Genomic DNA, 115,343 nt, shown 5'->3' with positions numbered 1-115,343 from the left:
CCAGCGTGGTGCCGGCGAATGCTTGCGACGAGGCAGCCAGCAGAGTCAGGCCCAGGGCCATCAATGGTTTAAGTTTCATGTAAGGCCCTGGCTGAAAATACAGGTTGTGGTTAACCGAAGAGTGCGTATTAAATAGTTATAAGAACAACTCCGGTAGTGAGTTATTTTCATAAGCTTATGAGTGAATCGCATATGGGCTCAGCAACGACAGTCATTCTCGACGGCGGCATGGGCCGCGAACTGCAACGCCGTGGCGCGCCGTTCAGGCAGCCCGAATGGTCGGCGTTGGCCCTGAGCGAAGCCCCCCAGGCAGTAGAGGCCGTGCACGCAGCCTATATTGCCAGCGGGGCCAATGTCATCACCAGCAACAGCTATGCCGTCGTGCCGTTTCATATTGGCGAGGCGCGTTTCGCCGCCGAAGGCCAGGCTCTGGCAGCGCTGGCCGGCGAGCTGGCCCGGCGGGCGGTGCAGGCTTCCGAAAAGGCAGTGCGTGTCGCCGGCTCGCTGCCGCCGCTGTTCGGCTCCTATCGGCCTGATCTGTTCGATGCTTCCCGTGCCAGCGAGCTGCTGGCGCCCCTGGTGACCGGCCTGGCGCCCCATGTCGACCTGTGGCTGGCCGAAACCCAGAGCTCGACGGTAGAAGCGAAGGCGATTCACGCCGGATTGCCCCAGGATGGCAAGCCGTTCTGGCTGTCGTTCACCCTCAAGGACGAAGACACCGATGAAGTGCCGCGCCTGCGTTCCGGCGAGCCGGTGGCAGACGCCGCGGCCGTCGCGGCCGAACTGGGCGTCGAGGCGCTGCTGTTCAACTGCAGCCAGCCGGAAGTGATCGGCGCTGCGATCGATGCCGCCCGGCAAACCTTCGAGCGCCTGGGGGTGAAGATCCACATCGGCGCCTACGCCAACGCCTTCCCGCCGCAACCCAAGGAAGCGACCGCCAACGACGGGCTGGACCCACTGCGTGAAGACCTCGATCCACCGGGCTACCTTCAATGGGCGGCGGATTGGCAGAAACGTGGGGCCAGTCACCTGGGCGGTTGCTGCGGGATCGGCCCGGAGCATATTGCGGTGCTGGCGCAAAAGTTGGCGTGAGCCGGTAGCGCATCATCGGTTGATCGATTGTCATCGCGAGCAGGCTCGCTCCCACAGGTTGGAATGCATTCCCCTGTGGGAGCGAGCCTGCTCGCGATAGCGGACTTCAGCGGTCCAAAAATATCAGCTTACGTTTCCCTCCCAGTTCCACTGCCCTCTATACATATGTACGTCATCTCAAGGCGAACGGCGCGATAGGGTCCGGGCTCTTCAATCAGAACCGGACCATTGAGATGTCGATTTCCCCCAAGGATGAACCGGGTGTTGCGTCACCTATACCTCAATCAGAAACGATCGATGCCCAAGCGAAGGAACAGCTCAGGCAACTGGACTTGCTGGACACCCACCAGATACAGCTGACCCATCTGTTCGCAGCCGTTCCTACCTTCGACCGGGTGATGGGCGCGCTGCTGGTCGGCCTGCTCAAGGCCAGGATTCCCGCCAGGAAATTTCGTGCATCGCTGCTTCCTGACATCGAACCGGATCAATGCTATGTGAGCCGCTTCACCACGAACCCGGCCGGTGGGCGCGTCCTGACCGCCTCGGACAGCTTTACCCACGTCATGCGCAACGGTTTGCTCAGCGACACGGCGCCTGACTTCCAGAACGGTGGCGTCGGGTTCTTCACCCGCCCGGACTCCCTGGACGAGGCCGACAGCCTTTTTGCCGGCCCGCCGGACAAGGACACGTTGAGGTCCATGGAATCCGCGTTCTATCTGGCCCAGCCGACCACGAATGAACGGATGAAGCGGCAGTTCCGCGACGAACTGACGCTCTTTCGCCAGCGCAAGGGCTGGGAGGTATTGCCAGGCGTGGCGTCGTCGTCCACCACCGAAGCTGCCCTGGCGCAGTTGTTGGCCCGGCGCTTTCTGCATCTTTTCGACCTGTACAAAGCCGATCGGGATCCTGCCGCTCAGCTCAGCCAGGGCGAGCGAATCCAGCAAAGCGATGAAGACCGCCTGCTGGACATCATCACCACCCATCCTTCCCAGGCGGATAGAAGTCGCCTGTTGCGAGCACCGGTTCCCCATGTCTATGCGGTCATGCTCGATAGCGGCGCGGCGCAGCCGCAAAAATGGCCGGCCGCGATGGTGATCAAGTTTACCGGCCGGCCATCGCTGTTCCTGTATTCCCTGGAGCATGGGCTTCAGCGCTTCAACGCTTTCCAGGACCTGGTCAGGCAGGTATTTCCCACCCTTGAGAGCCAGGCGTGCAGGATCCAGGACATTTCCGTCGAACTGTCCGGGCATGTGTTCGAAGTGGCGGCGGCCGACCTGCTGCAGATGCAACGTGCGGCGCTGGAGAAAGTCCTGGATGCGCCAGGGAACGAAACGGTGACGGTGAGTGACTTTGCCCGGCAAACCGAAGATGCCCTTGGCTTGCCCCTGTTGTCACTGGTCGGGCCACTGGCGGCCCGTCAGGAAACCTTGGTGGAAAACCGTCGTCCCGGCTTTTACAAGTCCGCGACGTTTGCCGAGCGAGCCCACTATCGCCGTCTCGAAACAAAGGTATTCGATGCCATCTATACGCTGGGCAGCGATATTCCGACGCTGGTGCAGTTCGCTCGCCGGAAGATCAAGCAGTACCTCCAGCAAACCATCCATCCGCAGATCGACGTGGATCCGGACCAGACCCTGGTCAGGCTGTTCTACGGTGATCGGGCCAGCCCCAGGCAGTCCCGTACCAGCAGCTTGACCCAATTGATGCTCGACAATCTGCGGCCGCGGCAATACCCGAACGCCATGCGCGAAGTGTTGGCGGTCTACCTTCTCGATCAACACGGTCAACGTATCCGGCATCCGGAAAACGGTTTCCTGATCACGGTGACTGGGAGTGAGCTGGCCAGGATGGCGGCCAGCCTTGATGTCGGTGGCAATTATGAAATCCTGCTGCGCCAACAAATGAATGAACCCCGGTACAAGGCGGCCTGGCAGGCGTCGTACCTGGCCCACCTGGAATTCAAGAGCTATGAGGCTGCACTCAGGGGCGATGCGGTGTTCCAGGCCAGAGTGACCGATCCGGTTGCCAAGCCAGCCCATCCGCGCAAATTGCTGGCTAGCTGGCTGGAGGCGGTCCTGCAATCACCCACGGCGGCGAATCGGGCCTGGGTGGGCGGACGCAGGGTTCACGTCCACGGTCTTCTCCTGGGCGGCAGCATCAGCGCGCAAGGTGGTACGCCGCGCAACGCGCTCGGCATCGATGGTGTGCTGATCTTTTCAGACCAGCCTGGGCCGGACATCAAGGGCACCGTAGGCGTGTATTTGCCGGACAGCCCCCAGGGCAATGACCTGCAAGAGTTTTCCGACCTGAGCGATGGCATTACCGGGCTGCTGCAACAGGAAGAATGGCAAGCGTATTTCCGTTCGCGCATTTCCGCCCTCGATCCAGAGGAGATAAAGCGCGCCTTGGGGCAGCACCGCGGTCGCCCTCTGATCAGTGGCGTCTTGATCGCCGATGATTGGCTTGAGCGTTTTCACCGGGCCCACGTCAACTTCCACAGCGCCTATGCGGATCACCGCTCCAACAGCAACCGGGACATTGGCCTGCAGACCGTCGCGCGGCTGGTGATGATGACGGTTGAAATTGTCATGGACCTGGCCGGCCTATTGTTGATTCCCGGTTTCCAGATGCTGGCCCGTGCCGTCAGGACCGGCCTGTTGGTGCTCAGGACCGGTGCCGTGCCAACGAATACGACGACACTGGCGTTCGTCCACGCGGTGGCAAACACCCGGAAGGCTATCGGCTTCGGTGGCGTGAGCGTCAACGTGCGAGGGCGCTCCTCTTTCCTGGCGATAACGGCTCGACAAAATCAATCTGGAGCACGGTTTGGCTTGCCCTTGGAGGAAACGCTTTATCGCCGCTATGCCGTGGCGGATAGGTCGGTGCTCCGGGGAGTGTCAGCGGATGCCCGGGGCTTTTATCGCCCCACGATCACGGACAGCGCCACGGGGCGCACCGCCCGCCAAGTGTATGTGCAGCAACCCGATGGCACGGTATTCCGGGTCCATGACCACACGCCGCTCAAGGCCATCGAGGCCACCATTGTCGACCCGGCGACGGGCTTGAACATCCGCTCCAGTGGCGTGATGAGGAGCACGGTGGCCCGTGCGCCCGATGGCCAGTGGCACGCCGTGGGCTTTGGCCTGGGCGGAGGGGGCAAGCGCCCGAGCGGGGGGCCGCCCCAACCGGGCCCGTCAGCCCCCAAGCAACCCTCGACATCGCTTCGCGCGGTGGCCGAGCTGATCCGCACACCCAACGAGTGGGACGTCGAGATCATGGATCTGGTCCCGTCACTCATCACTCGTGTTCCAAGCTGGCCGCAAAATCGCAGCTTGTTGATCATCGATCAACGGCGTGGACGCCGGGACTGGTCGATACGCTTTACCCCCGGGCAAGAGGAAAGCGGCTATCCGACGGGCGTGCATCCGCTCAGGTCCAACACTGACGTCGTGCTGATACGCACCGGTGAAAATCATTACACCTTAAGGTTGGCTGATAACACTGACGTCACGTTCGCTGCCGACGGCAATTGCTTCTTCAATGCCGTCGCTCGGGGACTGAACGAGGGGCAGCCCCAGCCAACGTTTTCGATGCAGGGGCTGCGCAATGAAACAGCCGCTTATATCGATCTGCACCCGGAGATGAGTCAGTACCTGGTGTCACCGCCCACCGGTTTGCAGCAGGCGCTGGCGGATAACGCACGCTCCCTGGAGCAATTGTTGGGCAAGGCTGCGGTGTATGACGTGAGTCAGATTGTCTATGGCACGCGCAACCCGCATAACCTGTTTCGACCGTTGGTGCATTTCTTGAACCTGTATGCCGACGACATGGTGCGCAGGACCTTGAGCCAAGCCCGGCAAGCCGACTTGCCACCCGAGATCCTGCAACACATCGGTAGCTACTTGTCCCCCAGGGCTCCGGGTCGTCCGATACTGAGCAGCATTCCTTACTACACGCAAACCGATCGATCCGTGCGGACCTTCTTCGAGGACACGCTACTGCGCCCCGTCGAAAGCTCGGAGATTGAAGAACTGCTCAACAATGAACACCTCATGTTCTCCCAGGATGTGATTCATATCATGCTCGAGTACGGGGTCAGGGCCCGGGAACTGACCGATCATCATCCCAAGAACAGTCTGGCGTATGTTCTCTACGACGATGCCCTGCACGGTCATCTCGACGAAACGCAGCTAGAGGAGCTGCTCAATGGTGCCTATCTGGTGGATCGCGATGATCTGAAAAAGGCCAAGAGACGGTACGAGCAAGAGACCGGCAATGCCATGGATGACGACTCGGCGTTGTTGGAGCAGCACATCTATTACGACCGCGCCGAGGACCTGGCCGACCTGCTCACCGTGGCGCTCGGGCGATTTCCTATATTGCAGGCGCGGGCAAATATTCTTCTCAAATCCCAGGTGATCGCTTCCAACCTGGGTGGCCTGTTTCCCGTGAGTCTGCTTTCACAGTGGATACGCAACCCGAGCATATCCGACACGCGACTTCAGCTCATCGGTGATTATGTCAGTGGCCGTTATGACGAATTGACGAAGTACGCCGGCGTCGATATCAACTGGATGCGGCCGTTCGATGACTGGAACCTGAGCAGTCTGTTCACGCATCGGCAGGCTTTACTGGACTTCTTCAACTTTCTTCAGGAGGCCCGGTATATCAAGGACAGTGACTTATCTGCAGTCGCCAGGCTGTTTGGCACACCAGGGCGGCCGCTTTCGAATAGCCGGGTCGCTCTCCTGTTCAGCAGGCCGAACCTGTGGACGTCCATTCGAGCGATGCGTGGGATCTCGCGGGAAAGCGCCAGGGCCATCTGGCAGGATTTGACCGGCCCGGCGTTCAGCGACAGCAATATTCGATTCACCCTGGGGCGGCCCGGCTCGCTCAACAGCGAGTCGGCTTTCGCGGGTGCATTGATAGACAGCCTGGTCAATGAAGAGGCCCGGGCGCATCAACTGATCATGGGGTCGTACACCATGAGCGAAAGACAGGCCCAGTACTTTCTCTACAATTTCGATTTCTCGCAGAGCCCGGCGGGGTACAGTCGGCTGGATTTCGCCAGTTATGTGAGTGCTCATGGCGCGATACCGCAATGGGCCTGGCCCTATGCCCGAAGTGCGGTGACACCCGAGGTGCTCAAGCCCTTCCTGGCCACCTGGAAACCGCCTGAGTCCTGACAGCCGGCCTCGATCGATCGTCATCGCGAAGGGATTCGCGGTGGCGATCATCCATCACTCACAGCGATGAGCGACATTCCGCCAGGCTACGCACCTGTCCGTTCTCGCTTTGATTCTCTTCACTGAGCCATTGCTCGAACGCCGCGCCGATGGCCGGCCATTCCGAATCCAGCATCGAGTACCACGCGGTGTCGCGGTTCTGGCCCTTGACCACCATGTGCTGGCGGAAAACGCCTTCAAACGTGAACCCCAATCGTTCGGCAGCGTATTTCGAGCGGGCGTTGGCGTTGTTGCATTTCCACTCCAGGCGTCGATAACCCAGGGCGAAGGACTCTTTCGCCAGCAGGTAAACCGCCTCGGTGCTTTTCGGCGAACGCTGCATGGAGGCGCCGAACGTCACATGGCCGATTTCGATGCGGCCCTGGGTCGGCACGATGGACATCAGGCTGAGAATGCCCTGCACCTCGCCATTGGCGCGGTCGATCACCGTGAAGAAATACGGGTCGATGTTCGCGGCATGATTACCCAGCCAGGCATCGAACGCCTTGCGCTCGGAAAATGGACCGTAGGGCAGGTAGTCCCAGAGTTTCGGATCGGCCCCTGGGCCTTCGAGTGCCTGCCACAGGCCCTCGGCATGGCGAGCCGGATCGAGTTTTTCCAGGCGGATGAAGCGCCCTTCGATCAACTGTGTGAACGGTGCCGGAACCCCTTTCCAATCGGCAAGTGAAGTCAACATGCGGCGCTCCTTACAAGGCTTTGCGAAATTGGATGAAGCCGGGACGCTCGGCGATGCGCTCGTAGAGCTGGATCGCCGTGGCGTTGGTTTCATGGGTCAGCCAGTGCACTTTGCAGCAACCATCGGCCTTGGCGGTGGCGTAGACGAACTCAATGAGCTGGCGACCGACGCCGGTGCCACGGCTCTGCTCGGTGACCAACAGGTCCTGCAGGTAACAGGAATTCTCGATGCTCCAATTGGACCGGTGATAAATGAAGTGCACCAGGCCGATGGCCGTGTCGCCGCTCCAGGCCAGGGCCCCGTGGGTCGGTTCGCGCTCATCGAGCAAGCGTTGCCAGGTGCTCTGGCTCACCGCGTCTGGCAGTTCGGTGTTGTAGAACCTCAGGTAGGCCTGCCACAGCGGCAGCCACGCGGCGTGATCGTCGGCGGTAACAGGGCGGATCTGGATCTGGCTCATGTTCATTCCTTGGTCGAAAAGTCGGACATCAGGCGGGCGACGGCGTGGTCCAGCGCATCGTGGCTGGCCGCCAATCCCTGGCGCACTCCTGCGGCGTCGGCGGGAGCGCGGTTCTGGCTGAGTTTGCGTTTGCCTTCAAGGCGCTGGATGGGCAGGGTGAAGCCGACGATGGCCTTGAGCATGCTGTCGATGTACTCAGCCGGCGCATCGTCGATGCTCCACGGCTGGGCCCGGCCGCTTTCGTGGCGGTCGGTGAGGGCGCCGACCAGGTTGCGCACACGATGGGCATCGCTGAACACCTCGGCGTTGCCATAGGCATGTACGGCCTGGTAGTTCCAGGTCGGCACGACTTTGCCGTGTTCGGCCTTGCCGGGGTAAAACGCCGGGCTGACGTAGGCATCGGCCCCGGCAAAAATCACCAGCGCCTCGGCGCCGGATTCCAGGTCGCGCCATTGTGGATTGGCCCGGGCCATATGCCCGTAGAGGCTGCCGTTGGGGCCTTGTCGGGTGTCCAGCAACAGCGGCAGGTGGCTGGCCTGCAAGCCATGCTCGCCATGGGTGACCAGCAGGGCCAGGCGACACGCTTCCATCATCCGGTGCAATTGAGACAGGTCTTCGACGGCGAAGGCTTTGGGGTTGTACATGACGATTTTCCTTGGCGAATGCGAGCATCCTAGGCAGGCTATTGGTCTGTTGTAAGAGCCACTTAAGACCAATTCGATAGGTCCATTTTCGAGGGTTGTCATGAGCAACACCGTGCCGCCACTGTCGTTCAACCCCGCGGGAATCGAGCTGGACCGTCGCCAAGGGCTCAGCCGCCAGCTTTACCAGGCGCTGCGGGCGCGGGTGCTGGATGGACGACTGGGTAGCGGCACGCGGCTACCGGCCAGTCGTGACCTGGCGGCAGCGCTGTCGATTTCCCGTAATAGCGTGGTTCGGGCCTACGACCAGCTTTATGCCGAGGGTTTCATCGAGGGGCGGGTGGGGGACGGCACTTACGTGGCGGAGCTGTCTTCCTTGGTGCTGGACCGGCCCCTTCGCGAGCAGGCTCGCTCCCACGTTGGAAAGGGTGGCCCTGTGGGAGCGAGCCTGCTCGCGATGGGGTCTACGCCGGAAAACATATCCACAAAAGTGTCCACAGGGTTTTCAACAGGCTTATCCACGGGGTTATCCACAGATTGGCTGGATTTGCCTGTGATTCCATCCAGTAAAGTTATCCACAGCGGTGCGTTGGAGCGAGTCGAAAAGCACCATTTGCCAGCGCCTCCCAGCGGTCCGCCACGGGCGTTTCGGGTGGGCGTTCCGGCTTTCGATCTGTTTCCTTTCGACGTCTGGGCCAAGCTGAACGCCGCTTTTTGGCGAAAACCGGACTTGCAGCAGCTGTGCTACGGCGACTCCCAGGGCGATGCCCGTTTGCGTGGACTGATCGCGGCTTATTTGCGCAGTTCCCGTGGCTTGCACTGCACGGCTGAGCAAATTGTGATCACCAGTGGCGCGCAGCAGGGGATCAGCCTTTGTGCACAGCTGCTGGTGGACCCTGGAGACGTCGTGGCGGTGGAAAACCCGGGCTATCGCGCAGCCGGGCATGCCTTTGCCGTGGCCGGTGCCGACGTGAGGGGCGTACCGGTGGACGGTGAGGGCCTGGATTGCACCGCGCTCGCCTATTTGAACCGTTGTCGGCTGGCCTACGTGACACCGTCCCACCAGTACCCCACCGGTGTGGTGATGAGCCTCGCGCGGCGGCTGGAGCTGCTGGCCTGGGCCGAGCGCAACGACGGCTGGATCGTCGAGGACGATTATGACGGCGAGTACCGCTACAGCGGCGCGCCACTGGCGCCGTTGGCTGCATTGGACCGCCAGGGGCGCGTGCTCTACGTCGGGACGTTCGGCAAGGTGGCGTTCCCGGCCTTGCGCTTGGGCTACCTGGTGCTGCCTCCTGGCCTGGTGGACGCCTTTGCCCGTCGCCGTGCCGTGGATGTACGCCACTCCGAAGTCAGCACCCAGGCGGTGATGGCCGAGTTCATGGCGGCGGGGCATTTCCAGCGTCACATCAGGCGCATGCGGCGGGCCGCATTGGCGCGGCGTGATGCGCTGCTGGCGGGCTGGCCAAAAAACATTGAGGGTGTCGGCGTTATGCCGACGGTCGTGGCCGGGCTGCATGTCACGGTGCCGGTGGACAGTATTGAACGAGAGCGCGCACTGATCGCCCAGGCGACTGCGGCGGGGGTTGAAGTCAACGGTTTGAGCAACTATTGGCTGCCCACCACCACCTCGCCGATCCGTGGCGGGTTGGTGTTGGGCTTTGCAGCGGTGCCACCTGCGGCGATCGCTGCCGCGCTGGCGCGCCTGGTAAAAGCCTGGAAGAGCTGAGGTATGGGGCCGGGCATCAGCAGATGCCCGGCTTTGCACTCATGAGCGCGATTTTTGAAAGAAGACGGTCTTGGCCTGATCCACGGCGATTTCAGCGCGGTAATGGTCGATCAGTTGACGTTGGTTGAGGAATTCGGTGCCGGCGATGACGGTGATCCTGTGATTGGCTTGGGCAACGGTTTTCAAGCGTGCGGAGAGGAATGTGTAGGCGGGTACCCAGTTTGTCGAGTAACGGAAGTCCGCGAACCAGAGTGCTTTACCGGTTTTCAGGTCCTTGATCTCATACCGGTCGAGAAAGCCGTAGGGTGGATACTTGATACGTTGGCGGCTCTTCTGTTTGGTGATGGAAATCAGGTTCCGACTTTTAAGCCATATGATGCTGCTCATGGTCGGCGGGCGTTGTTTGATGACGTTCAGGACGGTTTCGAAACCCAGGACATACAGGGCGCTCGCTTCCTTCTCGAGCTGGGTGCGCAAGGTTTCGGCCGCGCGTCGCTGCTCTTGCGGCAGTTCGAACGTTTCGTTTGAAGCCACGCCTTGCGCCTGGTCGAGGGCCTTTTTGATGGCCGCGCTGACTTTCTCCATCCTGCCCGCGTGGGCATTGAGGATCATCCCGATGCCGGCAGGTGTTTTGCTGGGTTGGTTCACGGTTTCCTCTATCTGCGCCTTGAACGCCGCCAGTCCGTTGATCAGGTCGTTACCCTTCGTGATGCTGATATTCAAGGGCGGGACGGCGGGGGGTGTGGCATCGGGTTTTACATGAGGAATCCATTCGCCGGTTTCCTTGCGGTGGAACGTGACGATGATGTCTCCCGAGAACGGATTCTTCACATCGAGCCAATCGGTTTCCTCCATCGATCGGGATAAACGCGGCTCGCCGCTGACCAGGCCCCAGAAACGCGCCCGGATGAACTTTTTCCTCGGCCTGGGGCGTTGCTCATACGGGGAACCCGCGCTGCGCCTATCCCTCCTCTCGTCGAGGGCGGCCGCCAGATGACGCAACGTCCATTGTTCAAGCGTAGCGATCCCCGTGCGCAGTCGAGCGAGTTGGGGCTGACGCACGCTGCTCTTGTATTCGTTACTCAGGTAGTGGAGGTGTTCGTCGATGGCGGCGAACTGTTCGGCCAGGCTACCGAATGCGTCGATCCGCTCATCCAGCCGGATCACGCTGCGTTCATCGATGGCGTCGCGCAGGCTTTGGTACGCGACCGTGGCGTTATCGACAACCTGGTTGAGTGCTTCCCAGCCTTCGGGCATCGCCTCGACACTTTCCAGTGTCAGGCACAGGTGACGAAACATATCGATCTTGATCAGGCGAAGGTCGGCGGCCGTATAGATCGGCATCTTCTTCCGGTGCCGCCGGATGAATTCGAAACCTTCATAGCCGATGTTCTTCAGCTCGGTGAAGCGCGTCTCCATGTAGTCCAGGCGCTCGATCATGTCGTCACCGACGCTGACCATGCTCTCGGCGGCGTCAATGTGTTGTTGTTCCAACACCTTGACCCCGGAGGTGATCATGCCCTTGGCTTTGTTCAAGGCCGGGATGAAGCGTTCCTGGAGAGCTTCCAACTCGGCGAACGTGAAGTTGACCTGGGCATTCAGGTAGCCGAGTCGGGTGCGAGGGTAGTCGGGCCTTGACTGGAAAAGTGGCCATTCCATCAGCGTTTTCAACGCTTGCTCGTAGTTTTCCCGCTGGGTTTTCAGTGTGGCGACATACACATCGCGCTTGATCTCCCTGGCCGCGCCCGAGGCATCGTCCATTGCCTCGGCTTGCATCGTCAGAGCTTTCTGGTTTTGCGGTTTCTTTGCTTCGAATTGATTCAGTGCCGCTAGCAGATCGATCCGACGCCGCTGTGCGTCGGCGATGACTTTCTGCCTGACACCCTTGGAGCCGCCGCCGCGTATCCGCAGGCGTGTGTCGATGTGCCATTTGCCGTGGGCATCCCCCATCAGCGGAGGGCCCTCGCGTGCGGGATTTTTTCCATCGACGATAGAGACCAACTCGCCTTCGACCCGTACTTTGAACCACTTGCCCGCCATTTTTGCGTGCCAGTCCCCTGTCTGTTCGTAAAGCCCCTTGAACACACCCTCGGTTTGGAGCTCTCCCGGATCTGCGGGTTCGTCGACGCTGAAGCTCTCGATAAACTTTGCGCTTTCTGGCGATCTGCCCATCAAGGCGCCAACGGAACGGATGGTCTCGTAGTGCTCGGTCGGCAGCGACGTACTCGCAAGCGCTCCGAGTTGCTCTATCACCAGTTTGTGGGGCGTTTTGGGCAGGTTTTCCAGCTCTGGCGAGGCTTGTGTCCTGTGAGGGCTCCTGGCAGCCCGGGCGCGTTCGATGGCGTGGGTAATGATCGCCAGCGCGATGTTCAGCAGCAGGTCAGTGAACGCCTCCCACTTGGTCGGTCGTTCGTTCTCTGGTTTGTTTTGCGTCAACGTGTCGACGTCGTCCAGGATCTGCCAGAGCCAGGCTGCGGTGCCAACGGCGGTTCCCAGATAAGGCAAGGTCAGGTTGAACATTAGCCAGCCTGCCCGTTTGAAGGTTTCCCAGCGATTTTCCTGGTTGGACACCGATTGCCGATCAGCCATTTCGACCAGAGCTTCGGCATTGGACTTGAACAATTGCGGCAGGAAATCCGCCCCCAGGGTTTTGTCGGTCAAACTGACGGGGCCGCTATAGGCCAGGGAGGTCAACGGGTCGGTCACGAACGACACGATGCCCCAAGGGGAGGGCAGCAGGTCCGGGAAAACCAATCGGCCGTAATCGTTACGCACCCCGTCAGGCAGCCAGGCCAGCACCGATTGGCGTAACGAAGGGATTTGCCTGATCGCATACAACAGATTGCTGAACGATGGGTACTGGCTCAGCTGCGGCTCCAGCATGGGGCGATACAGCAGGCAAGGCCCGGCGCTCGCGTCCTCGGGGCCGATGACGAACATATTGGTCACGACGTCTTCCGAGTCACCCAGCTGCAGTTCGGGTACGAAAGCCAGTTGGCGCACGACAATGGTTTTTCCGTCCACCTTGCGATCGGCTTCATCAGGCTCCATCAGCGCGGCGACGTAGCGGTAACCCCTATCGTCCAGGCGTCCTTCCCCGCGGATTTTGCATTCCAGCGCCAGCATCGGCAGCTGGATGCGCAACTGCGAGGTGTACAACTTTTCGCGTCGGCTCGACTCTGCCGGATCGTCGAGCAGTTTGCCCTTCACCAGCTCGAGGTAAGTGCGACCGATATCGACTTGGGTGATGAGGTTCTCGATGTACGCCACGGTCATCCATTCGGGCAACTCGTTCTCGCCCAGGGATTGGACGGCTTTGTCGCCCAGGGGAAGGGCGATCAGATTCTGCAAGGCGAGCTCGACCAGGGTGAAGCGCGTGGTATCGATCTTGCCGGGCACGACGAAGCTTCCCCAGATAACGGGGCTGCGCACCTCGAACTCGATTTCATTGAGATCGAGCGTCGAGGCATCGGGGTGGTCCAGGACCATCTGTTTCTTCAGCTCGCTTGACGCGTAGTCCTTGATGGAAGGAATCTCATCCAGGTAGGTTTTGCCGACATGGGATTGATTCAATATCGACAGGTTTTTCATGTACTGGGCGAACAGCGTCTGATCGGACGGCGAGGCCTCCAGTAACCAATGGGGCATCTGTCTCTGGAACCAGGCCACGAGCGCGTCCTCATCGGCTTCTTCGCCGTCGACAGGGGGCTCGTAGGTCACCCATGTCTGCGGGGAGGTCCCGATGACCTTGACCTGCTCGGCAATCATCCCGCAGGCCTTGTGATCGAAAATGTTGCCGTCGGGCTCGAACAGCCGCCACTGGATCTTGCGATAGGTGGCCGTACCAAAATGATTCGGGAGGGATTGGCCCAGGGCCTGCTGTGAAGCGAACTTCTCGTAACCGTTGACGATCGAGTACTTGAGAATGACTTCCTTGCCTTCGATGGTGCCGATCAGGACCACGATCGAGTTGTCGCCCAGCCGTTTCACCTCTGGGCCATCTACCTTGTCGACGTCGATCAGATAGGCGTGGGTGTCATAAGGGTCGCTCTCCTTGCGGTCCTTGCGGTCGGGGTAATGGAACAGTTGCCTGGCCATGTCGCACTCAGTCGCCGTCCAGCCCTCGACGCGCCCGACGTTCCACGCCTTGCGCAGGGTACTGGAGAGCTCATGCCAGCGTGGGCCGGACTCGCCAACGGATGCATTCCAGTACGCCAGTTGTTGCTCCTGACAGGCCGTCAACATGGCCGGCACCAGCTCATTGATCAGGCGCCCGACCTGGTCGATGCGCACGGGCAAATGCACACTCGGGGAGGTCAGGGGTAGCTCGGTCAGGTAATGCAACCCTTCGATCAACAGCATCGGATCGCTTTTTTCGTTCACCAGGCCGGCCAGCGTCTCGGCAAGGGTTTCATAGCGGGTCGGAAGTCGCACGATTTCGTCGTCGACAATGTCCCAGCTCGGCTCGCCGACCACGGTGTTGTACGGGTCAAGGTTCAGCGTGGGGTAGAGCTTCTTGAGGCCGTCGCGCAGAAGTATGGATGCGACCTCCGGATACGTGGGCCCGGCGAGCAACTGATTCAGTATCGCGTCCCTGGGGTTGGCGTCGGCCTTGGGGGGCGTGGTGGTAGAGGTGGTTGTCATCTGAGTCTCCCTGTCTCGCGATGAATGGAATCCCGAAGCCGAACGCTTCGGGGTATCCATGCTAGAGGGGCGAGAAACAGGGGAGGTGGTAACTATGTATTGCGCGTGACGTTAAGGGCCAGGCGATGCCAATCCCTGTGGGAGCGAGCCTGCTCGCGAAGGCGTCGGCACATCCAACATCGCCGCTGACTGCCCCACCGCCGTCGCGAGCAATTCTCTTGGTCATTGCCCCGACTTGATCCGGGTCCAGACCCGCGTGCGCACCCGTTCGGCATCCCTTGGCAAAGGCTGCAAGGTATACAGCGTCGCCATGGCCGCCTCTGTCGGGTACAGGTTGGGGTTGCCACGAATCGCCGGATCCACCATCTCGGTAGCATCCTTGTTCGGATTCGGATAACCCACGAAATCACTTACCGGCGCAATCACCTCTGGTTGCAGCAAGTAGTTGATGAAGGTGTACGCGTCATCCGGGTTCTTCGCTCCTTTTGGAATGGCGAGCATGTCGAACCAGATCGGCGCGCCTTCCTTGGGCAGCCGCATGTCCACCGTCACGCCATTCTTGGCTTCCTTGGCCCGATTGGCCGCCTGGGAAAAACTCCCGGAATACCCAACCGCCACGCAAATATCGCCATTGGCGATGTCGGCCATGTACTTGGAAGAATGGAAGTACGTAATGTGCGGCCGGAGTTTCATCATCAACGTTTCGGCCTTGGCATAATCCGCCGGCTTCTTGCTGTTGGGGTCCAAGCCCAGGTGCTGCAAGGCCAGGGGCAGGATTTCAGAAGGCGAATCCAGCAGCGCCACACCGCACTGCTTGAGCTTGCTGATGTTCTCTTCCTTGAAGATCAGGTCCCAACTGTCCACTGGCGCGTTATCACCCAGGACAGCCTTGACCTTGTCCGGGTTGAAGCCGATCAGAATGGTCCCGTACATGTACGGCACGGCGAACTTGTTGCCCGGATCGTTGGCCTCGATCAACTTCATCAACTTGGGATCGAGGTGATTCCAGTTCGGCAACTTGCTGCGGTCCAGCGGCTGGAACACACCGGCCTCGATCTGCTTGGCAAGGAACACATTGGAAGGCACCACCACGTCATAGCCGGAATTGCCGGTCAGCAACTTGGCCTCCAAGGCTTCGTTGGTGTCGAAGATGTCGTAGACCAACTTGACCTGACTGTTCTGCGCCTTGAAATCTTCCAGGGCCTTGGGCGTGATGTAGTCGAACCAGTTGTAGACGCGCAAGGTCCGCTCTTCGGCCTGAGCGGCGCTACACAGCAGCGCAGTGCAGAGGGCGGGAACCATCAAACGCTTGAGTCTTTGCATACTCTTCTTCCTCATTGGGCACTTTGAAAACCTTCGAGAACGTTCACGGCATTGATGCCGATTTCTGCCACCGCATAGCCGCCTTCCATCACGAACAGCGTCGGCTTGCCGAGTGCCGCGATGCGCTTGCCCATCGCCAGGTAATCCGGGCTGTCGAGCTTGAACTGTGAAATCGGATCATCCTTGAAGGTGTCCACGCCCAGCGAGACGACGATGACATCGGCGTCGTAGCGTTGGGTTTCAGTACAAGCCTGCTCCAGCGCAGCACTCCAGGTATTCCAGCCTGAGCCGGCCGGCAATGGATAGTTGAAGTTGAAGCCTTCCCCAGCGCCTTCGCCGCGCTCATCCGCATAACCGAGGAAGAACGGAAACTCCGCCTCCGGATGGCCATGGATCGAGGCGAACAGCACATCGCTGCGCTCATAGAAGATCGACTGCGTGCCATTGCCGTGGTGGTAATCCACATCGAGGATCGCGACCTTCCCATGGCCCTGGTCGAGAAACGCCTGGGCGGCGATGGCCGCGTTGTTGAGGTAGCAATAACCCCCCATCAGATCACTGGCCGCGTGATGCCCCGGCGGCCGACACAGTGCAAAGGCACTGCGCGCACCCCGTTGGATTTCGGCCTGGGCGGTGAGGGCGACCTGGGCTGCGCTGTAGGCGGCTTGCCAGGTGCCGGCGGTGATCGGCGCGCCGCCGTCGAAGCTGTAATAACCGAGTTGGCCGTGCAGGCTCTTCGGGATGACCGTGCGCAGGGTGCGGGCCGGCCAGGTGAAGGGCAGCAAGTCACCGTCGCGGTTATATTCGGCCCAGCGATCCCAGGCGCCTTTGAAGAACTCCAGGTAGGCGGGAGTGTGGATGCGTTGAATGGGCGCCAGGCCGAAATCCCGTGGCGCTTCCACCGGCCCCAGCGCACGAGCCTTGACCCGCTCCAGCACGTGATCGGCGCGGGAAGGCATTTCGAAACAGGGCATGAGCTGCCCGTCCATCAGCTCGCAGCGGCCATGGTGCAGGTGGTGATCGTCTGAGTAGATCGTCAGCATTTGTTGTTCTCCGCAAGGGGACTGATCGGTTGAGGATAGTCTTGCGGCGGGTGGCGCTCAGGAGAACGGTGGGAGAGGCCAAAAGGGGATTGAAATGGCCAAAAGGTTTGACCGGAAATGGCTCTTTGCTGGGATCAGGACCTTGGGATCAGGACATGTCGCGGTCGTACGCGGGATTATTGCAGCTGAGACAGCTTGTGGCGCTCGTTGAACGCAGGACTCTTCGCAAATATTTCGGCGATGAAATCCATGAATACGAGGGCTCGTTTGGGCAGGAGCCTATCCGCCAGGTAGACGACTTGAAGGGGGACAGGCGGGGCCACGTAGTCCCTTAGCACCCGCTGCAGATTGCCATTTTTCAGCCCTTCCTCATACAGCCATTCAGGCCCCTGTGCGATCCCCAGCCCGGCATTGACACACGCTCGTATGGCCTCGGGAGAGTTGACCCGAAGCCTGCCGGAAACCGGAACCTCGATATTCCGAAAACGCCATGTGGTGCCTGTCGACAGCAAGGTGTAGATCAGGCAATCGTGCGTTCTCAGGTCGTTGGGCGTAGCGGGGATTCCGCGTTTGGCCAGGTATCCCTCGCTGGCAACGCACACACGTTCGAACCAGGCCAGCGGTCGGGCACGCATTGCGCTGTCTTCCAGATGCCCGATGCGAATCGCCAGTTCAGCCCCTTCGTCGACCAGATTTACGTAGCGGTCATTGAGCTGCAGATCGAGCGTCAACGCTGGATAGCGCTCCAGGAAGGCAGATACATGAGGCAAGATGAAGGTATGCGCCAGCGCCGTCGGACAGGCGACGCGCAACAATCCGGACGGAGCGACGTTTTCCCTGAATGACGACTCCGATTGTGCTACCGCGTCGAGAATGCGCAGGGCGTCTGCGTAATAGCGTTCTCCCTCGGGGGTGAGAGCAAGCTTTCGCGTAGATCGGTGCAGCAGTCTGGTTTGTAGATGATCTTCCAGCGCCGCCACGTAGCGGCTGACGTTGGGCTGTCCCAGCCCCAAGTCGCGCCCCGCAGCCGAGAAACTTCCTGTCTCGACAGCGCGGACAAAGCAGGTCATCAGCAGCAGTCGATCCATTCGGGCCTCTTATTCATGCAATTTCGGCATGAAATGTATTCAAATAAACAATCTTATCAATGTGCGGACATGAATACATAGTTTCTCTCAGCTGGTCAGTGCATCGACTGACCGTGAAAACGGAAAGGAACTTTACATGTCCCGATTACAAGGCAAACGCACTCTCATTACCGGCGGCACCAGCGGCATTGGCCTGGAAACGGCCAAGCAATTCCTTGCTGAAGGCGCACGGGTGATCGTCACTGGAGTCAATCCGGCATCCATCGCAAATGCCCAGACGGAACTGGGCCGCGAGGTTCTGGTACTCCGTGCCGACTCGGCCAGCATCGCTGCGCAGAAGGAACTGGCGCATGCCGTTCAGACTCACTATGGCCAACTCGATGTTGCCTTCCTCAATGCGGGCGTATCCGTTTGGCTGCCAATCGAAGAGTGGACGGAGGACATGTTCGATCGCTCCTTCGACATCAACGTCAAGGGGCCGTACTTTCTGATTCAGGCGCTGCTACCCGTCTTTGCGAACCCCGCGTCGGTCGTGCTCAATACATCGGTCAATGCACACATCGGCGCTGCGCATTCATCGGTGTATGGAGCGACAAAGGCCGCGTTCCTCAACATGTCGAAGACGCTTTCGAGCGAACTGCTCCAGCGCGGCATTCGTTTCAATGCCGTCAGCCCTGGCCCGGTCGATACGCCGCTTTACGACAAACTCGGGATTCCCGATGCCTATCGCGAGCAGGTCAACAAAGACATCGTTGCGACCATCCCGTTCGGCCGCTTCGGCACGCCCGAGGAAGTAGCCAAAGCTGTGCTGTACCTGGCTTCGGACGAGTCACGATGGACGGTTGGTTCGGAAATCATTGTCGACGGCGGCCGCTCGCTCTAAGCGTTTCGCACGGACGACGCGTCTATGCAGCCCGCCGCCCATGCGTGGATTGGCATTAATCGCCTACGAAGGCACCCGTTGCCTTGTCACAGAAACACGAAAGCCCGCTGAGATTTCTCTCAAGCGGGCCTCGGAAGGTAGGCACGAGAGTCGCCTCTCATGCGTTGGGATAATCATTGTTGCGGAACGATCATGGTGTCAACAGGTTGGATGGATCTGAGATCCATCTGGGCTTTCCGTAACGTCTGGCGGTCAGGACATGCGACGCGGGCCGGAGATGACTGCAATCCGTGGCGAGGGAGCTTGCTCCCGTTCGGCGGCGTAGCCGTCGTGGGTTGGCTGGTGTGGTTTGTCAGGTAGAAATGCGTTGGTTGGATTGGGGCTGCTGCGCAGCCCAGCGGGAGCAAGCTCCCTCGCCACGGGGGTTGTGGTTGGGCTTCTGGGATGTGGTGTCTGGTGGATTGCTTCGCGAGCAGGCTCGCTCCCACAGGGGGGGCTGTGGGCTCAGGGCCTGAACTGGCTCGGCGCCACGCCGCTCCAGCGAACGAAGGCGTGGCGGAAGCTGGCGGTTTCGCTGAAGCCCAGCAGTTCGGCGATGCGGTGGATGGGGAGTTGGTCCTCGCAGAGCATTTGCTTGGCCCGCTCGAAGCGCAGTTCGTCCAGTAGCTCCTGGTAGCTGCAACCCGAATCCTTGAGGTGCCGGCGTAACGTGCGGGCGGAGCAGTTCATTTGTTCGGCCAGGCCTTCCAGGCCGGGGGCGGCGTCGAGTTGGGCGGCGAGCAGTTGGCGGATGCGGCCCAGCCAGGCCTGGCGGCCGGTGAACTCGATGTTTTGCTTGCGGCAGCGTTCGACCATGGCGTGGTGGGTGATCGGGTCGGCCAGTGGCAGCGGGTGGTCGAGCCAGTGGCGGTCGAAGGCAAAGGCGTTGTCGATGGCCCCGAAATGCACCGGGCAATCGAAATGGGCCCCATAGCGGGCTTGGTAATCCGGTGCCGGGTGTTCGAAGCGCGCCGCGCGCAAGGGCAGCGGGTGACCGAGCAGGTCGTTGCAGATGACTTTCAGCGAGACCATGCAGAATTCGGCGTTGAACGCGGCCAGGGCCGGATTCTCCCGGTAATCGCTGGCGCTGAGCCAGACCGCCTCATCGTCTCCCTCCAGGTTCAGCTCGAAGAGTGTTCCCAATAGCGCCGGATAGCGCAGCGCCAGCTGCAAGGCGTCACCTAAGGTGGCACTGGTGAGCAGGGCGTAGCCGAGGATGCCGTAGGACGAAACGTGCATGCTGCACCCCAATTCCAGGCCGATGTCGCGCTTGAGGGCCACAGCGTTGGCGCAGACCTGCATTTCCTGGTTGGTGGTGATACGCGTGTCGGCCCGGCTCAGGTCCGCTGCGCTGATGCCACTGCCGGCCAGCAATGCGTCACTGGCCAGGCCTTCGTGCTTGAAGGCATTGAGCACCAGGGAGACGGCGTTGAGGGTGGTGAGGTGGGAATGAAGCATGTCCGTTTCCAGCCTGGGGAAGCTGTAAATGGAGCAAGTTGTGTGCCGGGAGTAAAGCCCAAAGCTGCCATGCTTCGTGGCAGCAAACTGTAGGAGCAAAGCCTGCTCGCGATATATCGCCGCGATTTCTGAGGATCGCGTCAACTTTGTCGCGGGCAAGCCTTGCTCCCACAGGCCACTCGTCAGGTGTGCCTGGCGGTCAGATCAGCTCGCCACACAGGTCCAGCTCAACCAACCGCCGGATCTCATCCACCGGCAGTCCTGCGCCGATCAGCGCCTGCAACTTGCCGAATGCAGCCTCGCGGGTCATGCCGCCGCCAGAGAGCACGCCGACGCCGCGCAAACGGCTGCCGGCCTCGTACACGTCCAGCTCCACGCCGCCTTCATGGCATTGCGTCACGGCCACCACCACCACGCCGCTGTCCCGCGCTCGGGCGAGGCTGGCGAGGAAGGCCGGGTTGTCGCTCGGGCCAGTGCCGCTGCCGTAGCATTCCAGCACCAGGCCCTGGATGCCGCTGCCCAGCAGGCCGTCGAGGATGTCGGCGCTGATGCCCGGGAACAGCGGCAGTGCCGCGACGTTCGCCAGTTGCTTGGGCTGGTTGTAATTCAGCTGTGCCGGCAGCGAAGTGGCTTTGGCGCCGCCGCCCTGACGCTCCAGGCGTTTGAACGGATGGCGACCGAAGCTGCGCACTTTCGCACAACGGGTCGGCGCCAGCAGCTCGCCGTGGAAGTACAGGTGCACGCCCGGTGCAAGGCCCTGGCCGAGAGCGACCAGCGCGCCGCTGAGGTTTTCCCAGGCGTCGCTGTCGGTCACGCCGGCGGGCAGCATGGAGCCGGTGAAGCAGACACGGGCATGCAAGCCCAACAACTGGAAGCTCATCGCCGCCGCGCTGTAGGCCAGGGTATCGGTGCCGTGCAGGATCAACACGCTGTCGCAACCTTGCACGTCCACGGCGTCGACCACCGCTTCGCGCAGTTGCTGCCAGTAGGCCGGGGTCATGTTGGCGCTGTCGATCAGCGGCGACATTTCCCGGAAGCGCCATTGCGGGATGACGAGTTCAGGTTGGCTGTGCAGGTAGTCGCGCATGCGTGCTTCGAAGCCGGAGGCCGGGGCGAGGCCGTGGGCGCTGGCTTGCATGCCGATGGTACCGCCGGTGTAGAGCACCATGACGTGCTGGGCGGCAGGGTAGGTCGAGGCATTCATGGTCGTTCTCCGAGGACGAAAACGGCAGCTTCGTCGAGCTGCCCAACATAAGGTCGAGCATGACGCCGACCTTACGTTGTGTCACGCCGGGCGCAGGGGGTGCGCCCGGTTTTTTGCAGCAGGCTTGCCGATCAGCGTTGCGCTGCGGCCACACCGGTCACCGCGTCAGGCTGGGCAGCCGAGGCGGATGGGGTGGCTGGCCAGGCTTTGCGGTCCAGGTCCAGGTCCGGGAATTTGCTGGAATCGAAGACCGGAGTCTTGATGCCGGCCGAACGCTGGGCGTCGTAGTCGCGCAGGATGCGCATGCCGACCTTGAACAGCAGGAACAGCGCGATCAGGTTCACGAACGCCAGCAGGGTCATGGTGATGTCGGCGAAGGCGAACACGGTGCTGAGGTTTTCGATGGCGCCCCAGAAAATCAGCACCAGTACCAGTGCGCGATAACCGATCAGCGCCTTGCGGTTTTCACCGAGCATGAAGCGCAGGTTGTTCTCGCCCAGGTAGTAGTTGTAGAGAATCGAGGTGAACACGAACAACGCCAGGGCCACGGAGATGAACATGCGGCCCCAGTCACCGACCACGGCGGCCAGGGAGTTCTGGGTCAGGGCAATGCCGTCGCCTTCGAAGCCAGGGGTGTAGAAGCCCGACAGCAGGATCAGCAACGCGGTGCAGGTGCAGATCACGAAGGTGTCGAGGAACACGCTGAACGCCTGGACCACGCCTTGGGCGACCGGGTGTTCGACCGATGCAACGGCGGCCACGTTAGGCGCACTGCCCAGGCCCGCTTCGTTGGCGAAGACGCCGCGTTTGACGCCCATGACGATGGCGCTGCCGATCAGGCCGCCGAACGCCTGGTCAAGGCCGAAGGCGCTCTTGACGATGGTTGCCAGCATGGCCGGCACGTGGTCGAACTGCAGCACGATCACGTAGATGGTCACGGCGATGTAGGCCAGTGTCTTGACCGGTACCAGCAGGTCGGCAACCTTGGCGATACGCTTGATCCCGCCGATGAACACCAGGCCCAGCAGCACCGCCAGGCCCAGGCCGGTGTAGGTGGTGTCGAGACCGAAGGCGTTGTTCAGCGAGTGGGTCACGGCGTGGGCTTGCAGACCGTTGAAGGCGAAGCCGAAAGTGACCAGCAGCAGGAAGGCCATGATCATGCCCAACCAGCGCTTCTGCAGGCCGTGCTGGATGTAATAGGACGGACCGCCACGGTACTGGCCTTCAGAGTCGCAGCGCTTGTAGAGCTGGCCGAGGGAGCACTCGAAGAAGCTGCTGGACATGCCGACCAGTGCGGTTACCCACATCCAGAACACTGCACCGGGGCCGCCGAGGGTCACGGCAATACCCACACCGGCAATGTTGCCCGCGCCGACACGACCGGCGAGGCTGAGCATCAGGGCCTGGAAGGAGCTGAGCTGGTCGGTGCTGCTTTTGAGGCTGTCACGGAACACCGCGAACATGTGGAAGAAATGACGGAACTGGACGAAACGCGAGCGGATCGTAAAGTAGCTGCCGAGCCCGACAATGAGCAGGATCAGCACTTTCCCTGAGAGGAAGTCGTTGATGACTTCGAGCATGAGTATTCCTCGCTGTTTTTTGTTTAAGCAAATGCTGGCCATTTGGAAACATCCCGAAACATCCGTCGGCGCACGGCTTGACAGGTGAGGCGAGGTTTCGTCCCGGTCCAATTCGCGGGTTGTTATTAGTTCGGGTTTCGCATGTTTAAGTCTCGCTACCGACGACCACACATGCGAAGAGGGGCGGCACTATACCTATCAGTGCGATGCCCGTCTGCACAGTTGTGGTGCAAGCGACGAAACGACTTGCTGGGATTAACGAAAATCGCAGCCTTCGACAGCCCTTTGTAGGAGCTGCCCAAGGCTGCGATCTTCATTCGATGTTGTCGTTTTCGGCATAAGGTCTCCGTGGCATTGGCAAAAAAAGGGCTTGGGGAATAATCCCCAAGCCCTCAAAAGGTGAGAGGTGTCTAGTCCCTCGACCTGGTGAGCGGTGGTTGCATCGATCACGCTTTCAGCGGGACCAGACGCGGAGCAATCATGTTTTCCGGGCGCAGGATGTCGTCGAGCATGGCGTCGTCGAGCAAGCCTTCTTCGCGCACCAGTTCCAGCACGCCGCGGCCGCTTTCCAGGGCAACACGGGCGATGCGGGTGGCGTTTTCATAGCCGATGTACGGGTTCAGGGCGGTGACCAGGCCGATCGAGTGCTCGACCAGTTCGCGGCAGCGCGCTTCGTTGGCGGTGATGCCGACGATGCAGTGCTCGCGCAGCATGTCCATGGCCCGTTGCAGCAGGCGGATCGAGTCGAAGATCTTGAAGGCGATCAGCGGTTCCATCACGTTCAGTTGCAGTTGGCCGCCTTCGGCCGCCATGGTCAGGGCCAGGTCGTTGCCGATGATCTGGAACGCCACCTGGTTGACCGCTTCCGGGATCACCGGGTTGACCTTGCCGGGCATGATCGAGCTGCCTGGCTGGCGGGCCGGCAGGTTGATTTCGTTGATGCCGGTACGTGGGCCGCTGGACAGCAGGCGCAGGTCGTTGCAGATTTTCGACAGCTTGACCGCGGTGCGCTTGAGCATGCCGGAGAACAGCACGAAGGCACCCATGTCGGACGTGGCTTCGATCAGGTCGGCAGCCGGTACCAGCGGTTGGCCGCTGATGGTGGCCAGGCGCTGCACGGCCAGGGCCTGGTAGCGCGGGTCGGCGTTGATGCCGGTGCCGATGGCGGTGCCGCCCAGGTTCACTTCGGTGAGCAGTTCGGGCGCCAGGGTTTTCAGGCGCGCCAGGTCTTCGCTCAGGGTAGTGGCGAAGGCGCGGAATTCCTGGCCGAGGGTCATCGGCACGGCGTCCTGCAGCTGGGTGCGGCCCATTTTCAGGACGTGGCTGAATTCTTCACCCTTGGCGGCGAACGACTGGATCAGGCTGTCGAGGCTGGCCAGCAACGCATCGTGACCCAGCAGCAGACCCAGGCGGATCGCGGTCGGGTAGGCGTCGTTGGTAGACTGCGCCATGTTCACGTCGTTGTTCGGGTGCAGGTACTGGTATTCGCCTTTCTGGTGGCCCATGGCCTCCAGGGCGATGTTGGCGATGACTTCGTTGGCATTCATGTTGGTCGACGTACCGGCGCCGCCCTGAATCATGTCCACCACGAATTCTTCGTGGAAGTCGCCGCGGATCAGACGGGCACAGGCTTCGCTGATGGCTGCATGCTTGGCTTCGCTGAGTTGGCCCAACTCGCGGTTGGCGTCAGCGGCAGCCTGTTTGACCATTGCCAGACCGACCACCAGCTTGGGGTAATGCGAGATCGGAACGCCCGAGAGACGGAAGTTGTTCACCGCTCGCAGGGTCTGGATGCCGTAATACGCTTGCGCCGGTACTTCGAGTACGCCAAGCAGGTCTTTTTCTGTGCGGAATGATGCAGCGGAGGACATGATAGAAATCATCTCGATAAGGACCCGGTCTGAGCCGGAACGCTGTGGATCGTAGGCTCTCGTAAACGTAAGGGCCAATGCTGTTAAACACTGCCCTATGCATATTCGGCATAATGTGGATGTGACGCCGGCGGTACGGCGGACGTGTGACCTGTTTTGGTGCATGTTTTGGGAGGGCGTGATGAATCTTGAAAGCAAATGGCTCGAGGACTTCAGTGCCTTGGCGGCTACTCGCAGTTTCTCCCAGGCGGCCGAACGGCGTTTCGTCACGCAACCGGCGTTCAGCCGGCGGATTCGTAGCCTGGAAGCGGCGCTGGGGCTGACCTTGGTCAACCGCTCCCGCACGCCGGTCGAGCTGACGGCGGCCGGGCAGTTGTTCCTGGTGACGGCGCGCACGGTAGTGGAGCAGCTGGGCGAGGTGCTGCGGCATTTGCATCATCTGGAAGGCGGGCAAGGCGAAGTGATCCAGGTGGCGGCCGCGCACTCCCTGGCCCTGGGTTTCTTTCCGCGCTGGATCGCGCAATTGCGCAACGAAGGCATGAACATCGCCACGCGCCTGGTGGCGACCAACGTCGGCGACGCCGTCCATGCATTGCGTGAAGGCGGTTGCGACCTGATGCTGGCGTTCTACGACCCGGATTCGGCGATGCAGATGGACCCGGAAATTTTCCCGTCGCTGCACCTGGGCCAGACTGAAATGCTGCCGGTGTGTGCCGCCGATGCCAACGGCAAACCGCTGTTCGACCTCGAAGGCGAGGCCAGCGTGCCGCTGCTGGCCTACAGCGCAGGGGCGTTTCTCGGTCGTTCGGTGAACCAGTTGCTGCGCCAGCGGGCGCTGCGTTTCACCACGGTCTACGAAACGGCCATGGCCGACAGCCTTAAAAGCATGGCCCTGGAAGGCCTGGGCATCGCCTGGGTGCCGCACCTGAGCGTCCGTGCCGAACTGGCCCGAGGCGAGCTGGTGATCTGTGGCGGCGGGCAATGGCACGTCCCACTGGAGATCCGCCTGTACCGTTGCGCCCTGGTGCGCAAGGCCAATGTGCGGTTGCTGTGGCGCAAGCTCGAAGGCGGCGCCGGCTCCTGAAAGCACGCACAACCCTGTGGGAGCGAGCCTGCTCGCGATAGCGGTGGGTCAGGCAACATTGATGCTGAATGTCAGCTCGTCATCGCGAGCAGGCTCGCTCCCACAGAGGGGGATTTGGGGTGTTCTTGCGTTGACCTCCAAGTCAATAAAACCGCCGTCCGGGCACAAATGACAGATGGTCGCGACGGGGGCTGTTTATCTGCTTCATTGCGGTATACTGCGCGGCCTTCGGCCGGTCCAGATCGGCCATTATTCGTACAACAAGCCACGCCGGTTTCCCGCGTGGCTTGTTGTTTTTTGACGCGCCTGCGGGCGCCCAGAGAGAAGAGGCACGACGATGAGTGCACTGGTTGGCGTGATCATGGGCTCCAAGTCCGATTGGTCCACCCTTAGCCACACCGCCGATATGCTGGAAAAGCTCGGCATCCCTTATGAGGTGAAAGTGGTCTCCGCCCACCGCACCCCGGACCTGCTGTTCCAGTACGCCGAAGAAGCCGAGGCCCGTGGCATCGAGGTGATCATCGCCGGTGCCGGTGGCGCGGCTCACCTGCCAGGCATGTGTGCGGCCAAGACCCACCTGCCGGTGCTGGGCGTGCCGGTGCAGTCGTCGATGCTTTCGGGCGTCGACTCGCTGCTGTCCATCGTGCAGATGCCGGCCGGCATTCCGGTCGCGACCCTGGCCATCGGCAAGGCCGGCGCGATCAACGCGGCCCTGCTGTCGGCGAGCATCCTGGGTGCCAAGCATCCACAATTCCATACCGTGCTGAAAAAATTCCGCGCTGAGCAGACAGACAGCGTCCTGGACAATCCAGACCCACGCATTGCCTGAGGTTGTTGACGAATGAAGATCGGTGTAATCGGTGGCGGCCAGTTGGGTCGCATGTTGGCCCTGGCGGGTACGCCGCTGGGGATGAACTTCGCTTTCCTGGACCCGGCGCCGGACGCCTGTGCCGCCGCGTTGGGTGAACACCTGCGGGCCGACTACGGCGACCAGGATCACCTGCGCCAACTGGCCGATGAAGTGGATCTGGTGACCTTCGAATTCGAAAGCGTCCCGGCCGAGACCGTTGCCTTCCTGTCCCAGTTCGTCCCGGTCTACCCGAGCGCCGAAGCTTTGCGCATCGCCCGCGATCGCTGGTTCGAGAAGAACATGTTCAAGGACCTGGGCATCCCCACCCCGGCCTTCGCCGACATTCAATCCCAGGCAGACCTGGAAGCCGCCGTCGCTGCCATCGGTCTGCCGGCCGTGCTCAAGACCCGCACCCTGGGTTATGACGGCAAGGGCCAGAAAGTCCTGCGCAACCCTGAAGACGTAGCCGGTACGTTCGCCGAGCTGGGCAGCGTGGCCTGCCTGCTGGAAGGTTTCGTGCCGTTCACCGGTGAAGTCTCGTTGATCGCCGTGCGTGCCCGCGACGGTGAAATCCGTTTCTACCCGCTGGTGCACAACACCCACAAGGACGGCATTCTCAAGCTGTCCGTCGCCAGTACCGACCATCCGCTGCAGGCCCTGGCCGAGGATTACTCCAGCCGGGTGCTCAAGCAGCTCGACTACGTCGGCGTGATGGCGTTCGAGTTCTTTGAAGTGGACGGCGGTCTCAAGGCCAACGAAATCGCGCCTCGGGTGCACAACTCCGGGCACTGGACCACCGAAGGCGCCGAGTGCAGCCAGTTCGAAAACCACCTGCGGGCGGTAGCGGGGCTGCCGCTGGGTTCCACCGCCAAGGTCGGTGAAAGTGCGATGCTGAACTTCATCGGCAAGGTACCGGACACCGAGAAGGTCCTGGCGATCGCCGACTGCCATCTGCATCACTATGGCAAGGCGTTCAAGGTCGGGCGCAAGGTTGGTCACGCCAACCTGCGTTGTGCTGACCGGGCTACGCTGGCCCAGCAGATCATCAAGGTCGAGACGCTGATCGCCGAGCAATAATCTGCAACACGGTTGGAACCATTCGTCGGCCGGATTCTCTCATGGCAAGGTGCCAAAGTCTGACTAGGCTTTGGCTATCTCAATCAAAAGGGGAATTGCCATGGGAATCATCGGAACCATCTTCATCGGCTTGATCGTTGGCCTGCTGGCACGCTTCCTGAAACCGGGCGATGACAGCATGGGCTGGATCATGACCATCCTGCTCGGTATCGGCGGTTCGCTGGCAGCCACCTATGGTGGCCAGGCCCTGGGTATCTACCAGGCCGGGCAAGGCGCCGGTTTCATCGGTGCCCTGGTTGGCGCGATCGTGCTGCTGGTGATCTACGGCCTGATCAAAAGAAACTGAGTCAATGCGACAAAGCCCTCTGCGCATGGCGCGCGCAGGGGGCTAGAATGCCCGGCGATCCATCTATCACTCATTGCCGAGCCCTTTCATGCGCCGTCTAGTGTTGACCCTTCTTCTGCTGGGCAGTGGCCTGGCCCACGCTGCCGAATTGCCGGAAACCGACTGGCTCGAACTGATGCCCAAGTCGGACCAGAAAGCCCTCGAGGCCATGCCCGAGATCGACCACAACTCCCCCGAAGCCAACGGTACTTTCACCAACAAGGGTGGCCTGAAGCAAAGCAAAGGCTTGCCGGCGGTGATGTATTCGACCAAGACCGTGGCCTCGATGAACGACAAGCACATCCGCATCGGCGGCTACCCGGTGCCGCTGGAAACCGACGCCAAGGGCCGCAGCACGTTGTTCTTCCTGGTGCCATACCCCGGCGCCTGCATCCATGTCCCGCCACCGCCGCCTAACCAACTGGTGCTGGTGCGCTACCCCAAGGGTCTGAAGCTGGACGACATCTACACGCCGCTGTGGGTGACCGGCACGCTGAAGATCGAAAAGGTCGACAACGACCTGGCGAGTGCGGCGTATGCGCTGGATGCGGAGAAGGTGAGGGTGGTGCAGGAATCGGATCTGTAGCTTAAATCGACGTGACACAGATCCCTTGTGGGAGCGAGCCTGCTCGCGATAGCGGTGGATCAGTCAAGGTAATGGTGGCTGACAGATCGCTATCGCGAGCAGGCTCGCTCCCACAGAGGGATGTGATGGGGCTTAGAGCGGTTTGCTACTGATACTCACGCCCAGGGTATGACTGGCCTCGGGCAACAGCGTCACCACATCGTCCATCACGTTCGCCGTCTCGATGCACAGCATGCGCTGCCAGCCATCGTCGGCCATGTCGCTGAAGGCCTTGGCGCGTTCGGTCCAGGGGTTCCATATCACTGCCGAGCGTGAGCCGCTGCTGGTCAGTTCGATCCGTCGTTCCCAATGCGGGTCGACGATGCTCAGTGTCGCCGGGGTATCGAGATAGACACGGTCGGTCTCGCCGGCAAAGTGCAGGTCGCCGGCCTGGGTGGCGGTTTTCCAGTCATCAAGGGTTTCGATGTAGTTCAAGCCGGCCACGCCTTCGACATGCACATTGCGCACGTCGCTCACGGCGAAATAGCTGTGCAGCGCCTGGCTGAGGCTGACCGTTTCGCTGCCGCGGTTATGGCTGGTGAGACTGATGTGCAGTTGCGCGTCCATCACGATGGTCAGCGTCAGGTCGACCTGATGAGGCCAGCCCGCCAGGCCATTTTCGGGGTAGGGCAGCACGAATTCGATTTTCAGGCCTTCGCCTTCGGCTTCGATGCCTTTCAATTCCCAATCCATCGCCCGCACCAGGCCGTGGGCGGTGGCCGGCTCGTTGCTCACGCGCATGGCCTGGACGCTGTCGGGGTTGCGGGTCAGGTTGCCGAACCATGGCCAGCACACCGGCACACCGGCGCGAATGCTTTTGCCCGCCTTGAAGGTCGCCTGGTCGTTGAGCCAGATCAGCGGCGGTTGGCCATCCACTTGATAGCTGAGGATATGCGCGCCTTGCTGGGCCACCAGCAACTCGGCCTGACCGTGGCGGATACGCCAGCCATTGAGTTCATCCAGTTTGACGGCTTCGACATTGGGCGTGGGCATACTGCAAACCTCGTTCAGGAACAGGAACCGCAATGGACCACAAAACGGTCGTCGCGTTTAACGAGCGCGCGGCGGAACCGAACGGGTGCGGCCACTGCCATCGATGGCGACGAACACGAACACCGCCTCGGTCACCTTGCGCCATTCACTGGACAGCGGGTCGTCGCTCCAGACCTCGACCATCATCTGGATCGAGCTGCGGCCGATCTCCAGGGTCTGGGTATAGAACGACAGCTGTGCACCCACGGCCACCGGCACCAGGAACGCCATGCGATCGATCGCCACGGTCGCCACGCGCCCGCCGGCTACCCGGCTGGCCATTGCCGTGCCGGCCAAGTCCATCTGGGACACCAACCAGCCGCCGAAAATATCGCCGAAGCCATTCGTGTCGCGGGGAAGCGCGGTGATTTGCAGGGCCAGGTCGCCTTGCGGGATTGGATCTTCTTGTTCGAGCTCTATCATGCCGGGGGTGCCTCTGACCCGTAACGCTGTCTTGTACTTCAGGTGAATAGCCGTCTTTGTAAAAAACGATTCAGCCCGAACACATTGCGTTCGTGACGTTTTTCGTAAAGGCGCGCTAAAGGGAGACTCTGCGAAACCGGCTGGTTCTGGTGTTTTCTCCTACAAAACCCTGCACCACCAACGACGTTTTCGCACAGCAACCCCTTACAGAGTGTCGCAAGCTAGCGAGTATATCGGGCGATAGCCGTCGAGACGACCACCGGGTTCTGATTTCGACCGAGAATGACGTGCCTCCCTGTGCTTTTTCGAACAATTTGCTATCGTGCCAAACCGCTCCAACCCCGATTTGCGGGTTGCAGAACCGACTATAAGAGAAGCCTTCGCCATGACCACTGCGCCTTCGAGCACGGCAGCCCCTGCGCAACCCGCCCGTCCATTGACCCGCAACGATTACAAGACCCTGTCGCTGTCTGCCCTGGGCGGCGCCCTGGAGTTCTACGATTTCATCATTTTCGTGTTCTTCGCCACCGTGGTCGGCAAATTGTTCTTCCCCGCCGACATGCCCGAGTGGCTGCGCCTGATGCAGACATTCGGCATCTTTGCCGCCGGCTATCTGGCGCGGCCCCTGGGCGGGATCGTCATGGCCCACTTCGGCGACCTGCTGGGGCGCAAGAAAATGTTCACCCTGAGCATCTTTATGATGGCCGTGCCCACCCTGATCATGGGCCTGTTACCCACCTACGCGCAGATCGGCATGTGGGCGCCGATCCTGCTGTTGCTGATGCGGGTGATCCAGGGCGCGGCCATTGGCGGTGAAGTGCCTGGGGCCTGGGTGTTCGTCTCCGAACACGTTCCAGGGCGGCACATCGGTTATGCCTGCGGCACCCTCACGTCCGGCCTGACGGCAGGGATCCTGCTGGGCTCGCTGGTGGCCACCGCGATCAACAGCCTCTATACGCCGGTGGAAGTGGCGGATTACGCCTGGCGTATTCCGTTCCTGCTGGGCGGTGTGTTCGGGCTCTTTTCGGTGTACCTGCGCCAGTGGCTCCACGAGACTCCGGTGTTCGCCGAACTGCAACTGCGCAAGGCCCTGGCTGAAGAAGTGCCGTTGCGCGCGGTGCTGCGTGACCACCGCGGCGCCATCGTTATTTCCATGCTGCTGACCTGGTTGTTGTCCGCCGCCATCGTGGTGCTGATCCTGATGACCCCGACGGTCTTGCAGACGGTCTACCATTTCGCGCCGACCACCGCCTTGCAGTCCAACAGCGTGGCGATCGTAATGCTGAGCATCGGCTGCATCCTGGCCGGAGCCCTGGCGGACCGCTTCGGCGCGGGGCGGGTCTTCGTCTTCGGTTGCGCCGCATTGCTGGCCAGTGCCTGGACCTTCTACCACAACCTGGCCGACCATCCGCAGTGGCTGTTCCCGATGTATGCCTTGACCGGCCTGCTGGTGGGCACCATCGGGGCGGTGCCCTACGTCATGGTCAAGGCCTTCCCGCCGGTGGTGCGCTTCAGCGGTCTGTCGTTCTCCTACAACGTGGCCTACGCGATTTTCGGCGGCCTGACGCCGATGATCGTCAGCCTGCTGCTCAAGGAGAGTCCGATGGGGCCGGCTTATTATGTGGCGGTGTTGTGTGGGGTCGGGATGGTGGTGGGTGGTTATCTGTGGAAGAAGGGGCGCTAATCTTCCATTTTTCATTAGCTTTACTGGCCTCATCGCGAGCAGGCTCGCTCCCACAATGGTTCTGCGCCATCGCGTAAACCCTGTGGGAGCGAGCCTGCTCGCGATAGGGGACTCTGCGAATCATCTTGTAAAACTCAATGCTGGCCTTTCATCCAATTGTCATATTTCAGCCATAGAGTGTTCACACGGCTTACCGATACTTGGCCGACTTAACACACCCTATCTGCTAGGAGTAAGGCATGAAACTGAAGCGTTTGATGGCGGCAATGACTTTTGTCGCTGCTGGCGTCGCGACTGCCAACGCGGTTGCCGCTGTTGACCCTGCGATCCCGAGCTACACCAAGACCACTGGTGTGTCGGGCAACCTGTCCAGCGTCGGCTCCGATACCCTGGCAAACCTGATGACCTTGTGGGCCGAGAACTACAAGAAGGAATACCCGAACGTAAACATCCAGATCCAGGCCGCAGGTTCCTCCACCGCGCCGCCCGCACTCACCGAAGGCACCTCCAACCTGGGCCCGATGAGCCGCAAGATGAAAGACAACGAACTGCAGGCCTTCGAACAGAAGTACGGCTACAAGCCAACCGCTATCCCGGTTGCCGTGGACGCCCTGGCTGTATTCGTGCACAAGGACAACCCGATCCAGCACCTGACCATGGAACAGGTCGACGCGATCTTCTCGTCCACCCGCCTGTGCGGTGCCAAGGCTGACGTCAAGACCTGGGGCGACCTGGGCGTGACCGGCGACCTGGCCAACAAGCCGGTTCAACTGTTCGGTCGCAACTCGGTATCCGGCACCTACGGCTACTTCAAGGAAGAAGCCCTGTGCAAAGGTGACTACAAGCCAAACGTCAACGAACAACCTGGCTCGGCTTCGGTCGTGCAGTCGATCAGCTCCTCGCTGAACGGCGTGGGTTACTCGGGCATCGGCTACAAGACCGCCAGCGTGAAAACCGTGGCCCTGGCCAAGAAAGGCAGCACCGAGTTCATCGAAGACACCGAAGAAAACGCACTGAACGGCAAATACCCGCTGTCGCGTTTCCTCTACGTGTATGTCAACAAGGCCCCGAACAAGCCTCTGGCCCCGCTGGAAGCCGAGTTCGTGAAGATGGTCCTGTCCAAGCAAGGTCAGGAAGTCGTGGTCAAGGACGGCTACATCCCACTGCCAGCCAAAGTAGCCGCCAAGGCACTGGCTGACCTGGGCCTGTCGGAAGGCGGCAACGTCGCCAAGCAGTAACACCTGAGCCCGGGCCAACGCCCGGCTCTCTGTAGGAGCGGGCTTGCTCGCGAATGCGATGGATCAGTCGGCATCGATGTTGAATGCTGGGCCCTTCGCGAGCAAGCCCGCTCCCACAGACACTAATTTCCTCTCCGCTGCCAGTTTCCACGGGCGGCGGATTTGTTGCGTCACTGCATTGTCATCTTTCTGTCATACAGGATCGCTAGGGTGTGCGCATGAATGATCTGGCCAATTCCACAATGACTACGACTTCCCCTCCCAAGCGCATTGATTTCAATACGCCTGAGCTGCAACGCAAGCGCCGTATCCGTGCGCTGAAGGACCGCCTGACCCGCTGGTACGTCCTGGTCGGTGGCCTTGCCGTCCTGGCTGCCATCACCCTGATCTTCTTTTTCCTGGCCTACGTGGTGTTGCCTCTGTTCCAGGGCGCGGACCTGACGGCCAAAGACAGCATTACACCGGCCTGGATGCAGGACGCCGGCAAGCCGCTGATGATCGCCATCGAAGAACAGAATCAGGTCGCCATGCGGGTTTCCGACAAGGGCCAGGCGTTGTTCTACGACATCGACAGCGGTGCCGAGCTGCGACGCGTCGACCTGCCGGTGCCGGCCGGTGCCAGCGTGACGTCCATTGGCGAAGACCAGCCTGGCAGCCCGTTGGTAGCCATCGGTCTGTCCAATGGCCAGGCCCTGGTATTCCGTCACACCTATAAGGTCAGCTACCCGGACGGCAAAAAGACCATCAGTCCGGCGGTCGAATACCCTTACGGCGAAACGCCTATCGCCTTGAACGAGCAGGGCGCGCCGCTGGAGCATGTCAGCCTCAACGCCACCGATTCGACCCTGCTGATCGCTGGCTCCAGCGGCGCCCAATTGCAGGTGCTGTCGATCTCCAGCGAAGAAAACATGATGACCGGTGAAGTCACCAGCGAGCAGACGCGTATCGATCTGCCGCAGATGACCGAGCCGGTAAAGAACATCTTCGTCGATCCGCGCCAGCAGTGGCTGTACGTGGTCAACGGTCGGGCCCAGGCCGATGTGTTCAGCCTGCGGGACAAGAGCCTCAACGGTCGTTACAAGTTGCTGGAAAATGCCGACGCCCAGGTCACCACCGCGACCCAACTGGTGGGTGGGATTTCGTTGATCGTCGGCGACTCCAAGGGCGGGCTGTCCCAGTGGTTCATGGCCCGCGATGTGGACGGCGAGCAACGCCTGAAAGAGATCCGCACCTTCCAGATGGGCACCGCGCCTATCGTCGAGATTACCGCCGAAGAGCGTCGCAAAGGCTTCGTCGCCCTCGACGCCGCCGGCAAGCTGGGGGTGTTCCACAGCACCGCCCACCGCACCTTGCTGGTGGACCAGGTGGTCGACGGGCAGGGCGTGTTCGGCATGTCGCCCCGGGCCAACCGGCTGATCGTGGAGCAGGGCGGCAAGCTGAAACCGCTGTTGCTGGATAACCCACACCCGGAAGTTTCCTGGAGCGCGTTGTGGGGCAAAGTCTGGTACGAGAACTACGACGAGCCTAAATACGTCTGGCAATCGACCGCCGCCAACACCGACTTCGAACCCAAGCTGAGTCTCTCGCCGCTGACCTTCGGTACGTTGAAAGCCGCGTTCTACGCCATGTTACTGGCTGCGCCGCTGGCGGTGGCCGCCGCCATCTACACCGCGTACTTCATGGCCCCTGGCATGCGCCGCAAGGTCAAGCCGGTGATCGAATTGATGGAAGCCATGCCGACGGTGATCCTCGGCTTCTTCGCCGGCCTGTTCCTGGCACCCTACGTCGAAGGGCACCTGCCGGGCATCTTCAGCCTGCTGATGCTGTTGCCGATTGGCATCCTGGTGGCCGGTTTCGTCTTCAGCCGCCTGCCGGAGTCCGTTCGCCTGAAAGTGCCGGACGGCTGGGAAAGTGCGCTGCTGATCCCGGTGATCCTGTTCGTGGGCTGGCTGTCGTTGTACATGAGTCCGTACATGGAAGCCTGGTTCTTCGGCGGCGACATGCGCATGTGGATCTCCCATGACCTGGGCATCACCTACGACCAGCGCAACGCCCTGGTGGTAGGCCTGGCGATGGGCTTCGCGGTGATCCCGAACATTTACTCCATCGCCGAAGACGCCGTGTTCAGCGTGCCTCGCGGCCTGACCCTGGGCTCCCTGGCCCTGGGCGCCACGCCTTGGCAGACCATGACCCGCGTGGTGATCCTCACCGCCAGCCCGGGTATCTTCTCGGCACTGATGATCGGCATGGGCCGTGCGGTGGGCGAAACCATGATCGTCTTGATGGCCACCGGCAACACGCCGGTCATGGAAATGAACCTGTTCGAAGGCCTGCGGACCCTGGCGGCCAACGTGGCGGTGGAAATGCCCGAATCGGAAGTCGGCGGCAGCCATTACCGCGTGCTGTTCCTGTCGGCGCTGGTGTTGCTGTTGTTCACCTTCATCATGAACACCCTCGCCGAGCTGATCCGTCAGCGTCTGCGCAAGAAATATTCGTCGCTTTAAGAAAGGTAGAAGTCTGTGAAACAGAACTCCCTGAAAGGATGGTTCAAGAGCGGCGCCCCCGGCGTCTGGATCAGCGGTGGCGCGGTGTCCATCGCGGTCATCATGACCATTGGGCTGCTGGCAGTGATTGCCGTGCGTGGCCTGGGTCACTTCTGGCCGGCGGACCTGATCCACGCCAACTACAACGTGCCGGGCATGCCCGCGCACCTGGTGGTCGGCGAAGTGGTGCAGAAGGAAGAAGTGCCCCGTGAGCGCCTGAAAAGCGCCGGCCTGCCGGTGCCGGACGAGGGCCCCGAGTTCATGACCCGGGAGCTGATCAAGGTCGGCAACCGGGACCTGAATGGCACCGATTTCACCTGGATCGTCGGCGACTGGCTGAGCGATCAGACCACGCCGCCGGAGCTGATGGCCATCGAGCGCCGCGAGTGGGGCAATTTCTACGGCTATCTGGTCAACGTCAAGGAAGAAGGCAAGGTCGTCGCCGAGGGCGAGGCCGCCTGGCCGCAGTTGCAGGCTCGCATTGCGCGGGTCAACCAGCTCGCCGCCGAACTCAAGACCCTGGAAAAATCCGACATCGGTGCGATCAACGCCGGCCTGGAGCGTATCCGCCTGCACGGGCGCAAGTTGGAACTGGAAGGCAAGCTCGACGCCGCCGCGCAAGCCGACATGGCCAGCGAGCGTGCCGAACTCGACGCGCGCTACAAGGAGATTGAAGCGCGCCTGACCGACCTGCACGCCCAGTTCAACCGCGATAGCCTGACCGCCCGCGATGCCAACGGCAAGGAAGTGGAAATCGGCATCGGCAAAGTGGTGCACGCTTACCAGCCGAACGGCATGGGCACCTTCACCAAACTCGGTTTCTATTTCAGCAAGGTCTGGGAGTTCCTCAGCGACGATCCCCGTGAAGCCAACACCGAAGGCGGGATTTTCCCGGCGATTTTCGGCACGGTGATGATGACCCTGATCATGGCGATGATCGTGACGCCGTTCGGCGTGCTGGCAGCGGTTTACTTGCGTGAGTATGCCCGTCAGGGCCCGATGACCCGCCTGATCCGGATTGCGGTGAACAACCTGGCGGGTGTACCGGCCATCGTTTACGGCGTGTTCGGCCTGGGCTTCTTCGTCTATGTGCTGGGCGGCTCGGTTGACCGTCTGTTCTTCCCCGAAGCGCTGCCGGCGCCGACCTTCGGCACCCCGGGCCTGCTCTGGGCCTCCCTGACCCTGGCCCTGCTGGCGGTGCCGGTGGTGATCGTGGCGACCGAGGAAGGTCTGGCGCGGATCCCGCGCACCGTGCGTGAAGGCTCCCTGGCCCTTGGCGCGACCAAGGCCGAGACCCTGTGGAAGATCGTCCTGCCGATGGCAAGCCCGGCGATGATGACCGGCATGATCCTCGCGGTGGCCCGCGCCGCCGGTGAAGTGGCGCCGCTGATGCTGGTGGGTGTGGTGAAACTGGCGCCGTCGCTGCCCCTGGACGGCAACTACCCCTACGTGCACCTGGACCAGAAGATCATGCACCTGGGCTTCCATATCTATGACGTGGGCTTCCAGAGCCCGAACGTAGAAGCGGCGCGCCCTCTGGTCTACGCCACGGCACTGCTGCTGGTGCTGGTGATCGCCACGTTGAACCTGTCGGCCGTGTGGATCCGTAACCACCTGCGCGAGAAGTACAAAGCACTGGATAGCTGATTTCACACCGATTTTCTGTGGGAGCGAGCCTGCTCGCGATGGCGTCACTTCGGTGCAAAGCCAAACCGAGTCGCCTGGATCGCGAGCAGGCTCGCTCCCACACAACCGAACCGAATTTGTTAGCACAGGGAGCCTCCCATGCAACACGAAGCACATACACACGGCATCAACATGTCGGCCCTGGGTCGCAACAAGCAGAGCCTGAACCTGGCCGAAGAAACCGTCGCCATCGAAGTGCCAGGCCTGAACCTGTTCTACGGCCAGAAGCAGGCGCTGTACGACGTCAGCCTGAACATCCCGAAACAGCGCGTGACCGCGTTCATCGGTCCGTCGGGCTGCGGCAAGTCGACCTTGCTGCGCACCTTCAACCGCATGAACGACCTGGTGGACGGCTGCCGCGTCGAGGGTGAAATCAACCTCTACGGCAACAACATCTACCGCAAGGGCGAGGACGTTGCCGAGCTGCGTCGTCGCGTGGGCATGGTGTTCCAGAAGCCCAACCCGTTCCCGAAGACCATCTACGAGAACGTGGTCTACGGCCTGCGCATTCAAGGCATCAACAAGAAGCGTATTCTCGATGAAGCCGTGGAATGGGCGCTCAAGGGCGCGGCACTGTGGGATGAGGTCAAGGACCGCCTGCATGACTCGGCCCTGGGCCTGTCCGGTGGTCAGCAGCAACGCCTGGTGATTGCCCGCACTATCGCCGTGGAACCGGAAGTGCTGCTCCTCGACGAACCCTGCTCGGCCCTGGACCCGATCTCGACCTTGAAGGTCGAAGAGTTGATCTACGAGCTCAAGTCCAAGTTCACCATCGTCATCGTGACCCACAACATGCAGCAGGCGGCGCGGGTTTCCGACTACACAGCCTTCATGTACATGGGCAAGCTGGTGGAATTCGGCGATACCGATACCTTGTTTACCAATCCGGCCAAGAAGCAGACCGAAGACTACATCACCGGCCGCTACGGCTAGCGGCAGCTGCGAGCCGCAAGTTTCAAGCGGCAAGTAAAAGCAGTTCAGCGTAACGACACAAATCAGCTTGCAGCTTGAAGCTTGCAGCTCACAGCTTTTGCGGAGCAAACCCATGATTTCGAAGGAAGGCCTTACTCACCACATTTCCGCCCAGTTCAACGCCGAGCTGGAGGAGGTGCGCAGCCACCTGCTGGCCATGGGCGGCCTGGTGGAAAAACAGGTCAACGACGCGGTGACCGCGTTGATCGAGGCCGACTCCGGCCTGGCCCAGCAAGTGCGCGAGATCGACGACCAGATCAACCAGATGGAACGCAACATCGACGAAGAGTGCCTGCGCATCCTGGCGCGTCGCCAGCCGGCCGCTTCCGACCTGCGGTTGATCATCAGCATCTCCAAGTCGGTGATTGATCTCGAGCGGATCGGCGACGAAGCCACCAAGATCGCCCGTCGCGCCATTCAGTTGTGCGAAGAGGGCGAGGCGCCGCGGGGTTATGTCGAAGTTCGTCATATCGGCGACCAGGTACGCAACATGGTTCGCGATGCCTTGGACGCCTTCGCCCGTTTCGACGCCGACCTGGCGCTGTCGGTGGCCCAGTACGACAAGATCATCGACCGCGAATACAAGACCGCCCTGCGTGAGTTGGCGACCTACATGATGGAAGACCCGCGCTCGATCTCCCGGGTACTGAGCATCATCTGGGTGCTGCGTTCCCTGGAGCGTATCGGCGATCATGCGCGCAACATCTCCGAACTTGTGATCTACCTGGTGCGCGGTACCGACGTACGGCACATGGGACTCAAGCGCATGAAGGAAGAAGTTGAGGGCTCCCCGTCCGAATCCCCTAATGTTCCGGGCGAAACTGACGATAAGTAGGATTGCCAAGAAAAGCGCCCGGCCTTCTGGTCGGGCTTTTTTTTTGCCATTTTTTTTATCGACAGCAGCACCCCGTGAACGAAAAGTCCCGGCGTGACTGAAGGTTTTTGGCGATGTGCCATCAGTAAAAGCGGTATGCTTGCCGGGATTTTTTAGAGGTGTATCTGGATGAGTAAGGTCAGTGTGTTGGTCGTGGACGATGCTTCGTTCATTCGTGACCTGGTGAAGAAGTGCCTGCGCAATTACTTCCCGGGCATCCGTATCGAAGACGCGGTGAACGGCAGAAAGGCCCAGGCTCTGCTGGCCCGCGAGGCGTTCGACCTGGTGCTGTGCGATTGGGAAATGCCGGAAATGTCTGGCCTGGAGTTGTTGACCTGGTGCCGCCAGCAGGACAACCTCAAGGGCATGCCGTTCGTCATGGTCACCAGCCGTGGCGACAAGGAAAACGTGGTCCAGGCGATCCAGGCCGGTGTTTCCGGCTATGTCAGCAAGCCCTTCACCAACGAACAGTTGCTGACCAAGGTCAAACAGGCCCTGCACAAGGTCGGCAAGCTCGACACCCTGATGAACAGCGCGCCGACCAAGATGAATTCGGCGTTCGGCAATGATTCCCTCAGTGCCCTGACGGGTGGCAAGGCGGCTCCGGTCGTCGCGGCTGCGGCCCCGGCGCCCGCCAGGCCAGCCGCTGCCGCCCCAGCCGCTGCCGCCGCGCCGGCCCGTGGCCTGCTCAACAGCCCGCCGGTCAAGGCTCCTGTCGCGTCCGCTTCTGCCGGTGCCAACCGCGGCCAGGGCCAGTTGCGCCTGTCCAGCGGCACCCAGCAATGCGTGATCAAGGCCTTGAGCCTCAAGGAAGCGCTGCTGCTGGTCAAACGCTCCGATACCCTGCCGCAAGTGCTCGAGAGTTCGGTGCTGGACATGGAGCAGGGCGACAACGCCGAGACCGCGCGTCTGAACGGCTACCTGCACGCCATCGTCGCCCACGAACAGACGCCGGACAGCGAGTGGCTGCAGCTGACCTTCCGCTTCGTCGACAAAGACCCGCAGAAACTCGACTACATCTCCCGCCTGATCGCCCGCGGCACGGCGCAGAAGCACTTCGTACCAGGCGCCTGATCCGGTAGCGCCTTTCAGAGATCGTTCCCACGCTCCGCGTGGGAATGCCTCCACGGACGCTCTGCGTTCGGTTTTGAAGGACGCGGAGCGTCCCAGGCTGCATTCCCACGCGGAGCGTGGGAACGATCACCTCACTGATCCAATTCTGAAACATCCGTCGATTACGCTGGTCCATTCCAGCTGCTAGGCTGCTGTGCAGGCCTCCATTCTCGACAGAACCTTTGCCCATGCTCGCGCCCCTGTTGTTCGCTTGCGGTCTTGTCCTGGCCTCCACGTCGGCCATGGCCATGACGATCTACAAATCCACCGACGCCAACGGCGTAGTGTCCTATAGCGACCGCCCAAGCCGAGGCGCCCAGGTGTTCGTGTTTCGCGATCGCATGGTCGAACACCTGGAGCGTCAGGTATTTCTCGATATCAAGAAGCAGAAGGGCGCGGACGCGGTGTTCGTGCGCAATGACCTGTACGCGCCGGTTGAGATCGAGTTGAGTTTCGCCGGGTTGGACAATGTGAGCGGGGCGCCGAGCCGGCCGATTCGTCGGGTCTTGCCGGCGCGCAGCAACCTGCGCCTGGCGCTGCTCACGGCCATCCAGCCTGGAAAGCCGTTGATGTACACCCCCAGGTTCGAATATTCCCTGGGCGACCCGGCAGACGCGGCACAGGCCTATCGCTACCCATTGCCATGGCGCGGTGGGCCGTTCCGGCTGAGCCAGGGCGCTAACGGCCAGTACAGCCACTACGGTCCGAAGAATCGCTACGCCATGGACATCGCCATGCCCGTAGGCACGCCGATCATCGCGGCGCGGGGCGGCGTGGTGATCAAGACCGAGAATGAACAGACCGGCCGTGGCGACGACCCCTCGGGCAACTTCGTGCGGGTGCTGCACGATGACGGCACCATGGGCGTCTACCTGCACCTGCAGAAAGGTTCGGTGAGTGTTCGGGAAGGGCAGCGGGTGGCGGTGGGCACACCCTTGGCGTTATCGGGCAACACCGGCAACAGCTCCGGACCGCACCTGCACTTCGTGGTGCAACGCAATACCGGATTGGGGCTGGTGTCGATTCCCTACCAGTTCGATCAGCCGGTGGGGGAGTTGCCCAACTTTGCGGTGGGCAAACAATAGATTGGAGGTGTGCCGAGGGAGTTTTTGTGGCGAGGGGATTTATCCCCGCTGGGCTGCGAAGCAGCCCTGAACACCAGCAACGCGGTGTTTCAGGCAGATCGAGTGGGCTGTATGGGGCTGCTGCGCAGCCCAACGGGGATAAATCCCCTCGCCACAGATAAACCCCCTCGCCACAGGGCGATGCTCAATCGAGCATCAACACCTTCGCCAGAATGATCTTCGGTCCTTTCATCTTCTTGATGATGATCCGCAGACCTTCGACTTCCAGCACTTCTTCCTCTTCCGGCACCCGCTTGAGGGTTTCGTAGACCAGCCCGGCCAGGGTCTCGGCTTCGATATGGTCCAGGTCGATCCCCAGCAGGCGCTCGACCTTGAACAAAGGCGTGTCACCGCGTACCAGCAGCTTGCCCGGCTGGTACGCCAGGATGCCGCGCTCGGCCTTGCGGTGTTCGTCCTGGATATCGCCCACCAGCACTTCCAGCACGTCTTCCATGGTCAGGTAGCCGATGATGTTGCCGTCGGCCTCTTCGACCACGGCGAAGTGCGAGCCGCCCTTGCGGAACTGCTCCAGCAATTGCGACAACGGCATGTGCCGCGACACACGCTCCAGGGGACGGGTCAGTTCGGCCAGGTTGAACGACTCGGGAATGTGGTCCAGGGCCGCCAGTTCCAGCAGCAGGTCCTTGATGTGCAGCAAGCCGACGAACTCCTGGCGCTCGCTGTCGTACACCGGATAACGGCTGAACTTGTGGCGCCGGAACAGCGCCAGGATTTCCTTGAGCGGCGCGTTGAACTCCAGCGTCACCAGGTCTTCCCGGGAGTTGGCCCAGTCCACCACTTCCAGCTCGCCCATCTCCACGGCCGACGCGAGGACCCGCATGCCTTGGTCGCTCGGGTCCTGACCGCGACTGGAGTGCAGGATCAGCTTCAGTTCTTCACGGCTGTAATGGTGCTCGTGATGCGGCCCGGGCTCGCCTTGGCCGGCGATGCGCAGGATGGCGTTGGCGCTGGCATTGAGCAGGTAGATCGCCGGGTACATGGCCCAGTAGAACAGGTACAGCGGCACGGCGGTCCACAGCGACAGCAGCTCGGGCTTGCGGATCGCCCAGGATTTGGGCGCCAGCTCACCGACCACGATGTGCAGGTACGAAATGATGAAGAACGCGGTGAAGAACGAAATGCCCTTGATCAACTCCGGCGACTGGACGCCCACCAGGTCCAGCAACGGTTCGAGGATATGGGCGAACGCCGGCTCGCCCACCCAGCCCAGGCCCAGGGAGGCGAGGGTGATACCCAGCTGGCAGGCGGACAGGTAGGCATCGAGCTGACTGTGGACGGTGCGCAGGATGTGGCCGCGCCAGCCGTTCTGGTCGGCAATGGCTTCGACTCGGGTCGAGCGCAGCTTGACCATGGCGAATTCGGCCGCAACGAAAAAGCCGTTGAGCAGAACCAGGATCAGAGCAAAAAGAATCATGCCGAATTCGGCGAAGAGTGTAACGAGGGACAAGCCAGGGGAAGGGTCCATGATGGAGTTTTGCAGGTTCCGTAAGCGCTATAGAGGTTAAAAATGAGGGCCTGAGAAAGCAGGCATAAGTCAGCCAATGTAGCGGCTGACTCGGCGATTGCCTAGGGGGTAGTGCCGACCGATATCAATCGGCAGGGTTGGCGAGGCGTGCGCGAACCACCTGGGCCGGGGCGAAATGGCAGGTAAATGTGCTGCCATGGCCCGGTACGCTGCTGATTTCCATGCGTGCGCGATGGCGCAGCAAGACGTGTTTGACGATCGCCAGGCCCAACCCGGTGCCTCCCGTGTTGGAGTTGCGACTGGAGTCGACGCGGTAGAAGCGCTCGGTCAGCCGTGGCAGGTGTTTGCTGTCGATGCCGATGCCCGAATCCTGCACGCTCAGGTGGGCACCTTGCACGTCGCCCCACCAACGGATGTGGATCCGGCCTTGCTCCGGCGTGTACTTGACCGCGTTGAACACCAGGTTGGAAAACGCGCTGCGCAGTTCCGCCTCGCTGCCCTTGAGCTGCACCGCGGGGTCGACTTCCAGGGTGATGGTCTGCTGCTTGGGACCGGACAGTTCCTGGGCATCCTCGCTGATGATCTGCAGCAGGTCGTCGATGGGCACCGGCTGGTTGTCCGACGGGTAATCGGTGGCCTCCAGTTTCGCCAGCAACAGCAAATCGTTGAGCAGGGTCTGCATGCGCCCGCCCTGTTGCTGCATCTGCTGCAAGGCCCGACTCCAGCGCGGGTTCACTTCCTCGACGTTGTCGAGCAGGGTTTCCAGGTAACCGCAGATCACCGTCAACGGCGTGCGCAGTTCATGGGACACGTTGGCGATGAAGTCCTTGCGCATCTGCTCCAGCTGATGGATGCGTGTGACATCGCGCACCAGCATCAAGTGCTCATTGTTGCCGTAGCGGGTGATGTACAACTGGATGCGCAGCCGGTCGTTGGTGGGCGAGGGAATCTCCAGCGGCTCGGCGTAGTTGTCCTGCTCGAAGTACTCCTTGAAGCGCGGATGACGCACCAGGTTGGTCACCGGTTGCCCGCTGTCCTGGGGCGTCTTGAGGCCCAGCAGGGTCTCGGCGGCGCGGTTCCACCACTCCAGGTTGCCGTCGCTGTCGAGCATAATCACCGCATCTTTCAGCGCGGCGGTGGACTCCTGGACCCGGTCGATCACCGCCTGCAGGCGGCCGCGCACGCGCTGGTCGCGCCGTTGCAGATGATAGATGCTGTCGAACACCTCGCCCCACAGGCCGTAGCCGTCGGGTGGCGCTTCGTCGGGTTTGTGCAGGCGCAGCCATTCATGCAGGCGCAGCAACTGTTTGAGGGTCCAGGCCAGGTAAAGCCCCAGGCCCGCGGCCAGGCTCCAGCCGTAATAACCGCTGATCAGGCCGATCAGCAAACAGCCGGTCACCAGCAACAACATGTGGCGAATCAGGGTGCCATGCCAGTTTTGATTCAATTGAGCGCGCGTCCTTGTCAGCTTGTCGGGCGGTCAGGGCTCGGGTCAGGCCTTGGTAGAAAAACGATAACCGGTGCCGCGTACGGTTTGTACCAGATTCTCGTAGGCATCACCGAGGGCTTTGCGCAGGCGGCGGATGTGCACATCCACGGTGCGCTCCTCGACATAGACGTTGCCGCCCCAGACCTGATCCAGCAGTTGCCCACGGGTGTAGGCGCGCTCCTGGTGGGTCATGAAGAATTGCAGCAGGCGGTATTCGGTCGGGCCCATCTCGGCGGGCTTGCCGTCGATGGTCACGCGGTGGCTGATGGGGTCCAGCAGCAGGCCGCCGACTTCAATCGGCGCTTCGCCATCGGTTGGCCCGGCGCGACGCAACACGGCTTTCAGGCGCGCCACCAACTCCCGTGGGGAAAACGGCTTGGTGATGTAGTCGTCCGCACCCACTTCCAGGCCCTGGATTTTGTTGTCTTCTTCGCCCTTGGCGGTGAGCATGATGATCGGGATGTCCCCGGTCAGCTCATCGCGCTTGAGGCGCCGTGCCAGCTCGATGCCGGACGTGCCGGGCAGCATCCAGTCCAGCAGGATCAGGTCGGGCTTGCGGTCGACGATGATGGCGTGGGCCTGTTGGGAGTTCTCTGCTTCCATGCAGTCATAGCCGGCCATCTCCAACGCAACGGCAATCATCTCGCGGATGGGCGCCTCGTCGTCGACGATCAGAATGCTCCTGCCAACCATGGGGTAATCCTCTTGTCATTTAACTGTCTTGCGCCGCATTAGATAACGGAATTATTGCAGTCGTGTGACAGTTATTTCGGCGCCCGACGGTAAGGAGGATTCTGGACTACGCTTTTCAGTCTGAATCCTGACAACTACCAAAGAAGGTTTCCATGACTTATTTCACGCAATCCCTCAAGGCATTGGCGGTAACGGCTGCCCTGGCGCTTCCGGCGCTGGCCTTCGCGGCTGAGCCGGCGATGGAAAAGGACGGCATGCTGACGGATCACAAAGGCATGACGCTGTACACGTTTGCCAAGGACGCGGCCGGCAAGTCGATGTGCAATGACAAATGCGCCGCCAACTGGCCACCGCTGAAGGCTGATAGCGATGCAAAATCCATGGGCGAATGGACCGTTATCAAGCGAGACGACGGCTCGATGCAGTGGGCTTACGACGGCAAGCCGTTGTACACCTTCGTGATGGACAAAAAAGCGGGAGACAAGACCGGCGAGGGCAAGATGGATGGTGCCTGGCAGATCGCCAAGCCTGACTGACCGAGGTCTGGCTGGAGTCTATTGTGACGGGGGGATAAATCCCCTCGCCACAGTTGGCCTCAGCGCAACGCATAATCCAACACAATCCCCACGAAAATCGCCAGCCCGGCCCAGTGGTTGTGCAGGAACGCCTGGAAGCAGCGCATCCGGTCGCGGCCACGGGTGTACCAGAATTCCCAGGCAAAACACCCGGCGGCGACCAGCAGCCCCAGGTGGAACCAGCCGCCCAGCTTGAACTGCGAGCCGGCCAGCAGCAGGCAGCCCAGGGCCAGGCCCTGCAGCGTCAGATTGATCACCCGATCGGCATCGCCAAACAGAATCGCCGTGGACTTCACGCCGATCCGCAAATCATCGTCCCGGTCGGTCATGGCGTAGTAGGTGTCGTAGGCCACGGTCCACAGCAGGTTGGCGATGTACAGCAGCCATGCGGCCGCCGGCAAATGGCCGGTTTCGGCGGTGAACGCCATCGGCATGCCCCAGGAGAACGCAGCGCCCAGCACCACTTGCGGGTAATAGGTGTAGCGCTTCATGAACGGGTAGGTGAGGGCCAGCGCCAGCCCGCCGAAGGACAGCAGGATCGTCGGCGTGTTGGTGCAGAGCACCAGCAGGAAACTCACGGCCATCAGCACGGCGAAGAACACCAAGGCTTCTTTCGAACTGATCTTGCCACTGGCCAGCGGGCGCTGTGCGGTGCGCTTGACATGGCCGTCCACCTTTCGGTCGGCCCAATCGTTGATCACGCAGCCACCGGCGCGGGTCAGGGTTACTCCGAGGACGAAAATCACGATGTTGGCCAGCGACGGCGAGCCGTCACCGGCAATCCACAGTGCCCACAGGGTCGGCCACAGCAGCAGATAGATGCCGATGGGCTTGTCCATGCGGGTCAATTGCACGAAGTCCCACGCCCGTGGGTTCAGGCGATTCAAGGATTTGAGCAGTTGCACGTACATCAGCAAGTCTCCGAATAGGCGCGGGCGACGCTCCACAGGCGCGGCAGGAAGATTTCCGCGACCAGCACACTCAACGCCCCGCGATCGAAACGCGAGCGCCGGCCCCACAACTCAGCGGTGCGGACCTCGCGCGGCAACCACGGCTCGGGGTAATGGCACACCTCGATGGCCCCGCGCTTGAAGGCCTGGTCGCAAAACAGCAGCTCCCCCAGGGAGCGGCTACCCAACGCGTCCATCTGCAACCCGTCACCCTGCAAGGCGCTGCGGGCCGCCACACTGCGGGCGAACACCCAGGGCTCGCCGTGGCCGTGCAGATACACCTCGCGTACCCAGCCCTCGCTGCCTGGGGCCAGATCCAGTGCAGCACACTCGTCGTCACGCAACGGCTGCCAACCCTCGAACAACGGTGTCACGCTGAAATGTCCGTCCGACAGGCGCGTGAGGCGTCGGGTCAGGGAGCCTTCGTCGAACAGCCAGTCGAGTACACAGGCGTCGGGGCGAGGTGACAGCAGGTGCTGGGGCAGCCATTGCAGTGTAGGAAATATCGAATTTGTATGCGGCACAGAGGTCTTGAATGGCAGCAAATGAGGCCGCGAGCTTACCATGTCGGACGCTGGTTTTGACTGGCCCGGCCTGCAGCCTGCCGATCGTGCTTGCATCTGCCGCGAGCCATCAGTACAAAACGGCCCTGAGTCGGAAAAATACCGGCCCAGGCCTGACATCTTGAGGAAGAATTGGAATGAAGAAGTGGCAATGTATCGTCTGTGGCCTGATCTACAACGAAGCTGACGGCTGGCCTGACGATGGCATCGTGCCTGGCACCCGCTGGGAGGACGTTCCAGACGATTGGCTTTGCCCGGACTGCGGTGTCGGCAAAATGGACTTCGAAATGATCGAAATCAACTGATCATCCTTCACGTAAAGACCCCATGGAGAGCAATATGAGCGCACCTGTCGTCATCGTCGGTACCGGTCTGGCCGGTTACAACCTGGCCCGGGAGTTTCGCAAACTCGATAGCGAAACCCCGCTGCTGCTGATTACCGCGGACGACGGTCGTTCCTACTCCAAACCGATGCTGTCCACCGGCTTTGGCAAGAACAAGGACGCCGACGGCCTGAGCATGGCCGAGCCGGGGGCCATGGCCGAGCAACTGAAGGCCGAAGTGCGCACCCACACCCGTATCAGCGGCATCGATCCGGGCCACAAGCGCTTGTGGATCGGCGAAGAAGCGTTGAATTATCGCGACCTGGTCCTGGCCTGGGGCGCCGAAACCGTGCGCGTGCCGGTGCAAGGCGACGCGGCGGACCTGATCTTCCCCATCAATGACCTTGAAGACTACGCACGCTTTCGCGCGGCGGCCGCCGGCAAGCGCCGGGTGCTGTTGCTCGGCGCCGGCCTGATCGGCTGTGAATTCGCCAACGACCTGATCCTCGGCGGCTATGAAGTGCAACTGGTGGCGCCCTGCGAGCAGGTCATGCCGACGCTGCTGCACCCGGCTGCCGCTGCTGCGGTGCAGGCTGGCCTGGAAAGCCTGGGTGCGCGCTTCCACCTGGGGCCAGTACTCAACCGCCTGCAACGGGTCGCCGACGGGTTGGAGGCGCATCTGTCCGACGGCCAGGTGATCGCCTGTGACCTGGTGGTCTCGGCCATCGGCCTGCGTCCGCGTATCGACCTGGCGGCCGCCGCCGGCCTGGTGGTCAATCGGGGTGTCGTGGTCGACCGCCACCTGAAAACCTCCCATGCCAACATCTACGCCTTGGGCGACTGTGCCGAAGTCGATGGCTTGAACCTGCTGTACGTGATGCCACTGATGAGCTGCGCACGCGCTTTGGCCCAGACCCTGGCGGGCAATCCGAGCGCCGTCGGTTACGGCCCGATGCCAATTACCGTGAAGACGCCGGTTTGCCCGTTGGTGGTATCGCCGCCGCCCCGGGGCCGCGAAGGTGCCTGGAGCGTCGAAGGGCAGGGCACCGACATCAAGGCGCTGTGCCGCGATGCCGAAGGCAACTTGCTGGGCTATGCCCTGACAGGTGCGGCGGTGACGGAGAAACTGGCGCTGAACAAGGAACTTCCGCCCCTGCTGGCGTAAATACTGGGGGTTCTGTCGCAAAAGCCCTACTTTTGGTGCCACAAAGGTCGCCCTGACACTGGCGTCGGGTCCGGCCCCGTGCCATCCTCACTCCCGTCTGCCGCAGAGTAGAGCCTGCGGTGCCTTAGAGGCTGTTTCCCCAGAGGGCAGCCCAGACATAACAACAAAAAAACCGTCAAAGGGGCTTCATTCATGCGTAAACCAGAACTCGCCGCCGCCATCGCGGAAAAAGCGGACCTCACCAAAGAACAAGCCAACCGCGTCCTCAACGCCGTCCTGGAAGAAATCACCGGCGCCCTGCACCGCAAGGACAGCGTCACCCTGGTGGGCTTCGGCACCTTCCTGCAACGCCACCGCGGCGCGCGCACCGGCAAGAACCCACAAACCGGTGAGCCGGTGAAAATCAAGGCCAGCAACACCGTTGCTTTCAAGCCGGGCAAGATGTTGAAAGACAGCGTTAACCCGTAATTGCTACGGGCTCCTCGGGCAGAGGAGATAAAGCGGCAACGAAAAAGGGCATGACGAGGGAGTCGGATGCCCTTTTTTTATGGCTTTTTGTTCAGTGATGCAGTGCCTGTTAAACCGCTCCCACAGGGGATCTGCGAACGACCCCAATCCCTTGTGGGAGCGAGCCTGCTCGCGATAGCGGACTACCGACCCACCACCGGGTAATGCCTGATGCGGCACGCATAGTTATTGCCATCGCCCTTGCAGATGCCATCCAGGTACCGGTAGTCGACACGCACCGACTGCCCTTTCCCGGGCCATTGCCTGCGGGGCAGCGTGGCTTGGTAGTCGGGCGTTTCCGGCGTGAACGTGAGACTCGTGCCTTCCTCAGGACATTCGATCGCAGGCGATTTGCGGCTTACTTTCAGGACCTGGGCCTGGAGCTGCGGATACGGTTGTTTCAGCACCTCGACGATGCGCAGTTCCAGACGGCAGATCTGCCACGTTGCCGCGTGTACGGGCGCGCACATGATCAAAAGGGTCAAAGCCAATAATGCACGGCGCATTGCCTGGTTGTTCATGGTTGTGCTGCTCGGATGGGGGCTTGAAGGAAGCTTACCTGGCGTCGGACTCAATTCCGAGTTGAGCCGCAAATGGCTGTCCAGGGACGCTGCTGGAGAGAGAAAGTGAGACGGGTGTCATGGCCCCATGAACGGCCTCTTCCGATGCCTTGATTGTTACCAACTATTGCTTGAATATCTGCCGCTGACTCCGCCACCTCCATGCCTGGAAACAACCCGAATCATGCCGCTCTATCGCCTCCAAGAAGCCGATCTCGACATTCCCGACAGTTGGCAGGACCAGAGCATCAACATCTTCAAGTTGCCCGCCGTCGGTACGGCCAGGGAAGCCAGTTTCGTCATCAGCCGCGATCCGGGCCGGGGTGATACGCCGTTCAACGACTACGTCGCCACACAACTGACCAGCGCCGAACAGCAGTTGCCCGGCTTCAACCTGATCAAACGCTGGGATTTCGCGCTCCATGGCCATGCCGCGGTGTTGCTCGATTACAGCTGGCAGCGTGAGGGGCGGGAGCTGATGCTGCGCCAAGTGTTCATCGACCGCCAGCCCGTGGGGTTGATCACGACCCTGACCACCACCCCGAACGATCTCGTGCACCACGAGCCGGCGTGGAAGATGGCCATGCACTCACTCAAGCTGCGCCCACAAACTGCCTGATTCCCCTGCGCGAAGACGATAAACCCAAATGGATATGTTGGCCGCTGCGCGTCTTGGCGATGAAATTGCCCACGGTTTTGGTGTCGCCGCGATGGTGGCGGGGGCCGTTGCCGGTGCGTTGATCGGTGCGGCGGTGGTCGCAGCCACCGTGGCGACCGGCGGCGTGGCGCTGGCGATCATGGCCGGTTCGATTGCCGCGGGCGGCCTGTCGATGTTCCAGATCATCAAGGGCCTGAACACCATCTTCAACCTGCCCGAGCCGACCACGGGGGTGTTGATCATGGGCAGCCTCAATGTCCAGATCAATAACCGCAACGCGATGCGTGCGGGCGCAGACGTGTCGTCCAGCTGTTCGGGCCTGCCGATGAATCACCCGATCTGGCCATTCCCGGTGCTGATCGCCGAAGGCAGCGCAACGGTTTTCATCAACGGCAGGCCGGCGGCGCGGTTGCAGAGCAAGATGGTCTGCGGCGCGCACATCAAGAGCGGCAGCCCCAATACGTTTATTGGCGGGCCGACGGTTGCAGTCGCATTTGTCCTCGACATCGAAGGCTGGCTGCACACCGGGCTGGAAGCCTTGGGCATGGTCGCCATGGGCGCCGCTGCGGTACTGGCGGCGATGGCCGGTGCGGCGGCCTTCGCAGGGTTCGTGGTGATCGGTGGCGCGATGATGGGGGGCATGGCGCTGTTGGGTCAGTTGGGCGACCGCCTCGGCCCCGGTTATCGCGACTTGCTCCAGGGCATCGCCGGAATGGCGCTGCTGGGCCTGGGGCCGAAAATGGCCCGTCTCGGCGCGGCCCCGACACCCCGCGCGGCGGCCTACAAGGCGGGCGTGACTGAAGCCGATATCATGGCGATTCCCAAGGGCAGCCGGCCGCCGCCGCGGGATTATCTGGAAGGCCCGTATGTCGATAAACACCTCAAGACTTTCGAGGAGGAGGGTGGCAGTTTCCTGTTCACCTCGGACGATATCGCCAACCCCAAATATGGTTCGTTCAACCCGAACAAGTTCGTCATGGCAAAATCCGACCTGAACGCCGTGGTCGCCGAATACAAGAAAACCGGCGACGTTTCGGTGCTGGAGTCGGCCTTGGGTTACGATCCGGGATCGCTGGTGGGCAAGGACATCTACATGATGAACCTGGACAACCCCAAGGTGCTGATGCCCACCGGTAACGAAGGCGGGGTGAACTCGCTGTGGCGGCCGGGCGGCCTGACCCATCCGGGCGGCATGCGCGAAGCGGTGCTGGACAACGTGCCCATCGCCCACGGCAACGACATCAACGCGTTGATGACCACCCGAGACGTAGTGAGAATCCAATGAGCAATCCAAGCGACAACGTGCTGCTGCTGGCGTTGGCCAATAACGATCTGGACAAGTTCCTGGTGGGCGAGCCGTTCTACTTTCTCGAAGCCAAGAGCGATAACGACGAACCGCAGAACGTGGTGGCCGCGTTCGATCAGTTGATCATGCCGTACTGGCGCCAGACCCACGACGCCGGCTTCCCCATGCGCTTCGTCTCGGCGTTGCTGACGATGCTGGCGACGTACCCGGACCGCACGCGGGCGATCTACATCGCCCACGACTGGGTCTGGTACTACCGCTTCTGCCAGGACAAACAGCGCAAGCAGCCGCAAGGCCCCTATGGCGATCTGTTTGACGTGGACATGGGCAGTGTCGCCGTCGCCCTCAAGCGCCTGCTGGAACGGCACAAGGCCGAACTGGTGGCCGATACCCGCTGGGCGGGCGCTGCGTGGAACAGCCCGGACGGCATGTGGACACCGTTGATGCGCTCGGCGGTGACGGTGCGTGACCAACTGGGTGGTCCGGATTTCGTGCCGGCCAACATCTGACAGGGCGGTGCTCCCACAGGCTTAACTGACTGGCATTTAGGGCTGGCCCTTACACTCAATGAAGGCAGGCGTGATGCAATCTCGTTTTGATCCGCTGGTTCATATCGACTGGAAAACACCGGGCGGTGAACTCCTTGGGTTGCTCCAGCATTACTACCCCGATATCGAGGTGTTTGTCGGCCAGCCATTCGAGGCGTTGCTGGATGAGCTCTCCAACGAAATGCCCGAGATCTGCTTCCAGGCGCTGGCGAACGCCTTGGCCGAGCGCGGCTATGACCTGTGGAACCTGGACGCCGGCGGCGATGATTACCGCCCGGTCGTGGTCCCGGTCGACCAGCGCGAGGCATTTGCCAGGCACTGGCAAGAGCAGGAGGACTTCACTCCGAGCTTGATCGAGCCGGAGAAGCCCGTCGCCGCGGAGGGAAAAGCCGCACGCAAGCCGGCCAAGTCCAAGCGCAGCAAACTGAACTGGCTGCAGGAAGTGCATGACTATCCCGGTCCCACCTACGTCCATGACGACAACTACCACAACGGCTGGGCCGGCATTACCGAACAGGACGATGAGCGGTGGCTGTGCTTCCTGATTGACTACAACCAATGGCCGCCTGCGGAGCAGGACATGCTCGAACACCGCACCGATGGGCTCGACGGCGCCGATCTGCAGCTCATTGATGCCAATGCCCAGCACAGTCTGTGGAGACGTCGGGTCAGGAGTGGCGACTACAGCTCGGACGACCGCTATAAGTACGAAGTTCGCCAAGGCGACGACATCCAGGCTTTCGGCCCTGCCGAGGTAGAGTGGCCAGGGTTTGAACAGCCCTGCGTCGTGGTGGATACCGAGGTCTTCGAACGCCAGCGCATCTACGAGCCGGTGCCGATGACACGCATCTGGCGGATCACCGCGCAGGCCAGCGAAGTCATTTTCGAACACCCGGATGAACTGACGATACTGCCCATCGGCCCCCGTCGCCTGCTGTTCATGCAACACAACGGCCCCCTGTGCTGGATCTGGAATCAGGATCCACCGCACCAGGCCATCGCCGGCAAGCCGATGCCGACGGTGGACGGCTACCACCTCAGGGCGTCGACCGCCTACCTGGGGGGCGATGAGATCCTGCTGTTCAGCGAAGACAAGCGCAAGAACCTCGAAGACCCGCGCTACCACGAGACCGTGCTGCTGGCGTGGCGCTTCAACGTGGTCACGGGTGGCGCAACGAAGGCGCTGCTGGATGGCTTTGGCAGCGAGGTGCGCCAGGACACCCGCCTGCTCGTCACAGAGCCAAAGAACCTCATCACGTTGCGCACGTTCCACGGGCGTATTCATGTCAGCCGAGGGCACGGTGACTGGTGGGTCTGGAACTACGCCACCAACACGTTCGGCTCGTACTCCCTGGCCTGGTTCTGGAATCAGCTCGATAACCAGGTGCTTAAACTGTCCAGCCAGGATATCCGGCGTATCAAGCCGCAGGTGCGTTACCTGCCGGCACAGGACCGCTACCTGGCATTCGAAGCGGATTTCGTTGCCAGGTTGCCGGCGTTCAGCGAAATGCTCGAGGCCAAGGGCGGCGGCGAGGTGCTGGGTTTCGACTGACGGCGGTGCGCAAGGCACAGGGACTGCGGTGCATTGCCGTGGGTTACGGCATGCTCATCAAGGCCATTCTCAGGCGTTTGATCAGCTTTGGGTCCTTGAGGCAATCGCCCGGGCGTTTGTTACCCAGGGCCGGCACAACCTGTTCCATCCACCACAGACCCTCCTTGAGCCCGCGTTTTCCATAGAGCACCACGGCCATGTCGAGGTGGTCGTCCATGGCCTTGGCGAGCGTGCGGGCGTTGTCGTCGAGATAGTCCTCTTCGTACAGGCGCACGAAAGTTTGCCAGTCGGCGTCGCCGACGTATTCGTCTTCCAGTCCCATGTCAAAAACCTGCAAAGGAGATCAAGTTGCTGCCGGTCGGGTTTCGCGCCGACGGCGCCAGGATCCCATCATAACCGTTGGCCTTGGCCCAGGCGCCAATCTGGTGGGTCTGGGTGTATTTGTTGCCGGTGATGCTTTTAAGGGACACGCCCAGTTGTTTGCGCACATCGGCCCGGGTCAGGTCGAGGACGTTATTGAGCTGCACCTTCTTGCTCACCAGCACCCGCGTGGACAAGTCCACGCCCCAGTGATTGACCTCGCCCATGGCGGTCTTGCGCGAGTTGGCGCCATAGACGCCGCCAAGCCCCGGCGCGGTATAACGGTGCCGGGCGGCAACGTTCCATTTGTGGGCGGTCCAGGTGGTGCTGATCCGCCCGGGTTCTTCGAACCGATAGACCGTCCGATTGACCTTGCGCCCCTTCGGCGGGGTGGTGCATTTCATCAACCCGAGGGGGTCGATCCAGCTCACCGGGTTCGGTGCGTACTGGTAGAGGTTCAGCCCGCCGGTAAGGCCGATGGGGTCCGGCGTGGTGAAGCGGCCGATGTCCGGGTCGTAGAAGCGCAGGGTGTTGTAGTGCAGCCCGGTTTCCCGGTCCAGGTATTGGCCCTGGAATCGCAGGTTCTGCTCTTCGATGTAATACGGTTCGCGCAGCTCTTCGGCGGTGTTGCCCCACACTTGGTAATGGGCGCGCCAGAGCGTATGGCCGTCGCTTTCCGACAGTTGTTCGGGCTGGCCGTTGAAGTCGTTGTGGTAGTAACGGACTTTCTGCTGCTCACCAAGGCCATCGACCCGCGCCAAAGGCTCGTGACCGTCGTCGGCATAGATGTAGAGGCTGGTCTGGCTGTCGCGGTGCTCCTGCAACAGTTGCAGCGCATCCCAGGTAAAGCGAGTACGACCCAGCAGGGTCGCATGGCGATCGTACTCGGTTTTTTCGATGCGTCGGCCCAGCGGGTCGTAGGTCATCTTCACGACCGAGCCGTTGTCGTTGTGCACCTCCACCAAACGCTGTTCGGCGTCGTACTTGAAGCGCTGGACACCGCGTCGGCTGCTGCGTTTTTCCACCATGCGGCCGAAGCCGTCGTAGCGGTAGCGCTTGTCCTGATAGGTCAGCAAGCGATTATGGGTGACGTGCCCGGTGCCCATCAGCCCGTCGAGCAGGTTGGCGGCCGGGTCGTAGGCGAAACCTTCACGCTGGCCCTTGAGATTGTCCTGGCTGGCGAGGATGCGGCCGGTGGCGTCGTAGTGCAGCAGTTGACGATGGGGCGCTTCGGGCTGGTTGTCGAAGCGCTCCACCAGTTGATCGCTGCCGTCATAGGCAAACAGCGACTGCGCCGCTGGCGGTAGCAGTGTCGACTGCTCCTGTTGCCGTCGCTGGCGGGCCCGCAGGCGACCGCTGCGGTCGTATTCGCTACGGGTGCTGAGACGGCCCTGGGTACGCAGCACTTCGCGGTGCAGGCGGTCGCGCTCGAAGTCACTGATGACCTGGCCGTCGAGGTTGATCTGGTGCAAATGACCGCTGCCGTAGTGCAGGCGGTTCAGCCAGCGGCCATCAGGGAGCTGTGTCTGGGTGAGGTTGCCCAGTTCGTCATAGCGATGCGTGAGGCGACCGGCCCACCCCTGTTCGGCGATCAGTTGCCCAAGCGCGTCGTAGCTGAAGCCGATGCTTTGCTGTTCGCCGGCCAGGCCGGTGAAGGTGATGGCCTTGACCTGATCGAGGTCGTCATAGCGGTATTCGGTGCGCCCGTCAGCGGTGACCTTGGCGACCAGCCGACCCATGGCATCGCGTTCCAGCTCATGGATGATGGGTGCTTGCGGAGAGAGGTCCAGGTCGGTGCTGCCGGGAACGGCGAGGGCTTGCACGCGAGTGACATTGTCCAGTGCATCGTAGGCGTAGCGCTTGAGGCTGCCGTCCAGGCTGTGCTGAGCGCTCAAGCGGTCGCCCGCATCCCAGGCAAACCGATAGCTTTCGCCGTTCTCGTTGGCCAGGGCCAGTAGCCGCCCATAACTGTCGTAGCTCAACTCCACCCGCCGGCCATGGGCGTCGGTGCGCAGGCGCAGTTGACCGCTCGGCGTGTGTTGGAAAGACGTGGTGTGGCCGGCGGGATCGCTGTAGCCGATCAACTGGCCGCTGGCATCACGTTGATAGTGTTCGACGCGACCGTCTGGCAACTGCTTGCTCAGCAACCGGCCCTGGTCGTCGTAGCTGAAACTTGTGCGTTCCCCCAGCGCATCGCTGCTGCTGAGCAGCAGACCGCGCTCGTCGTAGCTCAACCGGGTGGTGTAGCCGGAGCAGTCGGTGTGTTCGCTGAGTTGGCCGAGGGCCGTCCAGCGCATGGTCTTGCTTTTGCCGGTGGCATCGATGACTTCCACCACTTGACCGTGAGCGTCGTGGCGATAGCGGGTGACGTGGCCCAGGGGGTCGGTTTCAACCGTGCGATTGCCCCGCGCGTCATAGCGGTACTGCCAGGTATTGCCTGCGGCATCGGTTTCCGCCAGGGGCAGGGCCCAGTGTTCGAGCCACAGCGTCGACTCGCTGCGGCCGAGCGGGTCGAGGGTCTGGCAGAGATTGCCGGCTTCGTCATAGCTGAACTGATGCTGCCCGCCGTTGGGGTCGGTCGCCCCCAGCAACTGGCTGTCGTCGTTCCACTGGAATGCCCAGGTGCGATTCAGTGCGTCGGTGGCTTCGGTGATCTGGTAGCGCGCATCCCAGCGCCGGGTGCTGACGCGATTCAAACCGTCGGTGATGCGGGTGATGCCGCCGGCCAGGTCATAGTCGAATGTATAAATATCGCCGGCGTCGGTCCAATGGCGGACCACGCGCCATTCCTGGTCTTCGATCGGGGCCCATTCGTAGAAACAACGCAGGCCCGTGGGCAACTGATGCTCCACCATCCGCCGCCCGAGGTCGTAGGCATAACGGCGTTTGACCTGGCTATTGGACTGGCGCACCTGCGCCAAGTCTCCCTGGGCATCGTAGCCGTAGTGCATCAGCACTTCACGGCGCTGGTCAGGGTAGAGGCGGTCGATCCGGCTGACCCGTCGTGGCCAGCGCTCGTCATAGGCCAGTTCGACCTGCACCAGGTCGAACGTGTCGCGCAGCCGCACCAGGCGTCCGGTTTCGTCGTAGTCGAGGTGGATGCGGTTGTCGTTGCGATCACCGAGCTGCTCCAGGCGCAGCAGCGTGGCATTCGCCGATGTGGGCTTGAACAACCGGTACAACCCGTCCGCGCTTTCGATCAGCAGTTCACCGTTGGCGTGCCGCCGCACGGCGAGACCTTCGCCGGCGCTGAACACCGCACCGCCCAAGGGGATCGAACCCATGTCGATGCGCCGGCCCTGTTCGTCGGTATAGATCAGGGTTTCGCCGCCCTCGGGATGGGGCAGGACCTCTACGCATATTTCGTAGGCGACGCTCCAGCCGGCGCCGAACAGGCCGTCACGGCGTTCGTCACGGCTGTTGTAGAAACGCTGCCAGTCGATGGGCAGGATGCCCGGCAAGACGAAGTCCAGTTCCTCGACATCCCCCAGCACTTTGGCGCCGGTCGCCGCATGCACCGGGTTCGATGAGCCCATGGCCGCGTTGGCCGCAGCGCCCATCGCGCTGCTGACCGCCATCGAGGCCGCGCCACCTATCAACATACACGGCAGGTTGCTCAGGAACTTGCCTTTGCCGCCCTTGAGCATCAGCAACGCGGTGACCGCCAGCCCCACGCCCGGCGTCTTGCCGCTGCGGATCTCCCGTACCACCACGGTGCCGCCGCCGATGGTCACGTCCGGGGAAATCAAACCGGACGAGACCACCTTGGCTTCGCAGGTACTGCGGTCACCGCTGCGCACGGCGGGCTGGCCGTTGATGGTGACCTTGTCCGAGCCTTCGGCCAGGAACTGCGGCGGCATCGGCGGGTGCTTCAGGCAAGTGATCATGTCCAGCGGCTTGGGCACGGCACCGGGGGCGGGTGTGGCGACGGTGGGCCGCCACATCTGCGAGAAGAAACTCTCGGCCATGTCCAGGTAGCTGGGCTCGGGCGCTTCGAGCTCGGTGCCGGCCGGCGCGACGTGGGACTCGATGGCCCCGGCGGCGCGGGCGGCGGGAATGTTGTTGGTCAGGGTGTCGGTGGAGCCGGTGAGGATGTTCGCCTGTACCGTGGGCGGAAAGAGGGCGTTGCCGATGCCCTCGCAGATATTGCTCAGGCCCTTGTCGGCCCCGGTCTTGCTCATGGCGAGGCCGACGACAGCACCGACCACGGCGCCGAGCAGGAAGCAACCGAGGCCGCCGGTCGCGACCGTGATGCCGGTGGCCGCCACCACGGCGGCGGTGGCGACGGCGGTGATCGCGATGTTGGCCGCCACCTCCAGCACGCCGCCGAGGATGTCGGCCATCATCGAGGTGTGGTCCAGCGCGTCGCCCAACCGTGCAGCCCAAAGCGCGTCAGACATGCACGTCGCTCATCAGACCGGCCCGTCGAACACGAGCGAACCCTTGATCGTTGCCCAATGCGCGGCTTCGGCGTCGCCGAGTGGCTCGGCCTTGACGTAGCTCAGGGCAAACATCTTGCGCGTGCCGGGCAGCACCAGGGCCAACTGGTACTGGAAGACTTTTTCGTTGCCCTTGCTGAACTGGCTGCGCAACTCGATGCCTTCGACTTCCTGGTTGGCACCCAGGCGTACCGTGGCGCCCGGTTGGCAGCGCAGTTCCTGCACCTGTTTTTCCAGGCGCTTGAGCTGGTCGTCGAGGTTGCTCTGCAGGGTTTCGCCGTCGGCCAGCAAGCTGCGGCTGACGATCAAGGACGTACCCAGTTCGGGGAACTTGAGGATGTTGATCGTCGCGTCCAGCAACTCGCTGGGCGGCAATTGAAGCTGGAATTCGTTGATGCGGTAAGTCATGGCGCCTGAATCTCTGGATTAACCCTTGGGGAACGCGGCTTTGACGTTGGCGTCGATGCTGGCCTTGACGCCCTGGCCGTCAGGGGTGGCACCAGGGCCGCCGCCATTGTTCAGGTGCAGGACGCCACCGGTGTTGAACTCGGCATCGCCCTTGGCATAGAAGCTGATCTGCACGCCGGTCAGGTTGATCTGGCCGCTGGCATTGAGCTCCAGAATGCTTTCACCGCACACCAGCCGCAGGTTTTCGCCCACTTCGATGACGTAGCTCTGGCTGATGCTGTCGGTCTTGCGCAGGCCCACCGACAGGATGTCTTCCTGTTTGACGATGCGCAGACGGTTGTTGCCGATGGTCACTGTCTCGTCATGGCCGATGCTCTTGTTGCGGTCGTGACCCACCGAATGGCTTTCATCCACCTCGACCACGATGTCCTGGTTGCGCTCGGCATGGATGTACAACTGCTCGGCGCCTTTCTTGTCCTCCATGCGGATTTCGTTGAAATTCGCCGGCGTGCCGCCCTTGCTCGAACGGCTCTTCATGCCGCTCTGGGTGGCGTTGTCGGGCAAGTCGTAAGGCACGGTCTGCTCGGCGTTGTAGACGCGACCGGTGATGATCGGTCGGTCGGGGTCGCCTTCGAGGAAGCTGACGATCACTTCCTGGCCGATGCGCGGGATCTGCATCGAGCCCCAGTTCTTGCCGGCCCAGGATTGCGACACGCGGATCCAGCACGAGCTGTTCTCGTTGGACTGGTCGTGGCGGTCCCAGTAGAAGTGCACCTTCACCCGGCCGAACTGATCGGTCCAGATTTCCTCGCCCTTGGGGCCGACCACCAGGGCGGTCTGCGGGCCTTTGACGATGGGCCGGTGGGTGTGGGGCAGCGGGCGGTAGCTCTGCTGGGCGTCGATGCAGGTCAGGCTGCTTTCGAACTGTGCCGAAGGGGCGCCGCCGCTGGTTTCGCCGCTTTCCTGGGACAGGTAGTAGCGGGCCCCGACGATCAGGTATTCGCGGTTCTGGTCCTGGCGGGTGAAGCCGGTCAGGCTGAACAGATGACCCGAGCCCAGGCCTCGCGCGTTGCCGGCCAGCTCGACCTGTTCGTGCAGGGTCTGCAAGGCTTCGATGCGGGTGCGGGCATAGTGCTCGCCGTCTTCGCTCTGCACGTAGGTGCCGGGATAGTCGTACAGCGGATAGTCACCGGCGGCGTGGGGACGGGGCATCGCCGAACGCACGTCGATGCGCGCACTGGGGCGCTGGAAGTCATAGTCGTTGAGTTCCAGCGAGCCGGGCTGCACTTCCTGGGCCAGGTGCCAGTCGTGAATGTGGTCACGCTCGCGTTGCTGCTCGTTCTTCGGGTAGTAGGGCACCGACGCGTAGCCAGGCGCGCTGGTGTGCGCACCGTAGGCATCGGCCAGCACCAGCACATGACGGCCCTGCTCATGGCGGAAGAAGTAGTAGATCCCTTCCTGTTCCATCAGGCGGCTGACGAAATCGAAGCTGGTCTCGCGGTACTGCACGCAGTATTCCCACTCGCGATAGGGCCGGCTCAAGGCGTCTTCGAAATCGGAGAAACCCAGGTCGCGGAACACCTGCTTGATGATCTGCGGGATGGTCAGGTTCTGGAAAATCCGGCAATCGGAGGTGCGTGTCAGCAGCCACAGCCAGGGCCGTAGCGTGGCTTGGTAACTGGCGAACTGGCCTTGGTCGACGTTCTGGCTGAAGCGAGCCACGATGCCGTGGAAATGCCGCTCGCCGCCGCCGTCCAGCTGCATGCTCACGCACATGGGTTTGCCGAGCACCTGATTGAGATCGATGGCGTTGTCCAGCGAGTGCAGCTGCAACTCATAGTTGAACAGCCTTCCCAGCTCTTCGCCGCCGCCCATGTCCTTGAGCAGCAGCACCTCGGGCCCCAGGGGGCTGGTGATTTTGGCCAGGCGTGTGGCTTGGTTGAATAACATCGAGTGTCCCGTGCAAGTTGTGTTGGCTGAAGGAGCGCAACCCACTGTGGGAGCGAGCCTGCTCGCGATGGCGGAGTGTCAGTCAACGCGAGGTTGAATGTAATTCCGCTATCGCGAGCAGGCTCGCTCCCACAGGGTTTTTTGTGTTCCTGTCAGGTCAGGCCGCGTCGCTGAAATCGTACTGCAATTCGTTGTCCACCGCGCTGATCCGCACGCCGGCCATGGCCTTGCCTTCGAGCATGCGGGTCAGGAACTCGCGGCTCATGTCCGGCAGCAGGCTGTTGGTCAGGATGGTGTCGATCATGCGGCCGCCGCTTTCGGTTTCGGTGCAACGCGAGACGATCAGGTCGATCACCGCGTCGTCATAGTCGAACGCGACCTTGTGGGTGCTCTCCACGCGCTTCTTGATGCGGTTGAGTTGCAGGCGGGTGATGGCCTTGAGCATCTCGTCGCTGAGCGGGTAGTACGGGATCGTCACCAGGCGGCCGAGCAGGGCCGGTGGGAAAATTTCCAGCAGCGGCTGGCGCAGGGCCTTGGCGATTTCCTCGGGCTCGGGCACGTCCTGCGGGTTCTTGCACACCTCGGCGATCAGCTCGGTGCCGGCGTTGGTGGTGAGCAGGATAAGGGTGTTCTTGAAGTCGATCACCCGACCTTCGCCATCCTCCATCACGCCTTTGTCGAACACCTGGAAGAAGATCTCGTGCACGTCCGGGTGGGCTTTCTCCACCTCGTCCAGCAACACCACGCTGTACGGTTTGCGCCGCACGGCTTCGGTCAGCACGCCGCCTTCGCCGTAGCCGATGTAGCCCGGCGGCGCGCCCTTGAGGGTGGACACGGTGTGGGCTTCCTGGAACTCGCTCATGTTGATGGTGATGACGTTCTGTTCGCCGCCGTACATGGCTTCGGCCAGGGCCAGGGCGGTTTCGGTCTTGCCGACGCCGGAGGTGCCGGCGAGCATGAATACGCCGATGGGCTTGCTCGGGTTGTCGAGGCCGGCACGGGAGGTCTGGATGCGCTTGGCGATCATCTGCAGGGCGTGGTCTTGGCCGATGATGCGTTTTTTCAGGTGCTGATCGAGGTTGAGCACGGTTTCCAGTTCGTTGCGGGCCATGCGGCCCACCGGGATACCGGTCCAGTCGGCGACCACCGAGGCCACGGCCTGGTAATCCACGGTCGGCAGGATCAGCGGGGTTTCGCCTTGCAGGGCGGTCAGGCGCTGTTGCAGGTCCACCAGTTTCTCGCGCAGGGCGTGGCTTTCGTTGTCGGAAGCTTCGCTGGTGTCCTCGCTGTCCACCACACCGACGCGCTCGCGCAGGGTGGCACGGGTGGCGAGCAGTTCGTCCACCAGGGTTTTCTCTTCGGCCCAGCGGCTTTCCAGCTCGGCGAGGCGCTCGCGTTCGGCGCTCAGCAGGCTTTCGGTCTGGGTCTGGCGTGTGCCGATGACCACGCCAATCGCGTGCTCGCGAGCGATGATCTGCAGCTCGGTTTCCAGCGCTTCGATGCGCCGACGGCTGTCATCCACTTCGGCCGGCACCGCATGCAGGCTGATGGCGACGCGGGCGCAGGCGGTGTCCAGCAGGCTCACGGATTTGTCCGGCAACTGGCGCGCGGGGATGTAGCGGTGGGACAGCTTGACCGAGGCTTCCAGGGCTTCGTCGAGGATCTGCACCTGATGGTGCTGTTCCATGGTCGAGGCCACGCCGCGCATCATCAGCAGGGCCTTGTCTTCCGACGGCTCGGCCACTTGCACCACCTGGAAACGCCGGGTCAGGGCCGGGTCTTTCTCGATGTGCTTCTTGTACTCGGCCCAGGTCGTGGCGGCCACGGTGCGTAGGGTGCCACGGGCCAGGGCTGGCTTGAGCAGGTTGGCCGCGTCACCGGTACCGGCGGCGCCACCGGCACCCACCAGGGTGTGGGCTTCGTCGATGAACAGGATGATCGGCTTCGGCGAGGCCTGGACGTCTTCGATGACCTGGCGCAGGCGCTGTTCGAATTCGCCTTTCATGCTCGCGCCGGCCTGCAGCAGGCCGACGTCGAGGCTGCGCAGCTCCACGTCCTTGAGGGACGGCGGCACGTCACCGGCAACGATGCGCAGGGCAAAGCCCTCGACCACGGCGGTCTTGCCCACGCCCGCTTCACCGGTGAGGATCGGGTTGTTCTGCCGGCGGCGCATGAGGATGTCCACCAGTTGGCGGATCTCTTCGTCGCGACCGACGATCGGGTCGAGCTTGCCGCTGCGAGCCTGTTCGGTGAGGTCGACGGTAAAGCGCTTGAGGGCTTCCTGCTTGCCCATGGCGCTGGGGGCCATGGCGCCGCTGGCTTCGCCCGGCACACTGCCTGCGTTGAAGCCGTCGCTGGCGGTCAGGGCGTTTTCCGGGGAGTCGCCGACGTATTCGTCAAAGCGCTCGCTCAGGGCTTCGGCCTTGACCTTGTCGAATTCCGACGACAGTCCTAGCAGGGCATGGCGCAGGCTTGGGGTCTTGAGGATCCCCAACACCAGGTAACCGGTGCGCACCTGGCTTTCGCCGAACATCAGGCTGCCGTAGACCCAGCCGCGTTCCACGGCTTCTTCGACGTGGGAGGACAGGTCGGTGATCGAAGTCGAGCCCCGTGGCAGGCGGTCCAATGCGTCGGTCAAGTCCCGGGCCAGACGCGCCGGCTCGACGTTGAACTGGCGGATGATGCGGTGCAGGTCCGAGTCCTGCAGTTGCAGCAACTGGTGAAACCAGTGGGCCAGTTCCACGTAGGGGTTACCGCGCAATTTGCAGAACACGGTGGCGGCTTCGATGGCCTTGTAGGCCACGCTGTTGAGTTTGCCGAACAACGCGGCGCGACTGATTTCACCCATGCTCATGGCTCCTTGAGGTCTGTGAGGTGTTGGCCTGTTCGGCGTAATGCCGGGCCAGTATTAGATCGTTGGCATCTTTTTCGGGTTGCCCCAGCCAGGTGTTGAATCCCAGGCGGAAACGGCCGTTGAGTTGTAGCGTCGGCACCTCGGGCTGTTCCAGGACCAGGTTCAGGTCCCAGTCCAGCTCATGGCCCAGGTATTCGGCGACCCAGGCCACCAGCTCATTGAACGGCTCGCCACCGGGCAGCATGCCCATGTAGTCGACGAGCTTGAGCGGCCCGAGGCGAATGCGGAATTTGTGTTGGCGGTCCCACACGTAGCGGCCCAGGCAGAAGTCCACACCCAGCTGATGGGCGCTGACGCCGACGCGGCTGCGTTCCGGCAACTCCAGCCATTGGCCGACGTATTCCTCGATCTCCACCGGCAGGCCGAAATATTCGCTGAGGATGGCTTTCAAGCCGTCCGGGTAGCGGGTTTGTGCCGCCAGGTGACCGCTGTAATGCAGTTTTGCCGTGTCCGGGATCAGCCCTTGGTTGAGCAGGCTCGGCATGCCCCGGCCGCTGAGCGCCGCCAGGCGCGCCGACCAGTAGTCGTCGTCCGGGCGGTCATGGCTGACCGTTGGCCGTGCTTCAGCCCAGGCCCGATAGAACAGGCTGAGCAGGCGATGGTGGAATACATCGAGAAAGCGCTTGCTGGTGCTGTCGGCGTTGTTGCGCTGGCGCTCGCGCACGTACTCGGTCATGTGCAACGGCATCGGGCCGTTGGGGCCACCGAGGCCGAAGAAGAATTGCTCCAGCCGCGCCGGCGTGCCGTCGACACCCGGTTGCACCGAGGCGAGGGTGGCCGGGGCAAAGGTGCAGTCGGCCTGTTGTCCGAGGCGCAACGGGTCATCGGCCAGGCGCAGGGAATGGCCCAGGCGCGGCAGTTCGGGGGTTTCGCACTCGATGCGCCGCAACGCCTGGAAAAAGTCGTATTCCCAGGGTTCCTGGCGCATCGCGTCCAGGGTACTCACAGGGTCGGACGACGTCCGGGCTTGGCTTTCCATCGCATGATCTCGCCGCGTTCGGTGGTACGGATCACCGTCTCGGTAAAACTGTTGATCGACACGTAGCGTGCCAGGAAGCGTTCGAACACCGCGCCAAGGAGAAACACCCCGGTGCCGCGGAACGCATTTTCATCGAATTCCAGAGTGATCTCCAGGCCCCGACCGAACACGATCGGGCCGGGCATCGGCAGGCGTCGAGTGCAGGCCTTGCTGCTGACTTCCCGCAGGCCTTCGATCTGCAATTGCAGCGCCGCGTCGTTGCTGTCGCCGTACAGGCGTAGCAGTTCGCGCAGGGCAGCGGCGCCCTGGCCTTGTTCACTGAGGGACAGGTAGTTCAGCGACAACTGGCTTATCAACCGCCAGGCCTTGGCGTCGTGGGCATGGCTGGCCCGTGGCCGACTCGGCCCGGCGACGCAACGCACGGCACCGACCGGCGCACTGTCGGCCAGGGTGAAGTCGGTCTTGCCGTTGCCCACACTCATGAACAGCGGCAGGTCACGGTTGGTGCACAGCGCGGTCACGCCCAGTTGGCGCAGGTCATGGCGGTAAGGCGCCTGCTGACTGTCCACCAGGCTGACAAAGGTTTCGCTGCCGATGTAGGTCGAGCGCGGACCATTGCGTCGCTGATCGCTGGACAACACCCGCGGTTCACGGCGCACCGTGTAATAGGCCTGGTCACGTCCGTAACGGGAAGGGTCGCGCACGGCATAGAACGGCAGGAACGGCTGCTCCGGCCCGGTGCCGTGGCCGGTGAGGCCGGTCAGCGAATGCACTTCGAAATCCATCGGCCGGGTGCGGTCGGCGATCACGTGGTGCTCGTTGACCCGGTCCGACAGATGAATGCGGTCCAGGCGCTTGGGGAACAGATTGATGGCCGGCGTGCAGAACGGCAGGAACTGCGCGGCGCCGACGCTGCCTTCCAGGCTCGGGTCGTGGCGGTCGAACAACACGATCAACTCCAGCTCCTGACCGTCGCAACGCTTGACTGCGCGGCTCAGTTGGGTGAAGTCGACGAACAGGAAGCGCTGGGGCAGGGCGAAGTACTCCTGCAACAGGCGATAGCCCTGGAACGCGCGCGGCACCACCGGCAGAGCCGCGTCGACGTCATCGAAACCGCGGGAGCGCAGTGCATCCTGGGGCAGCCGCTCGACCCAATTGCCGCCGGGTTGGCGCGCGAACACCGCACAGGCACTGCCCAGCAACTGTTCGTACAAGCGGAACGGTTGTTCGTCGGCGCCACTGAGGTACAGCGGCAGATTGTCCAGGGCCAGGCTGTTGAACGGCAATTCGGCGCCGGTGCGCAGGGTCAGGCGTAGGCCCGCCTTGGCTTTCGGTTCACTGGCGGCCAGGCGTCCGAGCACCGTGGACGGGTTGCCGAAGTACTCGGCCTGGCTGACCTGCAAGGGCCACAGTGTCACCGAGTGGGCCGTACGGTATTCGCAACAGGTCTGGGTTTCACGCCCCAGGGCGGCACGCAGGACGCTGTCCCGGGGCAGCTCGAAGCCGCTGCTCAAGGAGCCTTCGTCCGGGTCGGCCTGCATCTGCACCACGGTCATCGACGGCGTCGGCGCCAGATAATGGGGGTAGGCGATTTCCAGCAGGTTGTGGGTGAAGGTCGGGTACTCGGCGTCGAGCTTGAGTTGGACCCGCGCCGTCAGGTAGGCGAAACCTTCCAGCAGCCGCTCGACATACGGGTCGGCGCAGTCCATGCCGGACAATGTCAGCCGACTGGCGATCTTCGGGTATTCCTTGGCAAACTCCGCCGCGCTTTCGCGCACGTGATGCAGTTCCTGGTTGTACAGCTCCAGCAGGCGCGGGTTCATGAGCGTCTCCGCTGATCGGCGTTGACCACGCGCACATGGCCGGTTTCCAGGTCCAGGTCGGTTTGCAGCATCAGGCGCAACGGCACCGGCTGCGCCCAGAGGTCGCCTTCGATCTCGAAGCTCAAGGCGTTGTGGTTCATCTCGGCCGTCGCCCGGGCACGCACGCGCAGGGTGTGGCGCAGGATGCGCGGCTCGAAGGTGGCGATGGCCTGGTGGATCAGGGCTTCCAGCGCCGAAAGATCGACGTTCGAGGCGCTGTTGCCGGCCAGCGCCGGCAGCCCGAAATTCACCACTGAGGTGCCCGCCGGGGTGTGCAGCGTGGCATCGGCGTCGAGCAATGACGTGGTGTTGAGCAGCCACGCCAGGTCACGCAGCACCGAGGCTTTCAATTGGGTCAGGGACAGCACGCGTTTGTCGGCGCTTTCCTTGGGGTTGGTCGGATCGTCGTCGGTCAACCGGTCCAATAGGGAGGGTTGGAGGCGATCGCGGGTGGCGATTTCGGTTACCACGTAAAGGGTGCCACGTACATTTTCTGGTCTCCGCCGGCGCCGCAAGCTGCATACAGGCTGACCGTTCCCGCCTCGAAACCTTCCGGCAGCTGACGAATAGCCTGCATTTTGCTCAGACAATCGCGGCTGGGGGCGGGCATGTGTTCGCTGCGCCAGACCGCAAAAATCGGGATGTTGTTGAACATTTCCACGCGCAGTTTCTGCTGTTTATCCAAGCTGAAGCCGCACGGCCATTCCATGTCCAGCTTCATGCGACTCTGGTCGGGTTTGACCAGCGTGCATTGACCCTGATCGTCAACCAGACTGAGTGGCTGGCCCTCGAAAACCGTCTGGGTCGTCGGCGTCCCGGCATGCTCGGCGCATGCGCTCAGGCTGATCAGGCTAGTCGTCAGGCATAGGGCGAACAGGGCCTTGTTCATTAAGTGAGCTCCCAGAACCAGACCTTCTTGGATCGATAGAAAAGGTCGCTGGTTTGGGTCAGGCCACGATTCCATAGATCGATATGGTCGCCGCTACGACCTTCGGCAGTCTCTCCGGATTGCTGGAAGCAGTCCTTGAAGAAAATCAGGCCGGTCTTGCCCATCAATGTCTTTCGGTCTTCGGGGCTGTTACTGAGAATAGTCGGACGGCCCAGATGATGTTTCCACAACCAATTGGCCAATGACTCGGCGCCCCTGGCGTGTTCATGCTTGCAAAGGGGGTCTTGGGTGTAGGTGGATTTGTTGACCTTGATGGTTTTCTCCGCATTGAGCGTCAGGCTCATGCGTATGGCGCATTGGTTTGCCCAGGGACCGTCACAGGGTTTTGCGTCAGGATGGGCAACCAGCAGGTCGGAATAGGCTTTCCACAAATTGATAAACGAAGGCTTGGCCATGACTCAGACACCGCTGAAAGGATTGGATTAGAGCTAGCACCAAATACCCCCGGCGCGTGGCACCGGGGGCGTGTTCGATTACACCTTGACGTTCTGACGCACGTTCCAGCCGAACTTGACCGGACCGCCTTCCTTGGTGCCGTCGGCTTTCTGAGGCTGGTAGTCCACCAGCACCTTGGCGAAGTTCAAGGTGACGTTTTCGGTCAGGCGATCATCGCTGCCCGAGCCGCCGGTGCTCAGGGAGGTGATCAGCACTTCTTCCAGGTTGATGACCATGTACTCGACCTGGCTTTCACCGCCGGCCTTGCGCACGGTCAGCTTGACCTTGTCGATGTGCTTGCCGCTGGCGCAGTGCATCATCAGGTTTGGCGAAGCCTTGTCGACGAACTTGGTCAGCGACAGGTCCTGGATGTTCACCTTGCCGGCACCGCCGCCGCTGCCGGTGTGCATGTTGCCGGACTGGGACATGCCCCAGCTCCAGTTCAGGACGTCGATCTCGTCCTTGTGGGCCTTGTCCATGGACTCGCCCTTGATGTCGCCGATCTTGATGAAAATATCAACAGCCATGTTTTCTCCCTGTGTGGTTTCTACCACGTTGTGTTGTGTTGATCGTTCCCACGCTCTGCGTGGCAACGCATCTTGGGACGCTCTGCGTTCCAGGGACGCGGAGCGTCCCGGGCGGCATTCCCACGCCGAGCGTGGGAACGATCACATCAAGGGGTCGGATTACGCGCCCTTGGCCGAAGGCAGTTTCGAAACCAGGCGCAGCGACACGGTCAGCCCTTCGAGCTGGTAGTGCGGGCGCAGGTAGAACTTGGAGTTGTAGTACCCCGGGTTGCCTTCGACTTCTTCCACGATCACTTCGGCTGCCGCCAATGGGTGCTGGGCCTTGGTGGTTTCGGTGGAGTGCGCCGGGTCGCCGTCGACGTAGTTGAGGATCCAGTCCTGCAACCAGCGCTGCATCTCGTCCTTCTCTTTGAAGGAACCGATCTTGTCGCGCACGATGCACTTCAGGTAATGGGCGAAACGGCAGGTGGCGAACAGGTACGGCAGGCGCGCGGCCAGGTTGGCGTTGGCGGTGGCGTCCGGGTCGTCGTATTCGGCTGGTTTCTGCAACGACTGGGCGCCGATGAACGCGGCGAAGTCGGTGTTTTTCTTGTGCAGCAGCGGCATGAAACCGTTCTTCGCCAGTTCCGCTTCACGGCGGTCAGAAATGGCGATCTCGGTCGGGCACTTCATGTCCACGCCACCGTCATCGGTCGGGAACGTGTGGGCCGGCAGGTTTTCCACTTCACCGCCGGACTCCACGCCGCGGATGCGCGAGCACCAGCCGAAGTGTTTGAACGAACGGTTGATGTTCACGGCCATTGCGTAGGCGGCGTTGGCCCAGGTGTATTTCGAGCTGTCGGCGCCGTCGGTGTTTTCTTCGAAGGCGAAGGCTTCCACCGGATCGGTCTTGGCGCCGTATGGCAGGCGCGCCAGGAAACGCGGCATGGTCAGGCCGATGTAGCGCGAGTCTTCCGATTCACGCAGGGAGCGCCAGCCGGCGTATTCCGGCGTGGTGAAGATCTTGGTCAGGTCGCGCGGGTTCGACAGTTCCTGCCAGGAGCCCATGCCCATCACGGTCGGCGAGGCGGCGGAAATGAACGGTGCGTGCATCGCTGCGCAGACTTTCGACAGTTCGCCCAACAGCTCCACGTCCGGTGGCGACTGGTCGAAGTAGTAGTCGCCTACCAGGCAGCCGTAAGGCTCGCCGCCGAACTGGCCGTATTCTTCTTCGTACATCTTCTTGAAGAGCGGGCTCTGGTCCCACGCGGTGCCCTTGAATTTCTTCAGGGTCTTGTGCAGGTCGGTCTTGGAGATGTTGAGCACACGGATCTTCAGTTGCTCATCGGTCTCGGTGTTGTTGACCAGGTAGTGCAGGCCACGCCAGGCGCTTTCCAGCTGCTGGAAGTCCGGGTGATGGATCACCTGGTTGACCTGGGCGGTGAGCTTGGCGTCGATGGCGGCGATGATCGATTCGATCGACTTGATGGCGTCGTTGGACACCAAGTCGGTCTGCGCCAGGGCCTGTTCGGCCAGGGTACGCACGGCGGTCTCGACCGCTTCGCGGGCACGCTCGGTCTTGGGCTTGAACTCTTGCAGCAGCAGGGACGCGAATTCGCTGGTTTCTTCAGTCGCGCCCAGGTTCTGTGCGCCTTCGCGGACGGTATTGTCGGTCATGATCATTGATCCTGTGCTGGCTTCGGCGCGCTCGCCAGGGCCTGCAACAGCGCTGGGTCCTTGATCGCCTTCATGATGATTTCTTCGGCGCCGGTCTTGCCGTCCATGTAGGTCAGCAGGTTGGCCAGTTGGGTGCGTGCTTCGAGCAGCTTGTTCAGCGAGTCGACCTTGCGAGCCACGGCTGCCGGGCTGAAGTCGTCCATGCTTTCGAAGGTCAGGTCCAGGCTCAGGTTGCCTTCGCCGGTCAGTTCGTTGGGTACATGGAACGCTACGCGCGGTTGCATGGCCTTGAGGCGCGAGTCGAAATTGTCGACATCGATTTCAAGGAACTTGCGGTCGGCCACGGGTGCCAGAGGCTCGGCGGGCTTGCCGGCGAGGTCAGCCATTACCCCCATGACGAAGGGCAACTGGACCTTTTTCTCGGCGCCGTAGAGCTCGACGTCGTACTCGATCTGCACTCGAGGCGCGCGGTTGCGCGCGATGAATTTCTGAGAACTTTGCTTCGCCACGTTGCTGCTCCTGGTCGCTTGAGCGACGGTGTTGGCGTCATCCGGTGGGGCCGGTGACGTGACTGCGTGATCCGCTCGCTGTTATTCGCTGTCCGGGCCGCGCAGGTTTTCAAATTGGCTCATGCCGTCGGGAATCAGGTTGCGCACGATGGCCGCGAAGTCGGCGTGCACCAGATTCTTCGCCCGATTCAACAGCACCGGCAGGGGGCTGGAGGGCTCGTGACGGGTGTAGTAAGCGAGAATCCGGTCCAGGCTGCGCAGTACGTCGTCGCGGTTGTTGATTTCACCGCTGACCGTGCTCGTGCCGGTGTTGCGCGGTGTGCTCGGCGCGCTGGTGTATTCGCTCGGTGCGGCGCTGTCGTCGGCAACGGAGTCGGAGAGGGTGCTGTCACCGCTCTGCGGCGCGAACTGACCAAGAATCTGCAAGGCCATCTTCAGTGGCTGCTTCAGCGGACCGAGGTCCACACCCTGGGCGGAACCGACCTGATCGCTGACTTGCTGTTCGATGGCTTCGGCGGCGGCGCGGGCTTCCAACAGCGCCGTACGGGTGATTTCCAGCTGTTCGGGATCGCTGTCGAGCAATGCGCCGGCGAGTTGTTCGGCACCGAGGTTTTCGTCGGCGAAACTTTGCAGGCCGCTGGCGTTGGCGGCGGCGCGCAGGCTGACGGCGCCGAAGGTACGCGAACGGGCCAGGATGCTTTCGCGCAGCAGGCGGATGGTGACATCGGACGTCAGGCCGGCGAGGGCGTTGATGCGCACGGTGGGATCGTTGTCGTCATCGGCGTCCAGGCGCGGGTGCAGATCGGCCCAATACTGCTTGAGCAATTCGCTGATCAGCGTCAATACGCGGGCCAGGCCTGGAAGACCCTCGAGGGCCAGGGAACTCTGCAACAGGAAATGGGTGATGCGCAGGTCTTTGCTGCGTTGCAGCAAGTCCAGGCTCTGTTGCTGGATGCTGCGCCACTCGGGGGGCTCGGCGGGCAATATCGAGTCGCCCATGCTGCGCTCGGGTTGGCCTCGGGAATCACGCTCCAGGCGCAGGAAATCCGCGTCATATTCCAGGTCTTCGCCACAAGGCGAGTTCGCGGAAACGGCGGCGAGCAACAAAGGCACATCCACTTGGATCGATCTCCCTATCGCCCGAGGAACAATGAAGTCGGGCAGTTCACACGCAAGTTCCGGGTGGAACTTCCCGTGTCCCTTGACGGTAATGGCCTGTTAGATGCTATATGATCTTAAAGTGCCATCATTGATATTCAAGAAGTTGTGCATTTTTGGTGTAGTACTTATCGCTTGTCAAGGTAAGCTATTTCCACTCTGTTACAGTTGTGAGGCGCTTAACAACCCGCGCGACTGGCAGGTCGAGGAAGGTACTGAGAGCGGTTTTTTGTCATGCAGGCCGGTTAATATCAGCCTTCATGCTGGCAAAAAGCCGTTTCGCGGTTGTTTGCAAGGTTTTCCGGTGAGCCAGCAGGGCGAATTTTCCCCTCGACTCACCCGCGCGCAGGCGTGTGAAAGTATTTGGCAAGGAGGCGAGATGCCGCTGTGTTTGACTATCACTAGTTATCACAAGATTACCCCCGGTCAGTGTTCTGAAAAGTCCATGGATCAGGGAGTGATGGCAATTGGCCGTAATTCCGATAATGACTGGGTATTGCCGGATCCTGAACGCTTGGTGTCCGGTAAACATTGCGTTATTCAATACAAAGACGGTCGATATTATTTAACCGATAACAGCACCAATGGCGTGGAGCTGGTCAAGGCCGGTGTTCGCCTGCGCAAAGGCAACAGTGAACCCCTGCAGGATGGCGAAATCATCCGCATCGGTGATTATGAAATCCAGGCACGCGTCGACTTCAACCTGCCGGTCACCGACAGCAACCCCTTTGCCGAGTCCCCCAGCAGTTTCGAAGCCTTGATGGGTCGCCAGGCGACCGCGCCAGTGAATACCCCCGCGCCGATCCCCATGGTTCCGCCGGCGCAGTTCCAGGGCGTGTCAGCCATGGACACGATGCCGGACCTGTTCGATTTCCTCGCGCCGCCCAGCGTGCCGCCGGCCACCCAGCCCGATCATGTGCCGGCCCAGCAGCATGATTTTCGTCCGCCAACGCCGATTCCTCGTCCCAGCCCGCCGCCCGTGGTCGAGCCTGTGACAATGGGTTCTGCCTCGGTGATCCCGGAAGACTGGGACCTGTTCAGCGACAAGCCGGCACCCGTGCCCGTCGCCCCGGTGGCTGTTGCCCCGCCGCCGGTTGCACAAGTGCCGATGGTCGAGCCGGTCGCGATAGCCGTGCCCCAGAGGCCTGAGCCAGCGATCCCGATGCCGGACATCTTTGCGCCTGAAACGAGTGTCGCCGAATTCAACCTGGCGGATATCCGCATACCGACCGAACCTGCACCGCTGCCCGAACCGCCGGTGGTCCGTGTCGAGCCGCCGGTCGCGCCAGTGGCGCCGATTACGCCGGCCGTTCCGGTCGACGCCGCCCAACCCGATCTGCTGCAAGCATTCCTGCGCGGCGCCGGTCTGGAGCAGTTACGCCTGGACAAGGCCCAGGCCGAGGCGCAGATGGAAAACATCGGGCGCAGCTATCGGTTGATGGTCGAAGGCCTGATCGACGTCTTGCGCGCCCGCAGCAGTCTCAAGGGCGAGTTCCGCATCCAGCAGACGATGATCCAGCCGGTGGAAAACAACCCGTTGAAATTCGCCCCCAACGTCGACGAAGCCCTGTTGTTGCTGCTGCGTCATGGCAACCAGGCGTTCATGGCGCCGGATGCGGCGGTGCGGGACAGCTTCGATGATCTGCGGGCGCACCAACTGGCGGTCATGGCCGGCGTGGAAGCGGCGATCAAACATTTGCTGGCGCGCTTCGAGCCGGCGCAACTGGAAGAACGCATGGGCAAGCCTGGTGGGCTGACGGGGATTTTCAGCGGTTCGCGGCAGGCCCAGTACTGGCAGCAATTTACCGAGCTCTACAGCAATATTTCCCGGGAAGCCCAGGAGGATTTCCAGGACCTGTTCGGTCGTGAATTCAGTCGTGCCTACGAAGAACACAGTACCCGACAGCGACGCCGTTGAGTGTCGCTGTCCATAACCCTCCATAAGTCAAACAACGGATAGCTCAAACGTCATTGAGGACGCAGGATGATTCCCAGGTTTTTACTCGCAGTTGCCACCGCGCTTCTGTTGACGGCGTGCGCCAAGGATGCAGCCAAACCCCAGCCCGAGGAGGCTGAGGCCGATACCGCCGCCGTCGAGCTGCACTTCCATGCCATCAACGGTCTCAACCCCGGTGCCACCGGCCAGCCGGCCCCGGTGCGGGTGCGGATTTTCGAATTGAAAAATGCGGCGACCTTCGGCCGCTCCGATTATTTCGCCCTGGCCGAACGGGCCCAGGCGACGCTGGGCGCCGATCTGATCGATCAGGACGAAGTGCTGATCCAGCCCGGTCAGCAACTGAGCCTGCAACGCGACCTCGACCCGTCGACCCGCCACATCGGCATCTTGGTGGGCTACCGCGAACTGGATCAGTCGCTGTGGCGCACGGTGTTGAATGTGCCGCCGCGCACCTACACCGAATACCAGATCAGCCTCGATGTGCGCGCCGTGCGCAGCGACGTCGTCGTTCCCCCATCCAGCCCTGCCCAATAAGCAATCGGAGCCCCCATGTCCTGGAACAATCGCGTGGTCTGGTCGGAAGGCATGTTCATCGGAACGCAGCACTTCCAACAGCACGACCGTTACCTGGAAAACCTCATCGACGCACGCAGCCGGCCCTTGTCGGCCGGCGCCTGGGGCTTTTCCGAATTGCTCATCGACCAGGGCCTGCTGGCCCAGGGCAAGCTGGCGATCATTTCGGCGCGGGGCCTGTTGCCGGATGGTACGCCCTTCAACATTCCCCAGGATGACGTGGCACCGACCCCGCTGAACATCGACGACAATCTGCGCGATGGCCTGGTGTACCTGGCCCTGCCGCTCAAGCGCGCCGGTGCCCGTGACACCGTGGATGAAGGTGAAGCCCTGGGTGCCGCGCGTTACGTCAGCCAGGTGTGTGAAGTGCGCGACGACAACGCACCGTTCGAAAACCGTGCGCCGGTGGCCGTGGGCTCCCGGGCCTTGCGCTTGCTGACCGCCCAGGACGGCATTGGCGACTACGCCGCCGTCGGCGTGGTGCGCATCAAGGAGAAACGCGCCGACCGCGCCCTGGTGCTCGACGACACCTACATCCCGCCGCTGCTGGATGTGGTCGCCTCCAAGCCGCTGGCGGCGTTTCGCAGCGAACTGCTGGGCCTGCTCCATCAACGTGGTGAAGCCCTCGCCGGACGGGTGGTGGCGTCCGGCGCCGGTGGCGCTTCGGAGATTGCCGACTTCATGCTGCTGCAGCTGGTCAACCGCGCTCAACCGCTGGTCCAGCACCTGAGCCAGTTGAGCCCGCTGCACCCCGAGCGGTTCTACAGCGAGCTGGTGGCATTGGCCGGAGAGTTCTCCACCTTCACCGCGTCCGGACGACGACCGCAGGAATACCCGGCCTACCAGCATGATGACCTGGTGCTGAGCTTCACACCGGTGATGCAGGCGTTGCGCGAGGCTTTGTCGATGTTGATCGACAGCAAGGCCACACCGATTCCGATCGTGGAAAAAGCCTATGGCATCCACGTGGCGATGCTGGCCGACAAGACCCTGCTCGACAGCGCCAGTTTCATCCTGGTGGTGCGTGCCGACGTTCCTGCCGAAACCCTGCGCAGCCGCTTCGGCCAGCAAAGCAAGGTCGGGTCGGTGGAGCACATCCGTGACCTGGTCAACCTGCAATTGCCGGGCATCGGCCTGCTGCCGTTGCCGGTGGCGCCGCGTCAGCTTCCGTACCACGCCGGTTCCACCTATTACGAACTCGACCGGGGCAGCGACCACTGGCAGCAGCTGAGCAACTCCGGCGGCTTTGCGTTCCACATCGCCGGCCAGTTCCCAGGGCTGAACCTGGCGTTCTGGGCGATCCGAGGATAATTCGCGATGAGCAACGACGATCGTACCCAGTTCATGCCAACGCCCGGTGGCCGTGGCGCGGATCCGTTCCGCCCGGATGCCGGTCGCCCTCAGCCCGCACCCGCGCCGCTGTCGATGCCGGCCGCGCCGGTCCTGACCGGCAAGGCCCAGGGCCTCAATCCGCTGGAAAGCGCCGCCGGCCCGCTGCTGGCCCTGCTGACGCGCCTGCGCAATACCATCGCGCATCCGGCACCGGCCAGCCTGCGTGCGCAGTTGCTGGCCTATCTGCGCCAGTTCGAGGAGCGCGCCGAGGCTGCCGGTGTGGTGCGCAACGACGTGCTGCTGGCTCGCTATGCCTTGTGCACCGCGTTGGATGAAGCGGTGTTGAGCACCCCCTGGGGCGGCACCAGTGACTGGGGCAAGCAGAGCCTGCTGATCACTGTGCACAACGAAGCCTGGGGCGGCGAGAAAGTCTTCCAGTTGCTGGAGCATTGCCTGCAAAGTCCGCGGGAACGCTTGTACCTGCTGGAGCTGTTGTACCTGTGCATGTGCCTCGGTTTCGAGGGGCGCTACCGGGTGATGAACGACGGTCGCAGCCAACTCGAAGCGTTGCGCGAACGCACCAGTGCGGTGATCCGCAGTGCCCGTGGCGACTACGAGCGCGAGTTGTCGCCACACTGGCGCGGCGTCACCGTGGCCCGCGACCGCCTGGCGCAATTCATGCCGCCGTGGATCGCCGTGGCCATCGGCGCGGCCTTGCTCCTGGCGCTGTTGTTCGGCCTGCGCATGAAACTCGCCTCCGATGCCGAACCGGTGTTCAAGAACATTCATTTCCTCGGCGAAATTCCGGTGCAGACCATCGACCGTCCTGTGGTGCAGCCGAAGGTAGTCGAGCGACCACGGCTGGCCGGTTTCCTGGCTGATGAAATCAGGGCCGGCCGGATCGCGGTGGAGGACGCCGTCGACCGTTCGGTGGTGACCATCCGTGGCGACGAACTGTTCGCCTCGGGCAGCGCCAGCATCAAGGACGATTTCGAACCGTTGATGCTGCGCATCGCCGATGCGGTGCGCAAGGTCAAGGGCCAGGTCCTGGTGACCGGCCACAGCGACAATCGTCCGATTGCCACGTTGCGCTTCCCGTCCAACTGGGCGTTGTCCGAAGCGCGGGCGCAGTCGGTGCTGCAGATCCTGTCGGCCAAGACCGGCCAGCCCGAGCGCTTCAGCGCCGAAGGCCGCAGCGACACTGAACCACTGGCGTCCAACGCCACCACGGAAGGGCGTGCACGCAACCGTCGGGTTGAAATCACCGTATTGGCGGAGGGAGTCGAGTGAAGGCGTTTTTCAGTTTCATGATCCGCTGGGTCATCCCATTGCTGGGGCTGATTGCCCTGAGCCTGATCATCTGGTTCGTCGGCCCGCTGCTGGACTGGCTGGTGCCCGAAGGCCGGCGCTGGGCGTTGATCATCCTGGTGTTCGCGGTGTGGATCGCCTACCGCGTGTTCCGCATCATCCAGGCCCGTCGTCAGGCCGCCGAAGTCATGCGCAGCCTGGCCGAGCAGACGCCGCCCGACCCCACCAGCATCGCCACCGCCGAAGAACTCGAAACCCTGCGCCAGCGCATGGACGAAGCCCTGGCACTCTTGAAGAAGGCCAAGCTGGGCGGTGACGAGCGCCGTAACCTCTACGAGCTGCCGTGGTACGTGATCATCGGTCCGCCCGGTTCGGGCAAGACCACCGCGTTGGTCAACTCCGGACTGCATTTCCCGTTGGCCGCCCAGTTGGGCGCCGGCGCGGTGCGTGGCGTCGGTGGTACGCGCAATTGCGATTGGTGGTTCACCGATCAGGCCGTCCTGCTCGACACTGCCGGACGCTATACCACCCAGGACAGCGACGCGGCCATCGACAAGGCCGCCTGGCTGGGCTTCCTCGGCCTGCTGAAAAAGCAGCGGGCCCGGCGTCCGATTGACGGTGCGTTCATCGCCATCAGCCTGTCCGACCTGCTGCTGGGCAGCGACGCCGAGCGCGCCGCCCATGCCGCGGCGATCCGCCTGCGCATCCAGGAGTTGTACACCCAACTGGGCGTGCGCTTCCCGGTCTACCTGATGCTGACCAAGCTCGATCTGGTGCCCGGGTTCATGGAGTATTTCGACACCCTGAGCAAGGAAGAGCGCGCCCAGGTCTGGGGCATGACCTTCGCCCTCGACGACGGCAAGAGCAACGACAGCCCGCTGGCGCACCTGCAAAGTGAGTTCACCGGCCTGGAGCAACGCCTCAACGACCGTCTGGTGGAACGCCTGCAACAGGAACGCGACCCGGCGCGGCGAGATCTGATCTACGGTTTCCCGCAGCAGTTCGGGGCGTTGAAGGATTGTCTGCAAAGCTTCCTCGAAGGCGTGTTCAAGCCCAACGCCTTCGAAGAGCGCGTACTGCTGCGCGGTGTGTATTTCACCAGCGGCACCCAGGAAGGTAGCCCGATCGACCGACTGATCGGCTCCATGGCCCAGAGCATGAACCTGGACCGCCAGCACCTGGCGCGCCAGACCGGCACCGGGCGCAGCTACTTCATCGAAAAACTCTTCACCGCCGTGGCCTTCGCCGAGCGTGGTCTGGTGGGCGTCGACCCGAAAGTCGAGCGTCGGCGCAAATGGATCGCCCGGGGCGTATTGGCCTCCACCGTGCTGGTGGTGTTGGTGGTCGGCACCTTGTGGTGGGTCAGTTATCGCGCCAACCAGGCCTACATCGCCCAGGTCGACCAGAAGGTCGCGCCCCTGGGCCAGACTGTGCAAAACCTCAGCCCGGCACAGCGTGATGTGCTCGCGGTGCTGCCGTTGCTCAACGCCGTGAAACACCTGGCCGGGGATGCGCCGGATTGGGCCGAGGGCCTGGGCCTGTACCAGGGCGACATGCTGGAAGCCGAGTCCGGCAGCGTCTATCGCAAGTTGCTGATCGCGGTGTTCGCGCCGCGCCTGCTGACGCGCATCGAAGAGCAACTGCACAGCGGCGGCAATTCGGATTTCCTCTACGAAGGCTTGAAGGCCTACCTGATGCTCGCCGACAACGAGCATTACGACGCCGACTTCATCAAGGCCTGGATCGCCCTGGATTGGGATCGCAGCCTGCCCCGTGACTTGCCGGCCGAACAACGGCTGGCCCTGAGCGAGCATCTGCAAGCGCTGTTCGAACGGCACCCGCCTACCGCACGGCTGGACCCACGGCTGATCGAAGACCTGCGCCGCCAGTTGCAACAACTGCCCGTGGCCCAGCGTGTCTACGACCGGATCAAGCGGCAGAAACTGCCCGAAGGCATCCCGGACTTCCGCATCAACGAAGCCGCCGGGCGTGATGCCGCGCTGGTGTTCAGCCGCAAGAGCGGCAAGCCGTTGGGCGAGCCGCTGAGCGGGTTCTTCACCGTCAAGGGTTACCGCCAGGGCTTCTTGCTCACCAGCCTGAGCCAGACCGGCACCCTGGCTGAAGAGCAATGGGTGCTGGGTCACGAAGAGGCCGATCAGCAGAACGTTGCCAGCCTGGCCGCCGATGTGCGCCGGTTGTACTTCCAGGACTATCAGCGGCAATGGGATGCCTTGCTCGCCGACATCGATTTCGTGCCGATCACCAGCGTGGCCCAGGCTGCCGATGTGTTGCGGGTGATCTCCGGGCCGACCTCGCCGTTGAAAAAACTGTTGGTGGCGGTGGCGAAGGAAACCGACCTGCAACAGGACGAACGCCTGCTGGCCGCCCAGGGCGCGCCGGTGGAAGGCGGGGTGGACAAGCTCAAGGAACGCCTGGGCAGCTTGCTCGGCCAGGAGCAGGCGACGCAAAGCGCGCCGCAGGCCAGCGATGACCCGATCACGGCGCACTTTGCCGAGCTCAACAGCATCGTCAGCAAGAACGACGGTGAACCGGCCGCCATCGATGGCCTGCTGGCCGACATGAACGCGCTGTATGTTCAGGTCAGTGCCATGGTCGGAGCCAGCGGTGATGCCTTGCTCGGCGAGGCCAAGAACCAGGCCGCGGCGGCCGCCACCCGGGTCAGTCTCAACGCCGAGCGGCAGCCGCCGTTGGTGCAAGGGCTGGTCAAGTCAGTGGTCAATTCCACCACCAACAGCATGATGGGCGGGGTGCGCAATCAACTGAACGCCGCCTGGACCAGCGAAGTGGTGAACATCTACCGCCAATCCCTGGCCGGGCGTTATCCGATGTCGCCAGGCAGTGCGCGGGACGCGACCCTCGATGACTTCGGCCAGTTCTTCGGCGTCGGCGGGGTGATGGACAACTACTTCCGCAAGTACCTGCAACCCTACGTCGACACGTCCACGCCGACCTGGCGCTGGCAGCCGGGCGCGGCGCAGAAGCTCGGCATTGCCCCTGGCGTGCTGCAGACCTTCCAGCGCGCGGCGGCCATTCGCGATGCGTTCTTCCGTTCCGGCGGCACCCAGCCGATGGTGCGCTTCGAACTCAAGCCGGTGGCAATGGATTCGACCATCACCCAGTTCCTGCTCGACCTGGACGGCCAACAGTTGAGCTACGACCACGGCCCGAGTCGCCCGACCGCCATGCAGTGGCCTAACCCGGGCAGCATCGGCGTGGTGCGGATCTCGGTCATGCCGCCGTCCTCCAGCGGTCGCTCCGGCATCACCCTGGACGGGCCGTGGGCCTGGTTCCGGCTGCTGGAGCAATCGGACCTGACCGCCGGCAACTCGCCGGACCGCTTCAACCTGCGGCTGCGGGTCGATAACGCCAGCGCGTCCTACGAGCTGCGGGCCAACAGTGCCTTCAACCCGTTCAAGAGCCGCGTGCTCAGCGGCTTCAGCCTGCCGGAGCGGCTATGAGTACAGCGGGTTTCTATGGAAAGTTGGCCAGTCGCGGGGATTTTGTCAGCCGTGGCTTGCCCCAGAGCTTTATCGGTCCGTGGGACTCGTGGTTGGCGGCGGGATTGCTCGCCAGCCAGACCAGCCTCGGCGAGCGTTGGCTGGATGCCTATCTGGTTAGCCCGCTGTGGCGCTTCATGGTCGCCCCCGGCGTGTGTGGGCCGGACGCTGCGGTTGGGGTGGTGATGCCGAGCATCGACCGGGTCGGGCGCTATTTTCCGTTGACCGTTGCGGTGTTGCTGGAGCCCGATGCAGACCCCGCGTCGGTGGTCGGCGGTGCGGACGAGTGGTTTGAGCGGGTGGAGAACCTGCTGCTGAGCACATTGAGCGTAGAGGCCACGTTCGAGGCCTTCGGCGCGGAACTGGAAAACCTTGGCAGCCCGATGTTTCTGCCACGGCTGCCCAGCAGCCGGTTTGCCAGTCTGCATCGCTTCGATGCCACCGACCCGCAGCGACGCATGAGCGCCCTGGCCGAGTCGGCCTGCGAGGGGGCGAGCCTGTGGTGGGGCCAGGGTTCGGAGCGTATCGCGCCCGGTTTGATGCGCTGCCAGGGCCTGCCGGCCGCTGCTGATTTTGCGCAATTTTTGCTCGGCCAAGAAGGTGTTGTGTAGATGCGTCCAAGTGCTGGGAAAGCCTGCAAATCTGCAAGCAAAAGCCATGTCGGCATGGTCCGCCAGGTCAACGAAGACGCGTGCCTGGACCTGCCGGAAAACGGCCTGTGGGTGGTCGCCGACGGCATGGGCGGGCACGCGGCGGGCGACTACGTCAGCAGCCTGATCGTCGACAGCCTGCGCAACATTGCCGTGGGCCGTTCGTTGGACGAATACGTCGCGGCGCTGCAAAGCGACCTGCAGCGGGTCAACGCTGCCGTGCGTGAAGAAACCGCCAACCGTGGCGTGACCATGATGGGCAGCACCGTAGTGGTACTCGCCGCCCGTGACCTGCGCGGCATGTGCCTGTGGGCCGGCGACAGCCGCTTGTACCGCCTGCGCGACGGCGTGCTGGAAGGCATCTCCCGGGATCACAGCTACGTCCAGGACCTGCAGGACAGCGGCCTGCTCAGCGAAGCCGAAGCCCGGGTGCATCCTCGGGCCAACATCGTCACCCGCGCCATCGGCGTCGAGGCGCAGTTGAACGTGGCGATGACCGAGCTGCTGTTGGTGCCGGGCGACAGCTACCTGCTGTGCAGTGACGGGCTGACCAAGACCGTCGAAGACGAAGAAATCCGCGAAGTGTTGAGCCACGACGAACCCGGCGAAATCGCCAGCAGCCTGGTCTCCCTGGGCCTGATGCGCGGTGCCCCGGACAACATCACCGTGGTGGTTGTGAAGGTGCCGTCATGAACCCCGTTTTGAACATCCAGATCCCCGGCTACGACATCGACGGCGAGATTGGCGAAGGCGCGATGGCCAGCGTTTACCTGGCGACCCAGCGCTCCCTGGAGCGCAAGGTGGCGCTCAAGGTCATGGCGGCCGCACTGGCCGCCGACCCGACGTTCTGCGAGCGCTTCCTGCGCGAAGGCAAGACCCTGGCGCGCCTGTCGCACCCGCACACCGTCACCATCCATGACATCGGCAATGTCGGTGAGCTGTACTACATGGCGATGGAATACCTGCCCAACGGCACGCTCAAGGAGCGCATCGCCGCCGGCCTGTCGCCGGAGCAGGGCCTGATCTACATTCGCCAGATCGCCTCGGCCCTGGGCTACGCCCATGGGCTGGGCCTGGTGCACCGCGACGTCAAACCGGCGAACATCCTTTTCCGCGCCGACGGCACGGCGGTGCTCTCGGACTTCGGCATCGCCAAGTCCCTGGACGACCGCACACAATTCACCCAGGCCGGTTTCGCGGTGGGCACGCCCAGCTACATGAGCCCGGAACAGGCCCGTGGCCAGGACATCGACGGCCGCGCCGACCTGTATGCCCTGGGAGTTGTGCTCTACGAAATTCTCGTCGGCAAGCTGCCGTATATCGGCAACGATGCACTGTCCACGGCCCTGGCCCACTTGACCGAACCGCTGCCGGAACTGCCGGTGCACCACGGCCGTTACCAGGACGTGCTGCGCAAGCTGTTGGCGAAGGACCCGGCGGAACGCTTCCCGGATGCGGCAGCGCTGTTGCGGGCCCTGGATAACCTGCCCGCGGACTCGGCCGAGGCGACCCTGATCCGACCATTGCCGCTGCCCGTGCCGCCGCCATCGAGCCGTGATGACCTGGCGGGATTGACGCCGATGTCCATCGACATCCCGAGCGGCCCCGTGCAGCCCCAATCGCAACCGAAGCCACAACCGACGCCAGTCCCGCCACCGGTGAGCCCACCCCAGCGACCTGCCGCCCCGCAGCCGCGCAAGACCCCGGTGTTCGCCCTTGCCGCCGTCGCGGTGGCGGTGGCGTTGGCCTTGGGTGGAACGGGGTATTGGTGGTTGTCCGGTGACAGCGGCAAGACCACCAAGCAGTCCGTTACATCCACTGCCTCGTCCAGCAAACCGCCGGTGAAAGCGCCTGAAACGCCTCCGGTAAAGAACCCTGAGACGCCACCGGCCAAGCCGCCCGTGGCACCGCCGGTCAATCCTCCCGTGGCGACGGAAGCCGATGGCGGTCAGCGTCCGCTGTTGATGGCCGGCAAGAAAACCCTGTTCCAGCGAGTGCTCAGCAAACCGGGGGCGAAACTTGCCGCCGAACCGGGCGCCGCGCCGGGCAAGGAGCTGCCGGCGTTCTCGGTGCTGTACGTGTACCAGCGCAAAGACGTCAATGGCGGCGCGTGGGTGCGGGTCGGCGCCGCCACGGATGGGCGCAGCGACGGCTGGTTGCCGGCTGCCCAGGTCAGCGATTGGAAACAGAGCCTGGTGCTCAAGTTCACCGAACGCTCCGGCCGCGCGCCGGTGATGTTCCTGCGTCAGCCCGGCGAAGTGGAAAAACTGCTGGCCAACCCGTCGAATGCCAAGAACGTACTGCTCAAGGCGCAGCAGAACCGCGAGGATAACCAGCAGGTGCTGGCCCTGGAGCCGGCCGCCAGCGCCGTGCCGCAAAACCAGTTCTACCTGTTGCCAATCTTCGATTCCCGCGAGAGCTTCGATGAGAATGGCCAGCCGGTGCAGTTGCTCAACGTGGCGTCCATCGATCCCGGCAACACGCCCCGGGCAGCGGCCAACAACACGCCGATCCTGACCGCCAACGCCGATGCGTTCCGCACCGCCGTGGTGCTGGTGGTGGACACCACGGTGTCCATGCAGCCTTACATCGATCAGGTGCGCGACGTGGTCCATGAGCTGCAGACCCGCATCGCTGAGCGTGGAGAGCTGGACAGTGTCAGCTTCGGCCTGGTGGGGTTCCGCAACAGCACCAAGAAAACCCCGGGCCTGGAATACGTCGCCAAGACCCTGATCACCCTGGAGCAGGGCCGCGACCCGCAACGCTTCCTGGACCTTGCGCGGCAGGTCAAGGCGTCTACGGTGTCGAGCCATTCGTTCAACGAGGATGCGTTTGCCGGGGTCATGGAAGCGGTCGAGGGCATGGACTGGTCCGGTTATGGCGGGCGCCTGATCCTGCTGATTACCGATGCCGGTGCCTTGCGCAAGAACGATCCGTTTGCCACCACGCAGATGAACGAGGCCGAGGTGCGTCAGGCGGCGCTGGGCAAGCAGATCAAGATCTACGCCCTGCACCTGCTCAGCGACGCCGGCAAGAAAACCCACGCCGGTGCCCAGAGCCAGTACCGCACCCTGACCGCCGACGCCAACCCGCAGATCGGTGACCTGTACATTCCCGTCGCCGGCGCGGATGTGCACAAGCTGGGCGAGCGGGTGGACGAGATCGGCTCGGTATTCGCCGACCTAGTGCACCAGGTGCGCAGCAACAAGGCGCAGGCGGTTCCGCAATTGGGCGCCGCGCCGAGCCTGGCCGACAAATCGGCGGCGGTCGGTTATGCCATGCACATGGATTTCCTCGGGCGCAAGGCCGCCAGCCAGGCACCGCAACTGGTCAGCGCCTGGACCGCCGACCGCGACCTGACCAACCCGGCGCTGCCGGCGTTCCAGGTCTGCGTGATGCTGACCAAGCTGCAGCTCAACGACCTGCAACAATCGCTGAAACTGATCGTCGACGCGGCCCGCAAGACCCAGAGCTCGCCCAAGGATTTCTTCCAGGAAATCGCCAGTGCCAGTGCCTACATGAGCCGCGACCCCTCGGCCTTGCGCAAGGGCGGCAACCTTGCCGACGGCGGCATCCTCGGCGAGTACCTGGAAGGGCTTCCTTACCGCAGCAAGTCGCTGAGCATGACCCAGGACCTGTGGTTGTCCTTGAGCGTGGCCGAGCAGGAAGATTTCATCGACGAGCTGGATTCGAAAATCCGCCTCTACGAAACCTTCCACAACGACCTCGCCAACTGGGTGCGCTTCGGCGATGCCGAGCCGGGCGACGCCCTGTACCGCGTTCCATTGTCGACCTTGCCATGATGCTGAGCCTGAGTGCGGTGCATAAAAGCCGGGGCGCCGGCAGCCAGCGCTACAGCCTGGTGATCCCACGGCTGCAGCTGCGTGCCGGTGAGCAATTGGCGCTGGTCGGCCCCAGCGGTTGCGGCAAGAGCACCTTGCTGGACATGCTGGCGTTGGTGCTGGCTCCGGATCAGGCCGGGCAGTTCGAGTTTGCCCCTGCCAATACAACGCTGGACATCGCCCGCCTGTGGCGCGGCGCCGAGCAAAGTGAGCTGGCGCAGCTGCGCAGCCGGCACCTGGGCTATGTGCTGCAAACCGGTGGTTTGCTCGGGTTCCTGACGGTGCGTGGCAACATCGAGTTGTCGCGCAAACTGCTCGGCTTGAAGGACGACGGCAGTGTGGCGCGCCTGGCCGGGCAACTGGATATTGCCGATCAACTGGACAAGAAACCGGCGGACCTGTCCGTCGGCCAGCGCCAGCGGGTCAGTTGTGCCCGGGCCTTGGCCCACGCTCCGCGGCTGCTGCTGGCGGATGAGCCGACGGCGGCCCTCGACCCGTTGAACGCCGAGCGCGTCATGCAATTGCTAGTGACCCAGGCCCGCGATAGCGGCGTGTGCTGCGTGGTTGCCACTCATGATGAAGCCCTGGCCCGCGCCAGCGGCTTGCAGGTGCGGCGCATCAGTTGCCGTCGCGATGTCGACGGCGGTGTCACCGCCACCCTTGGGGAGGCTTGCTGATGCGCAGCGCGCTGGTGGCTTCCCTGGCCTGGCAGGACTATCGCAACGACGCCTGGCTGTCGGCCTGCTCGGTGTTGGCGTTGGTGGCGGTGGTGGCGCCGTTGCTGGTGCTGTTCGGGCTGAAATTCGGCCTGGTCAGCAGCCTGACCGAGCGCCTGCAGAGCGACCCGGCCACCCGGGAAATCATTCCCCTGGGCGGTGGCCGCTTCAGCGCCGAGTTCATCGAACAATTGGGCCAGCGCAGCGATGTGTCGTTCGCCTTGCCGCGCACCCGGCAGATCGCCGCGACGGCGGATCTGAACAACGCGACGGCGGCCGTGACCGTCGAGATGATCCCCACCGCCGCCAACGACCCGTTGCTCGAGCACCTGCCGTTACCCCAAGGGCTGGACGAGGTGGTGCTCAGCCAGACCGCTGCCGAGAAACTTGGCGCCAAGGCTGGCGATTGGTTACAGGCCAGTTTCGGTCGACAAGTGGCCGGTCGCAGTGAGGCGCAACGGACCCGGGTCCGGGTGCTGCACGTGCTGCCGCTGGAAGCCTTCGCCCGCGATGGGTTGTTCGCGCCGCTGGCCCTGCTGGAAGCGGCCGAGGACTACCGCGACGGGCGTGCGGTGCCTGCGTTCGGCTGGCCGGGTGATGCGGCGGGGGTGGCCGGGCAGCGTGTCTATCCGGCGTTTCGCTTGTACGCCCGCAGCCTCGGCGATGTGGAGCCGCTGCGGCAGTATTTCGCGGCGCAGAATCTGTTGGTATCGACCCAGGCCCAGACCATCGCACAAGTGCAATCGTTGAGCCGCAACCTGTCGATCGTGTTCTGGATCATCGCCGGGTTGGCGTTGGCGGGGGCGTTCGCGGCGATTTTTGCCGGGGCGCTGGCAGCGGTCGAGCGCAAGCGGCGGGAGCTGTCGGTGCTGCGCCTGCTGGGGGTGTCCACCGCCGCGCTGTTGCTGTTCGTGGTGTTGCAGGCGCTGTACAGCGCCGGCCTCGCGGCTCTGCTGAGTGTCGGGCTATACGGCTTGGCGCAGTCGGGTCTGAATCATTTATTTGCGCAGATGCCGGGCGAGTACGCCAGCCATCTGCTGCTGCGTCACTACACCCTGGCCCTGGTGGCCGTGCTCGGCGTCAGCGCCGTGGCGGCGGCCTGTGGCGGCTGGCGGGTAGCGCGCATCCAGGCCTCTGAAGGAATCCGTGATGTATAAGTTACTGGGCGCCGCCGTGGCGCTGAGCCTGGCCAGTCTGGCCGCTCTGAGCAACATCGCCAGCGCCGATGAAGGCAGCGACAAGCTGGACAACCCCAAGCCGTTGCCCGATGACGTCAGCCTGCCGCTGCCGTGTGACGGGCAGATGGTGTTCCGCTACGTCTACATCCTCGCCCAGGGCACCCTGGACGACCGCGAGATCAGCCTGGGCTACCCGTTCAGTGAGGGCGAGGCCGGCTACCAGCAGTCGTTCATTTCCGGCTACCGGCGCGACTTCATCAACGGTCAGTTCACCCTCAAGGACCTGCCCAAGGACTGGAACAAGGCCATCGCACCGTCGATGCCCAAGACCGACGCCCAGACGCCGCTCAAGCCGATGCTGTATTTCATCGGCAAATACGAAGTCACGGCGCGGCAGTACGCCCAGGTCATGGCCCAGGCGCAGTCCCTGGCCAGCGGCGAACCCGCGCCGGCCTGCGAAGCCTTGCAAGCCGAGCTTCCTCAGGGCATGGCCGGGCGCTTGCCCAAGGTGAAACTGTCGAAGTTCGAGGCCGAGCGCTTCTCGGCGGTGTACAGCGCCTGGCTGATGAAATACCACAAGGACCTGCTGCCGGTGAGCGGCCGCGGCACCTCCGCCGAAGACGGCGGGCTGGGCTTCGTGCGCCTGCCCACCGAAGTCGAATGGGAATTCGCCGCCCGTGGCGGGCAGGCCGTCAGCCGCCAGGACCTGGAAGGGCGCCTGTTCCCACGGCGCCTGGAAGGCAGTGAAAGCGACGGACCATTAGCCGATTGGGCGGTGTTCAACCAAGTGGCCGGCGGCACGGGCCAGGCGGCGCGACTGATGCCCATCGGCACCAAGCTACCGAATCCCATCGGCCTGTTCGACGTGATCGGCAATGCGGCCGAGATGGTCCAGGAATCCTTCCAACTGGTGCATTCCGGACGACGCCAGGGCGCCTACGGCGGTTTCGTGGTCAAGGGCGGTAACTACCTGGAAGGCGAGGGCACGCTGTTCACCGGCATGCGTCGCGAATACCCCTTGTTCGCTGCCGACGGCACCGAGCAGAGCAACGAAACCACCGGTTTCCGAGTGGCCGTCGGCGCATTGTCGGCGCCGCGTTCGCGCTACAAGGAATTGTTCGCGCAATGGCAGAAAGAAGGGCGCCTCGCGTCCCTGACCGATGCCATCGACGACGCCCAGGATCCGACCAAGCGCCTGGACAGCATCATCGCCGCCAGCGTTGACCCACGCCTGCAAGCCGAACTGGGGCTGGTCAACGAAGAGCTCAAGCGCAACGTCTCGCTCATCGCCCAGCAGCGCGAGGAAGCGGCCGGCAACCTGATCCAGTCGGCGGCCCTGGTGGCCGAGACCGTCAACAACTACAACATCCGCCTGACCAATCTGCAACGCAGTTACCAGACGGCGGTGGACGCCAAGGACGATGCCAGCGCGCAGCTGTTCGCCACGGCCATCGACAACGGCCGCAGCGCGCTGGATGGTGCGGTGGCGATCTATATCGACAACCTGGCGACCGGCACGCGTTACACCGATGCCGTGATCCAGGCGCAGTTTCAACGCATCAAGGAGGAGATGGAGCGCAAGCCGGTGCTGGGTAAGAGCCTGGTGGCGCGCGCGACCTTATTCGTTCGTCATGTCGGGGATTATCGTCAACAAAAACGAGCCGATCCGGCGGCGATATTGAAGGAATTGCTGGCAACGAGCGCCCTGCGGTCTTGAGCGCTCAGTGTTAGCAAGCTTGGAGGGAACCCAGGCGGCGTCGGGCCGTGCTGGGTTGGTCAAAACTTAAAAGAGAACACAACTATGCTTTTCTCCCGTAAACCTTCTGCTTCGGTTTCCAAGCGTCACTTGCTGATGGTCGCTGTCGGCTTCAGCACCGTACTGACCGGTTGCGCGACGTCGCCGACATCCAAGGTCGCGTCGAGCACCAAGGTCGAGTACTACCCTAACTGCTACGAGCCCGTGCAGCACCTGCGCGCCACCGAAGGCAACATGACCCAGTCGGTCGTCACCGGTGCCGCCGTCGGTGCCGTCGGTGGTGCGCTGCTGGGTGCCCTGACCGCCGACAAGGAAGACCGTGGCCGCAACGCCGCCATCGGTGCCGCAGGCGGCGCCCTGGCCGGTGGTGCAGTGGGTTACTACAACGAGCGCCAGAAGCAGATCGCCGATGACAACCAGCGCATCGCCTCCTACGCCGCCGACGTCAACAAGCGTGTCGGCGACATCGACCGCAGCACCGCCTACGCCAAGGCTTCGCAGCAGTGCTACCAGAGCGCGTTCACCAAACTCGTCGCCGACCGCAAGGCCAAGACCGTCAACGACACCGAAGGCCGCAAGCGCCTGGCGGAAATCGTCGCCGGCCTGAAAGAGTCCAACGACCTGATCGTCGCGGTCAACGGCAAAGCCTCCGAAGACCTGAACAACTACACCCAGGCCTACGAGAAAGACCTGCAGCAAGTGGGTGTGCAGCGCACTGACGTGGTCACCGTGGCAACCGCCGAAACTACTCCAGTTGTAGCGCCGACCACCAAGACCAAGAAAGCCGTGAAACCGGCGAAAAAGCCTGTGCTGCCAACCGTGCCGAAAGAAGCGGTCACCACCGAGAAAACCCTGCAGACCGCCAAGGCCAAGCAGGATGAGAGCAAGCAGGTCGCCAGCGCTGGCAACACCCAAGTCAACAGCATGTGCAAAAACCCGGACCTGGGCGACTGGGCACCGGTTCCTTGCCCGAATGTTTGATTGAGTGATTGCTGCTGATCATTTGATCGCTGCATAAACCCTGTGGGAGCGAGCCTGCTCGCGATGGCGGTGGTTCAGTTGGCTTCAATGTCGACTGATCCTTCGTCATCGCGAGCGGGCTCGCTCCCACAGTTGTTTTGTGTTGGCCGCAGTATCTCGTCATCCCCGATTCCCTTGTGGGAGCGAGCCTGCTCGCGATGGCGGCCTGACAGACGGCCTATCTGTATGGACTGTACATATCCATTGCCGCGGTAACGGCTACTTATGGTTTCGGCCTTACGCCGAGTCACTTTTGGCAAACGCCCCAAAAGTGACCAAAAGGTCTTGGCCCCACCACTCGGCACCTCGCCAAGGCGAGGTGTTCCCTCACTCCGGCATTGCTCCGTGGGCCCGCCGCGAAGGGCCATCCATGGCCCAGCGCGGCTAACCCGGCATCCATGCCGGGTTGCCCACTACGCAATGCCTGCGTTCGGCCGTCGTGGTTAATGGGGCCCGAAGATCAAAAGCAAAGCAAAAGCAAAAGCGCGGCGGTCTTATAGCTGACCTGTCTCTTGCGGCTGTACCCGATCCCATTGTGGGAGCGAGCCTGCTCGCGATGGCGGCGGCCCGGCTTGCATCAAGGCTGGCTGACTTACCCCTTGCCTCCCAGCGCCGCCGTCTCCTGCGCTTCCAGACGATCCAGCGCCCGTTCCACCAACAACTGAACCCCATCGGCCATGCGACTGATCGCCAGGGCGATGCAGCGGCGTGAGTCGTCGACGTCATCGGCCAGGTCGGCAGCGATGGTGCTGATCGATTGCAGGTCTTCGGAGGCATTGGCCAGCAGGGTTTCGGTGTCGATGTGGGGGGCGACGATGAAGAGCTGGTGCTTGTCGGCTTCAGGCGGGGAGGGTGGGGGGGTGAGGTAGTAATCGAGGGCGCGGGTGGCGGCGTCTTCGTGTTTTTTGGCTTCGAGGGCTTCGACGCGGGACTTTGCCGGGTTCGGCGGATTCGGAGTTACTTTGAACATAGTGAATATCCTGAGAGGTGGAGCCGACACCCTTCGTTTGCACTCGAAAGGGGTGGCGGCTGTGCGTAGGTGTGCAAGACCGGTCTCAGGAACCCGGCAGACCCGAAGGTCTCCCACGCGCAGCCGCCATAAAAGCCTGCGAGCATAGAAAAATGCTCGACGAATAGCCATAAACGAATGCGCCCTGAGACGGACTTGCACGTCCGTGTCACCGTTTTTTGCGATGACGGACAAAGATTATCGATGCCTTGGCCCACTGCCTAGTTCATGAACAGCCCGACGTTTTGAAGGAAATATCCGAGGGTTTGGCAGGGGCAAGGGATCAAAGGATCGCAGCCTCCGGCGGCTCCTACAGAAACCGATGTAGGAGCTGCCGGAGGCTGCGATCTTTCAGGCATCTTTCGCGAAAACCAGAGATGGCGACCTGTCAGTTACTACAGGTGACACCCATCTGCATTGATTGTTGAATGACAGTCATGCGTCAAAAGAAGCGTATTTGCAGGAAAGGGCGCTGGTTTCGCACATTGGCACTTTACAAGGACACCCGGAAAAATGGCCATCAAGCATTCGATCCACGTTGCAGCCTTGTTTCTAGCGTTTTCCATGCAGCCTACGAACGCCGAGACGGCGGCAGCCATAGTGCCAACTCCCGAGCCCGCCACCCAGGACGCGGTGCCTAAAGCGGCCGTTCCGGCTTCGGACGCAGCTGCTGTAGCCACCACCACGGCGCAGGTCTGGAATAGAAGTAAGATCGCCATCGTGGTCAGCCAGAAAGGTCTGTCTCAGAAGGTCGAGCCTACGCAGAGTTATAACAGCGAAAGTTATCCTGAGGTTCCTATCAATATCTTGCTCCCGGATAACAGCCCTACCCCCATCAAATACATCACCGTGACGGGCCAGAAAGGGGCTTGTACGGTGCCTGTCTGCATTTTTGCTCAATAAGCCGGACGCCCACCTTCGATCTGTTCAACGTTACGGCCCCGGGAGCCGGGCCGGTTCGTGGCGAGGGAGCAAGTCCCTCGCTCAGCCTGGCTACGCGTTCTGCCAGGCGCCTTGGACAGGACGGGGCGAAAAAGAAATCTTTCGGCGCTTTGCCGTGACTTGGTAGTCATCTTTCATGAAAACCCATTCATCTCTCGCCAACGTGATTCGATGATGGCGTTGTGCCGAAGAATCGCTAAACTGCCAGCCATTCATCTTTTCTGAAGAGGCTGTGCCCATGAAATTTCGTTTTCTGCTGTGGATGCTGGGGTTCTTGATGGGCAAGGCCAGTCGCACCAATCCAGCGTTCCAGCAACAATTGGGCGACAAGGAGCTGGTGTTCCAGCTGCAAACCCTGGACGGCAAGGTCGCCCGGCATTTCACCGTGAAAAATCAGCGCATCACCAGCCACTCCGGCACTTACCCTAACCCGGCCTTCGCCATCGCCTTCAAGGACGCCGCCTACGGCTTCGCCACGATGCAGGCCAAGAACAAGCAACTGGCGTTCATGAACGGGATCCAGGACAAGTCGATCCAGATCAAGGGCAACCCGGCGCTGGTGATCTGGTTCCAGGGGCTGATGCGGTATCTGAAGCCGAAGAAGGCCAAGCCCAAGGCTTGAGTGCTTTGGCTTGATAGGCCGGAAATCTGGCCTCCAATGACAGTTCGCCTGTCATTTCCTACAGGTGCGGGGCGGCTCGTTTAGGCGCTTCATCAAGCTTGATACGTTGATGGAGCAAAAATCATGGCTCGATCCATTCGCCCTGTAAGCGCGGGTACGTTGGACCCGACCTTTGCCAAAGGTGGCGTGCTGACGCTGCCGACCGCCGAATTCAGCGGGTATTACACGAAAGCCATCCTGCCGCTGGCCGAAAACAAACTGCTGATCGCCATGCACCTACCGAGAGAACCCGCCGCTATCGGCCTGGGGAAAGTGAACGAGGATGGGACCATCGATATGGGGTTTGGCGAAGCCGGGACAGGCCTGGTGGAGTTCTCCAAAAAAGGGTCGGATCTGGACGTCTACCAACTCTGCGGCCTGAATGACGGTGGATGGCTGGTGATCGGCCAATTTTCATCGATCGATCATGCCGGCGCCTATGTATTGCGGTACTTGCAGGATGGGCGGCTGGATACGCTCTTTGGCGAGGACGGTGTGCGCTTGCTTCCGTATCGTAATGAGTCAGCGGGTGGAGAAATGGCCGATGGGCCGGCGATTTCCCCAGGGGCCGCGCAATCTTCGAGCAACAGTGACGTCTCTGTGATTGTGCAGCCGGACGGAAAGATCGTTCTGCCCAGTTGGGTAGAGGATGGCCCGTCACAAGGGCAATGGGCGGTGTTTCGTCTTAACCCGGATGGCTCGAATGACGACACGTTCAACGGGACTGGATTCGCGGTGATCGAACTCCCGGGGGCTGTCCGTACCCCTATCAGTGTCAGAAATGTTCTCATTCAAGCAGATGGCAAGGTGTTGGTTTCCGGAGAATATATCCAAGACGCCCCGGCTTCCCGAGGCGTTTATGTGCTGCGTTTAGATGCAACGGGACGTCTCGATAACAGTTTCAATGGCGGCGTCGGCGTTGTGACCCTTCCGGATTCCAATGCCATTTATGCCAATGCGATGGCGCTCAGAGAAAGCGATGGCGCGATTGTTGTTGCAGGGGATGTATGGCGCGACCAATACCGCCATGGGCTGATGTTCGTATTAACCAGCGGTGGGTTCTTCGATTTTTCGTTCAATAGCGGCCAGCCACTGTTCTCCAGGTTGGTGCCTCAGGGTCATGACTGGCATCGCTGCGCGTGGCAGGCAGACGGTTCCATCCTTGTCGCGGGCACGACCGGCAGGGGAGTGGTTGAAGCGGGGGCGTCAGCACTGACGGCGCGTTTGCGTGCTGATGGTTCGCTGGACCCCACCTTCGGTGGCGGTGGTTTTGTGCTTTTTGACGAAGACGGACAGCATGAGACTGTCGAGGATATGGCGCTGATGCCGGATGGACGCATCGTCGTTGGCGGTTTTGCCTGGCTGGACCATCCAGGTTCGCCCATGATCGGTGGAAGCTGGATCATTCGCTATCTGGCTTGAGTGATCGCGTGGCCTAACAGGTCTGTGCCTTATTGCCAAACAGTCGTCTGAACTGTCATTCCTGACAGGTGCGAAATTGCCTGTTTGAGCGCTCCATGAAGAGGCAACCATCTCAGGAGCGCGGGCCATGACTCAACCAACACCCACCGGAACAGCAGGCACTCTGGATCCGAGTTTTGCCGATGAGGGGGTATTGAAGTTCCCGATACCCGAAATATCTGGCTTCTATACGCAAGCCATTCTGGCGTTACCCAATAAACAAATACTCCTCAGCCTGGAGTTATCAGGAGGACTCGGCAGCCCTACCGTGATAGCGAGACTGAATGAGGATGGTTCGCTCGACACTGACTTTGGTGGAAACGGATCCGGTCTCGTTGAGATTCGTATAGGCATAGAAGATCCCAGGCAGGATGTCAGGAACATCTACAGACTGAGCGATGGCGGCTGGCTGGTGATGGGCTCGTACACCAAGGGCCCCAATTCAGGCCTCTATCTCGTGCGCTATCGCGAGGATTGGCAGTTGGATGAATCCTTCGGAGAAAAAGGCGTGCGCCTGGTTCCTTACGCCACCATGGGTAATCCCCGCTATGTCGGGCTAGACGGGGAGGCACTTGAATCGAGTGACGAAGATCCCTCCACGGGGGCGCCACGAGCCTCGGGTAATAAAGGAGCCACGGCGCTACAGCAATTGAATGGAAAGATCTTTTTAACCCACGTAGTTACAACCAAATCTGGCCAGATAAAAGGGATTGTGCTGCGTCTTAATTCCGATGGTTCAACCGACTACACGTTCAACGAGCTAGGCTTTGCGATTATCGAACTCGAAGGCATTGATTATGAGCACAACTTTACCGAAGCTGTGGCCGTCCAGATGGATGGCAAGGTGCTGGTCGGTGGTCTTTTTTATTTAGCCGGTCAGAATGGCGGAGGGGTGTATGTGACGCGTTTCGACGCCATGGGACGCCTCGATAGAAGCTTCAATGGCGGGACCGTGACCGTTCGCAACGCTATCGGTAGTCACTTGAGGACTATTGAAATAAGAGAGGCTGACGGCAGCGTTGTTGCGGCAGGCGACGCGATGCGCGATGGTGCTCGCAATGGAATGATGTTCGTTCTAACCGAGGGTGGATTCTTCGATTTCAACTTCAACCGCGGGCAGCCATTGTTCTCCAGGTTGGTGCCTCAAGGCATGGAATGGTGGCGTTGTGTATTGCAGGCGGATGGTTCGATCATCGCCTCCGGAACTACCGGCAACGGGTTCGCCACCGAAGACGCGAAGGTGCTGACTGCGCGCCTTCTTCCTGACGGCTCCCTGGATCCGACGTTCAACGGCAACGGTTTTACTGTTTTCGACGAGGAAGTGACGTTTGAAAGTATGCAGGACATGACCATGATGGCAGACGGGCGGATCATTGAGTGCGGATTAAATTGGGTAGAAACGGATTTCGCGCCTGGTATAGCGGGTGGTTGGGTGATTCGTTATCTGGCTTGAGGCACGAGGAAAAAGCAGGTCAATATTTGTGGCGAGGGAGTAAGCTCCCTCGCCACAAAAGCTTGGTGACGCAGTGACCCGGCCTGGTCTTCAACCATGAAACTGCGAAGCCAACTCCCGCAACAACACTTCAGCTTCCAGCACCTTGCTGACCACGTCGTTGGCCTTTTCCCGCGTCAAGCCCACACGTTCGAGCAGCGCATCGGGGATTTCTTCGTCCGGGCCTGAGCCGACGCTACGAGCCCGCAGCAGGCGCACGGCCAGGCACACCAGGTTCGGGTAGGCGGCATATTCGCCGTCGTAATTCGGGTCGTGCTGGAAGCGCAGGGCGGTGGCCAGTTCGTCGGGCATGTCCCAGTAGCGCATCAGCCAGGCGCCGATCTGTTCGCGGCTGATACCCAGCAGGTGCTGTTCCACGTAGCTGTGGCACAGGTGCGGGTTGACCTCCAGGTGACGGCAGATCAACGAGAAGTGCGGTGGGAACACGTGGGCCAGCAGCAAGTAGCCGAAATTGTGCAGCAGGCCGGAGAGGTACGTCAGGCCGCCTTCCGGGCGCTGGGCACGGGGCATGGCGCGGGTCAGCCCTTCGATGACGGCGGCGGTGTAGATCGACTGCTGCCAGTACGGCGTGGCGTGTTGCGGGTGGTCCTTGGGCAGGCTCAGGGTCTTGCCCAGGGCCAGGCCCAGCGCCAGGTTGATCACCAGGTCGAAACCCAGCACCCGGACGATGGCGTCTTCCACCGAGCGGATCTTGCCCGGCGAGGCGTAGTACGGCGACGCGGCCCAGCTCACCACCTGCGCGGCCAGGGCCGGGTCGGTTTCGACGACACCGGTGATGTCATCGATGGTGGCGTCGGGGTCGACCCGCAGCTTGATGATTTTCTGCGCGGTTTCCGCCAGTGGCGGAATCTCGATGGTTTCTTCCAGCCGTTGCTGGATCCGGCGCGCGGTGAAGGCCTGCACAGCCTGGGTGATTTCCGCACGGTCGTCGTGCGGGCGGTCCAGGTTGGGGGTGATATTGCTCACGGACTCGCCGAACGTTGCGGCGCTGGACTTGGTGAGCATGCTCTTGAAGGCTTCGCTGGTGACTTCCAGCAGCACCCCTGGCTCGCCCGAATGGATCAACAGCTTCGGCTCGCGCAGCAGGCTTTCTTCGTACAGGCAAGGCGAGCTGGTCAGTGCCGGCAGGCCGGGCAGCAGGCTCAGGCTGTGTTTGCCAAGCATGCGCTCCAGGCGTTCGGTCGGTACCGCCGTGAGTTTGCGGCCGGTGAGTTCGGCCAGGCGGTTGAGGTCCAGCAGCTGGCTTTGTGGAAACAGCACCATGAGTGCGCCGACGGCATCGTGCAGCAGAACCGCCTGCACCTTGCGGGCGGGGTTCAGGCTCGGTCGCTCGATCACTTCGTCAAAGCCGATGCCTAATTTCTCGAGCAACTGCCGAATCACTGACGGAGCGTGCGGGATTTCGGGGGCGAGGGCAGCTTCAGTCATGGTCTGTATCCGTTTTCCTACAAGTGCAGCAGTATAACCAGCTTGCCGAGACAGATGCGCCCGGAAACTGCGAGCGTGCTCACACTTGGCCGTATTGCTGCCCGTGGCGCAGCCAGCGGTCCAGCAGGGGGCTGACGTGGTCGGGCCAGCGTTCCAGCAGAGCCTGGGCGGCATCGCGTACCGCAGGAAGCAGATCGGCGTCGCGCATCAGGTCGGCTACCTTGAATTGAAGCAGACCGGTCTGGCGCGTGCCGAGCATTTCACCGGGGCCGCGCAATTCGAGGTCTTTTTCGGCGATGACGAAGCCGTCGTTGGTCTCGCGCATGATGCCCAGGCGCTGACGGCCGATCTGCGACAGCGGCGGGTGATACAGCAGCACACAGTGGCTGGCGGCGCTGCCCCGGCCCACCCGGCCGCGTAGCTGGTGCAGTTGCGCGAGGCCCAGGCGCTCGGGGTTTTCGATGATCATCAGGCTGGCATTGGGCACATCCACACCGACTTCGATCACCGTGGTGGCGACCAGCAATTGCAGGGCGCCGGCCTTGAATTCAGCCATGACGGCGGCCTTCTCGGCGGGTTTCATGCGGCCGTGGATCAGCCCGACCTTCAACTCACCGAGAGCGGCGGTGAGGTCTTCGTAAGTGGTTTCGGCGGCCTGACAGGTCAGCTCTTCGGATTCTTCGATCAACGTGCACACCCAGTAGGCCTGCCGCCCCTCGGCACAGGCGCTGCGCACCCGTTCGATCACCTCGACCCGCCGGGTGTCGGTGACCAGCACGGTGTTGACCGGGGTCCGCCCGGGGGGCAGTTCGTCGAGGATCGAAGTGTCGAGGTCGGCGTAGGCGCTCATGGCCAGGGTTCGCGGAATCGGCGTGGCGGTCATGATCAGCTGATGCGGGCACATGCGCCCGCCCACGCCTTTCTGGCGCAGAGCCAGGCGCTGTTGCACGCCGAAGCGGTGCTGTTCGTCGATGATCACCAGGGCCAGGTTCTTGAACTGCACTTCGTCCTGGAACAGCGCATGGGTGCCCACCACCATCGGCGTGCCTTCGGCGATCTGCGCCAGGGCGGCGGTGCGGTTCTTGCCCTTGAGCTTGCCGGCCAGCCAGGCGACTTCGATGCCCAAGGGTTCGAGCCAGCGCTGGAAGGTAATGAAATGCTGCTCGGCCAGAATCTCGGTGGGCGCCATCAGCGCCACCTGGTAACCGGCTTCCAGGGCCTGGAGCGCAGCGAGGGCGGCGACCACGGTCTTGCCGGCGCCCACGTCGCCCTGGATCAGCCGCAGCATCGGCTCGGGTTGGCTCAGGTCGTAGGCGATTTCATTGCCGACCCGTTGCTGGGCACCGGTGGGCGTGAAGCCCAGGTTGGCCAGGTAGCGTGCCGGCAAATCCCGGGCCTTGGGCATGGCCGGGGCGCGCAGCGAACGCAGGCTTTCACGCAGGCGTTGTTGCGACAGTTGATGGGTCAGCAGTTCTTCGAAGGCCAGCCGGTGCTGGGCCCAGTGGTGCCCGAGGGCCAGTTCCTCGACATCGGCATCGGCCGGCGGGTGGTGCAGGTAACGGATCGCATCTGCCAGCGGCGCCAGTTGATAGTCCCGGGCCAGTTCCTTGGGCAGCCAGTCGGGCAGGCTGCTGGGGCCCAACAAGGTCAGGGTCTGCTGGCAGAGCTGGCGCAGGCGCTGTTGGGTCAGGCCTTCGGTGAGCGGATAGACCGGGGTCAGGGTTTCGTCCACCGGTGGCGGTTCATCGCCGGTGATGGCGCGGTATTCCGGGTGGTAGATCTCCAGCCCCGACGCACCGGGCCGCGCCTCGCCATAGCAACGCACGCGGGTGCCACGCTTGAGGCCTTCCTTTTGTGCATTGCTGAAGTGATAGAAGCGCAGGCTAAGCCCACCGGTACCGTCCTGCAGGCGCACCACCAGGCTGCGACGGCGGCCCATGACCACGTCGGCGCCACTGACGGTGCCTTCGATCACCGCGTCCTGCCCCGGCCGCAAATGGCCGATGGGCACCACGCGGGTGCGGTCCTGGTAACGCAGCGGCAGGTGGAACAACACGTCCTGGAGGTTTTCCAGACCGACCTTGGCCAGTTTCTCGGCCATGGCTTCACCGACACCCTTGAGGGTCGTGACCGGTACTTTGGACAGCTCAGTCATGGTCGAGGATTACTTGGCCGAAGGCGGCTTGGCCACGGAACACAGGCGGATCGAGTCAGCGAGGATCTCGATGGCCTTGGGCCGCGGGAAACTGGCGCGCCAGGCAATGGCAACGGTGCGGAACGGCACGGGCGCCGTCATCGGGCGGACTTCGATCACCCCAGGGGCGTAGTGGTGGCTGTCCACCGCCGACAGCGGCAGGATCGAAATGCCCAGGCCCGACGCGACCATATGGCGAATGGTTTCCAGGGAGCTGGATTCCACCGTGGTGTGCTTGGCGCCTTCGCTACCCTTGGTCAGGGTCGGGCAGGCTTCGAGCACCTGATCGCGGAAACAGTGGCCCTCGCCGAGCAGCAGCAGGCTCTTGTCGTTGAGCAGGCCGGCATCGATGGTCTTTTTCTGGGTCCAGGGATGCTGCGCCGGCATCAGCACGTAGAACGGCTCGTCATAGAGCGGCAGGGTCAGCACGTCGGCTTCGTTGAAGGGCAGGGCGATGATGATCGCGTCCAGCTCGCCGTTGCGCAGCTTGTCCCGCAGCACATGGGTGAAGTTTTCTTCGATGTACAACGGCATCTGCGGGGCGACCCGGTGCAGTTGTGGGATCAGGTGCGGGAACAGGTACGGGCCCACGGTGTAGATGGCGCCGACTTTCAACGGAGCGGTCAGCTGGTTCTTGCCGGCCTGGGCTAGCTCGCGGATGCCCTGGGCCTGCTCAAGCACTTTCTGCGCCTGGGCCACGATGCCTTCGCCCACCGGCGTCAGGCGCACGGCGCTCTTGCTGCGCTCGAAGATCAGCACACCGAGTTCATCTTCCAGCTTTTTCACCCCCACCGACAGCGTCGGCTGGCTGACATGGCAACGCTCGGCCGCATGGCCAAAATGCTGCTCTTGGGCGAGGGTCACGATGTAGCGTAATTCTGTGAGGGTCATGGCGAGCGTCCGTGAAGTTGCGAGCCAAGCATACCGGCTGCAATCGATAGACGCACGTTATCAGACTGCGGGCGCGGTGTGACACTGTCCAATGTGGGCTGTCTGTGCTGATCGTTCCCACGCTCCCGCGTGGGAATGCAGCCCGTGACGCTCTGCGTCACACCTGCTTGCGGTGTGCCGGAGCCGGAACGCGGAGCGTCCCTTGAGGCATTCCCACGCGGAGCGTGGGAACGATCGAAGCAGGGGCTCAGCGCCGACGCTTTTCGATGGAGTACACAAACGGCGCAACGATTTCGACGGAGCCGTTGGTCAGCATGTCGGCCGGTGGCTTGGGCAGTGGCTGGGCGTCGCGGATCATGTCCAGGGTGGCCTTGTCCAGGGACTCCGTGCCGGCGCTGTCCACCAGCTTGAACGACAGCACGTTACCTTCGGCATCCACCACGAAGCGCAGGCGGTTGGTGCCTTCCTTGTTCATCTGCCGGGCCCTGAGCGGGTACTTCTTGTACTTGGCCAGGTGCGCCAGCAGCGTGCCTTGCCAGTTGGCCTTGGCCGCCATTTGCGCCGGCGACGGGCCAGGGGCCGGTTGCGCGGATTTTTCGCTCGGGGCCTGGGTCGGCGGGGTGTCGCTGGGCTTCTGCTCCGACGGTTGCTCCTTCGGCGGCTCCGGCTTTTTCTCTTCCACAGGCTTGGGCTTGGGCGGTTGAGGCTTCGGCTTGGGCTTGACCGGCTTGGGCACGGAGATCTCCGGCTTCGGCGCTTCGGCGAGCTTCGGCAGCGGCAGCTCTTCAACCGGCTCCGGCGGCCGCGGCGGCGTGACGACCTTCGGTGGCGCAGGCGGTGGAGGGGCCGGCAGCGGCGCCAGCTCGACCATCATGGCCTGGGGCGGCAATTCGAGGGGCGGGCGCGACGTCCAGTTCAGCGCCAACGCAATGGCGAGCGCGTGCACGCCCAACACCACCGCCAGACTAGCCCCGTAACGCGTCAGCTTTTGGCGCGTCGTGATCATTTCTTCGGCGCCGTCTCGAGTCCGACCAGGCCGACCTTCAAGTAGCCAGCGCCGCGCAGGGCGTCCATCACACTCATCAGGTCGCCGTAGTCCACGCCCTTATCGGCCTGGAAGAAGATCGTCGTGTCCTTCTTGCCCTGGGTCTTGGCGTCGAGGGTGGCACCGAGGGTTTCGGTCTTGACCTCGTCTTCGCCCAGGAACAGGCGCTGGTCGGCCTTGACGCTGAGGAACACCGGTTTCTCCGGACGCGGCGATGGCTTGGCCGTCGACGCCGGGAGGTCAACCTTGATGTCCACGGTCGCCAGCGGGGCGGCCACCATGAAGATGATCAACAGCACCAGCATCACGTCGATGAACGGCGTGACGTTGATTTCGTGGTTCTCGGCCAGATCGTCGTCTGCGCCTTCCTTCAAATGCAGGCCCATGGCCGATTACCCCACTTTCACCATGTGCGGTTGCGAGCTGCGCTCGGTCGGCTGGTGGTCGAGGTCGCGGCTCACCAGCAGCAGCACTTCGGCCGAGGCGTCGGACACCTGGGCCTTGTAGCCGGCGATGGAGCGGGCGAAGACGTTGTAGATGACCACCGCAGGAATGGCCGCCACCAGCCCGAGGGCGGTTGCCAGCAGGGCTTCGGCGATGCCGGGGGCAACGACGGCGAGGTTGGTGGTCTGGGTCTTGGCGATGCCGATGAAGCTGTTCATGATGCCCCACACGGTGCCGAACAGGCCCACGAACGGCGCTGTGGAACCGATGGTGGCGAGGACGCCGGTGCCGCTGCTCATGTTGCGACCGCAGGCGGCCACCAGGCGCTCGAGGCGGAAGCTCACGCGCTCCTTGATGCCTTCTTTCTCGCGGCTGTTGGCCGACAGGCGCATTTCTTCCAGCGCGTCGTGCACCAGCAGGTTGGCGAGGGTGCCTTCCTTCGCTGCCGTGGCGCTGGCTTCCTTGAGGGTGGTGGCTTTCTTCAGGGCCGCGATCTCGCCGCGCAAGCGACGCTTGGCGCCCATCAGCTCGAAGCCTTTGGCGATCCAGATGGTCCAGGTGATGATCGAAGCGATCGCCAGGCCAATCATCACCAGTTTCACGATGATGTCGGCGTTCTGGTACATGCCCCACGGGGACAGGTCGTGGGCCATGCCCAGGGAGTTGTCGGCCTTCTGCTCCTCTCCCATCTGCTTCGCGGCTTCGCCGAATTCGGCCAACGCCTTTTGCACTTCCGGCGGGAGGGACGAGGTATCGACGCTGCCGTCAGGGTTTCTCGGCACGTCCGCCGGGGTGTTCGCAGCGGGCTCATGGGCGGCCGCAGGGGCGGTGGCCTGATCGGCGAACGCGGCAACAGGTGCCAGCAGCAGGCTGAACAACAGGGCTGCCACGGCGCCCCAGGCGCGAGGTCGGTTGGTTGGCGAAGCGGAGGATAGAGAGCGATTCATGCTGGCCGGACCTGAGAGTAAAGAAGTCGATGTTCTTCCAGGCCTCGTGAGGCCGAGAACAAAAGTGGGGTGCATTATTGCAAGTAATTCTTGTTAGCAAAAGTAATAGAGTATCTTTTTTTCCTGCATTCCTAGCCGACCGTCTCTTTAGCGCGCTAGTCTGCGGCTTTACCCGAGGAGAGCTTGATGTCCGTGTCTTCTGTTTTGATCGCCGGTTGCGGTGATATCGGCGGCCGCCTCGCCAGCCAGTTGCTGGCCGAACATTGGCAGGTCCATGGCTTGCGGCGCTCGGTTTCGAGCCTGCCGGCGGGCGTTATCGGGGTGGCGGGGGATTTGTTCAGCGCGCAATGCCCCGCCACTTGGCCGACCGGGCCGCTGGATTACCTGGTGTACAGCGCCGCTGCCACCGACCATGACGAAGCGGGCTATCGGGCGGCCTACATTGAAGGGTTACAACATGTGTTGGGCTGGCTGAAGCAGCATGGTCAACAGCCCAAACGGCTGCTGTTCGTGTCCAGCAGCAGCGTGTACGGGCAGAAGGCGGGGGAGTGGGTCGATGAAACCTCGCCCACCGAGGCCGACGGCTATTCCGGCCGGTTGATGCTTGAAGCCGAGCAACTGGCCCTCAACAGCGGCATCCCGGCCAGCCGCGTGCGCCTGACCGGCATCTACGGCCCAGGTCGCGAATGGCTGCTGAGCCAGGTGCGCCAGGGCTATCGCGTAGTAGTCGACCCGCCGCTGTACGCCAACCGCATCCACGCCGACGACGCCGCAGGCCTGCTGGCGTTTCTGCTGGAGGCGGATCGCCAGGGCAAAGCCCTCGACGACTGCTACATCGGCGTCGACGACGCCCCCGCCGCACTGGCCGAGGTGGTGGGCTGGCTGCGCGAATACATGGGCGTCACCGAATGGGCCGAAGACGCCAGCGTGCGCCGCGCCGGCAGCAAGCGCTGCAGCAACGCCCGGGCCAAAGCCCTGGGCTGGACCCCGCGCTACCCGAGCTTTCGCGAAGGCTATGCGGCGATTCTGGAGGGTCGCTGCTGACCCGATCCGGATTTCAGGCGGTCACAAAGCTGTGCGCGGCGCAGATCCCGGTGGAGCCAAGCCTTGACTCGGTTCATTGAACTCGTCGAGCATGCTTCGATAACAGCAACAGGGACAGTTATCCATGCAAGCCAGTTTCAGCAAAGGCGTCATCTTTGCACTCTCCGCCGCCGCACTGAACGCCACGATTGGTGTGCTCAGCAAAGTGCTCATGAGCAATGGCTTCACCGCCAGCAGCGTCGCCGTCATCAAGACGTTCCTGGGTTGCCTGTTGCTCTCGGCCTTGTTGCTGTTCCTCAAGCGCCCGGCGACGACGGCCAAATGGACCCAGGCGGCGATTTGCGCGTTCCTCGGCATCTTCGTGCTGTTCCACTTCGAAACCTCTGCCTACCGGCATTACGCCGCCGCGGGTGTCGTGGTGATGCTGATGGCCAGTGCCTCAATCTCCTCGATTGTGTTGGGGCGCATATTCCTGAAGGACGCCATCACCGCAAACGCCACCGTGGGTGCCACGCTGGCTATTGCCGGCATCGCGGTGATCTTCGGCGCCGACCTGCAACAGGGCTTCACCCTCCAGGGCGCGGCACTCGCGTCCATGGCCGGTTGCGGCTACGGGGCGTTTTCGGTGGCGATGAAGCGGATGGGCGTGTCCGGTGGGCTGCACTTCACTCGTCAATTGCTGTTCTTCGGCAGCCTGTACCTGCTGATGCCGGCGGCGGCCGACGGCTTCGTGATCGGCGAGCTGTCGCCCCTGGCCATTGCCGCTTTGCTGGCCCTGGCCGCCCTGCCGACCATCCTCGGCTTTTTCTGCACCACCAAGGCCATCGAATACCTCAAGCCCTCCCAGGTGCAAGCGCTGGAACTGACCGAACCGTTGTTCGCCGCGCTGCTGGCGTTCGTGGTACTCAATGAAGTCCCGCGTGAAAGCCTGTACATGGGCGCGGCGCTGATTATCGTGGGGCTGTGCTTCTCCAATGAGTTGATCCGCCTGGGCAAGAAAGCGCCTATTCCATCGGGCGTGTAAACGTCGCCGGGCACATGCTTGGCCCGTAAATGCAGGCATTCACGGAGTTCGCTCCATAGCTTGACGCCCATGCCCCCACCACCGCCCACCCTGTGGGAGCGAGCCTGCTCGCGATGAGGCCGGAACAGCCGTTATAGATGCCGGCTGACAGTCCACATTCGCAAGCAGGTTTTGGGGTTTGGCTGACGATTTTCCCGCCCTGCTTCTCACCACCAGGACGAAACACCTCCCAAGGCATCACGCAACTGAGCCGCGCTGATGTTGCGTCGCCCCGGATCCAGCGCCAGGGCCGTTCGCAACGCCGGCCAGCAGCGCCTGGGCAGGTTGGGTGGGGCATTGAGCCCGTGTTCCAGCCCGTCATCGCGGGCCTGAATTGAAGGCAGGCGGCGGAACGGATGCCTGCCGCTCGCCAGTTCATACAACACGCAAGCCACGCTATAGACATCGGCACTCGCCGACAGCGGCGAGCCGTCCAATAGTTCAGGTGCGGCGTAGCCTGGGGGCCAGGCGTTGAGGCGATTGCGATTCAGGTGGGGCAGGTCTTTCAAGGGACCTTCCGTTGCCAGGCCCAAGCCGAAATCGAACAGGCGCACGCCGTCTTCGCTCAGCATCACATTGCTTGGTTTCACATCGCCGTGCAGACCGTCCCGCCTGGGCGTGACTCAGTGCCTGACTACCGTGCTTCCGCCAAGCCACACATCCTTGCGCCTTTGCCTACAACTACGCCAGAATTCGCCCGCTTGTGTGCCTTGTTCCTGGGCTTTATCGTTTTCCTGCCACTGCCCATCAGTGGTCGGGTTTAGTAGCCCGGTAGTTAACATCGGCTGCATGAGTCTCATCTGTCAGGCATTGCCTGCACTTATGGTGGCTGTGCGCATGGCGCCTTTGGGCGCGCCGGGTTTCCGTTGACTTTACCGGTCTACTAACTTGCGCACAGCTGCCACCCTCATTCGTTTAGTAGCGAGAAGGTTGCAGCCCTACTACTAAAGGAAAGTCGATGTTCAAAATAACTCCGAATCCTCCAGAAGCAGACCCTACCTCGCCCTCTGCCGACGGCATCAATGTTCAAAAACTGGACGCCGCCGCTAAACGTGCCCTGGATTTCTATTTGCTACCGAAACCGGGGAAGGCTGAGTCCACCACCCAGCCGGGCCAGCTATTCACCGTTGTAGAAGACGTCGATACCGAATGCCTGCTCGCTAACCTCAGTGAGACTTTGGCCTCGGCTGATGCAATGGTCAGTGATTTGGCATTCGAACTGGATGGCTCGCGCCGTCACGTTGCTCTCGGCATTCAGCAACTGATCGAACTGAGTTCGTTGCTGGCGAACCGGGCGCTGGATAATGTTGAACCGCGGTAAAGGTTAGCTTCTAAATAAAACCCGGCGCATTGCGTCGGGTTCACATAATCCACAGCTGTATTATTGTTGAATTTCTGATTCATACAGACGCTCTTTAGCGACTGCTGTCGGCCAAAAGCGGTCATTGAGAATCTACAAAAACGGAGACGATTCGCAGGCCCTCTAGGCAGTCGATATCATTCCGGCCAGGCCTAGGCAGAAATACCCGATCAAAAGGCAAGCTGCGGTCATGCCGCTCACCACAGTCGGAACCAAGAACACGAGCCAGACCTTTTGCGAGCGAGTGCTGAAGTCTTGAAAAGCTTTCTCGAATTCGGAAATAACGCTCGCGTGTGGCCGTTTCGACAGAATCGCCTGGGTCGCTCGCATATGTTTGGCGCTCCAAAACATTTTTACGATTTCCCAGGTGATGAACAGGGTAAGGGAAAGCGTGATGGAAAGGCCGCACGCATTGAAAAGCCAAGTGGGTAATTTTCCAGACAAGGTCGACCAGAAGGCGAAGTAGCCAGCGTATCCCGCCACCATGATCAGGTTGGTATATGCATTGGCGTTGTTCATCAGTTTCTCATTGAGTTGGATGAACGCGCTGATCTGCTTCTCTACGATCTGTTCTTGCTTCATCTCAGCAACCTCTTTGACTAGACCATCCACCACGCGGTGTATATCGCGGCACCACAGCTCCCACTCGCTGTTCATTCTGAGCTCCCGATTTTTCGGCCATCCGTGTTGTGCTCCACCGCTTGCTCCACACACTGGACGTCCAGCGAAACTTCCACAAGCGGCGAACCACAGTCTTTACCTATAGAATTTCGCATGTGTTTCGAAATACTAAATTTAAATCTGCCTACAACTTCAAGGAGCAGCACAGTCAGATTTTTTAATGCAAGTAAGCGACCGCTATGGTCGATTGCTGCCTGTCGTGCACGACCGCAGATTTTGAAAGCCTTCTTGATCGTACCCTAATAGACGCGCCTGAATAGAGCCGACGCTCTTTATTCAAAACTTTCTTCCTTATCTCGATCACGGATCTGTTCCTTCTCAATCCAAACGTCGAGGTCAGGAAGCAACCCATCAATCCATTGGCGCACTTCTGCATGTGGGCTTACCTGAAACCTAAGCACCTGCGACCGGCGCTGAATCAATACATTGGCTAGAGACCCCATCCAGCTTCGCGGGTGCAAACGTGCCCAGTAGTCTCCGAGAAAGGCGTGTTTATCTGGAGCAGCCTCCAATAACTCCAAGAAAGCTGGGTCAAAGTCATCACTTTCTTCGCCGTGTTTACGCTTGAACATTGGGATAGCTTGTCCTAGCAGCGGATACCTTAACTTTGGATCCATGTTCGCCCACTGACGAAGGAGCGCCGGATCGATTTTCTCAACTGGAGTATCAGAATTAAAATGCATATTAAACAGATTGGTTATTCCTGACGTCGCTCCATGGAGTAGGAACGCGTCCAACGCGATGAAGGTCTGAGTCTCGAACAATCCTTTGAGCACGTAGTTCAAATCGTAGGGAGAGGCTTGATACGACTCAATGGCCACACTCAGATGATTACAAACGTCGCGCGCTGTATCTTCACCTTTAATGCCAGCGCAGCATATGCTCACTACTGTGTGCATACCGTAATCGCGTAGTTGTCCGCTTTTGCTGAAATCGGTGCGGCATAGAAGATTCCGACCGGTCTCAATCAGTAGGTGATCCCATTGTTGACCACCTTCTCTATCTCGAAAGAAGTGCATATGTAGTATATCGAGCGCGATTTCCACACCTTCTGGCAATTGCGCAATATCAAGAAGGAGCGCACTTAGCTCCTCAGGCGGCGAGTCATTGACAGCGCCATTGGCAATACTGTTGAAGTCCATCGCACGGAGTACGCCCTTGCCAATTGCCCGTCGCAACCGATTGATACCAGCTTTATCAATTCCTACGCGTGCTTGGAGATAGGGCAGACTTGGAGCAAGATCGGGATCGTCAATAGCGGACTCCAACACCGACGATGTGAATGTGGCATCCCGCTGATTTGCTTGGTAGATGAAACCACCTAGCACTGTTGCATTTCGCGTATTTGGAGCGATTTTCGCAAATTCACCAACTAGTTCGTGCCACATTTGCGATAGATCAGTCGCCCCTTCCGCAAGACCTTCTCCACATTCAAAGGCGCGTTGCTGATTCGATGCAGGTATTAACTCAACGAGAAACTGCTTACGTATCTCAGAGTCTTGCCCCAAAAAACTTCCTACCTCCTTCGCCATAAGCGAAGCCTTCCGCCATGGTTTCATTACATCGTCGTCATCTGGGTCGCCATCAACGATGTCCCAGCCGCTGTTGGCGCCACTGAGGACTATGGCGCGTGCCTGATTCAAAAGATCGGACGGTTTCAATCGTTGAATGATTGTCTCGAGCCTTCCCCTGACGTCAGGACGCATAGCCTTCCCTTCGAAACGAAGCGCAGCTCGAAAGCCAAGCCAACCTTCAATCCAAGGTTTTTCTTTCGTTAAGGCTACAGCGGCGCTTTCAAGCGCCTCATGGCAAGCATCAATGGCCCAAATTTCGCGAACTCTGCGTGCGAGGATTTTAGGAGCGTCGTCGATGGCTGGTGAAAGCCCAACTGCGAGCGCAATTGCTGCCTTATACCAATCCCAAGCATCCTTATTTATCTTCGGACTCCAGCCCCAGTCACGAGGACGGGCTCCGAACTCAAAGGTGCTCGATGAAGTGAATTGGCCTGTTTTTAGCAGGGCATCGAGAGCGATTGATGCACAACGGCGCTGCTCTAGATCGATTGACATCGCCAATTGCCGGGCGGCGGCAAATCGCTGTTCCGGCGATGCCTTTGTCCCAGATAAAAGCAAATGAAAAAGCTCGGCAAACATATTTTGCGCGGAATTACCCTTGTTACCTTCGGGCTCAATAGCTACGAAACGGGCAAGCAACATAGCGGCGCGCTCGAAAAGTTGTGGATCGTAACCAAGCATCTTGATTAGGCGGACCCACTGCCAGCGATCTGTAGAATTAGGTGCCAATACCAGTTCGCCTTTGGCGCTATTCAATTCCCGCTCAATTTTCGCGAGTACCGCATCAGGAGCGACAGGGGCAATGTTGGTTAAGATCTCGAGACCTTGCTTGCCCAACGAAAAAAGATCTCCAAGTGGGCCGTCTACGCAGAGCCAGCGAGCGACCGTTGACTGCGCTTCAGTGCTATCGTGAAGGAAGCCTATTCTCCGTGAAAGTGACTTCTGCATCCGCGGCGTCAGAGTTTTGCAAAAACGGTCGAATTCTTGCCGGGGTATTCTTTCCAGCGCGGATGTCGCTAAGGAGTTGGCGATCGCATGGGGTAATATCGCGCGCCACCTGCCGCGCGACTGGGCGACTCCGCGACGACCTAACCTGACAAGCGCTGTAAACATGTCATTTGAAGTGACTAAGCGAATGCTTCCAATTTTTGCCAGCTCGCCGTAGCTCGAAGTATCTTCACCGTTTAGCGAATAGAAAAGCGAGAGATCCTCCGCCGCAAACAGTAGGGATTGATCGTGTTCGTTACGTTGCTGGAAGATTCGCTCAAACAAATCGCGGCTCTTAAGCTTACCTAAGGTTTCTCCTTTTCTCAGTGTGTCGGCTATTGCCCGAGCAACACGAAAATTACCGTCGCTGAAATTCGCGATCGTGCTCCTGTCTATCTGCGAAATATTGGGGAAGGACTGCTTGAGCCATTGTGAAACCAAGTCGGTTGACGCTGATTGCAGACGGAATACTTCGGTCTGTTCAGGTTCATCATCACCGACATCGTATTCAATAGTCAGAAGACTCACGCTACTTGTGCTGTCAGAGCAGATACGTGCGAGTTCGCTATGTGTGGCTGGATTGCAATTATCTACCACGAGAATCGAGCGTTGGCCTCGCATAACGAGTAGACGCGCCATATCCCGAGCTGTTGGATCAGTCTCGACCGAATAATCCGTGTAAACCGCGAGGCTTGGGTCTAGTGGATCTACCCCAACTTGACTCTCAAAAAGGGCTTGTACCAATCGAGTCTTGCCGAGCCCAGACAAACCGACCAACCGAATACATTGTCTTGGAGCGTGTAATGCCACGCGAAGCTTGGCAATCCCTTCACCGATAGTCAGTTGTGGTCGTTCTGGAAATCGTTCATCCGTTAGACATGCCTTATCGTTGAAAAGATATATGCCAGGTTCGGCGACTGTTGTCCCGACCCAATTTCCGATACTGCTCCATCCAGTTAAGCTAGTGCCGATCCGTAAACGAACCCAAGCCACGATGCCTGGAAACTCGTTTACCCAGGTGGCCAACCGGTCCCGATCGTAGAAGTCCGTGTGAAGCTTTTGGGCATCGGCCAGATCACATAGTTGTTCACGGATCGCTTGGCGTCGATCCGCCAACGGCTTGTCGGCGACTGACCCTTGTGCGCTCACTATGATGTAGGAACCGGACGCAGCAGCAAGCTCGCCAATTACGTGCCGCAGTACGCCTTTTGGACGCATCTCGCTGCGAATCGCGCTGGCGGACATATTGGGCTTTTTCACCTGAAAACCAGTGAGCGCTCTTGGTACGAAGTCGGGTTTTACCATTGCATTAGGGCACTCAACCCGAACATCGAGTCCGCCGTCCGCGGCATCTTGATTACCACCAGCGGTCACGGTCGAAAGTGGGCAGCCTTGCGCACGTAATTCTGACAACGCTAGACGCGCCACGAGAGTGCGCAAATCTCCGTCACTCAAGTTTGCGATGTCGGCCCCTGTAATTTCGAACATAGCTAGCAACGACGCCCTAGTTAAATCATTAGGCGATCATAGCTGAGTAAGGAGTATTTAGTTTGTTGCATGGTGCGGGCTAGCAATCGAATTGCTGCTTCATGCCCCAAATCAGGTAGTGCTAATGACTGCTAAGGCCGGAAGCGGTCCCTTGCGTGCGTCCGCTAATGGCCGATAGCAGCCTTCCGCGAAGGGCTGCTTCGGGTCGAATCCGTTCAGCCATCTCTGGTTTCCTATGATCTGGTTATTCCAGTTATTCGGGGTTGACGGAGGTGACAACGTTGACCAAAATTGATCAACAGCTCAGTACAGCTCGCAGGTAATTTTTAGAACCTGCTCGGCGGTCCTGGGCTTTTTTTTGCCTGAAGAAAAAGCACAAGAGCGGCCGCTGGAGGCGCAACGATGGCCCTCAATGACCTGCTCGCGGGCAGGAAAGCTGGGAAGAGATTACGAATGGCGACTTCCATTTTGATATCGATTAAAAACTGTCGACATCAAGCTGGGTATGGGCATCACTATCCTTGCGTTGCACAAGTTAGCCGATGTCATTGTGTTGGGCGCGCCTCTTACAAATTAGCTTTGTAGCACTCCGAGGCATGTGGGCAGAAAGGGCAAATTGGTGGCACTGAGCTTCGTCGTGATGGAGGCGCCCGCCGCTGAATCGGGCGGGCTAGTGCAGAGGGGGCAGGCTACTGCTTTTCCAACACCCACTGCCGAGGCCCCGCCGTATACGACGGAATCTCATCCGCCAACGACGCATTCACCGTCTGGAATATTTCCAGCTGCTTCCCATCCCGAGCAAAGATCCAGGTATTCCCGTGGCCTTTCTGCTGCAGCCAGATGGTGTCGTTGCCGTTGCTCATGGTGGCGCAGTCGCCTGCCAGGCACAGGGCGTAGCGGTCGACGCCCGGCAGGCCGCTGACCTGGCCGTCGGGTTGGAACTGTACGGTGGCGCCTTGGCCGGGGCCGTTGACGATGTTCCAGGTGCCGTCCAGATAGGCGGCGTACAGCGCTCGCTCGAAACTCGCGCCGATGGGGGCGCCTTCCGGGACCTGGACTTGTGCGCGGTTGAATACTTGCTGCGGCTCGTTCTCGGTGGCGATCTGGCTCAGTTGGTCGCCATCGCGCTTGAGTTCGCTGGCGGCGCTGCCGTAGATGTCGACTTTCCACGTGCCGTCTTCTTCGGCCGACAACTTGCCGTCGACATTTTCAAAGCCGTTGGTGTAGCGCGCCTGACCGGCCCGGGTGTTGATGTCCCATTCCAGGTTCGGGCCGTAGGCCTGCAGCGCTTCGCGCAGGGGGCCACCCTTGGCGGCAGCGTCGATGGCGGCTTGGTTGATCCAAATGCCGCTGATGTCACGGTCGGCAGGGTCGCTGGCGCAGCCGGCCAGGAGGAGGGCGAGCAGCGGGAGAGCAAGCGCTTTGCGCATGGTGGAATCCTTTCAAAACGAAAACGGCGCAGCGGGGGACGCTGCGCCGGCCTTGTTACTCGATGACCAGGATGGCATCCATCTCGACCTGCGCGCCCTTTGGCAGGGCCGCTACGCCGATGGCGGCGCGGGCAGGGTAGGGCTGGTCGAAGTACTTGCCCATGATCTCGTTGACCTTGGCGAAGTGGCTCAGGTCGGTGAGGAAGATGTTGAGCTTGACGATGTCCTTGAACGACCCGCCGGCGGCTTCGGCCACGGCCTTGAGGTTTTCGAAGACCTGTACGGTCTGGGCTTCGAAGCCTTCCACCAGCTCCATGGTTTTCGGGTCCAGGGGGATCTGGCCCGACATGTACACGGTGTTGCCCGCCTTGATCGCCTGGGAATAAGTACCGATGGCGGCCGGGGCCTTGTCGCTGGTGATGACGGTTTTGGTCATGTATGACTCCTTGTAATGGCTGGGCTATTGGGGGTTATGCGCGCATGCGGGTGATGCGGATAACGCCGGTCAGGGCTCGCAGTTTCTTGATCACGCGGGCCAGGTGTACGCGGTCGTGCACGCTGACCACCAGTTGGACGACGCTGATGCGGCCGTCGCGCTCGTCCATGCTGATTTTCTCGATGTTGCCGTCGGCGGCGTTGACGCTGCTGGCCAGCAGGGCGATCAGGCCACGCTGGTGTTCCAGCTCGACCCGCAGCTCGACGTTGAATTCGCCGGTGACATCCTTGGCCCAGGAGAGCTGGATGCATTTTTCCGGGTTGTGGCGGATTTCGCTGATGTTGCGGCAGTTGTCCAGGTGCACCACCATTCCCTTGCCGGCGGACAGGTGGCCGACAATCGGGTCGCCCGGGATCGGCGTGCAGCACTTGGCGTAGCTGAGCACCAGGCCTTCGGTCCCGCGAATCGCCAGCGGGCCTTCGGGACTTGGGAGTTGTTCGCCTTCGCCCAGCAGGCGGCGGGCAACGACGTAGGCCATGCGATTGCCCAGGCCGATGTCTTCGAGCAGGTCTTCCACCAGTTCGAGGCGGTATTCCTGGAGCATCGCCTGCACGCGCTCGGTCGGGACTTTTTCCAGCGAGCTGTCGAAACCGTTCAGCACCTTGTTCAGCAGGCGTTCGCCGAGGCTGATGGATTCGGAGCGGCGTTGCAGCTTCAGGGCGTGGCGGATGTGGGTACGGGCCTTGCCGGTGACCACGAAGTTGAGCCACGCCGGGTTCGGCCGCGCACCGGGGGCGCTGACGATTTCCACCGTGGAGCCGCTTTGCAGCGGTTCGGACAACGGCGCCAGGCGCCGGTTGATCCGGCAGGCGATGCAGCTGTTGCCGACGTCGGTGTGCACTGCGTAGGCGAAGTCCACCGCCGTGGAGCCTTTGGGCAGCTCCATGATCCGGCCTTTGGGCGTGAAGACGTAAACCTCGTCCGGGAACAGGTCGATCTTGACGCTCTCGATGAATTCCAGGGAGTTGCCGGCCCGCTGCTGCATTTCCAGCACGCCCTTGACCCACTGTCGGGCCCGGGCATGGGTGCTCTTGGGTTGCTCGTCACCGCTGGATTTGTACAGCCAATGGGCGGCGATGCCGTTGTTGGCCATTTCTTCCATTTCACGGGTACGGATCTGGATCTCGATCGGTACGCCATGCATGCCGAACAGCGTGGTGTGCAGCGACTGGTAGCCGTTGGCCTTGGGAATCGCGATGTAGTCCTTGAAGCGCCCCGGCAGCGGTTTGTACAAATTATGCACAGCACCCAGCACGCGGTAGCAGGTATCGACCTTGTCGACGATGATCCGGAACGCGTAGACGTCCATGATCTCGTTGAAGGCCCGGCGTTTGCCGCGCATTTTCTTGTAGATGCCGTAGAGGTGTTTCTGCCGCCCGCTGACTTCGCCTTCGATGCCGTCGATGGCCAGGCAGTGGCTCAGGGACTCTTCGATCTTGTTGACGATTTCCTTGCGGTTGCCCCGGGCGCGCTTGACGGCCTGGTTGATGCGCGCCGAACGCATCGGGTGCATGGCCTTGAAGCCGAGGTCTTCGAATTCGATGCGGATCGCATGCATGCCCAGGCGGTTGGCGATGGGCGCGTAGATTTCCAGGGTTTCCTTGGCGATACGCCGGCGTTTTTCACCGGACAGCACTTCCAGGGTGCGCATGTTGTGCAGGCGGTCGGCGAGCTTGACCAGGATCACGCGGATGTCGCGAGCCATAGCCATGGCCATTTTCTGGAAGTTTTCGGCCTGGGCCTCGGCCTTGGTCTCGAAGTTCATCTGGGTCAGTTTGCTGACCCCGTCGACCAGTTCGGCCACGGTTTCGCCGAACTGCGCTTGCAGCGCTTCCTTGGCAATGCCGGTGTCTTCGATCACGTCATGGAGCATGGCCGCCATCAGGCTCTGATGGTCCATGTGCATGTCGGCAAGAATGCCCGCCACCGCGAGCGGGTGCGTGACATACGCCTCGCCGCTACGGCGGCGTTGGCCGTCGTGGGCTTGTTCGGCGTAGAAGTAGGCTCGGCGGACCAGATTGACCTGGTCCGTGCCGAGGTAGGCCGATAAGCGATCGGCGAGGGCGTCTATGCTCGGCATGATGATGTCTCCTGCCGTTTGCTGTGACCCCGCGCCGTGCTACGTCGACCAGGCATAGATTTAGACCGCCTCGTTGGACTCGTCCTCGAACGCTGCGAACAGCGGTTCGTCTTCAACGATTTCAGCGTTGGCGATGAACTCGTAGCTCATCAGGCCTTCGGCGATTTCACGCAGCGCTACCACGGTAGGCTTGTCGTTTTCCCACTGGACCAAGGGCTCTTTGCCGCCGGTGGCCAGTTGACGGGCACGCTTGGTAGAGAGCATGACCAGCTCAAAGCGGTTTTCCACGTGTTCTAGGCAGTCTTCAACGGTTACGCGGGCCATGGTATTCCTCGGAGCGAATGCGATATGCGCGCTGCCCGGTTGGGCGAGCGGACTCGACAGTTTAAAAAAACACCAGCGTTTAGGGAAGCGCTGATTTTTTGACCAAACCCCTCGGCGCGCTGCAAGCACCAATGTAAAGCCGTTGCAGCGGTTTTGGGAAGGGGCGGTCAGCCCAGCAGTTCGGCCAATAATTTACCGAAACGTTGCTGCTGGCGTTTCTGTTGCA

General features: G+C 61.8%; 92 protein-coding genes and 1 pseudogene (2 of these 93 only partly in view). 44 read left to right on the top strand and 49 right to left on the bottom strand.

Annotated features, from left to right (window positions below; genetic code table 11):
- On the bottom strand, positions 1-79 hold the start of the coding sequence (locus CGA22_RS06650; RefSeq protein ID WP_041024534.1) for an ABC transporter substrate-binding protein. The gene continues 743 nt to the left of window position 1, outside the view; the window shows 79 of its 822 coding nt (coding positions 1-79); it begins with the start codon at positions 77-79; the stop codon falls past the left edge of the window.
- 113 nt (positions 80-192) lie between these two features.
- Between CGA22_RS06650 and CGA22_RS06645 the strand changes: the two genes are divergently transcribed.
- Entirely contained in the window at positions 193-1,092 is a 900-nt protein-coding gene (locus CGA22_RS06645; RefSeq protein WP_188258520.1) for a homocysteine S-methyltransferase family protein, read from the top strand.
- Between the two features lie 233 nt (positions 1,093-1,325).
- A complete protein-coding gene (locus tag CGA22_RS27100) occupies positions 1,326-6,278 on the top strand; it encodes a dermonecrotic toxin domain-containing protein (RefSeq protein ID WP_223194688.1) in 4,953 nt (1,650 codons plus the stop codon).
- Between the two features lie 58 nt (positions 6,279-6,336).
- Here CGA22_RS27100 and CGA22_RS06635 read toward each other — a convergent pair whose 3' ends face one another.
- Genes CGA22_RS06635 through CGA22_RS06625 form a run of 3 tightly spaced genes read right to left on the bottom strand, consistent with a single transcriptional unit; the run spans position 6,337 to position 8,115 of the window.
- On the bottom strand, positions 6,337-7,014 hold the full coding sequence (locus CGA22_RS06635) for a GNAT family N-acetyltransferase (RefSeq protein WP_041021051.1): 678 nt from the start codon (positions 7,012-7,014) through the stop codon (positions 6,337-6,339).
- Positions 7,015-7,024: 10 nt separating this feature from the next.
- Entirely contained in the window at positions 7,025-7,471 is a 447-nt protein-coding gene (locus CGA22_RS06630; RefSeq protein ID WP_041021050.1) for a GNAT family N-acetyltransferase, read from the bottom strand.
- Between the two features lie 2 nt (positions 7,472-7,473).
- Positions 7,474-8,115, bottom strand: a complete 642-nt coding sequence (locus CGA22_RS06625) for an FMN-binding negative transcriptional regulator (RefSeq protein WP_041021049.1) — start codon at positions 8,113-8,115, stop codon at positions 7,474-7,476.
- Between the two features lie 100 nt (positions 8,116-8,215).
- Between CGA22_RS06625 and CGA22_RS06620 the strand changes: the two genes are divergently transcribed.
- Positions 8,216-9,841 (top strand): PLP-dependent aminotransferase family protein, encoded by a 1,626-nt coding sequence (locus tag CGA22_RS06620; protein ID WP_041021048.1) that lies wholly within the window; start codon positions 8,216-8,218, stop codon positions 9,839-9,841.
- Positions 9,842-9,880: 39 nt separating this feature from the next.
- Here the strand turns inward: CGA22_RS06620 and CGA22_RS06615 are convergent, their stop codons facing one another.
- The 4 genes from CGA22_RS06615 to CGA22_RS06600 all read right to left on the bottom strand — a co-directional run bounded on the left by CGA22_RS06615 (position 9,881) and on the right by CGA22_RS06600 (position 17,939).
- The gene (locus tag CGA22_RS06615) at positions 9,881-14,485 is read right to left on the bottom strand and encodes a dermonecrotic toxin domain-containing protein (protein WP_041021047.1); all 4,605 of its coding nucleotides are present in this window, start codon (positions 14,483-14,485) and stop codon (positions 9,881-9,883) included.
- A 222-nt stretch (positions 14,486-14,707) separates the two neighbouring features.
- Positions 14,708-15,808 carry a polyamine ABC transporter substrate-binding protein gene (locus CGA22_RS06610; protein ID WP_041021046.1) on the bottom strand — a complete coding sequence of 367 codons (1,101 nt, stop codon included), beginning with the start codon at positions 15,806-15,808 and terminating at the stop codon, positions 14,708-14,710.
- Between the two features lie 11 nt (positions 15,809-15,819).
- Positions 15,820-16,851 (bottom strand): histone deacetylase family protein, encoded by a 1,032-nt coding sequence (locus tag CGA22_RS06605; RefSeq protein ID WP_041021045.1) that lies wholly within the window; start codon positions 16,849-16,851, stop codon positions 15,820-15,822.
- A 176-nt stretch (positions 16,852-17,027) separates the two neighbouring features.
- Entirely contained in the window at positions 17,028-17,939 is a 912-nt protein-coding gene (locus tag CGA22_RS06600) for a LysR family transcriptional regulator (protein WP_041021044.1), read from the bottom strand.
- A gap of 136 nt (positions 17,940-18,075) precedes the next feature.
- Between CGA22_RS06600 and CGA22_RS06595 the strand changes: the two genes are divergently transcribed.
- The gene (locus CGA22_RS06595; protein WP_041021043.1) at positions 18,076-18,822 is read left to right on the top strand and encodes an SDR family oxidoreductase; all 747 of its coding nucleotides are present in this window, start codon (positions 18,076-18,078) and stop codon (positions 18,820-18,822) included.
- A gap of 504 nt (positions 18,823-19,326) precedes the next feature.
- On the opposite strand, the gene CGA22_RS06590 is transcribed toward CGA22_RS06595, so the two are convergent.
- The 4 genes from CGA22_RS06590 to aspA all read right to left on the bottom strand — a co-directional run bounded on the left by CGA22_RS06590 (position 19,327) and on the right by aspA (position 24,974).
- Positions 19,327-20,319, bottom strand: a complete 993-nt coding sequence (locus tag CGA22_RS06590; RefSeq protein ID WP_188258519.1) for an AraC family transcriptional regulator — start codon at positions 20,317-20,319, stop codon at positions 19,327-19,329.
- Between the two features lie 199 nt (positions 20,320-20,518).
- Positions 20,519-21,523 (bottom strand): asparaginase, encoded by a 1,005-nt coding sequence (locus tag CGA22_RS06585; RefSeq protein ID WP_041024694.1) that lies wholly within the window; start codon positions 21,521-21,523, stop codon positions 20,519-20,521.
- Between the two features lie 131 nt (positions 21,524-21,654).
- Positions 21,655-23,103 carry an alanine/glycine:cation symporter family protein gene (locus CGA22_RS06580; protein WP_041024693.1) on the bottom strand — a complete coding sequence of 483 codons (1,449 nt, stop codon included), beginning with the start codon at positions 23,101-23,103 and terminating at the stop codon, positions 21,655-21,657.
- A 446-nt stretch (positions 23,104-23,549) separates the two neighbouring features.
- The gene (aspA, locus tag CGA22_RS06575) at positions 23,550-24,974 is read right to left on the bottom strand and encodes an aspartate ammonia-lyase (RefSeq protein WP_139641277.1); all 1,425 of its coding nucleotides are present in this window, start codon (positions 24,972-24,974) and stop codon (positions 23,550-23,552) included.
- A gap of 181 nt (positions 24,975-25,155) precedes the next feature.
- Between aspA and CGA22_RS06570 the strand changes: the two genes are divergently transcribed.
- The 5 genes from CGA22_RS06570 to CGA22_RS06550 all read left to right on the top strand — a co-directional run bounded on the left by CGA22_RS06570 (position 25,156) and on the right by CGA22_RS06550 (position 28,956).
- Positions 25,156-26,058 carry a LysR substrate-binding domain-containing protein gene (locus tag CGA22_RS06570; protein WP_041021675.1) on the top strand — a complete coding sequence of 301 codons (903 nt, stop codon included), beginning with the start codon at positions 25,156-25,158 and terminating at the stop codon, positions 26,056-26,058.
- Positions 26,059-26,395: 337 nt separating this feature from the next.
- The gene (gene purE, locus CGA22_RS06565) at positions 26,396-26,887 is read left to right on the top strand and encodes a 5-(carboxyamino)imidazole ribonucleotide mutase (RefSeq protein ID WP_003196369.1); all 492 of its coding nucleotides are present in this window, start codon (positions 26,396-26,398) and stop codon (positions 26,885-26,887) included.
- 12 nt (positions 26,888-26,899) lie between these two features.
- Positions 26,900-27,985 (top strand): 5-(carboxyamino)imidazole ribonucleotide synthase, encoded by a 1,086-nt coding sequence (locus CGA22_RS06560; RefSeq protein ID WP_041021674.1) that lies wholly within the window; start codon positions 26,900-26,902, stop codon positions 27,983-27,985.
- Positions 27,986-28,085: 100 nt separating this feature from the next.
- On the top strand, positions 28,086-28,331 hold the full coding sequence (locus tag CGA22_RS06555; RefSeq protein ID WP_003187057.1) for a GlsB/YeaQ/YmgE family stress response membrane protein: 246 nt from the start codon (positions 28,086-28,088) through the stop codon (positions 28,329-28,331).
- A gap of 88 nt (positions 28,332-28,419) precedes the next feature.
- Positions 28,420-28,956: a DUF3299 domain-containing protein gene (locus CGA22_RS06550; protein ID WP_041021673.1), complete on the top strand. Its 537-nt coding sequence runs from the start codon at positions 28,420-28,422 to the stop codon at positions 28,954-28,956.
- Positions 28,957-29,088: 132 nt separating this feature from the next.
- Here the strand turns inward: CGA22_RS06550 and CGA22_RS06545 are convergent, their stop codons facing one another.
- Positions 29,089-29,988, bottom strand: a complete 900-nt coding sequence (locus CGA22_RS06545; protein ID WP_041021672.1) for a D-hexose-6-phosphate mutarotase — start codon at positions 29,986-29,988, stop codon at positions 29,089-29,091.
- 57 nt (positions 29,989-30,045) lie between these two features.
- Positions 30,046-30,450: an acyl-CoA thioesterase gene (locus tag CGA22_RS06540; RefSeq protein ID WP_024777863.1), complete on the bottom strand. Its 405-nt coding sequence runs from the start codon at positions 30,448-30,450 to the stop codon at positions 30,046-30,048.
- A gap of 385 nt (positions 30,451-30,835) precedes the next feature.
- Between CGA22_RS06540 and CGA22_RS06535 the strand changes: the two genes are divergently transcribed.
- The 8 genes from CGA22_RS06535 (at position 30,836) to CGA22_RS06500 (ending at position 41,645) form a co-directional block, all read left to right on the top strand.
- On the top strand, positions 30,836-32,134 hold the full coding sequence (locus CGA22_RS06535; protein ID WP_041021671.1) for an MFS transporter: 1,299 nt from the start codon (positions 30,836-30,838) through the stop codon (positions 32,132-32,134).
- Positions 32,135-32,373: 239 nt separating this feature from the next.
- Positions 32,374-33,372: a phosphate ABC transporter substrate-binding protein PstS gene (locus CGA22_RS06530; protein ID WP_041021670.1), complete on the top strand. Its 999-nt coding sequence runs from the start codon at positions 32,374-32,376 to the stop codon at positions 33,370-33,372.
- 470 nt (positions 33,373-33,842) lie between these two features.
- Positions 33,843-35,876: an ABC transporter permease subunit gene (locus CGA22_RS06525; protein WP_188258533.1), complete on the top strand. Its 2,034-nt coding sequence runs from the start codon at positions 33,843-33,845 to the stop codon at positions 35,874-35,876.
- Between the two features lie 15 nt (positions 35,877-35,891).
- Positions 35,892-37,562, top strand: a complete 1,671-nt coding sequence (gene pstA, locus CGA22_RS06520; RefSeq protein WP_041020232.1) for a phosphate ABC transporter permease PstA — start codon at positions 35,892-35,894, stop codon at positions 37,560-37,562.
- A 138-nt stretch (positions 37,563-37,700) separates the two neighbouring features.
- Positions 37,701-38,534 (top strand): phosphate ABC transporter ATP-binding protein PstB, encoded by an 834-nt coding sequence (gene pstB, locus CGA22_RS06515; protein WP_188258518.1) that lies wholly within the window; start codon positions 37,701-37,703, stop codon positions 38,532-38,534.
- Between the two features lie 112 nt (positions 38,535-38,646).
- Positions 38,647-39,408: a phosphate signaling complex protein PhoU gene (gene phoU, locus CGA22_RS06510; protein ID WP_041024047.1), complete on the top strand. Its 762-nt coding sequence runs from the start codon at positions 38,647-38,649 to the stop codon at positions 39,406-39,408.
- A gap of 168 nt (positions 39,409-39,576) precedes the next feature.
- The gene (locus tag CGA22_RS06505; RefSeq protein ID WP_188258517.1) at positions 39,577-40,521 is read left to right on the top strand and encodes a response regulator; all 945 of its coding nucleotides are present in this window, start codon (positions 39,577-39,579) and stop codon (positions 40,519-40,521) included.
- Positions 40,522-40,748: 227 nt separating this feature from the next.
- Positions 40,749-41,645, top strand: coding sequence for a peptidoglycan DD-metalloendopeptidase family protein (locus tag CGA22_RS06500; RefSeq protein WP_041024045.1), 897 nt, complete (start codon positions 40,749-40,751; stop codon positions 41,643-41,645).
- 184 nt (positions 41,646-41,829) lie between these two features.
- On the opposite strand, the gene CGA22_RS06495 is transcribed toward CGA22_RS06500, so the two are convergent.
- From CGA22_RS06495 to phoB, 3 genes are all read right to left on the bottom strand, one after another.
- The gene (locus CGA22_RS06495; RefSeq protein ID WP_041020539.1) at positions 41,830-43,170 is read right to left on the bottom strand and encodes a hemolysin family protein; all 1,341 of its coding nucleotides are present in this window, start codon (positions 43,168-43,170) and stop codon (positions 41,830-41,832) included.
- 124 nt (positions 43,171-43,294) lie between these two features.
- Positions 43,295-44,581 (bottom strand): phosphate regulon sensor histidine kinase PhoR, encoded by a 1,287-nt coding sequence (gene phoR / locus CGA22_RS06490; RefSeq protein ID WP_256223063.1) that lies wholly within the window; start codon positions 44,579-44,581, stop codon positions 43,295-43,297.
- Between the two features lie 81 nt (positions 44,582-44,662).
- Positions 44,663-45,352 carry a phosphate regulon transcriptional regulator PhoB gene (gene phoB / locus CGA22_RS06485; RefSeq protein WP_003177195.1) on the bottom strand — a complete coding sequence of 230 codons (690 nt, stop codon included), beginning with the start codon at positions 45,350-45,352 and terminating at the stop codon, positions 44,663-44,665.
- 152 nt (positions 45,353-45,504) lie between these two features.
- On the opposite strand from phoB, the gene CGA22_RS06480 reads away from it, so the two are divergent.
- Positions 45,505-45,888, top strand: a complete 384-nt coding sequence (locus CGA22_RS06480) for a hypothetical protein (RefSeq protein ID WP_041020537.1) — start codon at positions 45,505-45,507, stop codon at positions 45,886-45,888.
- Positions 45,889-45,947: 59 nt separating this feature from the next.
- Here CGA22_RS06480 and ubiA read toward each other — a convergent pair whose 3' ends face one another.
- Both ubiA and CGA22_RS06470 read right to left on the bottom strand, forming a co-directional pair.
- On the bottom strand, positions 45,948-46,838 hold the full coding sequence (gene ubiA / locus CGA22_RS06475; RefSeq protein WP_041020536.1) for a 4-hydroxybenzoate octaprenyltransferase: 891 nt from the start codon (positions 46,836-46,838) through the stop codon (positions 45,948-45,950).
- The gene (locus CGA22_RS06470) at positions 46,838-47,401 is read right to left on the bottom strand and encodes a chorismate--pyruvate lyase family protein (protein ID WP_041020540.1); all 564 of its coding nucleotides are present in this window, start codon (positions 47,399-47,401) and stop codon (positions 46,838-46,840) included. The genes ubiA and CGA22_RS06470 overlap by 1 nt, the downstream gene beginning before the upstream one ends.
- A gap of 176 nt (positions 47,402-47,577) precedes the next feature.
- Here CGA22_RS06470 and CGA22_RS06465 point away from each other — a divergent pair, with 176 nt between their 5' ends.
- The 3 genes from CGA22_RS06465 (at position 47,578) to CGA22_RS06455 (ending at position 49,396) form a co-directional block, all read left to right on the top strand.
- Positions 47,578-47,745 (top strand): rubredoxin, encoded by a 168-nt coding sequence (locus CGA22_RS06465; protein WP_041020535.1) that lies wholly within the window; start codon positions 47,578-47,580, stop codon positions 47,743-47,745.
- A 34-nt stretch (positions 47,746-47,779) separates the two neighbouring features.
- Complete coding sequence (locus tag CGA22_RS06460; protein WP_041020534.1) at positions 47,780-48,928, top strand: NAD(P)/FAD-dependent oxidoreductase; 1,149 nt, start codon at positions 47,780-47,782, stop codon at positions 48,926-48,928.
- Between the two features lie 192 nt (positions 48,929-49,120).
- Entirely contained in the window at positions 49,121-49,396 is a 276-nt protein-coding gene (locus tag CGA22_RS06455; protein ID WP_024777879.1) for an HU family DNA-binding protein, read from the top strand.
- 182 nt (positions 49,397-49,578) lie between these two features.
- Here the strand turns inward: CGA22_RS06455 and CGA22_RS06450 are convergent, their stop codons facing one another.
- Complete coding sequence (locus tag CGA22_RS06450) at positions 49,579-49,956, bottom strand: hypothetical protein (protein WP_041020533.1); 378 nt, start codon at positions 49,954-49,956, stop codon at positions 49,579-49,581.
- A gap of 223 nt (positions 49,957-50,179) precedes the next feature.
- Between CGA22_RS06450 and CGA22_RS06445 the strand changes: the two genes are divergently transcribed.
- The 4 genes from CGA22_RS06445 to CGA22_RS06430 all read left to right on the top strand — a co-directional run bounded on the left by CGA22_RS06445 (position 50,180) and on the right by CGA22_RS06430 (position 54,059).
- Entirely contained in the window at positions 50,180-50,614 is a 435-nt protein-coding gene (locus CGA22_RS06445; protein WP_041020532.1) for a DcrB-related protein, read from the top strand.
- Positions 50,615-50,642: 28 nt separating this feature from the next.
- Positions 50,643-51,938 carry a PAAR domain-containing protein gene (locus CGA22_RS06440; RefSeq protein ID WP_041020531.1) on the top strand — a complete coding sequence of 432 codons (1,296 nt, stop codon included), beginning with the start codon at positions 50,643-50,645 and terminating at the stop codon, positions 51,936-51,938.
- Complete coding sequence (locus tag CGA22_RS06435; protein WP_041020530.1) at positions 51,935-52,468, top strand: hypothetical protein; 534 nt, start codon at positions 51,935-51,937, stop codon at positions 52,466-52,468. The genes CGA22_RS06440 and CGA22_RS06435 overlap by 4 nt, the downstream gene beginning before the upstream one ends.
- Positions 52,469-52,541: 73 nt before the next feature.
- Complete coding sequence (locus CGA22_RS06430; protein ID WP_041020529.1) at positions 52,542-54,059, top strand: hypothetical protein; 1,518 nt, start codon at positions 52,542-52,544, stop codon at positions 54,057-54,059.
- A 43-nt stretch (positions 54,060-54,102) separates the two neighbouring features.
- On the opposite strand, the gene CGA22_RS06425 is transcribed toward CGA22_RS06430, so the two are convergent.
- The 14 genes from CGA22_RS06425 to tssA form a co-directional block, all read right to left on the bottom strand.
- Complete coding sequence (locus CGA22_RS06425; protein WP_041020528.1) at positions 54,103-54,381, bottom strand: hypothetical protein; 279 nt, start codon at positions 54,379-54,381, stop codon at positions 54,103-54,105.
- A 1-nt stretch (position 54,382) separates the two neighbouring features.
- A complete protein-coding gene (locus tag CGA22_RS06420; protein WP_188258516.1) occupies positions 54,383-58,819 on the bottom strand; it encodes an RHS repeat-associated core domain-containing protein in 4,437 nt (1,478 codons plus the stop codon).
- Between the two features lie 12 nt (positions 58,820-58,831).
- Positions 58,832-59,266 (bottom strand): DcrB-related protein, encoded by a 435-nt coding sequence (locus CGA22_RS06415; RefSeq protein ID WP_041021189.1) that lies wholly within the window; start codon positions 59,264-59,266, stop codon positions 58,832-58,834.
- Positions 59,267-59,284: 18 nt separating this feature from the next.
- Positions 59,285-61,216 (bottom strand): type VI secretion system tip protein VgrG, encoded by a 1,932-nt coding sequence (locus CGA22_RS06410; protein ID WP_041021188.1) that lies wholly within the window; start codon positions 61,214-61,216, stop codon positions 59,285-59,287.
- A 157-nt stretch (positions 61,217-61,373) separates the two neighbouring features.
- Entirely contained in the window at positions 61,374-64,064 is a 2,691-nt protein-coding gene (tssH, locus tag CGA22_RS06405) for a type VI secretion system ATPase TssH (protein ID WP_041022254.1), read from the bottom strand.
- Positions 64,057-65,109 (bottom strand): type VI secretion system baseplate subunit TssG, encoded by a 1,053-nt coding sequence (gene tssG, locus CGA22_RS06400; protein WP_041022253.1) that lies wholly within the window; start codon positions 65,107-65,109, stop codon positions 64,057-64,059. Before tssG ends, tssH begins: the two co-directional genes overlap by 8 nt.
- Complete coding sequence (gene tssF, locus CGA22_RS06395; protein ID WP_041022252.1) at positions 65,073-66,932, bottom strand: type VI secretion system baseplate subunit TssF; 1,860 nt, start codon at positions 66,930-66,932, stop codon at positions 65,073-65,075. Before tssF ends, tssG begins: the two co-directional genes overlap by 37 nt.
- Positions 66,929-67,441, bottom strand: a complete 513-nt coding sequence (gene tssE, locus CGA22_RS06390) for a type VI secretion system baseplate subunit TssE (RefSeq protein WP_024776797.1) — start codon at positions 67,439-67,441, stop codon at positions 66,929-66,931. Before tssE ends, tssF begins: the two co-directional genes overlap by 4 nt.
- Positions 67,435-67,860 carry a hypothetical protein gene (locus CGA22_RS06385; RefSeq protein WP_041022251.1) on the bottom strand — a complete coding sequence of 142 codons (426 nt, stop codon included), beginning with the start codon at positions 67,858-67,860 and terminating at the stop codon, positions 67,435-67,437. Before CGA22_RS06385 ends, tssE begins: the two co-directional genes overlap by 7 nt.
- The gene (locus CGA22_RS06380; RefSeq protein ID WP_041022250.1) at positions 67,860-68,315 is read right to left on the bottom strand and encodes a type VI secretion system amidase effector protein Tae4; all 456 of its coding nucleotides are present in this window, start codon (positions 68,313-68,315) and stop codon (positions 67,860-67,862) included. The genes CGA22_RS06385 and CGA22_RS06380 overlap by 1 nt, the downstream gene beginning before the upstream one ends.
- Positions 68,316-68,393: 78 nt before the next feature.
- Entirely contained in the window at positions 68,394-68,882 is a 489-nt protein-coding gene (locus tag CGA22_RS06375; RefSeq protein ID WP_041022249.1) for an Hcp family type VI secretion system effector, read from the bottom strand.
- 159 nt (positions 68,883-69,041) lie between these two features.
- Positions 69,042-70,538, bottom strand: a complete 1,497-nt coding sequence (tssC, locus tag CGA22_RS06370; protein ID WP_024776801.1) for a type VI secretion system contractile sheath large subunit — start codon at positions 70,536-70,538, stop codon at positions 69,042-69,044.
- Positions 70,539-70,540: 2 nt separating this feature from the next.
- Complete coding sequence (gene tssB / locus CGA22_RS06365; protein ID WP_003177230.1) at positions 70,541-71,047, bottom strand: type VI secretion system contractile sheath small subunit; 507 nt, start codon at positions 71,045-71,047, stop codon at positions 70,541-70,543.
- A gap of 81 nt (positions 71,048-71,128) precedes the next feature.
- Positions 71,129-72,166 carry a type VI secretion system protein TssA gene (tssA, locus tag CGA22_RS06360; RefSeq protein WP_041022248.1) on the bottom strand — a complete coding sequence of 346 codons (1,038 nt, stop codon included), beginning with the start codon at positions 72,164-72,166 and terminating at the stop codon, positions 71,129-71,131.
- A 418-nt stretch (positions 72,167-72,584) separates the two neighbouring features.
- On the opposite strand from tssA, the gene tagH reads away from it, so the two are divergent.
- The 12 genes from tagH to tagQ all read left to right on the top strand — a co-directional run bounded on the left by tagH (position 72,585) and on the right by tagQ (position 90,016).
- Entirely contained in the window at positions 72,585-74,123 is a 1,539-nt protein-coding gene (gene tagH / locus CGA22_RS06355) for a type VI secretion system-associated FHA domain protein TagH (RefSeq protein WP_041020907.1), read from the top strand.
- 66 nt (positions 74,124-74,189) lie between these two features.
- Entirely contained in the window at positions 74,190-74,696 is a 507-nt protein-coding gene (gene tssJ, locus CGA22_RS06350) for a type VI secretion system lipoprotein TssJ (RefSeq protein WP_041020906.1), read from the top strand.
- 15 nt (positions 74,697-74,711) lie between these two features.
- Positions 74,712-76,046: a type VI secretion system baseplate subunit TssK gene (tssK, locus tag CGA22_RS06345; RefSeq protein WP_041020905.1), complete on the top strand. Its 1,335-nt coding sequence runs from the start codon at positions 74,712-74,714 to the stop codon at positions 76,044-76,046.
- Between the two features lie 6 nt (positions 76,047-76,052).
- The gene (locus CGA22_RS06340; RefSeq protein ID WP_041020904.1) at positions 76,053-77,357 is read left to right on the top strand and encodes a DotU family type VI secretion system protein; all 1,305 of its coding nucleotides are present in this window, start codon (positions 76,053-76,055) and stop codon (positions 77,355-77,357) included.
- Entirely contained in the window at positions 77,354-80,854 is a 3,501-nt protein-coding gene (tssM, locus tag CGA22_RS06335) for a type VI secretion system membrane subunit TssM (RefSeq protein WP_041020903.1), read from the top strand. Before CGA22_RS06340 ends, tssM begins: the two co-directional genes overlap by 4 nt.
- On the top strand, positions 80,851-81,504 hold the full coding sequence (gene tagF / locus CGA22_RS06330; RefSeq protein ID WP_041020902.1) for a type VI secretion system-associated protein TagF: 654 nt from the start codon (positions 80,851-80,853) through the stop codon (positions 81,502-81,504). Before tssM ends, tagF begins: the two co-directional genes overlap by 4 nt.
- Positions 81,505-82,236, top strand: coding sequence for a PP2C family protein-serine/threonine phosphatase (locus CGA22_RS06325; protein ID WP_041020901.1), 732 nt, complete (start codon positions 81,505-81,507; stop codon positions 82,234-82,236).
- Positions 82,233-85,346 carry a serine/threonine-protein kinase gene (locus CGA22_RS06320; protein ID WP_188258515.1) on the top strand — a complete coding sequence of 1,038 codons (3,114 nt, stop codon included), beginning with the start codon at positions 82,233-82,235 and terminating at the stop codon, positions 85,344-85,346. Before CGA22_RS06325 ends, CGA22_RS06320 begins: the two co-directional genes overlap by 4 nt.
- The gene (locus CGA22_RS06315) at positions 85,346-86,062 is read left to right on the top strand and encodes an ABC transporter ATP-binding protein (RefSeq protein WP_041021317.1); all 717 of its coding nucleotides are present in this window, start codon (positions 85,346-85,348) and stop codon (positions 86,060-86,062) included. Before CGA22_RS06320 ends, CGA22_RS06315 begins: the two co-directional genes overlap by 1 nt.
- Positions 86,062-87,258 (top strand): ABC transporter permease, encoded by a 1,197-nt coding sequence (locus tag CGA22_RS06310; RefSeq protein WP_041021314.1) that lies wholly within the window; start codon positions 86,062-86,064, stop codon positions 87,256-87,258. Before CGA22_RS06315 ends, CGA22_RS06310 begins: the two co-directional genes overlap by 1 nt.
- Positions 87,251-88,996 carry a formylglycine-generating enzyme family protein gene (locus CGA22_RS06305; protein WP_041021313.1) on the top strand — a complete coding sequence of 582 codons (1,746 nt, stop codon included), beginning with the start codon at positions 87,251-87,253 and terminating at the stop codon, positions 88,994-88,996. The genes CGA22_RS06310 and CGA22_RS06305 overlap by 8 nt, the downstream gene beginning before the upstream one ends.
- Positions 88,997-89,080: 84 nt before the next feature.
- On the top strand, positions 89,081-90,016 hold the full coding sequence (tagQ, locus tag CGA22_RS06300) for a type VI secretion system-associated lipoprotein TagQ (protein ID WP_041021312.1): 936 nt from the start codon (positions 89,081-89,083) through the stop codon (positions 90,014-90,016).
- Positions 90,017-90,647: 631 nt separating this feature from the next.
- Here tagQ and CGA22_RS06295 read toward each other — a convergent pair.
- Positions 90,648-91,025, bottom strand: a complete 378-nt coding sequence (locus tag CGA22_RS06295; protein ID WP_041021311.1) for a DUF6124 family protein — start codon at positions 91,023-91,025, stop codon at positions 90,648-90,650.
- A gap of 552 nt (positions 91,026-91,577) precedes the next feature.
- Here CGA22_RS06295 and CGA22_RS06290 point away from each other — a divergent pair.
- The 4 genes from CGA22_RS06290 to CGA22_RS06275 all read left to right on the top strand — a co-directional run bounded on the left by CGA22_RS06290 (position 91,578) and on the right by CGA22_RS06275 (position 95,581).
- Positions 91,578-91,967 carry a hypothetical protein gene (locus CGA22_RS06290; RefSeq protein WP_052435091.1) on the top strand — a complete coding sequence of 130 codons (390 nt, stop codon included), beginning with the start codon at positions 91,578-91,580 and terminating at the stop codon, positions 91,965-91,967.
- 277 nt (positions 91,968-92,244) lie between these two features.
- On the top strand, positions 92,245-92,628 hold the full coding sequence (locus CGA22_RS06285) for a hypothetical protein (RefSeq protein WP_041021310.1): 384 nt from the start codon (positions 92,245-92,247) through the stop codon (positions 92,626-92,628).
- Positions 92,629-92,751: 123 nt separating this feature from the next.
- Positions 92,752-94,089, top strand: coding sequence for a hypothetical protein (locus tag CGA22_RS06280; protein ID WP_041021309.1), 1,338 nt, complete (start codon positions 92,752-92,754; stop codon positions 94,087-94,089).
- A 127-nt stretch (positions 94,090-94,216) separates the two neighbouring features.
- Positions 94,217-95,581 carry a delta-60 repeat domain-containing protein gene (locus CGA22_RS06275; protein WP_052435179.1) on the top strand — a complete coding sequence of 455 codons (1,365 nt, stop codon included), beginning with the start codon at positions 94,217-94,219 and terminating at the stop codon, positions 95,579-95,581.
- Between the two features lie 90 nt (positions 95,582-95,671).
- Here CGA22_RS06275 and CGA22_RS06270 read toward each other — a convergent pair whose 3' ends face one another.
- From CGA22_RS06270 to exbB, 6 genes are all read right to left on the bottom strand, one after another.
- The gene (locus CGA22_RS06270; RefSeq protein WP_041024078.1) at positions 95,672-97,069 is read right to left on the bottom strand and encodes an aminoacyl-tRNA deacylase and HDOD domain-containing protein; all 1,398 of its coding nucleotides are present in this window, start codon (positions 97,067-97,069) and stop codon (positions 95,672-95,674) included.
- Between the two features lie 79 nt (positions 97,070-97,148).
- Positions 97,149-99,224 (bottom strand): ATP-dependent DNA helicase RecG, encoded by a 2,076-nt coding sequence (recG, locus tag CGA22_RS06265; RefSeq protein WP_041024077.1) that lies wholly within the window; start codon positions 99,222-99,224, stop codon positions 97,149-97,151.
- Between the two features lie 9 nt (positions 99,225-99,233).
- Positions 99,234-100,154, bottom strand: a complete 921-nt coding sequence (locus CGA22_RS06260; protein WP_041024076.1) for a hydrogen peroxide-inducible genes activator — start codon at positions 100,152-100,154, stop codon at positions 99,234-99,236.
- Between the two features lie 247 nt (positions 100,155-100,401).
- On the bottom strand, positions 100,402-101,160 hold the full coding sequence (locus CGA22_RS06255) for an energy transducer TonB (protein WP_041024075.1): 759 nt from the start codon (positions 101,158-101,160) through the stop codon (positions 100,402-100,404).
- On the bottom strand, positions 101,157-101,585 hold the full coding sequence (exbD, locus tag CGA22_RS06250; RefSeq protein WP_041024074.1) for a TonB system transport protein ExbD: 429 nt from the start codon (positions 101,583-101,585) through the stop codon (positions 101,157-101,159). The genes CGA22_RS06255 and exbD overlap by 4 nt, the downstream gene beginning before the upstream one ends.
- Positions 101,586-101,591: 6 nt before the next feature.
- Positions 101,592-102,332 carry a tonB-system energizer ExbB gene (gene exbB, locus CGA22_RS06245; RefSeq protein ID WP_370444538.1) on the bottom strand — a complete coding sequence of 247 codons (741 nt, stop codon included), beginning with the start codon at positions 102,330-102,332 and terminating at the stop codon, positions 101,592-101,594.
- Positions 102,333-102,776: 444 nt separating this feature from the next.
- Here exbB and CGA22_RS06240 point away from each other — a divergent pair, with 444 nt between their 5' ends.
- Together CGA22_RS06240 and CGA22_RS06235 are read left to right on the top strand one after the other, a co-directional pair.
- Positions 102,777-103,634 (top strand): SDR family oxidoreductase, encoded by an 858-nt coding sequence (locus tag CGA22_RS06240; protein WP_041024072.1) that lies wholly within the window; start codon positions 102,777-102,779, stop codon positions 103,632-103,634.
- A 124-nt stretch (positions 103,635-103,758) separates the two neighbouring features.
- A complete protein-coding gene (locus CGA22_RS06235) occupies positions 103,759-104,658 on the top strand; it encodes a DMT family transporter (RefSeq protein ID WP_041024071.1) in 900 nt (299 codons plus the stop codon).
- A 206-nt stretch (positions 104,659-104,864) separates the two neighbouring features.
- Here the strand turns inward: CGA22_RS06235 and CGA22_RS06230 are convergent.
- Positions 104,865-105,308 (bottom strand): annotated as a pseudogene (locus tag CGA22_RS06230) (protein kinase domain-containing protein); the annotation flags it as partial.
- A gap of 347 nt (positions 105,309-105,655) precedes the next feature.
- Between CGA22_RS06230 and CGA22_RS06225 the strand changes: the two are divergent.
- Positions 105,656-106,018, top strand: a complete 363-nt coding sequence (locus CGA22_RS06225) for a DUF6124 family protein (RefSeq protein WP_041024070.1) — start codon at positions 105,656-105,658, stop codon at positions 106,016-106,018.
- Positions 106,019-106,180: 162 nt separating this feature from the next.
- On the opposite strand, the gene CGA22_RS06220 is transcribed toward CGA22_RS06225, so the two are convergent.
- From CGA22_RS06220 to gmk, 7 genes are all read right to left on the bottom strand, one after another.
- Positions 106,181-106,714 (bottom strand): hypothetical protein, encoded by a 534-nt coding sequence (locus tag CGA22_RS06220; RefSeq protein ID WP_052435178.1) that lies wholly within the window; start codon positions 106,712-106,714, stop codon positions 106,181-106,183.
- 296 nt (positions 106,715-107,010) lie between these two features.
- Complete coding sequence (locus CGA22_RS06215; RefSeq protein ID WP_188258514.1) at positions 107,011-110,787, bottom strand: hypothetical protein; 3,777 nt, start codon at positions 110,785-110,787, stop codon at positions 107,011-107,013.
- Positions 110,788-111,476: 689 nt separating this feature from the next.
- The gene (locus CGA22_RS06210; protein WP_041023883.1) at positions 111,477-112,217 is read right to left on the bottom strand and encodes a hypothetical protein; all 741 of its coding nucleotides are present in this window, start codon (positions 112,215-112,217) and stop codon (positions 111,477-111,479) included.
- 55 nt (positions 112,218-112,272) lie between these two features.
- Complete coding sequence (locus tag CGA22_RS06205; RefSeq protein WP_014340863.1) at positions 112,273-112,653, bottom strand: RidA family protein; 381 nt, start codon at positions 112,651-112,653, stop codon at positions 112,273-112,275.
- Between the two features lie 34 nt (positions 112,654-112,687).
- Entirely contained in the window at positions 112,688-114,793 is a 2,106-nt protein-coding gene (spoT, locus tag CGA22_RS06200; RefSeq protein WP_041023882.1) for a bifunctional GTP diphosphokinase/guanosine-3',5'-bis pyrophosphate 3'-pyrophosphohydrolase, read from the bottom strand.
- 60 nt (positions 114,794-114,853) lie between these two features.
- A complete protein-coding gene (gene rpoZ, locus CGA22_RS06195) occupies positions 114,854-115,117 on the bottom strand; it encodes a DNA-directed RNA polymerase subunit omega (RefSeq protein WP_003177259.1) in 264 nt (87 codons plus the stop codon).
- Between the two features lie 167 nt (positions 115,118-115,284).
- Positions 115,285-115,343, bottom strand: the 3' end of a protein-coding gene (gene gmk / locus CGA22_RS06190) for a guanylate kinase (protein ID WP_041023881.1). The gene runs 562 nt beyond the window's last position; 59 of the gene's 621 nt are visible here — the last part of the coding sequence; its start codon lies beyond the right edge, outside the window; its stop codon occupies positions 115,285-115,287.

Origin of the sequence: Pseudomonas sp. PSB18 (assembly GCF_014596565.1) — a bacterium.
In the GTDB taxonomy this organism is placed as follows: domain Bacteria; phylum Pseudomonadota; class Gammaproteobacteria; order Pseudomonadales; family Pseudomonadaceae; genus Aquipseudomonas.
The sequence above is the reverse complement of the archived record's forward strand: the minus strand, read 5'-3'. Positions and strand labels throughout refer to the sequence as shown.

What these genes read in the sequence shown, in the direction of transcription:
- CGA22_RS06455 (WP_024777879.1), top strand. Translation starts at nt 49,121, where the DNA reads ATGCGTAAACCAGAACTCGCCGCCGCCATCGCGGAAAAAGCGGACCTC.
- tagF (WP_041020902.1), top strand. Translation starts at nt 80,851, where the DNA reads ATGAGTACAGCGGGTTTCTATGGAAAGTTGGCCAGTCGCGGGGATTTT.
- CGA22_RS06270 (WP_041024078.1), bottom strand. Translation starts at nt 97,069, where the DNA reads ATGACTGAAGCTGCCCTCGCCCCCGAAATCCCGCACGCTCCGTCAGTG.
- CGA22_RS06240 (WP_041024072.1), top strand. Translation starts at nt 102,777, where the DNA reads ATGTCCGTGTCTTCTGTTTTGATCGCCGGTTGCGGTGATATCGGCGGC.
- CGA22_RS06290 (WP_052435091.1), top strand. Translation starts at nt 91,578, where the DNA reads ATGGCCATCAAGCATTCGATCCACGTTGCAGCCTTGTTTCTAGCGTTT.
- CGA22_RS06560 (WP_041021674.1), top strand. Translation starts at nt 26,900, where the DNA reads ATGAAGATCGGTGTAATCGGTGGCGGCCAGTTGGGTCGCATGTTGGCC.
- CGA22_RS06255 (WP_041024075.1), bottom strand. Translation starts at nt 101,160, where the DNA reads ATGATCACGACGCGCCAAAAGCTGACGCGTTACGGGGCTAGTCTGGCG.
- CGA22_RS06540 (WP_024777863.1), bottom strand. Translation starts at nt 30,450, where the DNA reads ATGATAGAGCTCGAACAAGAAGATCCAATCCCGCAAGGCGACCTGGCC.
- CGA22_RS06315 (WP_041021317.1), top strand. Translation starts at nt 85,346, where the DNA reads ATGCTGAGCCTGAGTGCGGTGCATAAAAGCCGGGGCGCCGGCAGCCAG.
- CGA22_RS06220 (WP_052435178.1), bottom strand. Translation starts at nt 106,714, where the DNA reads ATGAACAGCGAGTGGGAGCTGTGGTGCCGCGATATACACCGCGTGGTG.
- CGA22_RS06285 (WP_041021310.1), top strand. Translation starts at nt 92,245, where the DNA reads ATGAAATTTCGTTTTCTGCTGTGGATGCTGGGGTTCTTGATGGGCAAG.
- CGA22_RS06410 (WP_041021188.1), bottom strand. Translation starts at nt 61,216, where the DNA reads ATGTTATTCAACCAAGCCACACGCCTGGCCAAAATCACCAGCCCCCTG.
- CGA22_RS27100 (WP_223194688.1), top strand. Translation starts at nt 1,326, where the DNA reads ATGTCGATTTCCCCCAAGGATGAACCGGGTGTTGCGTCACCTATACCT.
- CGA22_RS06525 (WP_188258533.1), top strand. Translation starts at nt 33,843, where the DNA reads ATGCAGGACGCCGGCAAGCCGCTGATGATCGCCATCGAAGAACAGAAT.
- CGA22_RS06205 (WP_014340863.1), bottom strand. Translation starts at nt 112,653, where the DNA reads ATGACCAAAACCGTCATCACCAGCGACAAGGCCCCGGCCGCCATCGGT.
- CGA22_RS06630 (WP_041021050.1), bottom strand. Translation starts at nt 7,471, where the DNA reads ATGAGCCAGATCCAGATCCGCCCTGTTACCGCCGACGATCACGCCGCG.
- exbB (WP_370444538.1), bottom strand. Translation starts at nt 102,332, where the DNA reads ATGGGAGAGGAGCAGAAGGCCGACAACTCCCTGGGCATGGCCCACGAC.
- CGA22_RS06585 (WP_041024694.1), bottom strand. Translation starts at nt 21,523, where the DNA reads ATGAATGCCTCGACCTACCCTGCCGCCCAGCACGTCATGGTGCTCTAC.
- CGA22_RS06340 (WP_041020904.1), top strand. Translation starts at nt 76,053, where the DNA reads ATGAGCAACGACGATCGTACCCAGTTCATGCCAACGCCCGGTGGCCGT.
- CGA22_RS06215 (WP_188258514.1), bottom strand. Translation starts at nt 110,787, where the DNA reads ATGTTCGAAATTACAGGGGCCGACATCGCAAACTTGAGTGACGGAGAT.
- CGA22_RS06595 (WP_041021043.1), top strand. Translation starts at nt 18,076, where the DNA reads ATGTCCCGATTACAAGGCAAACGCACTCTCATTACCGGCGGCACCAGC.
- CGA22_RS06465 (WP_041020535.1), top strand. Translation starts at nt 47,578, where the DNA reads ATGAAGAAGTGGCAATGTATCGTCTGTGGCCTGATCTACAACGAAGCT.
- CGA22_RS06530 (WP_041021670.1), top strand. Translation starts at nt 32,374, where the DNA reads ATGAAACTGAAGCGTTTGATGGCGGCAATGACTTTTGTCGCTGCTGGC.
- CGA22_RS06600 (WP_041021044.1), bottom strand. Translation starts at nt 17,939, where the DNA reads ATGGATCGACTGCTGCTGATGACCTGCTTTGTCCGCGCTGTCGAGACA.
- phoB (WP_003177195.1), bottom strand. Translation starts at nt 45,352, where the DNA reads ATGGTTGGCAGGAGCATTCTGATCGTCGACGACGAGGCGCCCATCCGC.
- CGA22_RS06545 (WP_041021672.1), bottom strand. Translation starts at nt 29,988, where the DNA reads ATGCCCACGCCCAATGTCGAAGCCGTCAAACTGGATGAACTCAATGGC.
- tagQ (WP_041021312.1), top strand. Translation starts at nt 89,081, where the DNA reads ATGCTTTTCTCCCGTAAACCTTCTGCTTCGGTTTCCAAGCGTCACTTG.
- CGA22_RS06615 (WP_041021047.1), bottom strand. Translation starts at nt 14,485, where the DNA reads ATGACAACCACCTCTACCACCACGCCCCCCAAGGCCGACGCCAACCCC.
- CGA22_RS06550 (WP_041021673.1), top strand. Translation starts at nt 28,420, where the DNA reads ATGCGCCGTCTAGTGTTGACCCTTCTTCTGCTGGGCAGTGGCCTGGCC.
- purE (WP_003196369.1), top strand. Translation starts at nt 26,396, where the DNA reads ATGAGTGCACTGGTTGGCGTGATCATGGGCTCCAAGTCCGATTGGTCC.
- CGA22_RS06430 (WP_041020529.1), top strand. Translation starts at nt 52,542, where the DNA reads ATGCAATCTCGTTTTGATCCGCTGGTTCATATCGACTGGAAAACACCG.
- CGA22_RS06645 (WP_188258520.1), top strand. Translation starts at nt 193, where the DNA reads ATGGGCTCAGCAACGACAGTCATTCTCGACGGCGGCATGGGCCGCGAA.
- CGA22_RS06505 (WP_188258517.1), top strand. Translation starts at nt 39,577, where the DNA reads ATGAGTAAGGTCAGTGTGTTGGTCGTGGACGATGCTTCGTTCATTCGT.
- tssF (WP_041022252.1), bottom strand. Translation starts at nt 66,932, where the DNA reads ATGAACCCGCGCCTGCTGGAGCTGTACAACCAGGAACTGCATCACGTG.
- CGA22_RS06320 (WP_188258515.1), top strand. Translation starts at nt 82,233, where the DNA reads ATGAACCCCGTTTTGAACATCCAGATCCCCGGCTACGACATCGACGGC.
- pstB (WP_188258518.1), top strand. Translation starts at nt 37,701, where the DNA reads ATGCAACACGAAGCACATACACACGGCATCAACATGTCGGCCCTGGGT.
- CGA22_RS06420 (WP_188258516.1), bottom strand. Translation starts at nt 58,819, where the DNA reads ATGTCTGACGCGCTTTGGGCTGCACGGTTGGGCGACGCGCTGGACCAC.
- CGA22_RS06305 (WP_041021313.1), top strand. Translation starts at nt 87,251, where the DNA reads ATGTATAAGTTACTGGGCGCCGCCGTGGCGCTGAGCCTGGCCAGTCTG.
- CGA22_RS06610 (WP_041021046.1), bottom strand. Translation starts at nt 15,808, where the DNA reads ATGCAAAGACTCAAGCGTTTGATGGTTCCCGCCCTCTGCACTGCGCTG.
- tssH (WP_041022254.1), bottom strand. Translation starts at nt 64,064, where the DNA reads ATGGGTGAAATCAGTCGCGCCGCGTTGTTCGGCAAACTCAACAGCGTG.
- CGA22_RS06590 (WP_188258519.1), bottom strand. Translation starts at nt 20,319, where the DNA reads ATGCTTCATTCCCACCTCACCACCCTCAACGCCGTCTCCCTGGTGCTC.
- CGA22_RS06495 (WP_041020539.1), bottom strand. Translation starts at nt 43,170, where the DNA reads ATGGACCCTTCCCCTGGCTTGTCCCTCGTTACACTCTTCGCCGAATTC.
- CGA22_RS06275 (WP_052435179.1), top strand. Translation starts at nt 94,217, where the DNA reads ATGACTCAACCAACACCCACCGGAACAGCAGGCACTCTGGATCCGAGT.
- CGA22_RS06210 (WP_041023883.1), bottom strand. Translation starts at nt 112,217, where the DNA reads ATGCGCAAAGCGCTTGCTCTCCCGCTGCTCGCCCTCCTCCTGGCCGGC.
- CGA22_RS06500 (WP_041024045.1), top strand. Translation starts at nt 40,749, where the DNA reads ATGCTCGCGCCCCTGTTGTTCGCTTGCGGTCTTGTCCTGGCCTCCACG.
- CGA22_RS06375 (WP_041022249.1), bottom strand. Translation starts at nt 68,882, where the DNA reads ATGGCTGTTGATATTTTCATCAAGATCGGCGACATCAAGGGCGAGTCC.
- spoT (WP_041023882.1), bottom strand. Translation starts at nt 114,793, where the DNA reads ATGCCGAGCATAGACGCCCTCGCCGATCGCTTATCGGCCTACCTCGGC.
- rpoZ (WP_003177259.1), bottom strand. Translation starts at nt 115,117, where the DNA reads ATGGCCCGCGTAACCGTTGAAGACTGCCTAGAACACGTGGAAAACCGC.
- CGA22_RS06295 (WP_041021311.1), bottom strand. Translation starts at nt 91,025, where the DNA reads ATGTTCAAAGTAACTCCGAATCCGCCGAACCCGGCAAAGTCCCGCGTC.
- CGA22_RS06450 (WP_041020533.1), bottom strand. Translation starts at nt 49,956, where the DNA reads ATGAACAACCAGGCAATGCGCCGTGCATTATTGGCTTTGACCCTTTTG.
- tssJ (WP_041020906.1), top strand. Translation starts at nt 74,190, where the DNA reads ATGATTCCCAGGTTTTTACTCGCAGTTGCCACCGCGCTTCTGTTGACG.
- CGA22_RS06535 (WP_041021671.1), top strand. Translation starts at nt 30,836, where the DNA reads ATGACCACTGCGCCTTCGAGCACGGCAGCCCCTGCGCAACCCGCCCGT.
- CGA22_RS06480 (WP_041020537.1), top strand. Translation starts at nt 45,505, where the DNA reads ATGACTTATTTCACGCAATCCCTCAAGGCATTGGCGGTAACGGCTGCC.
- CGA22_RS06415 (WP_041021189.1), bottom strand. Translation starts at nt 59,266, where the DNA reads ATGACTTACCGCATCAACGAATTCCAGCTTCAATTGCCGCCCAGCGAG.
- CGA22_RS06260 (WP_041024076.1), bottom strand. Translation starts at nt 100,154, where the DNA reads ATGACCCTCACAGAATTACGCTACATCGTGACCCTCGCCCAAGAGCAG.
- CGA22_RS06325 (WP_041020901.1), top strand. Translation starts at nt 81,505, where the DNA reads ATGCGTCCAAGTGCTGGGAAAGCCTGCAAATCTGCAAGCAAAAGCCAT.
- tagH (WP_041020907.1), top strand. Translation starts at nt 72,585, where the DNA reads ATGCCGCTGTGTTTGACTATCACTAGTTATCACAAGATTACCCCCGGT.
- CGA22_RS06225 (WP_041024070.1), top strand. Translation starts at nt 105,656, where the DNA reads ATGTTCAAAATAACTCCGAATCCTCCAGAAGCAGACCCTACCTCGCCC.
- CGA22_RS06310 (WP_041021314.1), top strand. Translation starts at nt 86,062, where the DNA reads ATGCGCAGCGCGCTGGTGGCTTCCCTGGCCTGGCAGGACTATCGCAAC.
- recG (WP_041024077.1), bottom strand. Translation starts at nt 99,224, where the DNA reads ATGACTGAGCTGTCCAAAGTACCGGTCACGACCCTCAAGGGTGTCGGT.
- CGA22_RS06620 (WP_041021048.1), top strand. Translation starts at nt 8,216, where the DNA reads ATGAGCAACACCGTGCCGCCACTGTCGTTCAACCCCGCGGGAATCGAG.
- aspA (WP_139641277.1), bottom strand. Translation starts at nt 24,974, where the DNA reads ATGTCCTCCGCTGCATCATTCCGCACAGAAAAAGACCTGCTTGGCGTA.
- tssK (WP_041020905.1), top strand. Translation starts at nt 74,712, where the DNA reads ATGTCCTGGAACAATCGCGTGGTCTGGTCGGAAGGCATGTTCATCGGA.
- phoU (WP_041024047.1), top strand. Translation starts at nt 38,647, where the DNA reads ATGATTTCGAAGGAAGGCCTTACTCACCACATTTCCGCCCAGTTCAAC.
- CGA22_RS06440 (WP_041020531.1), top strand. Translation starts at nt 50,643, where the DNA reads ATGGATATGTTGGCCGCTGCGCGTCTTGGCGATGAAATTGCCCACGGT.
- phoR (WP_256223063.1), bottom strand. Translation starts at nt 44,581, where the DNA reads ATGTTGTTGCTGGTGACCGGCTGTTTGCTGATCGGCCTGATCAGCGGT.
- CGA22_RS06625 (WP_041021049.1), bottom strand. Translation starts at nt 8,115, where the DNA reads ATGTACAACCCCAAAGCCTTCGCCGTCGAAGACCTGTCTCAATTGCAC.
- CGA22_RS06385 (WP_041022251.1), bottom strand. Translation starts at nt 67,860, where the DNA reads ATGAACAAGGCCCTGTTCGCCCTATGCCTGACGACTAGCCTGATCAGC.
- CGA22_RS06425 (WP_041020528.1), bottom strand. Translation starts at nt 54,381, where the DNA reads ATGGGACTGGAAGACGAATACGTCGGCGACGCCGACTGGCAAACTTTC.
- tssG (WP_041022253.1), bottom strand. Translation starts at nt 65,109, where the DNA reads ATGGAAAGCCAAGCCCGGACGTCGTCCGACCCTGTGAGTACCCTGGAC.
- CGA22_RS06435 (WP_041020530.1), top strand. Translation starts at nt 51,935, where the DNA reads ATGAGCAATCCAAGCGACAACGTGCTGCTGCTGGCGTTGGCCAATAAC.
- CGA22_RS06580 (WP_041024693.1), bottom strand. Translation starts at nt 23,103, where the DNA reads ATGCTCGAAGTCATCAACGACTTCCTCTCAGGGAAAGTGCTGATCCTG.
- tssC (WP_024776801.1), bottom strand. Translation starts at nt 70,538, where the DNA reads ATGACCGACAATACCGTCCGCGAAGGCGCACAGAACCTGGGCGCGACT.
- CGA22_RS06445 (WP_041020532.1), top strand. Translation starts at nt 50,180, where the DNA reads ATGCCGCTCTATCGCCTCCAAGAAGCCGATCTCGACATTCCCGACAGT.
- CGA22_RS06635 (WP_041021051.1), bottom strand. Translation starts at nt 7,014, where the DNA reads ATGTTGACTTCACTTGCCGATTGGAAAGGGGTTCCGGCACCGTTCACA.
- exbD (WP_041024074.1), bottom strand. Translation starts at nt 101,585, where the DNA reads ATGGGCCTGCATTTGAAGGAAGGCGCAGACGACGATCTGGCCGAGAAC.
- CGA22_RS06280 (WP_041021309.1), top strand. Translation starts at nt 92,752, where the DNA reads ATGGCTCGATCCATTCGCCCTGTAAGCGCGGGTACGTTGGACCCGACC.
- CGA22_RS06605 (WP_041021045.1), bottom strand. Translation starts at nt 16,851, where the DNA reads ATGCTGACGATCTACTCAGACGATCACCACCTGCACCATGGCCGCTGC.
- ubiA (WP_041020536.1), bottom strand. Translation starts at nt 46,838, where the DNA reads ATGTACGTGCAACTGCTCAAATCCTTGAATCGCCTGAACCCACGGGCG.
- CGA22_RS06235 (WP_041024071.1), top strand. Translation starts at nt 103,759, where the DNA reads ATGCAAGCCAGTTTCAGCAAAGGCGTCATCTTTGCACTCTCCGCCGCC.
- CGA22_RS06570 (WP_041021675.1), top strand. Translation starts at nt 25,156, where the DNA reads ATGAATCTTGAAAGCAAATGGCTCGAGGACTTCAGTGCCTTGGCGGCT.
- CGA22_RS06555 (WP_003187057.1), top strand. Translation starts at nt 28,086, where the DNA reads ATGGGAATCATCGGAACCATCTTCATCGGCTTGATCGTTGGCCTGCTG.
- CGA22_RS06380 (WP_041022250.1), bottom strand. Translation starts at nt 68,315, where the DNA reads ATGGCCAAGCCTTCGTTTATCAATTTGTGGAAAGCCTATTCCGACCTG.
- CGA22_RS06460 (WP_041020534.1), top strand. Translation starts at nt 47,780, where the DNA reads ATGAGCGCACCTGTCGTCATCGTCGGTACCGGTCTGGCCGGTTACAAC.